The sequence below is a fragment of the Streptomyces sp. NPDC001604 genome (genome assembly GCF_042893475.1).
Taxonomy (GTDB): Bacteria; Actinomycetota; Actinomycetes; order Streptomycetales; family Streptomycetaceae; genus Streptomyces.
In genome coordinates this window covers 559,189-674,531 of sequence record NZ_JBIAUY010000001.1, presented here as the reverse complement: position 1 = coordinate 674,531, position 115,343 = coordinate 559,189, and the positions used below count along the sequence as shown (strand labels likewise).

The following is a 115,343-nucleotide window of genomic DNA, read 5'->3' as shown; positions in this document are numbered from 1 at the left end:
CGAGGTACGGCGCGACTCGACCTCGATCTCCCAGACACCGGCCTGCGGGTCCGCGTACGCACGCACGTCGGGCTTGCAGCCGTTGCCGTCGAGGTAGTTCGGGTAGCAGTACGGGGTGCCCGTGTTGTCGACCGGAGTGCCGTACGGGTGGATGGCGATGAACCGGGTCTGGCTCTTGTCCTGCAGCCCGCTCATGGCGACCTCGAGGGACTTGGCGCCCGCCGGCACGGTCACGAAGTACGACTGCGTGCTGTTGCGCTGCACCGTGTTCGAGGCCGTGAAGGTGTACTTCACCGGCGTCGAGACCACGACCGTGGCGAGGATCTGCTTGTCGACGCCCTCGGTGCCCGGATCATTGACGTCGAGGATCGCGCTCTTGATCCCCACGGACCTCGGGTTCGCCTGCACCTTGACGGTGACCGGCTGGTTCAGCGGCAGCTTCACCCAGTCCTTGCCGACGATCCGGAAGGTGTCACCGGCGTTGTTCTCGATGCTCAGCTCGTGCCAGACGGCCTTCGCGGAGCCGGAGGTCCGGGTGATGGTGACGTCGTACGTCTTCCTGTCACCCGCCTTGAGGCCGCCCTCGCGGTCGTACAGGCCGGTGCCGAAGCCCGGCGTCTTCAGCGCCTGGTCGAGCGCGGTGTCGACCGGGGCCTTCACGGTGTAGTCATTCGCGGTGGCGCCGTCGCGGATCGCGTCCCAGGCGTCGACGATGTCGATGCGGCCCGCGCCCTCCTCGTAGGCCTGAACGCCCTTGATGTGACGGGCCGTCGAGGTGAGTGCCGTACGCAGCGTCGCGGGCTTGAGCTCGATGCCCTTCTGCTTGGCGGCCGACAGCAGCAGCGCGCTCGCGCCCGTGGCCTGCGGGGAGGCCATGGACGTGCCCTGCAGCATGGAGTAGCCGGCCGGCAGTGAGTAGCCCGACTCGGCGACCGGGGAGCCCGGCAGCCAGGTCTGGGTGGTGTTGATGGCGGCACCCGGCGCGACGAGGGTCGGCGTGAAACCGCCGTCCTCACGCGGGCCGCGGGAGGAGAAGGGCATCATCGCGTACTTCTTCTCCACGACCGAGCCGTAGTTGGAGGCCCAGGTCGCCTTGGAGATGGCGGCGCCCACGGAGATCACCTTGTCGGCCAGACCCGGGTCGCCGATGGTGTTCGCGCCGGGGCCGGAGTTGCCCGCCGAGATCACCAGCTGCACGCCGTAGGTGTCGATGAGCCGCGTGTACAGCTCGGCGCGCGCGTTGTTGCCGTCGTTGAGCGCCGGCAGACCGCCGATGGACATGTTGACGATGTCGACCCCGCGGTTCACGACCAGGTCGATCATGCCCTCGGTGAGCGCGACGTTGGTGCAGCCGCCGGTCCAGGTGCAGGCACGGGAGGAGACGATCTTCGCGCCGGGTGCCGCGCCGTTCATCTTCCCGCCGAACAGGCCGTTGGCGGCGGTGATCCCGGCGACGTGCGTGCCGTGCTCGGACTCGATGACGCCGATGTTGACGAAGTCGGCCTTCTTGCCGACCCAGTCGCCGCCGTACGGGTCCATCGGCACGTCCTTGCGGATCTGCACGACGAACGGCTGGCGCTCCACGACGTCGGTGGCCGGGTTGTCGGTCCCGAAGTAACCGATCTGGTAGCCGTCCTTGTACGGCTTCATCGGCGTGTCGTCGCTGAAGTCGTAGTTGTTGTTCAGGTCGACGGTGACAGTCCCGGCGGCGGCGTCGTAGAGGACGCCCCACTTGTCCGTGGTGTCCCCGTCCCGGTTGGCGTCGCCCTTCGCGTCGCCGCCCGCGGTGGCGGCCTCGCTGAAGGTGCTGACCTGGTACGACCCGGCGGGCGCCGTCCAGGTCTTGCCGCCGTAGGTGAAGGTGGGCCCGGAGACCGAGGTCACCATCGGGCGCCAGGTGGCGTCACTGTCGACGATCGGGTCGGTCGCCGTCACCCAGTCGACGATCTTCCGCTCACCGGTGGTGGTCTTCTGCAGCGCCGGGTGACCGAGGTCGACACCGGAGTCCAGGATGCCGATGGTGACGCCGCGGCCGTCCGCCTTCGGGTGGTCCTTCACGAAGTCGACGGCGCCCGTCTCGAAGGACGGGTTGTACGGGTTCTCGGCGGGGGTGTTCTTGTCCGGAGCGGGGTAACTGACCGTGCCCGAGGCGGACTTGGCGCCGCCCGTCGCGCTCGGGTCGTCCAGGGGTATCTCCTTGCGCAGGTCGATGCCGTGCACGGAGGAGAGCTTCGCGGCGGCGGCGATGGCCGCGTCCGCCTTCGCGGTGGGGACGGTGGCGCGGACGTAGCCGAGCTTGTCGTACGTCCGGCCGACCGAGCCGCCCTTGACCGCGTCCAGCTTCCCGGCGACCTGCTCGGTCTGCCCCGGGGCGGTGGCGATCATCATCGTGACGTTCTTGGCGCCGTCGGCCTTGGCCTCGGCGAGCAGGTCCGCATCGTCGGAACCGAGCTTTTCCTGCGCGGACTTGACGCTGCCGTCGGAGGGGGCGGTGGAGCCCGGGGACGGCGCGTCGGCGGAGAAGGCCATGGGTATCGGCCCGGCCGCGGAGAGGGCGGCGACAAGACCGGCGGCCACGGCTATTCGGGCCACTGGTCTCAGGGGGGTGAGGGTCATCGGCATCCCTAGGAGTGAAGATTTCAGTGCCGGACGAGCGCACAGCTTTACCCAAGGGACAGTTGTTTGGGAAGTGTTGACCGAAACGATATGGACGTATGGGGAAAACCCCCTATTCCCTTTACGGGGATGAGTCCCCAATAGTGCTAAATGAACCGGCGGTTCCGGACTAACGTCCCTACGTGCGCAGGAAACTGAGGGTGGCGGCCTACGCCATATGCGTCCGCGACGACCAACTCCTCCTGGCCCGCTGGACCGACGACCGGGGCCGCCCCGAGTGGACCCTGCCCGGCGGCGGCGTGGAACACGGCGAGGACCCCTACGACGCCGCCGTCAGGGAGGTGGAGGAGGAGACCGGCTACCACGTCGACCTCACCGCCCTCCTGGGCGTGGACTCGATCCGCCGCACGGCCCCTCGCCCCTTCGGCCGCTCCGTCGACCACCACGGCATCCGTCTGGTCTACGAGGGCCGCGTGGCCGGCGGTGAACTCCGCCACGAGATCGGCGGCTCGACGGACATGGCGGCCTGGCATCCCCTGGACGCGGTGCCTGAACTGTGCCGGGTCGCACTGGTCGACGTGGGGCTGGCACTGTGGCGGGAGCGGCCGGCGACGGGGCGGGTGAACTGCTTGCAGTACCCAGAAAGATGAACGCGGAGTGACCGCCCCCGGGCCGCCCGACGAGCGGTCGTGAACGCGGAGGGTGGCCCAAGATCCACGTACGGTGATCGGCGTTGCCCGTTGCCGCCTCGTTCACCAGCAGGTCATTCCCGGTGCCAACCATCCAGAGCGAGCGGGTTGTTCGCGACAGCGAAACAGCCCGCGACCACTGCCGACGCGTTGCCACTCGGGGAGATCGCGCCATGTCGCGCATACGCTCTGTCGCCGCCACCAGCCCGGCGATCAATCGCCGTACCGTCCTCGCCGCCACCGGCGCGGCGGCCGTCTCCGCAGGCGTCGGCTACGCCCTGCGGCCCACCGACAGCCAGGCCGCCACCGACACCACCCGGGTCGTGGCGCAGTCCCGCAGGGCCCCGGCCGCCCCCCTCGCGCCCTACACCAAGGGCACCACCCTCGCCACGGTCGCCGCCCCGCGCACCTCCTCCGGCTTCCGCCGCCTCGGCGACGGCCCCGGCTGGACCCGCGTCGTGCGCAGCGAGCTCGCCGCCCCCAAGTCGGGCCGCGCCGGCCGCCGTACCGCGCTCGCCGCGTTCGTACAGCTCACCGACCTGCATCTGATCGACTCCCAGCACCCGATGCGCCTGGAGTACCTGCGCTCCACGGACCGGCACGCCTGGCGCCCCCAGGAGGCGCTGACCGTGCAGGGCGCCATCTCGCTCGTCGAGCGGATCAACGCACTGCGCGGCGCCCCCGTCACCGGTTCCCCGCTGCACTTCGCGATGACCACCGGCGACAACACGGACAACAACGCCAAGTCCGAGCTCGAATGGTTCCTGAAGATCATGAGCGGCGGGCGCATCACTCCCAACTCCGGCGATCCGCGGCACTACGAGGGCGTCCAGAACAGCGGTCTCAAGCTGTACTGGCAGCCCGACTCCACCGTCCGCGACGGCGACAAGCAGCTCGGCTTCCCGCACCTCCAGGGCTTCCTGGCCGCCGCGATCCGCGAGGTCCGCAGCCCCGGCCTGACGCTGCCCTGGTACTCCACCGTCGGCAACCACGACGCGATGCCGCTCGGCTGCTACGGCCACGGCGACTCCTGGCTCGCCGAGTACGCGGTCGGCGGCAGGAAGCTGATGTCGCTGTCCGCCGCCGAGGCGAAGAAGCTGCAGGACAGCATCGCGAACGCCAAGGACCCGCGGGGGACGGCGTTCCGGGACTTCCTCAAGGCCCACACCCGCGCCATGCGCTCGGTCACCCCGGACGAGCGCCGGGCCCCGTACACCCCTGCCGACTACCTGAAGGCCCACCTCGACCCGGCGTACCGCGGCAACGGCCCGGTCGGACACGGCTACTCCAGCGCCAACCTCGACGCCGGCACCCAGTACTACACCTTCCGCATCGCCGACGACGTCATCGGCATCAGCCTCGACACCACCGACCCGGGCGGCCACTACGAGGGCTCCATCGGCACCGCCCAGTTGAAGTGGCTCGACAAGCAGCTGAAGGACAACAAGGACTCGCACGCCATCGTCTTCAGCCACCACACCAGCAAGACGATGGACAACACGGGCATCGTGGACCCGGCCCGCCCCAACGAGCGGCGGCACGGCGGCGAGGAGCTCGTCGCCCTCCTCGGCAGCCACTCCAACGTCGTCGCCTGGGTGAACGGCCACATCCACCGCAACGACATCACCCCGCACAAGGCGTCCAACGGCCGCTCGTTCTGGGAGATCTCGACCGCCTCGCACGTGGACTACCCGCAGCTGGCCCGCGTCATCGAGATCGCCGACAACAAGGACGGCACCCTCTCCCTGTTCACCACCCTCGTCGAGTCCGCGGCCCCGCACCGCACGGACTTCGCCGACCTCACCCAGACGGGCCTGGCCGCCCTGTACCGCGAGCTGTCGTACAACGTCCCCGGCCGCAGCGCGACGCTCGCCGGCGACCCGGAGGACCGCAACACGGAACTGGTGCTCAAGAAGGGCTGAAAGCGGCTCAACCGGCTCGCGGTGCGTCAACCTCCGCACCGCCGGCCGGGTCTGTCTCCCCCGACCGAGCTCGGCGACGAGCGAGCGAGATGGGGGAAGACATGACCGTACGTACGACCCTGGTGGCGGCCACCGCGGTGGCGCTGTCCGCCGCCCTGGCCGGCCCCGCCCTTGCGGCGGGGCCCACCCGCGCCGGAGCTCACGACGCGACCCGCAGAGCGGTCGAAGCCGTGGTCGAGGACGGCATTCCCGGCGTCACGGCGACGGCGAAGGACGCCCACGGCACCTGGTCGACGACCGCCGGCGTGGGCAACATCCGTACCGGCAAGCCTCGTTCGGCCGAGGACCGCTTCCGGGCGGGAAGCATCACGAAGACGTTCGTCGCGACGGTGGTGCTGCAGCTGGAGGCCGAGGGCCGGCTGTCGCTGGACGACACGGTGGAGAAGTGGCTGCCGGGCGCGGTCCACGGCCACGGCCACGACGGCAGCCGGATCACCGTCCGCCAGATCCTCAACCACACCAGCGGCATCTACGACTACACCAACGACGAGACGTTCGTACGGTGGTACTTCAGCAAGGACGGCTTCCCCGAGCACCGCTATGACCGCTGGACGCCCGAGGCCGAACTGGCGGTCGCCATGCGCCACAAGCCGCTCTTCGAGCCCGGTGCCTCCTGGAGCTACTCCAACACGAACTACCTGCTGGCCGCGATGGTGGTCGAGAAGGTCACCGGCCATCCGTACGCCGAGGAGGTCCGCCGGCGGATCATCGACCCGCTCCACCTGACCGGCACCTCGGTCCCCGGCAACCGGGTCACCCTCCCGCAGCCCAGCAGCCGTACCTACTCCAAACTCGCGGACTCCACCACGGGCCCGACGTACGACGTCACGACCGTGAACCCGTCCCTGGCGTACGGTTCGGGCGAGTTGATCTCCGACACCTCCGACCTGAACCGCTTCTTCAGGGCCCTGCTCACCGGCCGGCTGCTGCCGTCCGCGCAGCTGAAGGAGATGAAGACCACGGTCAAGGCCGACGTCCTGCCGAACGCCCGCTACGGCCTCGGCCTCATCGACCGCAGGCTCAGCTGCGGAGTCCACGTCTGGGGCCACGCGGGCGGCATCTTCGGCTCCCTCTCGGAGGCGGTGACGACGGCGGACGGCCGCCACTCCCTGTCCTTCAACCTCAACGGGGACTGGACGGACGTGGCCCACACCCAGGCGGTGATCGAGGCGGAGTTCTGCGGCGGTCAGGACCGCTGACGGCACGCGTCGATCGCCTCGCGCAGCCGGAGGACCGCCTCCTCGACCGCCCCGTCCGCGAGGTTGCCGTACCCGAGGACCAGGCCGTGGTCGGCGTGGTCCTCGGTGGCGTGGTAGGCGGCGAGGTCGGCCACGCGCAGCGAGCGGGCGGCCGCCGCCCGGACCACGGCCGCCGGGTCCACGGCGGCGGGCAGCCGCAGGAGGAGATGGAGGCCGGCCGCGACACCGGAGACCGGGGCGTACGGCAGCTGCTCGGCGAGCGCCCGGACGAGGGTGTCGCGGCGGTTGCGGTAGCGCCCCCGGCAGCCCCGCAGATGGCGGTCGTAGCCGCCTGATTCCAGCAGGTCGGCGAAGGCCAGCTGGTCGAGTGGCGGGGGCTGGGTCGCCGTCTGGTCGGTCCTGTGCAGGTGTTCGGTCCAGCGGGCGGGCGCCACGATCCATCCGATGCCGAGCGCGGGGGAGAGGATCTTGCTGAGCGACTTGAACAGGACGACCCGGGACGGATCCATGCCCTGGAGGCTCGCGACCGGCCGGCGGTCGTAGCGGAACTCGGCGTCGTAGTCGTCCTCCAGTACGACGCCGTCCACCTCGCGGGCCCAGCGCAGCAGGGCCGCGCGCCGCTCCGGGGCGAGCACGGTGCCCAGCGGGAACTGGTGCGCCGGGGACGCCAGCACCGCCCTCAGACCGGGGTGCCCGGCGAGCTCGTCGGTGCGCAGACCGGCGCCGTCCGCGCGCAGGGGTACGACGTCCAGGCCCGCGGCGCGGATCACGTCGCGGAGCCGGGTCCAGCCCGGCTCCTCGACTCCCACGGCGGTGATGCCGCGGGCGCGCAGCGCCTGGCAGAAGCGGCGCACCCCGTCGGTCACGCTCGTGCACACCGTCACGTCCTCGGGGCTCGCGGAGACGCCGCGGGAGCGGGCCAGGTACTCGGCGAGCAGCCGTCTGAGCCGGGGGTGGCCGCCGGGCGGCGGGTAGCCGAACTCGGTGAACGCCACGGTCGTCGCCTGCGCGCGGACCGCGTCGGCCCAGCGGCGCCGCGGGAACGCCCGCAGGTCCGGCAGGCCCGGCGCCAGGTCGTAGCGGGCCGCCGGAGCCTGCTGCGGCGCGCGCCGCGCGGTGCGGTCGCTGTCGCTGTTCGACCAGCGCACCCGGGTCGCGGAGCCGGTCCGGGCCTCCAGGTATCCCTCGGCGACCAGCTGGCCGTACGCCTCGGTCACCGCCCAGCGCGAACAGCCGAGGTCGGCGGCGAGCTGCCGGCTGGGCGGCAGGGCGGTGCCCACCTCGATCCGGCCCTCCCTGATCGCCGAACGCAGCGCCCGCTTCACCCGTTCGTGCAGCGGCCCGTCGGCGGCCTGACCGAGGTGGAGCAGGAGATCGCCCGCCGGATTGGTCTGTGATTCCCGCATGTCATTGGACGGTAGCAGCGAGCCATTTCTCAGTAGCTTCGAGTGCATGAAGGACGTACCTGAAACCCACCAGTTGTTCCGCGGAGTCTTCGAGGACTGGCAGATCAAGGCGGGCGTCCTGTCGGCGACACCGGACGCGCCGGTCGTATCGGACGACCCTTCTGCGTTGCGGTTGGCGCTGCGCCGGTTGCGGGCCCGCTTCGAAAGACCACCCGGTAATTCAGCCGACTCCGACACGAGACGCCGAGTTCATCCGTACGAAACGTCCATGCCGCCTCATATCGGCTAACCCGCACTTCACGGGGGATGGCTCGATTTGTGCAAGGCGGGTGGTCGTATGCCCACGAGGCGCGGACTGCACGTGCTCTCGGTCTACGAGGGTTTCTTCTCCGGCGGGGCCCGGATCGTTCACAGTGATGTCGTACTCGGACTGCAGGAGGGTGACCAGCAGCATCGCGTGCTGAGCCTCCATGGCGAGGTGCACCGGGAGGCCACCCGGCAGCGGATGGAGGACGACGCCTGCTACCGGTCGCTGACCGCGGCGGGCGTGGGCGTCACCTCCCTGGGCCGGGTCTTTCCCGCAAGCGGCGATCCGGCCACCTTCACGGGGCCGGAGCTGGCCGACACCGCGAGGGCGACGGCGGAGGCGGATGTGATCCTTTCGCTGAAGGAACAGCCGCTGCGCCTCCTGAACCAGGCGGGCCTGCCCCGCCGCCCCGTCGTGGTCTGCCTGCACCGCTCCGACCCGGAGAACCAGGGGGCGGCCCTCGACGAGCTGAAGGCCGCCATCGCCGACGGCAGGGTGGTGGCGTGCGTGTGCTGCGCCGAGTCGACGCGGGCGGCTTACGAGGCGGCGGGGATCCCGGCCGAGCTGCTGCACGTCATCCCGAACGGCGTGGACCTGCTGCGCTTCCGGCCCGACCCGGCCCGGCGGCTGGCGGTGCGGGCCTCCTTGGACATCCCGGCCGCGACGCCGGTGGTCGTCTTCGCGGCCCGCTACGACGCGATGAAGAACGTCCCGCTGTTCCTGCGGGCGGCACGGGAGTGGCTCGAGCAGCAGCCCGACGGGCATGTGCTGATGTGCGGCGCGGGCATGACAGCGACGAACCCGGGACTGGAAGCGGACATCAAGACCGCGTTCGGACCGCAGCAGACCCTGACGGACCGCGTCCACCTGCTCGGCGTCCGACATGACATGGAGTCCGTGTACGCCGGTGCCGACGTCGTCGCGCTGACCTCGGCCTGGGGCGAGGCGGCACCGCTGTGCCTGGTCGAGGGCATGATGTGCGGCGCCGTACCGGTCGCCACCGATGTCGGCGACAGCGCGGCGATCGTGGCGGGCCACGGCTTCGTCACCCCGCCCGACCCGGCGGCGATCGCCCGGGCCTGGACGGAAGCGGCAGCCTCCCGCACCGCCCTCACCCCGTCCCTCACCGCAAGCCGCGAACGCTTCAGCCGCACCCGCATGATCGCGTCCTACGCCACCCTCCTCGACTGGGTCGCCGCGGGCGCTGTCGCGAGACCGGTCCTTCCGGAGCCGCACTGAGCGGCGAGGCGAGGACTGGCGGCCGGGGGCCGACCTCGGCGGTGGGAGGCCGCCGGGCCACGGGAGCGGCCGCCGGGTGAGCGCGTCCGGGGGCGGGTGCCGTTTGCCGGCGGTCGCCGGGACCGCTCTCTGTGGGGCGGGTGCCGCCCCAAGCGGCACGACTGCCCGCAGTTGCGTCGGCTGGGCGAGTGATGCCGGCGGCCCGGACTCCGGGCGCGCCAGCGTCGCCTCCTCGGCGTAGCCGTGGTCACTCCACCCGTGTCGACCCCCGTGTGCCCGCCGGTGCTGTCTCGGTCGTCGGGGCGTCGCCGTGAGACGGCGGCAGGACCTGGCGCACGCTCACCAGTGCTGCCAGGGCGATTGCGCCCGCGACGGCGGGGACTCCGGCCGCGCCTGCCGTGGACAGCGTCAGGCCGCCGAGGGCTCCGGCGACCGCGACGCCCAGGAACTGGGCGGAGAAGTGCAGGCCCAGAGCCTGGGAGCGCTGCTCGGGGGCCAGGCCCGCCAGACGGGTCTGCTGGCTGATGCCGCCCGACCACCAGGCCAGGCCGAAGGCGAAGAGGAGCGGGAAGGCGATGATCCGGGCAGCAGACGGGATGTGAGCGGTCGTCAGCAGTGTGAGGACCGCAAGGAAGCCGGCGATGAGCAGCAGCACCGTCCGCAGCACCTTCGCCAGCGCGTGCTTCTTCAGCACCGAGCCGATGAGGCGCCCGCCCGTGAAGCCGCCTGCCCCGAACACGACCATCAGCGCCGCAACTCCCGTACTGCCCAGGCCGGTTGCCCGGTGTGCAATGGGGGACAGGTACGTGTACATCGTGTACGCCGCGAGGAAAAGACCGAAGGTCGTCACCAGGCCCCAGCGAATCGGCCCCCGCCGCAGCAGGTTCAGGCGCCCCGCTGTCGGACCCGCCGTGCCCGGCACGTCCGGGAGCCAGGCCAGCACGGCCAGCGCGGTGACGAGCGCCAGTGCGGCCACGAAGGCGAAGGACGCCCTCCAGCCCAGCGCCGCGCCCACGACCGTGCCGATGGGGGCGCCGAGAGTGAGGGCGACCGCGTTGCCGCCGGCCGTGACGGCGATCGCGCGCGGGAGTTCCTCGGGTTTGCTCAGTGCCGCCGCGGCGGCCGCCGCCGGCGCTGCGAACAGCGCCGCACCCAGCGCCGCCAGGACCCGTGCCGCGGCCAGTGTCGCGATGTCGGGGGCGACGGCGGCGAGCGCATTGGCCGCGGCGAAACCCACCGCGGCCCAGATCAGAAGCCGTTTGAGGGGGACGTGCTGGAACTGGCCGATCAGCGGCGGCCCGGCGATCGCATAGACCAGGGCGAAGACCGTGACCATCTGCCCGCACACGGACACCGTCGAGTGGAGGTCGTGGGCCACGTCGGGGAGCACTCCGGCGATCACATATCCCTCGGTGCCCACCGTGAAGGTGCCAAGGGCTAAGAGGTAGATCCTTGGATTCATGGTCCAACGGTACAAGAGTCATTGAACCTTTGGAAGACGAGGTCTCTGGCAGTAGGGTCGACGTCATGCGGGACAGATTTCACGCCGAACTGGCCAACGTCACCCTGGCCGAGGCGATGCACGGACTCAGCGATCCGCTGCGCCTGCGCATCGTCGCGCTGCTCGCCGAGCGCGGCGAGACCGAGTGCTCGGTGATCTACAACGACCTGGGCATCAGCAAGTCCAACGCCTCCCACCACTTCCGGGTCCTCAGGGAGTGCGGCCTCATCTGGCGCAGCCACCAGGGCCAGCAGCAGAGCGCCCGGCTGCGGGCCGACGAGTTCGAGGAGCGCTTCCCGGGGCTGCTGCCCGCCGTCGTCAAGAACATCGCCGAGTCCACGGGAGACGGCGGGGGCGGCGAACAGTGACGTCCGCCGCCCCCGCCCGGGCGTCACTCAGCCGAAGAACACGTTCCCGAGGCTCAACCCCGTGTACGCGTCCCGCATCGTGATGACGTCACCCTCGCGCAGCTCGACCCCGTCCTTGTGCGAGCTGATGCACGACCCCAGCAGCAGATACACGATCGTGCCCGCCTCGAACAGACCGCGCCGGCGCAGCAGCAGCCGTTCCAGGACGCGTGGGGAGTAGAGCATCTCCCGCCTGCCGAGCGACCCTCGGCGTTCCCACACGGCCGCGCCCTCGCGGCTGATCGACGCGGTGACCTCGCTGGACGGCGGCAACTCGGCCAGGACCACCTCGGCGGCCACGGACGTCGGCTGGAGCTTCGACAGGTTCGCCAGATTGCGGCGCGCGTGCCGCAGGCCCGCGTCGGAGAAGTCGTTGGCCAGCGTGAAGCCGAGGTAGACCGGGTCACCCTCCTTGTTCACGCAGTACACGGCGCAGTACTCGACCTCGATCCCGCCGCCGGTCAGCGGCACCGGGCTGGAGAGCGGGTCCCCGTCAGTGCGCAGCAGGTCACCGGTTCCCTTGTAGTAGAAGTCCAGCTTGCCCTTCTCCACCGCTGTCTCGTTCACCACGGCGTGGGTGTAGCCGAAGCTGTAGACGGCGGCTCGGGAGTGCTCCTCGGGCAGGAAGGGGACCGTGCCGGGAGGTGACGGCCGCTCCTCGTGCTCGGCGAGGCCCTCCAGGTACTCCGGCCAGGACAGGCCGCTCTCGGCGTAACCGACCGCGAGTTCGTACGTGCCGGCGACTTTCCGGATCCTGGTCATCTTCACTCACCTCACTTCTTCTTGAACGCCTTGTACTGCCGTCCGCCGAGCAGCAGTTCATGGGTCTCGACAAGGTTGTCGGGCCGCTCGCCGCCGGCCGGCAGGTTGCGGACGTCGGTGATCAGGACGCCGCCCTGGAGCAGGGTGCGCTCCAGCTCGGCGAGCGGTACGACCGGGGTGTCCGGGGCGTGTTCCGAGACCGCGAGGTCGTATCCGATCCGCTTGTTGTAGTGGAAGGTGCCCGCCGTCTCGAAGGGCAGCTCGGTGCTCGTGAGGTCCGAACGCACCCTGATACGCAGGGCCTTGTGGTCGCCCGCCCACTGCAGGACATGGGGGGTGAGGTCCGGGGAGTGCGTGGCGATGTCGAGGCGGCCCTGGGCGAGCAGGGGCACGAGCCGCAGTGAGTCCGGCTTGAGGAGCAGGGCCCGCGAGCGCGGATGGGTCACCTCCCGTACCAGGTCGGCGAGTTCGGACAGGTCCGTGCCGGCGTCGAGCAGGGCGTCGCGCTCCTCGCCGTGGACGCGCAGCCAGTCCTCGTCGACCCGGCCCCAGTCGGAGATCCGCAGGACCTCCTCCACCGTCAGGTCGTACCGGCCGAACAGGAAGGCCTTGAACGGCTGGTACTGCAGGATGCGCCCGTGGTCGCCGACGATGGAGTAGTCGCCCACCCAGCCGTTGATGAAGGACCGGGTACCGACGACGCTCGCCAGGCCCAGGTAGTCGGCGTTCCAGCCCACCATGGCGTCGCGGCCCACCCAGGCGTAGTCGCGCAGCACGACACCGGGCTGGTGCGTCATGGAGACGGTGCGCGCGCCGATCGATGGGCGCCCGTACGCGCTGTGGTCCTGGCGCAGGAGCAGGCTTCCGGGAGACAGCCAGGCGCCGTCCCCGATGGTGATGTCGCCGCCGGCGTTGATCCCGCTGCCCTTGCCGAACCGCACGTACCGGCCGATGTCGATGCGGGGGATCTGTGCCGCCGGCAGCGCGTACTGGTGGTCGGCATGCGGGGCGCTGAAGTAGGCGCCGCCCTCGAAGTGGGTGGGGAGGATCCAGTGCTGCCCCGTGCCCTCCCGGACCAGCAGCGGGTCGCCCGAGGTGTCGACGGAGAAATGGTTTTCCGGAAGGCCGAGTTCCGCTGCGAGTTCCCGCAGTGAATTGGCCACCAGTCGGCCGAATTCAATCTGCTGCTGCTCGTTTCCGGTGGTGGCCGACCGTTTGCGCAGTTCCTTGAGGACCTGAGCGTACCGAACGATGGGGTACGGCTTCGGGTCGGAGGCTTCCGCCAGCTTTTCGAGAAGGTTTACCGTGCTCACCCGCTCTATCGTCGTGTGCACGTCGAAGTATGCGGACTTGTTCACGTGGGTTCCCCTGAAAACGTGTTGGACGGTTGCCAAAAGCCTAGGTGGGAGGCGTCGAGAGGACCAACGAGAGTTGTTTATTGCTTCAATAATTGAAACTTATCGGCAACTCGGTGTAACTGGAAAGGGTTCGTTAACAAATAGTCAAGGAGTGAATCTGGGCAACATTCCTGGGTAAGGCGCCTGGTCATGTTCCGAAACCTTGATGTAGGTCAACTGCGTACCCTCGTTACCATTCTGGAAACGGGAGGTTTCCGGCGTGCTGCCGAGCGGCTTTCTCTCACACAACCCGCCGTGAGTCAGCACATACGACGCCTCGAATCCCTTCTCGACGGCCCCGTCTTCACCAGTACCGGGCGTCGGCTCAGGCTCAGTCCGCAGGCCGAGGAACTTGCCGGATATGCCCGGCGGATGGTCGCCCTCAACGACGAGGCGGTCGCCCGGGTCAGCGCCGTGCCGCGCCGCGAAGTGGTGCTGTCGGTCGGTGTCTCCCAGCAGTTCGAGCCCGCCATGCCCGAGTTGCTGTCGGGCCTGACCCGATTACTTCCCGAGGCCCGGATCGCCCTGCGTACGGGCCTGAGCGCACCGCTCACCGCGCGGGTCGCGGACGGTGAACTCGACCTCGCCCTGATCTCCGCATCGCCCCGCGGCAGCCGGGACCGGTTCCTGGGCCGCATACAACTCGCCTGGTTCGGCCGCCACTTGGTGGACGCGGGCGCCCCGCTCCCCCTGGTCCTGTGCGCCGAGCCCTGCAACCTCCGGGTCCACGTCCTCAACTCCGTCACCCTCGGCCGGATCCCCTGGCGGAGCGTCTACGAGGGCCCGGACCTGCCCGGCGTGCGGGCCGCGATCCGTGCCGGGCTCGGTAACACCTGTCTGCCCGCCAACGCGGACGAACTGTGGGGCCTGCGCAAGGCCCCGGCGGAGTGCTTCCCGCCGGTCGACCCGGTCCCCGTGTCGCTGGTGGTCGCGCCCGGCACCAAGGCGGGAGTCATCGAGGCGGCGCACCTCGCGGCCCGCGACGCCCTGCGCTGCCTCCCCTACCTGGACGAGGGGACCTGCGACGACCCGTACGACCTCGTACCCGAGCCCGAACAAGCACAGCCGCTGGCCTCCTGACCCATACGAGGAGGGGCCACCGGCACCGGCGGCCCCTCCTCTCCCCTCCTGGTCCCGCCCCGGTCCGGCACTACCGCGGCAGCACCACGACATACGCGGCGGGCTCCCGGTCGCTGGACGCCATCAGTGCCGTGCGGACGACCGCCGCCTGTTGCTCCATCGAGTCCCGGAGCTTCTTGGGCGTGATGTGGACGACCGTGATGCCCAGGCGCTCCAAGTGCTCCCGCTTGCGGGCGTATTCGGACCACAGGGCGTCCTCGTCCTGGCGCGGAGCCCGGGTGTCCAGCTCCACGGCCACCGCCTGCTCCGGCCAGTACGCGTCGAGGCCGCCGAGGTGGGGGCCGCCCGGCAGGCGGAGGTCCACGTTCCAGACGGGGTCGGGCAGGCCGTAGTCGCGGACCATCCGGTACAGCCGGTCCTCCGCGATGGCGCGGCCCTCGGCCAGCAGGGAGTCCACCGCGTCCACCACGTGCGGGCGGCTGAGCAGCTTCGCCTGGTTCAACGCCCGTACCACCGAGGCCGGTTCGCAGTGCCCGGCGCGCACCGCCTCGGTCAGCAGCCGGCGTACCGCGCCCGCGTCCGCGAGTTCCGACACCGCGTCGGCCAGGGCACGCGGCACCGGCGCGATCGGAACTCCCGTCACCTGCTGGGGGGTCGGCAGCGTGTGCGTGCGGACGACCCGGGCACAGCCCGCCGAGCGCAGCCGGCGCAGCCGGGGGACCAGGACGTCGATCTTCTCCAGCGACAGCAGCGGCGGCGCGGACGTGAACCCGTGCAGTGTCAGAGCCGCCAGGCCCGTGATCATCGCCTCCGCGTAGACCGGCCGGTGCGGGCTCTCCGCGCCCGGCTGCACCGGCACTCCGGGCGTCGACTCGCGCGCCGCGTACATCAGCACCGCGTGCAGCCGCTCCTCGCTGGTCGGCGGGCCCGGGTGGAGCAGGAAGACACCCGGGAGGAACTGCTGCCAGGGGCCGCCGGTGCGGCACTGCTCGGTCATCTCCGCCGACGAGACGCCGTGCGCCCGGAGCTGAGCCGTCGTCAGCACACGGCGGTGCACCTCGGCGAGGTGGCGCAGGGGGCGGGGGGAGGCCGGGGGGAGAGGGGTGTTGTGGTTCATGACGGGGGGTTTTCCGCGCTCGAACCCCCCTCTAACCGCTGTTACACGCTCGTCGACAAAAACGGACAAGGTGGCACTAAAGGACGCTTGTTCGGGTGCCGATAGGGCAGGCAAAACCCCTGGTCCGTTCGGGTCGGACCAGGGGTTACGGGTGTTATTGACCGGATTCCGTAACGGTCACGGGGCGATCAACCGTTGGCCAAAGCCCGTGGCCTAGGCGCCCGCAGCCTGGGCCCGCAGCGCCCGCGCCAGGTCGTCGCGCGCCTCGAGGACCAGCCTGCGCAGCGCCGGTGCCGCGTCCTCGTGGGCCGCGAGCCACGCGTCCGCCGCGTCCAGCGTCGCCTGCGCGCCCTGCTCCGTCGGGTAGGACGGGAACAGCCCCCGGACCACGTCCATGCCGATCTGGATCGACCGCTCCCGCCACAGCCGCTCGATCGCCGCGAAGTACTTCGGTGCGTACGGCGCGATCAGCTCCCGCTGCGAAGGCTGCGCGAAGCCCGCGATCGTCGCCTCCACCAGGGCGTTGGACAGCGCGTCCGACTCCACCACCTGCGCCCAGGCCTGCGCCTTCACCGCTTCGGAGGGCCGGGCGGCCAGACAGCGGACCTGGTGCCGCTTGCCGGACGCCGTGTCGTCACGGGCCAGCTCGGCCGCCAGCACCGTCTCGTCCGCCACCCCGTGCGCGGCCAGCGGCTCCAGGAACGCCCAGCGCAGCTCCTGGTCCACCTCGAGCCCGTCGACCTTCTCCGTACCGTCCAACAGGCCGCGCAGCAGCGCCAGTTCGTCCGGACCGGCCGCCACCGTGGCGAGGAAACGGGCCCAGGCCAGCTGCTGCTCGCTGCCCGGCTCGGCCGCCCGCAGATCCCGCAGGGCGACCTCGGCCAGCAGCCGCTCGCCCGCCGGCCGCCAGGCCGGCGCCGCATAGTGGACCAGCGCCGAGTTCGCCCAGGCGTGCAGCATCTGCAGCACGCCGATGTCGGACTCGCGGCGCGCGAACCGCGTCACCAGGTCCACGAAGTCGGCGGCGGGCAGCAGCGCGTCCCGGGTCAGGTTCCACAGCGCCGACCAGCACAGGGCGCGGGCCAGCGGATCGGTGATCGCCCCGAGGTGCTCGCGCAGGGTGGCCAGCGAGGTGTCGTCGAAGCGGATCTTGCAGTACGTGAGGTCGTCGTCGTTGACGAGCACCAGCTCCGGCGCCTCGGCACCCGCCAGCTCCGCCACGACCGTACGCGGACCGTCGACGTCCACCTCGACCCGGGCGTACCGCTCCAGCGCACCCTCGGCCGTACGCCGGTAGAGGCCCACCGCCACCCGGTGCGGCCGCAGCTCGGGATGCGACTCCGCGGCCTCCTGCAGCACCGCCAGCTCGTCGACGCGTCCCTCCGCATCCAGCAGCACCTGCGGAGTGAGGGAGTTGACCCCGGCCGTCTGCAGCCACTTCCGCGCCCAGGCGGCCATGTCCCGGCCGCTGGTCTCCTCCAGCACCGACAGCAGATCGCCGAGGCGCGTGTTCCCGTACGCGTTCCGCTTGAAGTAGCGGCGCGCGCCCTCCAGGAACGCGTCCTGGCCGACGTACGCCACCAGCTGCTTGAGCACCGACGCGCCCTTGGCGTACGTGATGCCGTCGAAGTTGAGCTTGGCGTCCTGGAGGTCGCGGATGTCGGCGGTGATCGGGTGGGTGGAGGGCAGCTGGTCCGCGCGGTACGCCCACGCCTTGCGGCGGTTGGCGAAGGTGATCCAGGCGTCGGTGAAGCGGGTCGCGCCGACGTTCGCGAAGGTGCCCATGAAGTCCGCGAAGGACTCCTTCAGCCACAGGTCGTCCCACCACACCATGGTGACCAGGTCGCCGAACCACATGTGCGCCATCTCGTGCAGGATGACGTTGGCCCGGCCCTCGTACGAGGCCCGGGTCACCTTGCCGCGGAAGATGAACTCCTCGCGGAAGGTGACAAGACCCGGGTTCTCCATCGCGCCCAGGTTGTACTCGGGGACGAACGCCTGGTCGTACTTCCCGAACGGGTACGGGTAGTCGAAGTGGTCGTGGAAGAAGTCCAGGCCCTGCTTGGTGACGAGGAAGACGTCGTCCGAGTCGAAGTAGGGCGCCAGGCCCTTGCGGCACAGGGCGCCGAGGGGGATCTCAAGGCGCGTACCGTCCTCGAAGGTCCGCTCGTAGGAGTCCGTGACGTAGTGGTACGGCCCCGCCACCACGCACGTGATGTAGGTGGAGATCGGCTTGGTCTCCGCGAACCTCCACACCCCGTCCGTCCGCTCGCCGACCCCGTTGCTCCACACCGTCCAGCCCTCCGGCGCCCGTACCTCGAAGCGGAAGGGGGCCTTGAGGTCCGGCTGCTCGAAGTTGGCGAAGACCCGGCGGGAGTCGGCCGGCTCGTACTGGGTGTACAGGTACACCTCGCCGTCCTCCGGGTCGACGAAGCGGTGCAGGCCCTCTCCGGTGCGGGAGTAGGCGCACTGTGCGTCGACGACGAGCTCGTTCTCGGCGGCGAGGTCCTCCAGGAGGATCCGGGAGCCGTCGAAGACCTCACCGGGGTCGAGGTCTCTCCCGTTGAGTGAGACGGAGGTCACACTCGGCGCGATCAGGTCGGCGAAGGTGGCGGCGCCGGGCTCGTTGCTGCGGAAGCGGATCGTGGTGACGGACCGGAAGGTGCGCGGACCCTCCCCGCCCTCTTCCCCCACCGCCGTACGCAGGTCGAGGGACACCTCGTACCCGTCGACGGACAGCAGGGCGGCCCGCTCCCGGGCCTCGTCGCGGGTCAGATTCTCACCGGGCACGGGCAGCGCTCCCTCGGCTGGTGTTCGGTATGTGGACAGGGCTGATCCTGCCACGGGGCACTGGCACCGGGCACTCGGGAATGGGGACGGGGAGGGCTGCTGTTGCGGATTGAAACGAACGCTTTTCCTAGGAGAGCCATGTCCGAGACCGCGAGCAGCTCCGCCGCGAAGACCCCCGTCGACTTCTGGTTCGACCCGCTGTGCCCCTGGGCCTGGATGACCTCCCGGTGGGTGCTGGAGGTGGAGAAGGTCCGGAACATCGAGGTCCGCTGGCACATCATGAGCCTCGCGGTCCTCAACGAGCCCAAGATCGACGAGCTGCCCGAGGAGTACCGCGAGCTGCTGGAGACCAAGGCCTGGCAGCCGATCCGGGTGGTCACCGCGGCCTGGCAGAAGCACGGCTCCGACATCCTCGGCCCGCTGTACACCGCGCTCGGCACCCGTATCCACAACGAGGGCCAGGGCCCGACCCGCGAGGCCGTCGAAGGCGCCCTGGCGGACGTCGGCCTGCCCGCCGACCTGATCGAGTACTTCGACCAGAAGGACTTCGAGTTCGACGCCGAGCTGCGCGCCTCCCACAAGGAGGGCATCGACAAGGTCGGTCAGGACGTCGGCACCCCGGTCATCGCGGTCCCCGGCCCCGACGGCGAGCAGATCGCCTTCTTCGGCCCGGTCGTCACCCCCGCCCCCAAGGGCGAGGAAGCCGCCCGCCTCTGGGACGGCACGCTCGCGGTCGCCTCGGTCCCGGGCTTCTACGAGATCAAGCGCACGCGCACGAAGGGCCCGGACTTCAGCAACCTGTAGGCATCAGCCAGGGTCGGCTTCCGGATTCTTGAGCTCCTCCGGAAGCCGGCCCCCCGCGCTCTGCTTGCTCCAGCGCTGGTACCACCGGCAGCCCGGGGCGGTGCAGCGCCACAGGTCGGTCAACCGGCGGTGCTCCGGCTCGACGGTCGCCCTTTCCTTCTCGTTGAGCGGCCTGAACACCTGGGTGCCGCTGCCCCCGCAGGTCGGGCAGTGCTTGTCCTTGAAGAACATCAGCGCCTCCTCGCCGTCACCGGTAGTACAGCGCCTGTTCGGCCCCCGTGCCCCCGGAATCGTCGAGTCCCGGTGGTGCGTCGTTCAGGCCCGCGCCCTTCCCCGCGCCTGCGCGAGCCGGGACAGATGGTCCTCGTAGGCCTTCGCGTAGTGGGCCGCTCTGGCCGCGTCCGGCTCCACCACCGCCGTCGGCTCGGTCCACGCCCTCGCGTCCAGGGTGACGCCGTACCGCTCGGCCGCCGCCAACACCGCGCCCCGCGCGCCGACCTCACCCTCGACGACCCGCAACGGCCGCCCCAGGACATCGGCGAGCAACCGCATCCAGGCGGGGCTGCGCGTCCCCCCGCCGCAGACGGCCAGCGAGCCCGTGAGGCCCGCCGCCTCCAGACAGTGGCGGGCGGCGTACCCGATGCCCTCGCAGGTGGCGCGGATCAGGTCACCCTTCGTCGACTCCAGGGACACACCGGTGAGTTCGGCACGCAGCCGCGGCTCGACGAAAGGCGCGCGCTCGCCGGACGGGGCGAAGTACGGCAGGACGCGGACGCCGTTCGCGCCCGGCGGGGTCGCGGCGAGCAGACCGTCGACCTCCTCGTGGTGGACGCCGGTCGTCGACAGCACCCAGTCCAGGGCGGCCGTGCCGACCATCGCGGGCATGGCGCGCAGCCAGTGACCGGGACGGTCGGTGGAGATGTACAGGCCGGCCGGCTCGCCGGTCAGGTCGAGATCGGTCGTGGCGACCAGGCTGGCCAGACAGGTGCCGACGATGAGCAGCCCGTCCCCGGGGGTCGTGACACCCGCACCGAGCGCGCACGACGGGAGGTCGTACGGGCCGTTCGCCAGCCGCGTGCCGGCCGGCAGGCCCTCGCCGCGGGCCTCGGCCGTCGCGATCGGATCCCCGACGGGAGCGAGCAGCCCACGGCGGTGGGTCAGTCCCAGCAGCTCCACCACCCGGTTGTCGTACGTCCGTGTCCGCGGATCGAGGAACGGCATCGAAGCGTCCGACACATCCGTCGTCACCGGCGCCCCCGTCAGCCGCCGGAACACCATGTCCTTGCAGTACAGGGCGGTGGCCGCCGCGTCGAGGGAGTTCGGCTCGTAGCGGTCGAACCAGGCCAGCAGCGGCCCCGGACAACCCGGGAACATGGCACTGCCCGTCCGCCGGAACACCGTCTCGAAGGTCCCGTCCGCCAGCCACTGATCAAGCAGCTCGTGCGCCCGCCCGTCCATCCAGGAGGCAGCGGGTCGGACCGGCCGCCCGCCCTTGTCGACGAGCCAGACGCCGTCGCCCTGACCAGTGAGCCCGGCCAGCTCCACCGGTTCGGGCACTCGCGCGGTCAGCGTTTCAAGCACCCCGACCACGGCCGCGTACACCTCCTCCATGTCCTGCTCGATGACCCCACCGCGCAGCGCCAGCCCCACCGGCCGCGCTTCAACGGCAAGTTCACGCCCCGCACCGTCGAACGCGGCGGCCTTCACCGTGGAGGTACCTACGTCAATTCCAACGTACATAGCGCTCTCTCCCTTGCGGTCCGGTAACCGCCCTATAGGGGCGCGGGGAACTGCGCGACCAGCCACGATGGCGCAGCAGACAAAAAACGACCCTCCCCGGCAGTCATGTCAACGCGTGCGCGAGGGGCTCCCCCCTCGCCCACCGCCCCACCTCAGCGGCAGCGATCCCCGCAGCCTTCGACGCCACCGCCCGCGAAGCCCCACCCAGATGCGGCGTCATCACCACCCGCTCCCGCAGCCCGAACAACCGCGACCCCTCCGGCACGGGCTCCGTCGCGTAGGTGTCGAGGGCGGCAGCCGACAGCCGCCCGCTCTCCAACGCGTCGCACAACGCGTCCTCGTCCAGCAGCGGTCCGCGCGCCACGTTCACGACCACGGCCCCCCGAGGCAGCAGCCCCAGTTCGCGCCCACCGATCAGGCCCCGAGTCTCGTCGGTGAGCCGCGCATGCAGGCTGATCACCCGAGACCGCCGCAGAAGTTCGTCCAGCGAGAACACCCGCAGCCCATGGATCTCACCCCGCACATAGGGGTCGTAGACCATCACCTGCGCCCCGAACGCACACAGCGCCCGAGCGACCCGGCTGCCCACAGCCCCGTAACCGACGAGCCCGACCGGCAGGTCCTCCAGCTCCAGTCCGCTGTGTTCGTACGTGTAGTACGTCGCCCCCTGCCAGCTTCCCTCCCCCGCAAGGAGGCTGTGGGCCTGCGGGATGCGCCGCAGGGCCGCCAGCATCAGGCCGACGGTGAACTCGGCGGTGGCGGCGGCATTGCGCCCGGGGGCGAAGCAGACGCGGACGTCGTGCCGTTTGGCCGCGTCCAGGTTGACGTTGACCGGACCGCCCCGGCACACGACCACCAGCCGCAGGTCCGGGCAGGCGTCCAGGACGCGCTCCGTCACCGGGCCCATCTGGGTGACCAGCACCTGCGCCCCCGCGAGCGCGTCGATCAGCTCGTCCTCGGCGTCGCTGGCCTCCGACACCTCGGCCACCGGGCCGAAGGGCTCAAGGGGCCAGCCGAGGGTCAACTCACGCACCTCACATGCGAGTTCCTGGCGCAGCGCCGCCGTGATGAGCGACGGCAGGATGAAGTGGTCGCCGGCGGCGACGGCACGCACGGGTTCGCTCATCGCAGGGAGTCTCCTGTCTCGGCCTCGAAGACATGGGTGTGGTCGGGACCGGCGGTGACACGGACCCGGTCGTCGTGGGCGGGGCGCACCTGCTCGGCGAGGGAGAGAGCCTCCCCTTGGTCGTGCGTGACCAAGATGACGGTGTTCCCCAACCCGCGTGCGGCGTCCACGGCCGGGCGGCGCCGCGAGCGGTGGGACTTGCGCAGATCACGTGACTCCGGCTCGGTCATCGCCGCCCCTCGTCGCGCAGACTTGATAGGTGACCTTGTGCTCGTCCAGGTCCCGCAGTGCCTCCGCCGACGCCCCGTCGTCCACGAGCAGCAGGTCGAAGCGGGAGAGCGGGACGACCCGGTGCAGGGCGGTCCGGGCGAGCTTGGTGTGGTCGATCAGCAGGACGTTGCGGGCGGCCGAGTCGAGCATCGCCCGCTTCACCGACACGATGTGCTGCTCCTGGTGGTAGGCGTAACCTCCGTGCACGGCGGATGTCGACGCGAAGCACACGTCCACCCGCAGCGACTGCACGGCCTCCACGCAGGACACCCCGAGGAACGAGGAGTGCAGCGGGTCGTAGTCGCCGCCGAGTGCCATCAGATGGATGCCCCGCTGGTCGGCGAGCAGATTGATCGCCTCCAGGAAGTTGGTGACGACCGTCAGCGGGGTGATCCCGCCGAGGCGCAGCCTGCGGGCTATCTCCAGGGTGGAGGTGGAGTCGTCCAGCATGATCGCCATGCCGGGCTCTATCGACCTCAGCGCCTGCTCGGCGACGGCGGCCTTCTCCGCCCGCATGGTCTTCAGCCGGTACTGCACGTTCGACTCGAACACGCCCGACGGCTGCGCGGTCACGCCGCCCCTGAACTTCCGGACGAGGCCCTGCCGTTCGAGCTCGTCGAGGTCCCGGTGAATGGTCATCAGGCTCACCCCGAACCGCTCGGCGAGCTCGGCCGCGGTCGCCGAACCGTCGGCCAGGACCTGTTCGGCCATGGCGGCCTGCCGGGCCGCGGGCCCCTGCTGGTGTGCGCTGCCACCGCTGTTGCTGCTCATCGTGTCCCGATCAGTCGTCCTGGACCCTGGGGTCCGTCGGCCTCGAACAGCAGCAGGTTCTCAGGCCGTACCGTCGGCCGTACCGGATCGTCGGACCGCAGCCCGTTCGTGTCGGCGGCCCGGGCGGTGGGGCGAGGAAGCGTCGGCGGTCGTGCACGTGCGGGTCCATCCGTGACCTCCGGGTGGGGTGGGGCCCGGTGCGCCGTGTGGGTTCACACGTCGAGTCGACTCGCTAACAGAGGGTGTAACGGCGGAAGATGACCGTCAATCCCTCGCGCAGACGAAAATCTCGGTGCAGAGTGAGAAGTTCACATCCCGGGTCGCGATCCGTGGGAGGTCCGGATGGGATACGAGGGCGAGGCGTGGCTGGGGATCGACCTGGGCACGCAGAGCGTCCGTGTGCTGCTCGTCGCCGCCGACGGCACGGTCCTCGGGGCCGGATCGGCCCCCCTGACGGGGAGTCGTGACGGGGTGCGGCACGAGCAGGATCCGGAGGAGTGGTGGACGGCGGTCTGCACGGCGGCCCGCGTCACCCTCCGGGAACGGCCTTGCCCTATCGGCGGGCTCGCGGTGTGCGGGACGTCCGGGACCGTGCTGCTGACGGATCCGGCGGGGCGGCCGGTGAGCCCCGCGCTGATGTACGACGACGGGCGGGCCTGGGCCGAGGCGGAGCGGCTGCGAGGGGCGGGACTCACGGTGCAGAACACCTGGGGGCTGCCGAAGGCACTGTGGCTCCTGCGCACCCATGGGCCGGGGCGCATCACCCACCAGCCCGACCTCGTCGCGGCCCGGCTCGTCGGCCGTCCGGTCCCCACCGACTCCAGCCACGCCCTCAAGACGGCCTACGACGTGGAGGGCGACGCCTGGCCGGACATCCCCGGCGCGCCCGACCTGCCCGAGGTCGTACGTCCCGGCACCCCGCTCGGCGAGGTCTGCCCGGCCGCCGCGGAGGCCACCGGCATCCCCGCCGGCACCCCGGTGATCGCCGGGATGACCGACGGCTGCGCGGCGCAGATCGCGTCCGGGGCGCTGCGGCCGGGTTCCTGGAACTCGGTGCTCGGCACGACGCTCGTCCTCAAGGGCGCCTCCGCCGAGCCTGTCCGCGACCCGACCGGAGTGGTCTACAACCACCGTGCACCGGACGGCGGTTGGCTGCCCGGAGGGGCGTCGAGCGTGGGCGCGGGCGTGCTGACCGCCGCCTTCGCGGGCGCGGACCCGGGGGTCATGGACGAACGGGCGGCCGCTTACGAACCCTCGGGCGCGGTGGCGTACCCGCTCGTGTCGCGCGGCGAACGCTTCCCGTTCCTGGCGCCGCACGCCTCCGCCCTGCTCCTGGGCGAACCCGAGGGGGAGGCCGACCTGTGGGCCGCGCTGCTGCAGGGCGTCGCCTTCACCGAACGGCTCTGCCTGGACTACCTGCACCACCTGGGCGCCCCGATGGACGGCCCGCTCACCTTCACCGGCGGCGGCGCCCGCAGCCCGTACTGGAACCAGCTCCGCGCCGACATCCTCGGCCGCCCCGCCCGCGTACCGGAGCAGACCGAACCGGCCCTCGGCATGGCCGCCCTGGCCGCCCACGGAACGGGCGCGGGCCCCCTGACGGACGTGGCCGACCGGATGCTCCGCATCCACACCGTCCTCGCCCCCCACCCCGCCCGCACGGCCCTGTTCGCCGAGCCGTACACCCGCCTCATCGACGAACTGTCGGCCCGCGGCTGGCTTCCACCACCGGTGGCGGCACACGCACACGACCGCCTGGGCCGGGATACTGCGGGCTCATGACCACGACCCTCTTGCTGGCCCGTCACGGCCAGACCGTCTGGCACGCGGAGAACCGTTACGCGGGCGTGAGCGACGTCGCCCTCACCGAGACCGGCCGTGCCCAGGCCGAGGCCCTCGGGCGCTGGGCCGCCGCTCATCCCGTCGACGCGATCTGGACGTCCACCGTCTCGCGCGCGATCGTCACCGCCGAACCCGCCTGCCGTGCCCTCGGCCTCACCCCGCGCCGCGAAGCCGACCTGCGGGAATGCGACTTCGGGGTGGTGGAGGGCCGTACGCTCGCCGAGTTCGCGGCCGAGGACCCGAAGGCGGCGGAGGCCTTCCGTGCCGACCCCGTGACGCACCCCTTCCCCGGCGCCGAGGACCCCACGGCCGCGGCGCACCGGGGCGCTGCCGCCCTGCATCGCATCGCCGCCGCCCACGAGGGCGAACGCGTCCTGGTCGTCGCCCACAACACCCTGCTCCGGCTGGTCCTGTGCGACCTGCTGTCCATCCCGCTGGGCCACTACCGCCGTGTCTTCCCGCGACTGCGCAACGCCGCGGTCACCGAACTCCGTATGAGCGCCGGGTCGGTCGGGCTGATCACACTGAACCTCCCGTGTGAGCCTGACGCGGCTTAGAACGGGCTTAGAACGGCGTAACCGGAAAGCCCCCGCGAGTCACGTCCTCGCGGGGGCTTCCGTCCTTCCGCCTGCCCGCATGAACGGTGAGAAGACGATCACGAGGCAGGACGCTTCACAGGGTCAGGGGGCCGGCAGCAGTACGTCCGCACGGGACTTCGCAGCCTCGTAACGGCGCGCCACGTCCTGCCAGTTGACGACCCGCCACATCGCCTCGACGAAGTCCACCTTCTGGTTCCGGTACTGGAGGTAGAAGGCGTGCTCCCAGGCGTCGAAGACGAGGATCGGCACCGAGCCCTGCCCGACATTGCCCTGGTGGTCGTAGACCTGTTCGACGATCAGCCGACCGCTCAGCGGTTCGTACGCGAGGACGCCCCAGCCCGAGCCCTGCGTGGTGGCGGCCGCCTTCGACAGCTGCGCCCGGAAGCCGGCGAACGACCCGAAGGACTCGGCGATCGCCTCCGCGAGCTCGCCCACACCGTCCGCCGCCAGCGGCTCACCGCCGCCGTCACCGGTCATGTTCTGCCAGTAGATCGAGTGCAGGATGTGCCCGGACAGATGGAACGCCAGGTTCTTCTCCAGACCGTTGACCGCCGCCCACGACTCCTTGTCCCGCGCCTCCGCCAACTGCTCCAGCGTGTCGTTGGCGCCCTTCACATACGCGGCGTGGTGCTTGTCGTGGTGCAGCTCGATGATCTCGGGGCTGATCACGGGTGCGAGTGCGGAGTAGTCGTACGGCAGGTCAGGAAGCGTGTAGACGGGCATGCGGGTCCCCTCCGGAACTCTTATTGCAAGTAACTTGCAACTACACGCTAGCAACAAAAAGCCCCCGTGCGTACACGGGGGCTTCGTCGCGGGGCGGCTGTGGTCAGCGCCTGGCCCGCTGCCAGGCGTACCCCACCGCCGCCAGGACGGCCGTCATCCCGCCGGTGGAGTAGAGCTGCACCCGGGTGCCGGGCTCCCGGGCCATCAGGACGAAGATCGCCGCCATGGCCGTCAGCGCCACCCAGGTCAGCCACGGGAACGCCCACATCCGCACCACCAGCTTCTCGGGCGCCTGACGGTTCAGCCGGGCCCGCAGCCGCAGCTGGCTGACCGCGATGAAGATCCAGACGACCAGGATCACCGCCCCGATCATGTTCAGCAGCCAGGGGAAGACGTCGTCCGGGCGCCAGTAGCTCAACACCACGCAGACGAAACCGAAGACGGACGAGGCGAGGACGGCGGTCCGCGGCACGCCGCCCGACACCCGGCCCAGCACCTTCGGGCCCTGGCCGCGCTCGACGAGCGAGTAGGCGATGCGCGAGGAGCCGTAGATGTTGGCGTTCATGGCCGACAGAAGGGCGACCAGGACGACCACGTTCATGAGCTGCCCGGCGCCCGGGATGCCGAGGTGGTCGAGGGCGGCCACGTACGGACCCTTCTCGACGACGTCCTTCGAGTCCCAGGGGACGAGCGTCACGATGACCGCCATCGAGCCGATGTAGAACAGCGCGATGCGCCACATCGCGGTACGGACGGCGCTCGCCACGCCCCGCACCGGGTCCTGCGACTCGGCCGCCGCGATGGTGACGGTCTCCAGACCGCCGTACGCGAAGATCGAGGCGAGCACGCCGACGATCAGGCCCTCGCTGCCGTTCGGCAGGAACTCGGTGAGGTTCGACGTGCCCGGAGTGCTCGTGCCGGGGAGGACGCCCGCGATGGCGAGGACGCCAAGGACCAGGAACAGGCTGATCGCGCCGACCTTCAGGGCCGCGAACCAGAACTCGAACTCGCCGAAGTTCTTCACGGCGGCCAGGTTCGCGACACAGAACACGACCATGAACAGGGCCACCCAGCCCCACTCGGGCGTGTGCGGCAGCCAGCCCGTCACGATCTTCGCGGCGCCGATGCCCTCCAGGCCGACCGCCGTGCAGAGCAGCACCCAGAAGGACCAGCCGGCGGTGAAGCCCGCCCAGGGCCCGATCGCCCGCTCCGCGTGCGCCGAGAACGAACCCGACGACGGATACGCGGCCGACATCTCGCCGAGCATCCGCATCACCAGCATCACGAGGAGACCGGAGAGCGTGTAGGCGACGACGATGGAGGGTCCGGCGGCGGCGATACCCGCTCCGGAACCGACGAACAGGCCGGCGCCGATGACCCCGCCGAGGGCGATCATCGACAGGTGGCGCTGCTTCAGGCCGTGGGACAGGGTGGCGTCGGCGTCCGCCTGCGGCGGCGACTCGACCTCGGTGGTGCTGCTGGGCATGGGCGCGGCTCGTCCAGTCCATGAGATGGGCAAAAACGCCCACAGTCTGGGCGGCCTCTCCGCTCAGAAGGAGAGACCGCCCAGTATCCGGACAGGCCCGGTACGTGCTGTGACTATGCGGCTACGGAGGTGTAGTGCGAGGCGTCGCCCTCGATCGAGTAGCTCTCCTTGCCCTCGATGCCGACCGGGATGTCACCGGCGACGGTCACCCGGTGCAGGCGGCGCGGCAGACCGTCGTAGTTGTCGACGGCGTAGTGCTGGGTGATGCGGTTGTCGAAGAGGACGAGCTGGTTCTCCGACCAGCGGTGGCGCAGGATGTTCTCCGGCCGCGTGACATACGCCTGCAGCAGGTCGAGGATCTTCCGCGACTCACCCGGCGACAGGCCCACGATGCGCTGTGCGAACCCGCCGATGAACAGCCCGCGCTCGCCGGTCAGCGGGTGCACGCGGACCACCGGGTGGACCGTGCGGTACTTGATCGAGGTGAACTGGGCGCGCTGGGCGGCCTGCTGCTCGTCGAGCTCCTCCTCCGGTACGGCGTAGTCGTAGTCGTTGGTGTGCTCCGCCCACAGCGTGTCCGCCAACTGGCGCAGTGACTCGGGGAGTTGGCGGTAGGCGGCCGCCGAGTTGGCGATCAGGGTCTCGCCGCCGTACGGCGGGATCGTGATGCTGCGCAGGGTGCTGGCCTGCGGCGGGTTCAGGACGAAGGTGACGTCCGTGTGCCAGTGGTTGGCGGCGCGGCCGCGCTCGCTGTCGACGGGCAGCACGTTCGGGACGCCGTCCACGGAGGAGACCGTCGGGTGGGCGGTGGTGATGTCGCCGAGGTGGCGGACGAAGGCCTGCTGGCCTGCGTCGTCGAGGTTCACGTCGTCGAAGACGAGCGCCTTGTGGACGTTGAGGGCTTCGCGGACGGCGGCGGTCGTCTCCTCGTCGAGCGGCTTGGAGATGTCGACGCCGGAGACACGGGCGCCGATGTGGGCGGTGACCTTCTGGATTTCGATGGTGGACATGTGTGGCCGGTCCTTTCAGACGAGGGCGGGTTCCTGAGTGGAGTACTGGTTGGCGGGGCGGGGGAGGCCGTAGCGCTCCCGGAGGGTCCGGCGGGGGCCGTACTCGGTGCGGAGGAGGCCACGGGCACGCAGGATCGGGACGACCTGCTCGACGAAGGCCTCGAGACCGGAGGGCAGCACGGCGGGCATGATGTTGAAGCCGTCGGCGGCGCCCTGCGTGAACCAGGTCTCGATCGCGTCGGCGACCTGCTCGGGCGTGCCCGCGAAGGTGAGGTGGCCGCGTCCGCCGCCGAGCCGGCCGACCAGCTGCCGGACGGTGAGGTGCTCGCGCCGGGCGAGTTCGACGATGAGCGTGTAGCGGCTCTTGGCACCCTCGATGGCGTCCTCGGGCGGCAGGTCGGCCGGCAGCTGGGAGTCCAACTCCAACGTCCCTTCCGGGAGCTGGAGCAGACGCTCCAGGCGGTCCACGCCGTGCGTGTACACGATGTGGTCCTCCAGGACCTGCTCGTTCGCCCGGGCCTCGGCCTCCGTGGACCCGATGACCGGCACGATCCCGGGCAGCACCTTGATGAGCCCGGGATCCCGGCCGGCCACGGCCGTACGGGACTTGAGGTCGGTGTAGAAGGCCTGCGCGTCGGCCAGGGTCTGCTGGGCGGTGAACACCGCCTCCGCGTAGCGCGCGGCGAACGCCTTGCCGTCCTCGCTCGACCCCGCCTGCACGAGCAGCGGATAACCCTGGGGCGAGCGAGGGACGTTGAGCGCGCCCTCGACGCTGAAGTACGTCCCCTTGTGCCGGGGCGGATGGATCTTCGCGTCGTCGCCCCAGACGCCGGCCGCCTTGTCGGCGACGATGGCGTCGTCCTCCCAGCTGTCCCAGAGCTTCAGCGCCACGTCGAGGAACTCGGCGGCGCGGGCGTACCGGTCGGCGTGGGCGGGCTCGTGCTCCAGGCCGAAGTTGCGTGCGGCCTCGGCACCCGCCGTGGTGACGATGTTCCAGCCCGCGCGGCCGCCGCTGATGATGTCCAGGGAGGCGAACTTGCGGGCCAGGTTGTAGGGGGAGTTGTACGAGGTGGAGGCGGTGGCGATCAGCCCGATGTGCTCGGTGGCCGTCGCCAGCGCGGTCAGCAGGGTGAGCGGCTCCAGGGCGCCCGCGGGCCGCTGGGCGAGATTGCCCCACAGCTGTGGCCCGTCGGCGAGGAAGAGGGAGTCGAAGGTGCCGCGTTCGGCGATCCGGGCGAGCCGCACGTAGTGGTCCAGCTCGACGTGCGCGTACGGATCGCTCTCCGGCAGCCGCCACGAGGCTTCGTGGTGGCCGGTGCTCATGAGGAAGGCGTTGAGGTGAAGCTGGCGGGGCATGGGGTGTCCTTCGGGCAGGTTTTGAAAACGCTGGACGGGGCTTGGTCTTTCGGCCCGTCCGGTTCTGGCGAGTGCCGGTCGCGGCATTTCAGCCCGTCCGGCGTTTGAGGACGAGGCCGTTCAGGCCGAAAAGCGGGGGTCTGGGGGCGGCAACCCCCAGGCGGTCACCCCACCGCCTCGGTGACACCCAGCGCCGCGAGCAACCGCTCCCGGTACTCGCCGCGCGCCGCCGCATCCCGGTCGATGGCCAGATCGAGCGAGATCCGCCCGGAGTCGAGCACCAGCACCCGGTCGGCGAGCACGATCGCCTCGTCCACGTCATGGGTGACGAGGAGCACGGACGGCTGATGCCGCTTCCACAGCTCCCGCAGCAAGGCGTGCATCTTGATGCGCGTCAGCGCGTCCAACGCCCCGAACGGCTCGTCGGCCAGCAGCAGTTCGGGCTCGCGGACCAGCGACCGCGCGAGCGCGGCCCGCTGTGCCTCGCCGCCGGACAGCTCGTTCGGCCAGGCCCGTTCGCGGCCCTTCAGGCCCACCTCGGCGAGGGCCTCGCGGCCCTTCTGCTCGGCGTCCCTGCCGTCCAGGCCGAGGAGTACGTTGTCCAGGACCCGCCGCCAGGGCAGCAGCCGGGAGTCCTGGAAGACCACGGACACCTGCTCCGGGGCCGTGAGCTGCCCGCTGCCGGCGACCTTGTGGTCCAGGCCCGCGATCGCCCGCAGCAGCGTGCTCTTGCCGGAGCCGCTGTGCCCGAGCAGGGCGGTGAACTGTCCCGCCGGGATGTCGAGGTCGATGCCGTCGAGGACGGTCCGCCCCTCGAACGACCGGGTCAGCCCACGGAGTTGGACCGCGGGCCGGGTCAGCTGCTCAGTGTGCGGCGCCATGACAGCACCCTCCGTTCGATGAGACGGACCGCGCTGTCGGAGACCAGGCCGAAGATCCCGTAGACGAGCAGGCCGACGAGGATGACGTCGGACTGGCCGTAGTTCTGGGCCTGGAACATCATGTAGCCGAGTCCGCTGGTGGCGTTGATCTGCTCCAGGACCACCAGACCCAGCCAGGAGCCGGTCACCCCGAGCCGGAGTCCCACGAAGAATCCGGGCAGGGCGCCGGGTATGACGATCTGGCGGATGAACCGGAAGCGGGACAGCCCCTGCACCTCGGCGAGTTCGACGAAGCGGCTGTCGATGCCGGACAGCGCGGAGTGCGTGTTCAGATAGATCGGGACGTAGACGACGATCGCGATGATCGCGATCTTGAACGCCTCGCCGATGCCCAGCCAGAGGATGAACAGCGGGATCAGACCGAGGGTCGGGATCGCCCGGTTGAGGTTCACCGTCCCGTCGATCAGCGCCTCGCCGACCCTGCTGAGCCCGGCGGCCAGCGCCAGCACGACACCGGCCGCGAGACCGATGGTGAAGCCGTACGCGGCCCGTTCGAGGGAGGTCAGGATGTCCGTGGGCAGCGTCCCGGCGCTCCACAGCCGGCCCGCGGTCCGCAGCACCGTCCAGGGCGCCGGGATCGCGGCCGGGTCGAGCTGTCCGGCGGCCGAGGCGGCGGCCCACAGGGCGAGGAAGAGCACCGGGCCGATCAGCCGGGAGGCGGGCAGCCGCCTGCCGGGGGACAGGCCGCGGCGGCGGCGCCGTATGGTACGGCTCCGTTGTTCCCGAGCCTGCGCCGGGAGCGCGGTGGGCGTGGTGGTGGTCATGGCGGTCACCTCCGGTACTCCGCCGGCACGGCCTTGGCGGCGATGGACTCGAAGCGGTGGTCGAAGAGCGAGGAGACGTCGAACTTCTTCACGAAGCCGCCCTCGGCCAGCAGATCGGCGGTCTCCTGCTCCCACTTGATCGCCTCGCCCCAACTCGGCGGGAACAGCGGCTTGTTGGCGAGCTTGCTGATGCCCCGGGCCTGCGCGGGGGTCAGGTTCTGCGTCTTGACGTAGAACTCCTCGTTCCAGGCGTCGGGGTTCTCGTAGATCCAGACCTGGCCCTTGGCCCAGTACGGGATGTACGCGGCGACCGCGGCGGCCTTCGCAGGGTCGTTGAGCACGGAGGTCGGCGCCCACAGCAGATTGAGGAGGTCGACGACGTCCGTGGTGATGGCGTGGGCGCCCTTGGACTCGTACTGCCCGAGATAGGCGGGCGCCTGCTGGTTGGGGAGCGGCGCGATGTCCACCTGGCCGGACTGCAGGGCGGTCAGGAACTGGTTGCTGGTGAGCGGGACGAGGTCGACCTCGTCGTACTTGAGGCCCGCCTTCTTCAACGCCCGCAGGAGAACGACACCCTGGGCCTGGCCCTGCGAGAAGGCGAGCTTCTTGCCCTTGAAGTCGGCGACCGACCGGATGTCGCTGCCGGGCTTGGTGGCGAAGAGGTAATTGGGCTTGCGGGTGATGTTGATCGCGACGATCTTCGCGTCGAAGCCCTGGTAGTGCGCCTGGATCGGCGGGATTCCCGCATTGTTGGCGACGTCCAGGGATTTGGCGCGGAAAGCGTTGATCACATCCGGCCCTGCACCGATGTTCAGCCAGTTCGATACCTTGAACGGCAGGTCGCCCAACTTGGCCAGTTTGAACTGGAGTTGCTCGGTGTTCTGATACGAGGCGATCTTCAGGCTCGTACCGGCCGGAACCTTGTCGGCGAGCGGCGCGGTCGAGACGCCCTTGCTGTCGGCGGATGCACTGCCGCCCGCGCAGCCGGTCAGACCGGCGACACCGGCCGCGGCACCGAGCACTGAAGTGAGAAAGAGCCGTCGGTCGAGACCGGGCACGGGAGAAGAAGGCATGGCAGGACTCCGTGAGTCGGGAAGGAAAGAAGGGGAAGAAGGGAAAGAAAGGCATGCGGAATTCCGGGCGACAGACGGCCAGAGGAAAGGAATTCACACAGCAGGAAATGAGCGCTTCACACGCGGCAACGTGTCAGCAACAAAGGGTGCGACAGCTCACGATCGGGCTCATGAGTACGATGTTCCTGGTCGGCGTCGAGCCCTGTCAATATTCGGCGATTCTGAATTAAATAGCCTCAGGTCAAGTGGCCAGCGGATCCCGGTAGAGCACGTCGAGGGCCACCGAACCGCCCGCCACCGCGAGCACCGAATCCGGGAAACTCGTCGGCACCACGGCAGCCGCGCGCTCGTCGCCGACCCCTTCGCGCAAGGCGTTCAGGCAGTCCTCCCGGTGGATGATCCCGACCTCCGTCACGACCACCGTCTCCGGATTGAGCACATCGAGCAGCAGCCGCGCCGCCCGCCCGATCGCACCCGCCCGCTGCACCAGCAGCCGTACCGCCTCGGGATCGTCCGCGGCGGCCGCCGCGACCACATGCATGGGGTTCACGCCGTCCGTCACGCCCGCCTCCCGCGCCCGCCGGCACAGCGTCCGCTCGCTCAACTCGGCCTGCAGGCAGCCGGTCCGCCCGCAGGCGCAGGGCTCCGTGCCGCCCGGCACCGGCAGATGCGCGATGGCGCCCGCCTGGGAGCGGGGCCCGTGGTGCACCTCGTCATGGGTGGCGAACGCCGCGTCGACGACATTGCCGACGAACAGATGCAGCATGCTCCCGCTGCCCCGCGCCCGCCCGAACAGCCGCTCCGCGTTGACCAGGGCCCGCGCGTGGCCGTCCACATGGACCGGCAGCCCGGTGTGCTCGCCGAGCACCTCCCGCACCGCGACCTCCCGCCAGCCGAGCAGCGCGTGCTCGACCACGGTCCCGGACTCCCGGTCCACCCAGCCGCCGACGGCCACGCCGACACCGAGAGCTCTGCAACGGGGGTTCTGGGCCAGCAGCGCCCCGAGCCCCTCGGCGGCCCGGGCCAGCACCCACCCGGGATCGGTGCGTTCGTGCTTCAGCTCGCGCAGCGCCACCACCCGGCCGCGCAGATCGAGCAGCGCGACCGTGGTGTAGCGCACCGCGACATGCACCCCGCCGACCACGAACCGGGAATCGTCCAGGTCGACGGGGACATGCGGGCGGCCCACCCCGTTCGACCGCCGGGGCGCGGCCGACTCACGGATCAGGCCCAGTTCGGCGAACCGGGCGCAGTAGTCCGTCACCGACGCCGGCGACAGACCGGTCAGCCGGGCGATGGTGCTGCGGGCCACCGGACCGTGCTCCAGCACGGACCGCAGCACGACGCTCGCGCTGGTACGGCGACGGGCAGAAGGGGTCGCAGGGGAGGCAAGGGTGGATGCCGGGGCAGAGGGCATGGGAGACCGTCCTCGGGAACGGGGCCGACACGTCTCGGAGGTCGAGGCGTGCCGCGGCCCGCCTCACACCGGACGGCGACAGGTGGCAGCACCCTGGCGTCGCAGGTCGACATAGCGACGCGACGTGAAGTTCCGGGCCTGGGCAACCATGGCTCGAAGGGTAGGCCAGAAAAGGTGAATCCGGCCAGACCACTAGGATTCATTTGGTGGGACCCTACAGAGCTGTCTGCGTGCTGCTGAGTGAGCACGGCCTCCCTGCCTCAGTGACCGGTGTCACGCGAAACCCCGTGTAACCAGCACTGTTTGTTCGAAGCCCACCAAGCTCGCGTTCCAGCCTTTGTCGACCGCTGACGGTGATCGGCTCGAGGCCGCCGGGATAGCGTCACCGTGTCCCAGCATGTCCCCGTCACCCGCGGAGTCCCCATGAGCACCGCTGCCGCCACCGCCCGCCCCCGCGAGGTCCTCGCCGACCTCCTGCCCGCCTCCCGCGTCCGGGACGTGGCACTCGTGCTCGGCGGCGCCGCGCTCACCGGCCTCGCGGCCCAGCTCTCCGTGCCCGTCCCGGGCTCCCCGGTGCCGGTGACCGGCCAGACCTTCGCCGCGCTGCTGGTCGGCACGACGCTGGGCGCGAGCCGTGGCCTCGCCTCGCTCGTGCTGTACGCGCTGGCCGGTCTCGCCGGTGTGCCGTGGTTCGCGGGCGGCAGCTCCGGTGTCTCCGTCTCCTTCGGCTACATCCTCGGCATGCTCCTCGCGTCCACCGTCGTGGGCGCCCTGGCACGCCGCGGCGCCGACCGTTCCGTGCTGCGCATGGCGGGCACCATGCTGCTCGGCGAGGCGATCATCTACGCCGTCGGCGTCCCGTATCTGGCCTACGCCGCAGACATGTCCGCGTCCGCGGCGATCGCGGCCGGCCTCACCCCGTTCCTGATCGGCGACGCCCTCAAGGCCGCCCTGGCGATGGGCGTCATGCCCACCGCCTGGAAGCTGGTCAACAAGCGCTGAGGTTGTAGTTCCTGCGGAAGAGGTTCGCCGGGTCGTACGAAGACTTCAGCTCGGCGAGCCTCTTCAGCGTTCCGGCGTCGTACAGCCCGTCCGTCCGGTCCCCGCCGCCGAAGGCGAAGTTGAGCGCCCGTCCGATCGTGACCGGAGCGAGCGGCGCGAACGCCGGATCCAGCACCGTGCGCGCCGCGTCCCGGTCGCCCACCGTCAGCAGCCGCACCAGGAACCGCCCTTCGCGGTACGGCACGGAGTTCGGCGCAGGCCGGGCGAGCGCCCCGCCCAGGTGGTTGATCTGCAGGACGCACATCGGCCCACCCGCATCCGGCCCCACGGCGGCGAGCACCTCACCGGCCCGCTCCACGTCCAGCTCGCTCAGCACCGCACTGTCCCCGTAGTACGCATGAGGGAAGTCGGGGTCGCTGTGGATGGTGTGGCTCTCGGCATACGGCATCTCGCGCAGGGAGTCGGCGAGCGCGGGCCCCAGCTCACGCAGCGGGGCGACGAGTTGCTCACCATCGGCCCCGATGTACGCGACACGCACGGAGACGACGTACCGACCCCGCAGATGCGGCGGCAACGCCGGGATGTCCGGATACGGTACGGCCGCGAAGGACGAGGTCAGCCCGTCGGGCACGGTCCGCGTCCACTGCTCGTACGCCCGCAGCAGGGCCGCCGGGTCGACCTGGCGGCCGTCGAACGCGAGGGAACCGCCGTAGAGCGTCCGCACCGGTACGAGGCCGATCTCCAGCTCGGTGACGACGCCGAAGTTGTGGCCGCCGCCGAGCAGGGCCCAGTACAGGTCGGGGTCGGACTCCGGGGTCACATGCCGGAGCCGGCTGTCCGAGGTGACGAGGTCCAGGGAGCGCACATGGTCGGCTGCGTACCCGAACTCCCTGGCCAGGATGCCCAGTCCGCCGCCCAGCGTGTAGGACACGGCGCCGACGCTCGGCGCTGAGCCGTTGAGCGGCGCCAGACCGTACGGCTCGGCGGCCGCCACGACCTGCCCCCAGCGGACGCCGGCCCGGACGCGGGCGGTGCGCGCCTCGGCGTCGACGGTCACCCGGTCCATCCGCTTCGTCGTCACCAGCACCCCGCCCTCCGAGGCGCCGGGCAGCCCGTGCCCGGTGGCCTGGACGCCGACCGGCAGTTCGTGTTCGGCCGCGTACCTCACGGCGGCGATCACGTCGTCGGCCGAGGCGGCGGCGAGGACGACGGCGGGCCGCTGGGCGAAACCGGTCTGGAAACCGGCGAGTTCGTCGTCGTAACCGGGCTCGCCGGGACGGAGGGCGAGCAGGTCAGTGGTGTGGTCGGCGGAGTTCATGAAACGGATCGTGCCCGCATAACCTGACAGGTTCCGTCAGGTTATGCGGGCGAAGTGGCGACCGGTGTGCCCGAGGGGCTCAGCCGCGCAGCCGCTGCGGGGTCGGCCGCCGGGAGGACCACCACAGGCCCGCCGCACCGGCCGCGATCAGCGAGGCGCCCGCCGCGCCCAGCGGCAGGACATCGCGCCCGACACCGGTCTTGGGCAACTCCTTGCCGCCGCTCGGGGCCACCGGCTTGTTGTCGGTGCCGAGGAGCAGCGGTGTGGCCGGGGCGTTCGGCGACGGGTTGGTCGTGCCGAACGGAACCGGGCCCTGCTGCCAGTACGTCTTCTTCCCGTCACCGGACTGCACCGGCAGGCAGATCTTGCCGGTCTTGTGCAGGTCGTACGTGGCATCGACGGCAAACGACTTCGACTTCCCGGCCGCAAGATTGTCGATCGGGCAGGAGAAACCGCTGTTCGAGCCGGCCGGAAGATTCTTTCCGTCAATCTTGGAGCAGCCTTGAACACTTTTGACCGTGAGCCCGTCGAAACCGACGACCAGAAGCTGAATCTTTCCGCTGTCCTTGGTCCCCCCGTTCTTCACCGTGGCGGTGAGAGCCGTCTTTTGCGAGCCGTTGTCGACCGAGATCCTGGAGGGCAGGAGCGTGGTCAGCTTCACGCCTGCCGGTGCCTCGTCGACGGCCTTTCCCCCCTTGCTGCTGCCCGGCCCCTGGTCGTCCGCGCTGGCGGTGAAGGAAAGGATCATCACCGCCGAAAAAGATGCCGCGACCAGCGATCCCGCGATGGTCGTCGTGCGACGAGAACTCATGTTCACATCCCCCTTGGCTGCGCCTGAATTCGCAGTACTTGAAGAGCTACCACAAGATTTCTCCGCACTATGCTGGTACGTCATGAAGTGTGACCATTGTGTTTCAGTCGGGGCGCGGTCGAGGTAATTGAGGTAGCCGAGGGAATTTCGGTGGCTGAGGGGGTGCAGCGGATTGCCGGGGAATGAGACAAGCGGCGGAGTTCCAGGGCTGTTGGTGACGGGACGCTACCGGTTGGTCGAAAGCATCGGCCAGGGAGGAATGGGGCGGGTGTGGCGAGCCGCCGACGAGATGCTCGACCGCCCGGTCGCCGTCAAGGAGATACGCATAGACGGCCTGGACGCGGAGGACACCCGCACCCGCCGCGAACGCACGCTGCGGGAGGCCCGGGCCACCGCACGGATCGACCATCCCAATGTCGTGCGGGTCTACGACGTGGTCGACGAGGGCGAACGCCTGTGGATCGTCATGGAGTTGGTCGTCGGCCGCTCCCTCGAACGGATCATGGTGGAGGAGGGGCCGCTGGGACCGGGCGAGACGGCACGGATCGGGCTCGGACTGGTGGCGGCGCTGCGGCAGGTGCATGCACGCGGTGTCCTGCACCGGGACATCAAACCCGGGAACGTCCTGGTGGAGGACGGCGGCAGGCGCATCGTCCTGACCGACTTCGGCATCGCCGCGATCCAGGACGCCAAGGCGCTCACCATGGTCGGCATGCTCGTCGGCTCCCCCGACTACATGGCCCCCGAACGCATCTCCGGCCGCCCCCAGGGCCCGCCGTCGGACGTGTGGTCCCTGGGCGCGACACTCTGCGCGGCCCTGGGCGGCCGCTCCCCCTTCTCCCGCGACACGACCCTGGCCACCCTGCACGCGGTCCTCTACGAGGAGCCCGCACTCCCCGCCGCGGCCGGCCCCCTGCGTGACGTCCTGGCAGCCCTGCTGGAGAAGGAACCGGCGGTCCGCCCGGCCCTGCCCGACCTGGAGGAGGCCCTGCGCCGGGTCGCGTACCCGGCACCCACCCCGACTCTTCCCGTGGGCGAGGGAGAGGGCGATGGTGCGGCGGAGGAGAAGGCTGCCGATCCGAGCCCCGCCGAGACTCCTGCGGCCGAAGGGCCCACCCCGGCCTACCTGGACACGCGTCTGGTACGTGCCGCACGCGACCCCAGGCAGCCGGCGCCCGCTCCCATCGAGGACGCGGTACCCCAGGAACCGCCGGACACCTACGACTTCCGTCCCCCGGCGCCGACCACCGTCCGCGAGGCCTCGCCCCACCACACGGCAGCTCGACAACCTCCCGCCACACCCCCGTCTCCGCGGGCACCGCTCAACGCATCCACCGAAGTCCCCTCCGAACTGCGCTCGGAGGCCCGCTCCGAGACCTCGTCCGCCAACCCGGCCCATCGGAACGGCTCCGACGTCCCGCACCGCAGTCGCCACCGCGCCGTACTGGTGGCCGCCGGCGGTCTGGTGGCGGCCGGTGCCCTCGTCGCCGTATTCCTCCTGACGAACTCCGGATCACCCGGCGGCGAGCGCGCAGGTTCCTCGACCGCACCGACGACGTCCGCCTCGACGCCCCGCGACAGCCCGTCGCCCACCGTGGAAGGCACGTCCAGGCCGCAGAGCCTGCCTCCCGGCGCGCACCGGGAGGCAGGCGGATTCGCATGGGCGCCACCGCAGGGCTGGCGGCGGGATCTGAAGACGGGGGCCGAGGTGCACTACACGTCCCCCGACGGCACACAGGAACTGGTCGCCAAGTCGTCCCTCGCCCGCGGCGACCTGATGGAGACCTGGCAGAAGTCGGAGCGGGCCGCCCACCAGGGCCAGGACTACCGGAAGATCCGCCTGGAGAAGACGACCTTCCGTGGCAACCCGGCCGTGGCCTGGGAGTACACCTTCTCCATGAAGGGCACCCCCTGGCACGCCCGGCTGCTGGGCTTCGACCAGGACGGGAAGTCGTACCAGATCAACACCTGGTACCAGCCGGAGACCGAAGCCCGGGCCCTGAAGACCTACGACAGTGTCAAGGACAGCTTCACGGTGCTGTGAGCGGTGAAGCGGGGGCGCCGGCGTCAGCCGGCCTTGACCTTGTCCTGCCCCCGCACCTCCGCCGGGGCCGCGCCCGCGACAGCGGCCCGGCCGCCCCCGCGCACCTTCTCCTTGACCACGGCGACGACCAGCACGACCGCCGCGACCAGCAGCGACAGCAGTACGGTCTCGCGCCCGTCGTGCTCCGTGTCCGTGAGCATGTAACCGAGCACGAACACGATCAGCGCGGCCGTCGCCCAGGTCAGATACGGGTACAGCCACATCTTCACGACCAGCTTCTCCGGCGCCTCGGCCTGGATGATCCTGCGCATCCGCAGCTGCGAGAAGCAGATGACCAGCCACACGAACAGCGCCACCGCGCCACTGGAGTTGACCAGGAAGAGGAAGACCGAGTCCGGGAACTTGTAGTTGAAGAACACGGCGACGAACCCGAAGACGACGGACGCGACGATCGCGGCCATGGGAACGCCCCGCGAGGTGGTCCTGGCGAACGCCTTCGGCGCGTCCCCCCGCTCGCCGAGCGAGAAGGCCATCCGGGAGGCCGTGTACAGACCCGAGTTGAGACAGGACAGCACCGACGTCAGCACGATGAAGTTCATGATCTGACCGGCGTGCGCGATCCCGAGCGAGTCGAGGGCGGCGACGTAGGAGCCCTGCTTCTTGATCGACGGGTCGTTCCACGGCAGCAGGGTCACCACGACGAAGATCGAGCCCAGGTAGAAGACGCCGATCCGCCAGATGATGCTGTTGGTCGACTTGGTGACGGCCCGCTGCGGGTCCTCCGACTCACCCGCGGCCAGGGTCGCGATCTCGCTGCCCATGAAGGAGAAGACGACCAGCAGTACGCCGGTGAGGATCGCGCCGGGCCCGTTGGGCAGGAAGCCGCCGTGACCGGTGAGGTTGCCCAGGCCCGCCTTGTCGCTGTCGACGCCCGGCAGCACCCCGAAGACCGCGAGCCCGCCGACCACGATGAACGCACCGATCGCGACGACCTTGATCCCCGCGAACCAGAACTCGAACTCGCCGTAGGAACCGACCGAGACGAGGTTGGTGGCGGTCAGCACCGCCATCACGATCAGGGCCCAGCCCCACTGCGGAACGGCCGGCACCCACCCCGCAAGGATCTTGGCCCCGGCGGTGGCCTCCACCGCGAGCACCACGACCCAGAAGAACCAGTAGAGCCAGCCGATGGAGAACCCGGCCCAGCGGCCGAGCGCCCGGTCCGCGTGCGCCGAGAACGAGCCGGAGGTCGGGTTGGCGGCGGACATCTCGCCGAGCATGCGCATCACCAGGACGACGAGCGTGCCGACGAGGGCGTACGACAGGAGGATGCCCGGTCCCGCGGTGGCGATACCGGAGCTGGAGCCGACGAAGAGGCCGGCGCCGATGACGCCACCGATGGCGATCATCGACAGATGGCGGTTCTTCAGTCCGGCCTGGAGACCAGTCATGGGGAATTCCTTTGCGCCGGGTGAGCGGTCACGTACGGGTCGCGTACGAGTTGGTCCAGTGAAACGGAGGCAAAGGGATTCGTGAACCTTTGAATCCAGATCGTTACTTGAGGTTTCCTTGAGGTTCCTTGGTCGGGATCGCTGTGCTGGACCGCCTTCCCTCCCGGCCGCCACCCGAGGCTGCTGCCCGGAAACAGCCGTGTCACACTCGGAACCATGCGCGTGTATCTCGGCTCCGACCATGCGGGCTTCGAACTCAAGAACCACCTCGTCGAGTGGCTCAAGGCGGCAGGCCACGACCCCGTCGACTGCGGCCCCCACATCTACGACGCCCAGGACGACTACCCGCCCTTCTGCCTCCGCGCCGCGGAGCGGACGGCCGCGGACCCGGGCTCCCTCGGCATCGTGATCGGCGGCTCCGGCAACGGCGAGCAGATCGCGGCGAACAAGGTCAAGGGCGTCCGCGCGGCCCTCGCCTGGAGCGAGGAGACGGCGTCCCTCGGCCGCCAGCACAACAACGCGAACGTCGTCGCGGTGGGCGCGCGCATGCACACCCAGGAGGAGGCGACCAAGTTCGTCGAGACCTTCCTGGGCACCCCGTTCTCCGAGGACGCCCGCCACATCCGCCGAATCGACATGCTCGCGGAGTACGAGACGACGGGCGACCTGCCCCCGATCCCGCCCCACCACCCACAGCAGTAATGCTCAGCCCGTCCGGCGCCCGAGCTTTTCTTCTCAGCCCGTCCGGTGCCTGAGTTTTTCAGCCCGTCCGGCGTTTGAGGACGAGGCCGTCAGGCCGATGGGGGTCCAGGGGGCGAAGCCCCCTGGGCGGGGTCGAAGGGGCGGCAGCCCCTGGGGACGGGAACGGGTAAGGGCGGCGGGGGCGAGGAAACCCGCGTCCGCCCACCCGCAGACGAACAGGAGCCACCGTGCCAGAGGGGCACACGATCCACCGCCTCGCCAAGGACTACGCCACAAGCTTCCTCGGCACGACCCCCCACGTCACCAGCCCCCAGGGCAAGTTCTCCGACGCCGCAGAACTACTCGACACCGCCGAACTCACCCACACCGACGCCCACGGCAAACACCTCTTCCTCGGCTTCCGGGACACCGACTGGGTCCACATCCACCTGGGCCTCTTCGGCAAGGTCACCTTCGGCGCGGCCCCACCACCCCCACCCACGGACACCGTCCGCCTCCGCCTCGCGAACAACACGTCGTACGTGGACCTCCGCGGCCCCACGACCTGCGCCCTGATCACGGACACCGAGAAGAACGCGATACACGCCCGCCTCGGCCCCGACCCCCTCCGCGAGGACGCCGACCCGCAGACGGCGTACCGCCGAATCTCCCGCAGCCGTACGACGATCGCCGCCCTCCTCATGGACCAGAAGGTGATCGCCGGCGTCGGCAACGTCTACCGCGCCGAGGTCCTCTTCCGGCACAACATCGACCCGTACCGCGCGGGCAAGGACATCACCCCCGCCGAGTGGGACGCGATCTGGTCCGACCTGGTCGAGCTGATGCACGAGGGCGTCCGCAACAACCGCATCGACACCGTCCGCCCGGAGCACACCCCCGAGGCGATGGGCCGCCCGCCACGCGTCGACGACCACGGCGGCGAGGTGTACGTCTACCGCCGGGCCACCCTCCCCTGTCACATCTGCGCCGAAGAGATCCGCACCGCCGACCTCGCCGCCCGCAACCTCTTCTGGTGCCCCACCTGCCAACAGCGCTGACGCGCCGCTAGAACCCGTGCGGCAGCCAGGGCGCCACCGTCGAGCCGAACGCGAGCGACGCCTCCGTCAGTGCGCCCTGGCGCAGCTCGCGCACCCGGCCGGCCGCCGCCAGCGACGCCAGCGGGACCCCGCCGAGGTACACCGAGCCCAACTCCCGTACGGACAGGGCGAGATCGGCGGCGTCCGCCGTACGCTCGCACGACGCACCCTTCGGATCGCCGGTCAGCCGCCAACGGCCCTCGTTCCAGGGGCAGAAGGCGTCCTCGACCTCCAGCACCACGTCCACCGGCGCCTGATAGGTGCGTGCCTGCAGCGCGGCGCCGACGTCCACCAGCCGTACGTGCAGCGAGTCCCGGACCAGCAGCGAGCAGCGGCGGATGTCGGACACCATGTGCTGCCAGGGCTCGTCCAGCGGTCGCCGCCGCGCGTCGATCCGCGACGTCAGGTCGATCTCGAACAGGAACCGCCAGAGCGCCGCGTGCGCCGCCGGGTCCAGTGCCTCCACGTCCTGTGTGACGACCGTCCCCTTGGGGCCGGCGGCCTCCCAGTCCCCCTTGATCCGGAAGCGGGCGTAGCCGACGACCGCGCCGTCCCGCTCCGCGAGCACGCACTGCAGCGGCGACGCACCGTCCCGCTCGCTCTCCGGGTCGAGCAGCCACAGCCGCTCCCAGCCCGGAATGCGCGCCACCATCCCGGGCCGCCGCGCGACCAGTTGGGCGTACACCGCCTCGCACGCGTCGAGTACGTCGGCCGGCTCGGCGTACCGCAGCCGTACGTCATCCGTGCCGGGCGGCACGGACAGCCGTACACGAGTCGTGTCGATCTCGGCGTTGACGTGGTACGTCCCGACGCCGTACCCGAACCGTCCGTAGATCGCGGGTTCGGACGCCGTCAGGACGGCCAGCGGCTCGCCCCAGGACCGTACGTCGTCCAACTGCCGCCGCATCATGGACGTCAGCACCCCGCGCCGCCGGTGCGTCGCCGCCACGGACACCATGGTCACGCCCGCCGTGGACACCGCGGCCCCGCCGGGCACGGTCAGCCGGAAGGAGAACGCGCCCGCCGTCCCGACGCACGCGTCACCGTCCCAGGCACCGAGGGAACGATCCGTCTCGGTGAGCTCACGAAACAGCGCCCGTTCCTCGGCCGGCTCCGGAATCCCGCCGAAGGCGCGGATCAGGTTGTCGTACCACTCGTCCCAGTCTTCCCGGCGCAGTACGCGCAAGTCAGTCCCCATGAACCATGCCTACCAGGGCATTGCGGGAGGAGCGAGGGAATTTCGCCTTGGCGGACCCGCAACGGCTTTCTGTGAAGTTCACTGTGAAGTTGAGCCTCGGACGGGGGACAAGTGGGACCTCCCGTGCCAAGCAGCTGGTCCGATGGATAGGGTCCCGAACTAATGGCAGCAGGACGAGAGCGGCGCGCAGCAGCCGAGACGTTCACGGCCCGGTTGAAGATGCAGTGGCACCGGGTCCGCGTCGGCCTGCGCAGAAGCGCCGTGGACTACTTCCGCGGCGACGGCTCGGACTGGGTCGCGCTCGCCGGTCTGCTCCTCACCGTCCCGCTGATCGCCGCCGTCACGCTCGCCAACTCCGTCTGGTGCTCCCCGGCCGTGCTGGTCCTGCCGATCGTCGCGGGCGGCCTGCTGCTGCGGCCCGCGAGCCTGCTCGGTCTGTACGCGGCCGCGGCCACGGCGCTGATCGTGGAGTCGGTGAAACTGGGGCCCTACACGGAGGGCCCGTCCCGTGTCACCCCCGGCGTCGTACTGGTGGTGGCCGCCTGCGGGTTCTTCGGTCTGCTCATCGCCCAGTTCCGCAGCCGGGTCGGCGTGCCCTGGCGGCGCGGCGGCACCATGCTCTTCGACCTGCGCGAGCGCATCCGGGTGCAGAGCAAGCTGCCGCTGCTGCCGGTGGGCTGGCACCGCGAGATGGCGCTGCGTCCGGCGGGCGGCCAGTCCTTCTCGGGCGACTTCGTGGTCGCCGCCCGCACCAACGGCGGCCGCACGATGGAGGTCGTCCTGACGGACGTCTCCGGGAAGGGCATGGACGCGGGCTCGCGCGCCCTGCTCCTGTCGGGGGCCTTCGGCGGCCTCCTCGGCTCCCTGCCCCCGCACGCGTTCCTCCCGGCGGCCAACGGCTATCTGCTCCGCCAGGACTGGGACGAGGGCTTCGCGACCTCGATCCACCTCGTCCTGGACCTCGACTCCGGTGACTACGAGCTCTACTCCGCGGGCCATCCGCCGGGCCTCCAGCTCAGCGCGGGCAGCGGCCGCTGGGAGGAGAAGGCGGCCGAGGGACCGCTCCTGGGTGTGTACGACGGCGCGCAGTTCGACCCCGTGAAGGGCTCGCTCCGCCCCGGGGACGTGTTGATGCTGTTCACAGACGGCCTGGTGGAGACCTCCGACCGGGACATCGTCGAGGGCATCGACCGCCTCACCGGCGAGGCCGACCGCTACGTCGCCGGCGGCTTCCACGGCGCCGCCTGGCACCTCATCGAGGCGGTCGCGAAGGACGTCAACGACGACCGCGCACTCCTGCTGATCTGCCGGGAGGGCCCGACGGCGACCTCCCAGCCGCCGACACAGGGCTGAACCGATGACCGGAACCCCTAGCAGTCCGATGACCCTCGCCGAGGTCGAGGCCACCGCCCGCGCCGCCCACAAAGGCCAGACGGACAAGGCGGGACGCCCCTACACCGAGCACCTCCAGGCGGTCGCCGAGGGCGTACGCACACGAGGCGGCGACGAGGACCAGATGGCAGCAGCCTGGCTCCACGACGCCGTGGAGGACGACGCCCTCTCCGAACAATGGCTGAACGAGGCCCCCCTGAGCCGCCGCACCAAGAACATCGTCCTGGCGGTCACGAAGCGCCCGGGGGAGAGCCCGGAAGCGTACGCGGAACGGATCCTGTCCACGCCGGGCGCCCTGCTGGTGAAGGAGGCGGACCTGGCACACAACGCGGATCCGGCCCGCCTGGCCCGCCTCACCGACGAGGCAACCCGCAGAAGACTGACCGAGAAGTACGCAAGAATGCGCGCACTTCTCGGCCTGGCCCAGCAGTAGCCGCCTGGTCTTCAGGCACGCGGGCGGCAACCCCTCAGGCGTTGGCCACCTCGCGCCCCCGCGCAACCCCCGCTCCCTCCGGCTTGAAAGCCCACCTCATCTCAGGCTCCATCACGCCCTTGAACACCCGCCGCACCGGCGAAGTGCACAACAGAGTGACGGCCGCGGCGAACGCCACCGTCACCAAGATCTCCCCCAACGGCCGGTGCAACCACTTCGGCTCGAACCAGCCGTAGAACTCCCCGGCCTTCACCAGGAACCCGTGCAGCAGGTAGCCGTAGAGCGTGCCCGCACCGAGTGCCGTGAACCACATCTTCCGGCGCGGCACCCAGGCGAAGAAGCAGGCGGTCAGCAGCAGTGAGCAGCCGAACATGGCGAGCACCATGACCGGTCCGGTCCACCACGGCGCGCCCAACTCCTGGGCGGAGTCCCGGTGGTAGAACCACGCGGTGTTCATCCGCGGCACCGCCCACCAGCCGACGGCCGACGCGGCCACGAAGACGGGCACCGCCAGGATCCGCATCCTCCGCGTGCGCACCATCCGGAAGTGCTCCGGCTTCATGCACAGGCCCAGCACGAAGTACGGCAGGAACTGCAGCACGCGCTGGAGGTCGAGGTCGTCGCCGATCTCCGGTGAGACCGACCCGAACATCGCGATGCCGAGCGCGACGGGCAGCGGCCACCGCAGGGTCTTCCACAGCGGGGTGGTCAGCCGCCAGATGAACAGTGCGGCCAGGAACCAGGTGAGGTACCAGGGGTCGAGCAGACTGACCGTCATGCTCGGGTCGTGGTCGCCGTAGCGCTTGAAGAGGGTGTACGCGGTCTCGAAGACGATGTACGGCACGAGGACGCCGGTGATCAGTCGTCTGACGCGGTCGGGGCGCATGTCGAAACTGCGCGAGAAGTAGCCGGAGATGATGATGAACGCCGGCATGTGGAAGGTGTACACGACGGTGTACGCGGCCTCCAGGATGCGACTGTCACCCTTCAGCGGCTCCCAGGAGTGGCCCATCGCCACCAGCAGGATCGCCAGGTACTTCGCGTTGTCGAAGAACGAGTCGCGCTGTTTGCCGGGTTTGGGGGGCTTGTTCTGCTGATTCTGTGGTGACCGCGGACTCGGCACTCCCGACGCCGGCGACTGTGCCGGAGGGAGCAGCGCCCTGTTCTGGCCGTGCGGGTGCAACGAGTTCGCAGCGTCAAACATCTGAGGCACCCTAGCGTCGTCTGTGGGTTTTCGTAAAACTCCCCACGTGGTTCCCTCAATGTTCCCTCAATTGGCTTCGAGTGCCTGCGATTAAGGGAAGTCGACAACCGACGACAACCGTCGACAACCTCATGGACGTGACGGTCGGCACACCATTACATGTCCTGGTTGTCACGACTCGTCCCGACTAAACGGGGCATACGACCAGGGGGCGACTCCAGTGGAATGTCTGCTTCATTGGCCTTTCGAGGGGCTCGCGTTGGCAACTGTGCTGTGCCCGTGACAACAATTCGAAATACCTGCGAACGCGTTGTGTGGACATGGAAATGATCTCGGCGAATTCCCTGTGCGGGTGCACCGTCGAATTGCTGTGCGGGCAACGGGCGTTGGGGCTCTCGGACGTGCCGCGCCCACATGGCCGAGGCAAAGGTCCGGCACAGGTGTCACCGACGATGCCTCACCTGTCGCATACGGGGGCCCTGTTGGTGGCACGATGGTTCTGGCGGGGGTGCGCGGGGCTGGCACCCCCGGGCCGGGAGAGCGGACCGACCGAGGGTGTGATCAGTTGTGGCCATTTCACTGTCAGTGGTGCTGCTGTTGGCGATCATCCTGGTGGTGTTGATCAGGGGAGGCTCGATCAAGGCCGGCCCGGCGATCGTCGCGGTGCTCTTCGGCTTCTTCCTCGCGTCGACCGGCATGGCCCCGTCGATCAACCGGTTCCTGAACTCGATAGCGGAGACCATCAACTCGATCAGCTTCTGATCCGGGCAGATGCTCCACCCGCGGGGGACGCGGAGGCCGCCGCGCCGCGCCCGTGGACGATCACGCCCCACGCACCGGACGTGGCGGCGCCCGAAACGATCAGGGCCGGGCCGGAGGAAGATCCTCCGGCCCGGCCCTGATGTGCAGAGAGCGGGCGACGGGAATCGAACCCGCGTAGCTAGTTTGGAAGACTAGGGCTCTACCATTGAGCTACGCCCGCACAGCACGCGCCGCAGGTCAGGTGACCGCGGCACAGAAGGCATCGTAGCGGGTCCGGCCCCCTCGGCGCACACTCCGTAAATGCGGCGGCCGCGCTGTCTGTGGGCATGTACCCTACGTGTCGCACCTGACGGGGTGTGGCGCAGCTTGGTAGCGCGTCCGCTTTGGGAGCGGAAGGCCGTGGGTTCAAATCCCGCCACCCCGACCACCGACCGGTCAACACCGGTCACCCCGGGCGATCACCTCGCATGATCGCCTTTGGGGCGTTCAGCCGCTGCGGTTACTATGCAAGCTGCGCGCCCGTGTGTCTCATCCACAGGAATCCACTGGACCACCACTGGAGATCCTTCGGACGTCCTCCGGGCGGCGAAATCCGCCGGACCAGTCTGGCTCCGGCAGAAACCAAGAAGTCAGCCACAAGGAGACCGAACCGTGAAGAGCGCCGTGGAGACCCTGAACCCGACCCGGGTTCGGCTCACTGTCGAGGTGCCCTTCGAGGAGCTCAAGGACAGCCTCGACGCGGCGTACAAGAAGATCAACCAGCAGGTCACGGTGAAGGGCTTCCGGAAGGGCAAGATCCCGGCGCGCGTCATCGACCAGCGGTTCGGCCGCGGTGCGGTCCTGGAGGAGGCGGTCAACGACGCGCTTCCGAAGTTCTACACCGAGGCGGTCAACGAGGCCGAGCTGAACGTCCTCGGCCAGCCCGAGGTCGACATCACGGAGCTGAAGGACGGCGAGACGCTGAACTTCACCGCCGAGGTCGACGTCCGTCCCGCCCTCGAGATCCCGGACTACTCCGGCATCGAGGTCGAGGTCGACGCCGTCGAGGTCACCGACGAGGACGTCGACAAGTCGGTCGAGCAGCTCCGCGAGCGCTTCGCCTCGACCTCCCCGGTCGAGCGCGCCGCCGAGGACGGCGACGTCGTCACCATCGACCTGGAGGCCAAGGTCGAGGGCGAGGTCCTGGAGGACGGCGTCGCGAGCGGCGTCTCCTACACCATCGGCTCCGGCGAGCTGCTCGACGGCATCGACGACGCCGTCAAGGGCCTGTCCGCCGGCGAGGAGGCCACCTTCACCTCCGAGCTCAAGGGCGGCTCCGCGGCCGGCAAGGAGGCCGAGGTCACCGTCAAGGTCACCCAGGTCGCCGCCCGCGAACTGCCCGAGCTGGACGACGAGTTCGCGCAGCTCGCCTCCGAGTTCGACACCCTGGAGGAGCTGAAGGCGGACAGCCGCAAGCGCCTCGAGAACATGAAGCAGTACGACCAGGCCACGCAGGCCCAGGAGCGCGTCCTGGAGAAGCTGCTGGAGCTCGTCGAGGTGCCCGTCCCCGAGAAGCTGCTCGAGGACGAGATCAACACCCGTAAGCACAACCTCGAGCACCACCAGCTCGGCCAGATGGGCCTCGACCTCGAGAAGTACCTCGAGATCCAGGGCAAGACGGTCGAGGAGTTCGACGCCGAGACCAAGGAAGCCGCGGTCAAGGGCATCAAGACCCAGTTCGTCCTCGACGAGCTGGTCAAGCAGGAGAAGCTCAACGTCAACCAGGAGGAGCTCACCGAGCACCTCATGCGGCGCGCGGCCTCCTCCGGCATGTCCCCCGACCAGTTCGCCCAGGCCGTCGTCGAGGGCGGCCAGGTTCCGCTCCTGGTCGGCGAGGTCGCCCGCGGCAAGGCCCTCGCGGTCGTCGTCGAGGCCGCCACGGTCAAGGACACCAACGGCGAGGTCATCGACCTGGACGACGAGGACGAGGTCGAGACGGCCGCCGAGGTCGCCGCCGAGGCCACGGAGGCCGACGCCACCGAGGCCGACGAGGAGAAGACCGAGGGCTGACGCCCCCGGCGCTCCTGACGGACGTATGACGGGCCCCTGGGGGACTTCCCCAGGGGCCCGTCTCGTTCCGGGGAGCGGCAGCCGCACAAAGGGGCGCGAGGAACTGCGCGATCAGCCCCACACCACCCGCAGTCGCAGATGAACCGAAAGTACCCACGACGCTACGCCCCCGGCGAACACCCCCCTCCGCGGGATTCCCCGAAGGGACCCGCGCGTTAGGGTCCATGAATATGGGGGCAGGGAACTCCGCGAAACCGCCGGAGGCCCCCGCAGGGAAACGTGAGACGGCCCGGCGCCGTCGTAAGACGAGCAGGTGGATACGTGACGAATCTGATGCCCTCCGCCGCCGGCGAGCCCTCCATCGGCGGTGGCCTCGGCGACCATGTCTACAACCGACTGCTCAACGAGCGGATCATCTTCCTCGGCCAGCCGGTCGACGACGACATCGCGAACAAGATCACCGCGCAGCTGTTGCTCCTTGCCGCAGACCCGGACAAGGACATCTACATGTACATCAACAGCCCGGGCGGCTCGATCACGGCCGGCATGGCGATCTACGACACCATGCAGTACATCAAGAACGACGTGGTGACCATCGCGATGGGCCTCGCGGCCTCCATGGGCCAGTTCCTGCTCAGCGCGGGCACCCCCGGCAAGCGCTTCGCGCTGCCGAACGCCGAGATCCTGATCCACCAGCCCTCCGCCGGCCTGGCCGGCTCGGCCTCCGACATCAAGATCCACGCGGAGCGGCTGCTGCACACCAAGAAGCGCATGGCCGAGCTCACGGCCTTCCACACCGGCCAGTCGGTCGAGCAGATCACCCGCGATTCGGACCGCGACCGCTGGTTCGACGCCGACGAGGCCAAGGAGTACGGCCTCATCGACGACGTCATCCCCACGGCCGCCGGTATGCCGGGCGGCGGCGGTACCGGGGCCTGAGCCCCACCGCGGGGCCCTGCGGCCCCGCACAGCCCCCAGCCGACCGCCTCAGCTCCTAGGAGACAGACAGTGAACGACTTCCCCGGCAGCGGCCTGTACGACCGCTCACGCGCCGAGTACACGGGCCCCACGGCGGAGTCCCGTTACGTCATCCCGCGCTTCGTCGAGCGCACCTCGCAGGGCATCCGTGAGTACGACCCGTACGCGAAGCTCTTCGAGGAGCGCGTGATCTTCCTGGGCGTCCAGATCGACGACGCCTCGGCCAACGACGTCATGGCGCAGCTGCTGTGCCTGGAGTCGATGGACCCCGACCGGGACATCTCGGTCTACATCAACAGCCCCGGCGGCTCGTTCACCGCGCTGACCGCGATCTACGACACGATGCAGTTCGTGAAGCCGGACATCCAGACGGTCTGCATGGGCCAGGCGGCCTCCGCCGCCGCCATCCTGCTGGCCGCCGGTACGCCCGGCAAGCGCATGGCGCTGCCGAACGCCCGCGTGCTGATCCACCAGCCGTACAGCGAGACGGGCCGCGGCCAGGTCTCCGACCTGGAGATCGCCGCGAACGAGATCCTGCGGATGCGCTCGCAGCTGGAGGAGATGCTCGCCAAGCACTCCACCACGCCGATCGAGAAGATCCGCGAGGACATCGAGCGCGACAAGATCCTCACGGCCGAGGAGGCGCTCTCGTACGGCCTGATCGATCAGATCATCTCCACCCGGAAGATGAACAACGCGGCCGTCCGCTAGTCGGAGGCTGTATCGTCTGCCGCCCCTTGGCACGGTAAGTGCGCTTTGACACGCTGCACGTCAAAGTGAACCGGGCCAAGGGGGGCCCGAACGGGGGGCCCGGCAAGGTACCGTCGGATTAAGGCAGCACCAGGAGCCGCTGGATTCAGGCGTCTCCCAGGCGAAGGGGAAGCACACCGTGGCACGCATCGGTGACGGCGGCGATCTGCTCAAGTGCTCGTTCTGCGGCAAGAGCCAGAAGCAGGTCAAGAAGCTCATCGCAGGGCCTGGTGTGTACATCTGCGACGAGTGCATCGACCTCTGCAACGAGATCATCGAGGAAGAGCTCGCCGAGACGAGCGAGGTGCGCTGGGAGGAACTTCCCAAGCCGCGCGAGATCTACGAGTTCCTCGAGGGCTACGTCGTCGGCCAGGAGCCGGCGAAGAAGGCCCTCTCGGTGGCGGTCTACAACCACTACAAGCGCGTCCAGGCCGGCGAGAACGGCGGCGCCAACGGTCGGGACGACGCGATCGAGCTGGCGAAGTCCAACATCCTGCTGCTCGGCCCCACGGGTTCGGGCAAGACCCTCCTGGCCCAGACCCTGGCCCGCATGCTGAACGTGCCGTTCGCCATCGCCGACGCCACGGCGCTGACGGAGGCCGGCTATGTCGGTGAGGACGTCGAGAACATCCTGCTCAAGCTGATCCAGGCGGCCGACTACGACGTCAAGAAGGCCGAGACCGGGATCATCTACATCGACGAGATCGACAAGGTCGCCCGGAAGAGCGAAAACCCGTCGATCACGCGCGATGTGAGCGGCGAGGGCGTGCAGCAGGCCCTGCTCAAGATCCTCGAGGGCACGACGGCCTCGGTGCCGCCGCAGGGCGGCCGCAAGCACCCCCACCAGGAGTTCATCCAGATCGACACGACGAACGTCCTGTTCATCGTGGGCGGCGCCTTCGCGGGCCTGGAGAAGATCATCGAGTCCCGGGCGGGCGCGAAGGGCATCGGCTTCGGAGCGACGATCCGCTCCAAGCGTGAGCTGGAGGCGAAGGACCAGTTCGAGGACGTCATGCCCGAGGACCTGGTCAAGTTCGGCATGATCCCCGAGTTCATCGGCCGCCTCCCGGTCATCACCTCGGTCCACAACCTGGACCGCGAGGCCCTGCTCCAGATCCTGGTCGAGCCGCGGAACGCCCTGGTGAAGCAGTACCAGCGCCTGTTCGAACTCGACGGCGTGGAACTCGACTTCGAGCGCGAGGCCCTGGAGGCCATCGCCGACCAGGCCATCCTCCGCCAGACGGGCGCCCGCGGACTGCGCGCCATCATGGAGGAAGTCCTCATGTCGGTGATGTACGAGGTGCCTTCGCGCAAGGACGTGGCGAGGGTCGTCGTCACGGCGGACGTCGTCCACTCGAACGTCAACCCGACGCTGATCCCACGGGACGCGCGGGGCCGCGGGCCGGGCGAGCAGAAGACGGCGTAGCCGCCGTACCGCACACGGCGAAGGGGCCCCGGTCGACCGACCGGGGCCCCTTCGTGGTCGTGACGTCGGGTGTCAGGCGGGGACGCGCACGTCGTTGCGGAGCTTGGCGGTCAGGGCTGCCGCGTCGTCCAGCGAGGTGCTCTTGCCCGAGGTCATGGAAGCCAGGTCGTACGAGACCACGTAGGCGAGGGTGCTGTGGTCACCCCAGATGCAGATCGGCATCTTCACGGTCTGCCCGGAGGTCGTGGTGTCGACCTCCTGGCACTTCATGATGCCGTTGTCGAAGCCGGCGGGCTTGAACTCCTGGGGGCTGCCCACGAGTTTGCCGCCGGACGAGCTCTTCTCGGCCTCCGTCTTGCTCTGGGCGAACATGGCGTCGACGGTCTTCTCCGGGTCGTCGATGGTGCCGTACACGCCCGTGAACATCAGGTTCTTCGCGGTGAGACCCGATCCCGAGGTGTAGAGCGCGCTGACGTCCTTGGCGTTCTGCACGCCCCACGACTCGGCGTCCTTGACGTCCTTGTCGCTCATCTGGCCGGCCGAGGAGTCGCTGCCCTTCTTGTACTCCCCGGAGAGGACTGTCGCCGGCGCCGTCAGCTTGTGCGCACCGTCGTCCGAGACGCTGCTGCTGCCCCCGCCCGCATTGCCGAGCACCAGGTACGCCCCGACCCCGATGGCCGCCACGACCGCCACCGCGCCGATGATCAGGCCCGCCTTCTTGCCGCCGCCACCGCTGGGCACCGGCGGCTGCGGGACGGTGTAGGGCTGCTGGCCGTACGGGTCCTGGCCGTAGGGGGGCTGCTGGGGGTAGCCGTAGCCGGGCTGGGGCTGCGGTGGGGGAGCCTGCTGCGGGTAGCCGTAACCGGGCTGGGGCTGAGTCGGAGGGGCCTGCTGGGGGTAGCCGTAGCCGGGCTGGGCCGGAGGGGCCTGCGGCGGCTGCTGGCCGTAGGGGCCCGGCTGGCCGTACGGTCCGGGCTGCTGGGGCTGCCCGCCGTACGGGCCCGGCTGGTTGTAGCTCATTACTGGGTTCCCCTCCAGAATGTTTATGTGGTGCCGACATCCTGGCGCAGACACGGACAGCGCACCGCATCGGGGCCCCCACCGTTACAGAGCAAACACGTTTCGGGACACCGCTGCGACACCCCTAAACTGACCCCGTGACCGAGAACGCTCAGCAGCAGCCACCCGCGCCCGACACCGAACTGCCGACCCAGTACGCGCCGGCCGATGTAGAGGGGCCGCTGTACGAGCGCTGGGTAGAGCGCGGTTACTTCGAGGCCGACGCGAAGAGCGACAAACCGTCGTACACCATCGTCATCCCGCCGCCCAACGTCACCGGCTCGCTCCACCTCGGGCACGCCTTCGAGCACACCCTCATCGACGCGCTGACGCGCCGTAAGCGCATGCAGGGCTTCGAGACGCTCTGGCAGCCCGGCATGGACCACGCCGGCATCGCCACCCAGAACGTCGTCGAGCGTGAGCTGGGCAAGGAGGGCAAGTCCCGCCACGACCTCGGCCGTGAGGCCTTCGTCGACCGCGTCTGGCAGTGGAAGGCCGAGTCCGGTGGCCAGATCAGCGGGCAGATGCGGCGCCTCGGTGACGGTGTCGCCTGGTCGCGCGAGCGGTTCACCATGGACGAGGGGCTCTCCCAGGCCGTCCAGACCATCTTCAAGCGCCTCTACGACGACGAGCTGATCTACCGCGCCGAGCGCATCATCAACTGGTGCCCCCGCTGTCTGACCGCGATCTCCGACATCGAGGTCGAGTACCAGGACGACGACGGCGAGCTGGTCTCCCTCAAGTACGGCGAGGGGGAGGAGACGGTCGTCGTCGCCACCACCCGCGCCGAGACCATGCTCGGTGACACGGCCGTCGCGGTGCATCCGGAGGACGAGCGGTACAAGCACCTCGTCGGCAAGCAGATCAAGCTCCCGCTGACCGACCGCACCATCCCGGTCGTCGCGGACGAGCACGTCGACCCCGAGTTCGGCACCGGCGCCGTCAAGGTCACCCCGGCCCACGACCCGAACGACTTCGAGATCGGCCAGCGCCACGACCTCCCGGCGATCACGGTCATGGACGAGCACGCCGTGATCACCGTCCATGGCCCCTTCCAGGGCCTGGACCGCTTCGAGTCCCGCTCGGCGATCGTCGCCGCGCTGCGCGCCGAGGGCCGGATCGTCGCCGAGAAGCGGCCCTACGTCCACTCCGTCGGCCACTGCTCGCGCTGCAAGACCACCATCGAGCCGCGGCTGTCCATGCAGTGGTGGGTCAAGGTCGGTCCGCTCGCGAAGGCCGCCGGTGACGCGGTCCGCGAGGGCAAGGTCAAGATCCACCCGCAGGAGATGGAGAAGCGGTACTTCGACTGGGTCGACAACCTCCACGACTGGTGCATCTCGCGTCAGTTGTGGTGGGGTCACCGCATTCCGGTCTGGTACGGCCCGCAGGGCGAGGTCGTCTGCGTCGGACCGGACGAGCAGCCGCCGAGCGGCGAAGGCTGGCGCCAGGACACCGACGTCCTCGACACCTGGTTCTCCTCCGGCCTGTGGCCGTTCTCCACGCTCGGCTGGCCCGAACAGACCGAGTCGCTCGCGAAGTTCTACCCGAACTCCGTCCTGGTCACCGGCTACGACATCCTCTTCTTCTGGGTCGCCCGGATGATGATGTTCGGCCTGTACGCGATGGACGGCACCCCGCCGTTCCACACCATCGCCCTGCACGGCATGGTCCGCGACCAGTTCGGCAAGAAGATGTCGAAGTCCTTCGGGAACGCCGTCAATCCCCTGGACTGGATGGACAAGTACGGCAGCGACGCCCTCCGGTTCACCCTCGCCCGCGGCGCCAACCCGGGCGTCGACGTCCCGATCGGCGAGGACTGGGTCCAGGGCTCCCGCAACTTCGCCAACAAGATCTGGAACGCCACCCGCTTCGCGCTGATGAACGGCGCCACGGTCGAGGGCCCGCTGCCGGACGCCTCGAAGATGTCCGCGACCGACCGCTGGATCCTCTCCCGCCTCAACTCCGTGGTCGCCGAAGTGGACGCGCTCTACGAGGACTTCCAGTTCGCGAAGCTCTCGGACGCGCTGTTCCACTTCGCGTGGGACGAGGTCTTCGACTGGTACGTCGAGCTGTCCAAGACCACGTTCCAGGCGGGCGGCGAGCCGGCCGAGGTCAGCAAGCGGGTCCTCGGTGAAGTCCTCGACGTCACGCTCAAGCTCCTGCACCCGGTCGTCCCCTTCGTCACGGAGACGCTCTGGACCACCCTCACGGGCGGCGAGTCGGTCGTCATCGCCGAGTGGCCGAGCGACAGCGGCTTCCGCGACAAGGCGGCGGAGCAGGAGATCGAGACCCTGCAGTCCGTCATCACCGAGGTCCGCCGCTTCCGCGCCGACCAGGGGTTGCAGCCGGGGCAGCGGGTTCCGGCCCGGCTGACCCTGGACGGCACGGCGCTGGCTCCGCACGAGGCGGCCATCCGCCAGCTGCTGCGCCTGCAGCCGGAGGGTGAGTCCTTCACGGCCACGGCGACCCTGCCGGTCGGCGGCGCCGAGGTCGCCCTCGACCTGTCCGGCACGATCGACGTCGCGGCGGAGCGCAAGCGCCTCGCGAAGGACCTCGCGGGGGCCGAGAAGGAGAAGGCCCAGGCCACGGCGAAGCTGGGCAACGAGGCGTTCCTGGCGAAGGCTCCGGACAACGTGGTGGACAAGATCCGCGGGCGGCTGGCGAAGGCGGAGCAGGACATCGCTCGCATTCAGGCCCAGCTGGACCGGCTGCCGGAGGCGTAGCTTCTCTTACGTCGGCGAAGGCCCCGGAGCTTTCGGCTCCGGGGCCTTCGGCTGCTGTTGGGGTGGGGTCGCTCGCCCGCACTTGCGGGGTGCCGCCCGCGCCCACCCGTGCCGCCCAGCGGCACGACTGCCCGCGGGCCGTGGTGCTGCGGGTGCTGCCCCAGGCGGCACGATTTCCCGCGGGCTGCGTACGTAGACTGACCCCGTGAGTGAAAGCGACCCCTTCGACGACATCGTCGCCGCAGAGACCGACCGCGACCCCGACCTCGCGATCATCGAGGCCGGCAGCCGCACCCTGCGCACGCAGGGCGGCCCGCCGCAGGCCGATGTGCCCGCGCGGCCGGAAGACCCCGAGGTCGACAAGGCCCTGCGCGAGGTCGAGGCGGAGCTCGCCACCCGCTGGGGCGAGACCAAGCTCGAGCCCTCGGTCAGCCGTATCGCCGCGCTGATGGACGTCCTGGGCGAGCCGCAGCGCTCGTACCCCTCGATCCACATCACCGGTACCAACGGCAAGACCTCCACCGCCCGCATGATCGAGGCCCTCCTCGGCGCCTTCGAACTGCGCACCGGCCGCTATACCTCCCCGCACGTCCAGTCGATCACCGAGCGCATCAGCCTGGACGGCGCCCCCATCTCCGCCGAGCGCTTCGTCGAGACGTACGAGGACATCAAGCCGTACATCGAGATGGTCGACGCACAGCAGGAGTACCGGCTGTCCTTCTTCGAGGTGCTGACGGGCATGGCGTACGCGGCCTTCGCGGACGCGCCCGTCGATGTCGCCGTGGTGGAAGTGGGGATGGGCGGCTCCTGGGACGCGACCAACGTCATCGACGGGGACGTCGCCGTCGTCACCCCCATCGACCTCGACCACACCGACCGCCTCGGTGAGACGCCCGGCGCGATCGCCACCGAGAAGGCCGGCATCGTCAAGCAGGACGCGACGGTCATCCTGGCCCAACAGCCGGTGGACGCGGCCCAGGTGCTGCTGAAGAAGGCCGTCGAGGTCGACGCCACCGTGGCCCGCGAGGGCCTGGAGTTCGGGGTCGTGTCACGGCAGGTCGCGGTCGGCGGACAGCTGCTCACCCTGCGCGGCCTCGGCGGCGAGTACGACGAGGTGTACCTCCCGCTCCACGGCCCGTACCAGGCGCACAACGCGGCCGTCGCGCTCGCCGCCGTCGAGGCGTTCTTCGGGGTCGGTTCGCAGCGGCCCGAGCCGCTCGACATCGACACCGTCCGCAAGGCCTTCGCGGCCGTCTCCTCGCCGGGGCGGCTCGAGGTCGTACGGCGCTCGCCCACGGTGGTCCTGGACGCCGCCCACAATCCGGCCGGTGCCCGCGCGACCGCCGAGGCGATCGGGGAGGCCTTCGACTTCAGCCGGCTGATCGGTGTGGTCGGCGCGAGCGGCGACAAGAACGTACGAGGAGTGCTGGAGGCCTTCGAGCCGATCTTCGCCGAGGTCGTCGTCACGCAGAACTCCAGTCACCGCGCGATGGACGCCGACGAGCTCGCCGCGATCGCCGTGGAGGTGTTCGGCGACGAGCGCGTCCAGGTCGAACCGCGACTGCCGGACGCCCTGGAGGCCGCGATCACGCTGGCCGAGGAGGAGGGCGAGTTCGCGGGCGGCGGCGTGCTCGTGACCGGCTCCGTCATCACCGTCGGCGAAGCCCGGCTGCTGCTGGGAAGGGGCTGACCACGCGTGCGTACGCTCTGTGCATCGACCCTGATCGGCGAGTTCTTCGTGATCGGCTTCGCCGGACTCGTCGCCATGAAAAACCCCGGCCTCGCCACGTCGACGGTGTGGACGGTCAGCGGCATCGCGATGTTCCTGTGCGTGGCGCTGTGCGGTGTCGTGACGCGTCCGGGCGGCATCGCCCTCGGCTGGGTCCTGCAGGCCGCCCTCGTCGCCTCCGGCTTCGTCGTCCCGACGATGTTCTTCCTGGGCGTGGTCTTCGCCGCCCTGTGGTGGGCCTCGGTGCACTACGGAAGAAAGATCGACGAGGCGAAGGCGAGGTTCGCCGCCGCAGAGACCGGCTCGGCGGGTTCCTCCACACCTGACGCTGTGTGACAGGGGCCCGGACACGCCCTGTAATCTTCGAACACCCCCGCACCATCCTTGATCTTCCATAGGAGCCCGCAGTGACCCAGCGCACCCTCGTCCTGCTCAAGCCCGACGCGGTCCGTCGTGGCCTGACCGGCGAGATCATCAGCCGTATCGAGCGCAAGGCCGGCTGGCAGATCACCGCGCTGGAGCTGCGCACCCTGGACCAGGAGACCCTGGAGCAGCACTACGGCGAGCACAAGGGCAAGCCCTTCTACGAGCCGCTGGTGGAGTTCATGGCCTCCGGTCCGGTCGTCGCGCTGATCGTCGAGGGAGAGCGGGTCATCGAGGGGCTGCGCGCACTGGCCGGCCCGACCGACCCGATCGCCGCCGCGCCCGGCTCCATCCGCGGCGACTACGGCGTGATCGTCCGCGAGAACCTGATCCACGCCTCCGACTCCGAGGAGTCCGCCGAGCGCGAGGTGAAGATCTTTTTCCCCGGCCGCGGTTGAGCGACAAACCTATGAATTTTTGAGTGACCGTCAGGTCGCTCGCCCGTCTGACCTGGGGCGGCCGAGGGTTTCCGGCCGTCCTCTGGCATATGCGTGCCGATCGGGGGAACGAGTGCCCCCGATGGGCCGTCTCCACAAGCGAGGCGACGCTTCATCTGCTGACAATGGCGAAGACCCTCGCGCAGTGTTTGTGCAGGCGCGTCTACGATGGAAGCCTTCACGTCACAGCACCCACTTCGCCGACCTGAAAAGCCCTCAAAAGCTCCCAGGAAGGCCAGACGAATCCTGATGGGGAACTCAATGTCGTTCATCGGCCGTGACATGGCTGTCGACCTCGGGACCGCCAACACGCTGGTGTACGTCAGGGGTCGCGGGATCGTACTCAACGAACCGTCCGTCGTCGCGATCAACACCAACACCGGTGGCATCCTCGCGGTCGGCGCCGAGGCGAAGAAGATGATCGGTCGGACCCCTGGCAACATCGTTGCCGTACGACCGCTGAAGGACGGCGTCATCGCCGACTTCGAGATCACCGAGCGGATGCTCCGCTACTTCATCCTGAAGATCCACAAGCGGCGGTATCTCGCACGGCCGCGTGTCGTCGTCTGTGTGCCCTCCGGCATCACGGGTGTCGAGCGCCGCGCCGTGATCGAGGCGTCCTCGCAGGCCGGTGCTCGTCAGGTGCACATCATCGAGGAGCCCATGGCGGCGGCCATCGGCTCCGGCCTGCCGGTCCACGAGGCCACGGGCAACATGGTGGTGGACATCGGCGGCGGCACCACGGAGGTCGCAGTCATCTCGCTCGGCGGCATCGTCACCGCCCAGTCCATCCGCGTCGCGGGCGACGAACTGGACAACGCGATCATCCAGCACATCAAGAAGGAGTACTCGCTCCTTCTCGGTGAGCGGACGGCCGAGCAGATCAAGATCACGATCGGTTCGGCGTACGACCTCGACGACGACCAGCACACCGAGATCCGCGGCCGGGACCTCGTCTCCGGACTGCCCAAGACCGTCGTCATCTCCGCCGCCGAGGTGCGCAAGGCGATCGAGGAGCCGGTCAACGCCATCGTGGATGCCGTCAAGACGACCCTCGACAAGTGCCCGCCGGAGCTGTCCGGCGACATCATGGACCGCGGAATCGTTCTGACGGGCGGCGGAGCGCTGCTGCGCGGCCTCGACGAGCGGCTGCGCCGGGAGACCGGGATGCCGATCCACATCGCCGAGGACCCGCTGGACAGCGTCGCGCTCGGCTCGGGCAAGTGCGTCGAGGAGTTCGAGGCGCTCCAGCAGGTGCTGGACGCCCAGCCGCGCAGATGACGGCAACGCTTCGATTCCGCCGTACGGGACGATCTCCTCTCGTGCGGCGGATCGTTGATATAGAGGCAGTTGATATAGAGGCATAAGCTCGCCCGTAAGCCTCTGCCGCTGGAACTGCCCAGCTGAACTGAACACCTGAACCTCTGCACATTCCTATGAGGAAGGCACGGCCGCCGCACGTGAGGGACACACGAGAGAGCCGGCTGCTCCTGGTGCTGCTGATCGCCATCGCGTTCGCTCTGATCACGGTGGACATCCGCGGCGGGGAGGACTCACCGGTCGACGGTGCCCGCCAGGTCGCGGCCACCGTGTTCGGTCCGATCGAGGACGGCGTGGCGTCGGCGGTCGACCCGGTCGGCAACGCCGTCTCAGCGGTCCGTGACTCGGGCACCCGGCACGACCGGCTCGCCCGTCTGGAGACGGAGAACGCGGCCCTCAAGGCGAAACTCGGCAGCGACGACCGCAACCGCAGCCGCCTGGCGCAGCTCGACAAGATGCTGAAGGTCTCCGCCGAGGGCCAGTACGGCATCAAGGGCGCCCAGGTCATCGCCATAGGAGCGGCCCAGGGCTTCTCCTGGACGATCACCATCGACGTCGGCGCCAACGACGGCATCAAGCGGGACATGACCGTGCTGAACGGCGACGGCCTGGTCGGACGGGTCACCAACGTCGGCCCCGACGCCTCCACCGTCCTGCTCGCCAACGACCCGGACTTCACCGTCGGCACCCGCATGGAGGGCAGCGACGAGCTCGGCTTCGCCACCGGACAGGGCGACCGTCCGCTGCGGGTGGAACTGCTCAACTCCAAGGCGGACGTGAAGAAGGGCGACCGCCTGGTCACCTTCGGCTCCGAGGCCGACAAGCCCTTCGTGCCGGGCGTCCCGGTCGGTGTGGTCTCCCGCGTCGACCCGTCCGGCGGCAACCTGACCCGCACCCTCTACGTCACGCCGTACGTCAGCTTCTCCAAGCTGGACATCGTCGGCGTCGTCGTGGAGACCCCGAAGAAGGACCCGCGCGACACGGTGCTCCCCGACAAGCCCCAGCCGACGCCCACGCCGACGGTCACCGTCACGGTCACCCCGTCCGCGGATGCGTCTGCGAACGCGACCGCATCGCCCGGCCAGACCCCGTAGCAGTAGGAGCTGAATCCCCATGCGCGTCAACCGGATCCTGCTCTCCTCGGCCCTGGTCGTCGTAGCCCTGGTGGTCCAGGTGAGCGTCCTCGCCCGGCTCCATCTGCCGGGCGCCGTCCCCGACTTGCTGCTGCTCACCGTGCTGGGCCTGGCCCTGGTCTACGGCCATGTCGGCGGCGCCCTCGTCGGCTTCGGCGCGGGCCTGCTCGCCGACCTGGCCCCGCCCGCCGACCACGCCGCCGGCCGCTACGCCCTGGTGCTGTGCGTCATCGGCTACCTCGCCGGGCTGGCCAGACCGGAGAACGGGCGGCTGAAGTCGGCCACCGGGCCCATGCTCGTCGTGGTCGCCGCCGCCATCGGCTCGACCCTGCTGTACGCCGGTGTCGGCGCCCTCGTCGGCGACACCGCCGCCCGCCATGTCGGCCTCGTCAGCCTGATGTTCTCGGCGGCCCTGTACGACCTGCTGCTCGCCCCCTTCGTGGTGCCCGGGATCATGGCCCTGGCCCGGCGCGCGGACAACGACCCGCTCGCCGAGGCCGGCTCCACCTCGAAGAAGGCCGCCGACATCACCTCCGGCTGGATCTCCAACGGCACGGGCCTCAAGCTCGGCGGCCAGCGCGGCGGCCTCGGCGCCCTGAAGACCAGGGCCCGCACCCGCACCGCCCGCGTGGGCCGCATCAAGGGGGTCAAGCGGCTGTGAGCAGGCGGGAGTTGGCGGCGGGCGCCATTCACAGCTCTGTCGTATATGACACGTACACACACTGAGAGGGGGAGGCAGCCGCAGTGACCAACATTCCCGAGACCGGACGGACCCCAAGGGTCCAGATCCGGCTCGTCGTCATCCAGATCCTGGTCCTCTCCCTGCTCGGCACCCTCGGCGGTCGGCTGTGGTACCTGCAGATCCGCGAGGGCAGCCAGTACGCCAAGGAGGCGTCCGGCAACCACGTCCAGCAGGTCGTCGACCCCGCCGTACGCGGCTCGATCCTGGACGCCCGCGGTGTGGCGCTCGCCGACAACGAGACCCGGCTCGTGGTCTCCGCCTCCCGCACCGACCTGCTGAAGATGAAGGACGACGGCAAGGCGGTCCTCACCAAGCTGGCCGGCGTCCTGGGCATGAAGCCCAAGGAGGTCATGCAGCGGGTGAGGCTGTGCGACGCCAAGACGCCCCAGCCCTGCTGGAACGGCTCGCCCTTCCAGCCGATCCCCATCACCGACGAGGCCACGCCCCGCCAGGCCATGCAGATCCGCGAGCGCTCCGAGGACTTCCCCGGCATCACCGCCGAGCCCGAGGCACTGCGCCGCTACCCCGGCCCCGGCAAGTCCAACACCGCTCAGGTCCTCGGCTATCTCTCGCCCGTCACCGACGAGGAGATCCAGAAGGCCAAGGACACCGACTCGCCGTATCTCCGCTCCGACCAGGTCGGCCGCTCCGGCCTGGAGCGCCAGTACGACAAGGAACTGCGCGGCAAGGCCGGTGTCACCCGCTACGAGGTCGACAACCTCGGCCGCGTCATCGGCAAGGCCAAGGCCGATCCCGCCCAGGCCGGTTCGACCCTCGTCACCAGCATCGACGCCCGCGTCCAGCGGGTCGCCGAGTACGAGCTGGACAACGCGATGAAGATCGCCCGCGGTCAGTACGACAAGGTCACGGGCGAGAAGTACAAGGCCGACTCGGGTGCCGTCATCGTGATGGAGGCCAAGACCGGCCGTATCGTCGCCATGGCGTCCGCGCCGACGTACGACCCGAACGTCTGGGTCGGCGGCATCTCCGCCAAGGACTACAAGCAGCTCACCGGCAAGGACTCCGACTACCCGCTGCTCAATCGGGCCATACAGGGTCAGTCCGCGCCGGGTTCCACCTTCAAGGTGGTCTCCACGGCCGCCGCAGTCCAGGCCGGCTACGCCTGGGACGGCGGCTACCCCTGCACCAGCTCGTACTCGGTGGGCGGCCAGGTCTTCAAGAACTTCGAGGGCGAGAGCTTCGGCCCCATCTCGCTGGGCCGGGCCCTGGAGGTCTCCTGCGACACCGTCTTCTACGGCCTCGCCGACCGCGAGTGGAAGAAGGACGGCGGGATCAACCCGAAGAAGGGCCAGCCCAAGGACTACTTCTACAAGACCGCCCACCAGTTCGGCCTCGGCAAGCAGACCGGCATCGACCTCCCGAACGAGGTCACCGGCCGGGTCCCCGACCGCAAGTGGAAGGAGGACTACTGGAAGGCCAACAAGGACGCCTGGTGCAAGAGCGGCAAGAAGGGCGGCACCTACGTCCAGAGGATCGAGTACGAGGGTTGCCTCGAGGGCTACAAGATGCGCGAGGGCGACTCGATCAACTACTCCATCGGTCAGGGTGACACCCTGCTCACCCCGATCCAGGAGGCCATGATCTACGGGGCCCTGGCCAACGGCGGCACCGAGCACGTCCCGACCATCGGCAAGGCGATCATCAGCGCCGACGGCAGGACGGTCAAGGAGATCAAGCCCCGCGTGCTGCGCAGGCTCCCGATCAGCGAGGCCACGCACAAGGGCATCGACAAGGCCCTCGCGGGCGTCATCACCGCCGGTACCGCCGCCTGGAAGTTCAAGGGCTGGCCGCAGGACAAGATCACACTGCACGCCAAGACCGGTACCGCGGAGGTCTACGGCAAGCAGACCACCTCATGGCTCGCCACGTACTCCAAGGACTACTCGGTCGTCATGACCATCGCCCAGGCCGGTACGGGTTCCGGCGCCTCCGGTGAGGCCGTCCGCAGCATCTACAGCGCCCTGTACGGCGTCCAGCCCGACGGCTCGATCGACAACAAGAAGGCACTGCTGCCCAGCCCGCAGAAGGGCCTGCCGAAGGTCAAGACGGACGGCACGATCGCCTCGCCGAAGGTCCCCAAGGACCCGGCCAAGGAACTCCACGCCAACGACAACGCCAGCCCCTCCCCGGGGGCCAGTCAGCCCGCGGCGACCACGCCCTCGCCCACGTCCACCAACCGGACCACCCGCAGGCGGCCGCGCAGGCGGGGAAGCCGGAGGATGCTCACATGACCGGTGCAGGCAGCTTCTCCGTCCCCGGATACGGCCCGCGGCGCGCGGGCTGGACCCGGATCTTCGCCCGTGACTCGGTGACCCGGCGGCTGGACTGGCCGATGCTGCTGGCGGCCCTCGCGCTCTCGGCCATCGGCTCGGTGCTCGTCTTCTCGGCGACCCGCAACCGCACCGAGATCAACCAGGGCGACCAGTACTACTTCCTGATCCGGCACATCATGAACACCGGCATCGGGTTCGCCCTGATGGCCGGCACGGTCTGGCTCGGCCACCGCACCCTGCGCACCGCCGTCCCGATCCTGTACGGCGCCTCGGTGTTCCTGATCCTGCTGGTGCTCACCCCGCTCGGCGCCACCATCAACGGCAGCCGCAACTGGATCGTCTTCGGCGGCGGCTTCTCCCTGCAGCCCGCCGAGTTCGTGAAGATCACGATCATCCTCGGGATGGCGATGCTGCTGGCGGCACGGGTCGACGCGGGCGACAAGACGTACCCCGACCACCGCACGGTCCTGCAGGCGCTGGGCCTGGCCACCGTACCGATCCTGATCGTGCTGCTCATGCCCGACCTCGGCACGGTCCTGGTGCTGGTGACGATCATCCTGGGCGTGCTGCTCGCCTCCGGTGCCTCCAACCGCTGGGTCTTCGGCCTGATCACGGCCGGCGTCATCGGCTGCATCGCCATCTGGCAGCTGCACATCCTGGACGAGTACCAGATCAACCGCTTCGCGGCCTTCGCCAACCCCAGCCTCGACCCGGCGGGCGTCGGCTACAACACCAACCAGGCGCGCATCGCGATCGGTTCGGGCGGTCTGACCGGTGCGGGCCTCTTCCACGGCTCGCAGACCACCGGCCAGTTCGTGCCCGAGCAGCAGACCGACTTCGTCTTCACGGTCGCGGGGGAGGAGCTGGGCTTCGTCGGCGCGGGACTGATCATCTTCCTCCTCGGCGTGGTGCTGTGGCGCGCCTGCCGGATCGCCCGTGACTCGACGGAGCTGTACGGCACGATCGTCGCCGCCGGGATCGTCGCCTGGTTCGCCTTCCAGACCTTCGAGAACATCGGCATGACCCTCGGCATCATGCCGGTCACGGGCCTGCCGCTGCCGTTCGTGTCGTACGGCGGCTCGTCGATGTTCGCGGTGTGGATGGCGGTGGGGCTGCTGCAGTCGATCAGGGTGCAGCGGCCGATGTCGGCGTAGGCCTCCGGTGGTGGCGGCCCTCTGTCGTAGCAGTTCCGCAGCCACTAGATTCGGTTCATGGCGGACACAAAGCGGGAGATCGAGCGGAAGTACGAGTCCGACGACAGTGGCCTGCCCGACCTGACCGGCGTCGCCGGTGTCGACGCGGTCGTCGACAAGGGCGTCGCGCACCTGGACGCCACCTACTACGACACCTCCGACGAACGCCTCGCCGCGTCCGCGATCACCCTGCGCCGGCGCACCGGCGGCTCCGACGCGGGCTGGCACCTGAAGTTCCCGGTCGCCCCCGGCGTCCGCGACGAGATCCAGGCCCCGCTCTCCGACTCCGTCCCGCGCAGCCTCGCCGGCCTGGTCCGCTCCCGGGTCCGTGACGCCGAGCTGCGGCCCGTGGTCCGGCTGCGCTCCGACCGTGACCTCCGCGACCTGGTCGACGCCGCGGGCCGGGTGCTCGCCGAGGTCAGCGTGGACGCCGTACGCGCCGAACGGCTCACCGGCGACGGCGGGTCGGCGCAGTGGACGGAGCTGGAGGTGGAGCTCGCCGACGGCGGCGACCCCGCCCTCCTCGACAAGGTCGACAAGCGGCTGCGCAAGGCGGGCGTACGACCCTCCGCGTCGGCCTCCAAGCTGGCCCGGGCCCTCGCGGAGACCGCTCCGAAGAAGAAGCGCAGGAAGAAGCAGCAGCAGGCGACACCGCCGGTGACGGCCGGCGACCACGTCCTCGCCTTCGTCCGTGAGCAGCGCGACGCCATCGTCGAACTCGACCCCGCCGTACGGCAGGACGTGTACGACTCCGTGCACCGCATGCGCGTCGCGACCCGCCGGATGCGCAGCGCCTTCCGCTCGTACGGCAAGGTCCTCGACCGCAGCGTCACCGACCCCATCGGCGGGGAGCTGAAGTGGCTGGCCGGCGAGCTCGGCGTCGACCGGGACCGCGAGGTGCTCACCGAGCGCCTCACGGCGGCCCTGGACGAACTGCCCAGGACTCTGCTCTCCGGCCCCGTCCGCACCCGTTTGCGCACCTGGATGAACGCCCGCCGCGGCGGGTCACGCCGCCGCCTGACCGGCGTCCTGGACTCCCAGCGCTACCTGAAACTGCTCGACAGCCTGGATGCGTTGCTCGCGGAGCCGCCACTGCTGGAGGCGGCCGCCGGGAAGCCGGAGAAGGTGATCGCCAAGGCGGTACGGAAGGACTTCGGAAAGCTGTCCGACCTGGTCGAGCAGGCCATCGCCCTGGAACCCGGCCACGACCGCGACCTCGCCCTGCACGAGGCCCGCAAGGAGGCCAAGCGGACGCGGTACGCGGCCGAGGCGGCCGCACCGGCCCTCGGCATCCCGGCAACCGAGCTCTCCCGGTCGATGAAGTCCCTGCAGAACCTGCTCGGCGACCATCAGGACAGCTTCATGACCCGCCAGACCCTGCGCGAGCTGTCCGCCGTGGCCCATGCGGCGGGGGAGAGCTCCTTCACGTACGGAGTGCTCTACGGGCGCGAGGAGGCGCGTGCCACGGCCGTGGAGGTGCAGTTGCCGGGGTTGTGGCAGGAGGTCAAGGACGGGATGCAGGTGTGAGCGGTCGGGGCGGGTGCACGGCCGCGTTAGGCTAGATGGTCACCCCTGTCAGTTCAGGTCGTCCCATCAGCCCATCCCACGAAGGTTCGCGAGATGTCTGCCGAAGTCGCTGCGGCCGCCGAGTCTGTGTTCCCGCAGCTCGAAGCTCTGCTCCCGCATGTGCAGAAGCCGATCCAGTACGTCGGCGGAGAGCTCAACTCCACGGTCAAGCCGTGGGAGTCCTGTGACGTCCGCTGGGCGCTCATGTACCCGGACGCCTACGAGGTTGGGCTGCCCAACCAGGGCGTCATGATCCTCTACGAGGTCCTGAACGAGCAGGAGGGCGTCCTCGCCGAGCGCACCTACAGCGTGTGGCCGGACCTGGAGGCGCTGATGCGGGAGCACGCCGTCCCGCAGTTCACGGTGGACAGCCACCGGCCGGTGAAGGCCTTCGACGTGTTCGGGCTGAGCTTCTCCACGGAGCTGGGCTACACCAACATGCTGGCGGCCCTCGACCTCGCCGGGATCCCCCTGGAGTCCAAGGACCGGACGCTCGACGACCCGATCGTCCTGGCCGGCGGTCACGCGGCCTTCAATCCCGAGCCGATCGCGGACTTCATCGACGCGGCGATCATCGGCGACGGCGAGCAGGCCGTGCTGGACATGACCAAGATCATCCGCGACTGGAAGGCGGAGGGCCGCCCCGGCGGCCGCGAGGAGGTCCTGTTCCGTCTCGCGAAGACGGGCTCGGTCTACATCCCCGCCTTCTACGACGTGGAGTACCTCCCCGACGGCCGTATCGCCCGTGTCGTGCCGAACAAGTCGGGCGTCCCGTGGCGCGTGTCGAAGCACACGGTCATGGACCTCGACGAGTGGCCCTACCCCAAGCAGCCCCTGGTCCCGCTCGCCGAGACGGTCCACGAGCGGATGTCGGTGGAGATCTTCCGCGGCTGCACGCGCGGCTGCCGCTTCTGCCAGGCCGGCATGATCACCCGCCCGGTCCGCGAGCGCTCCATCACGGGCATCGGCGAGATGGTGGAGAAGGGCCTGAAGGCGACGGGCTTCGAGGAGGTCGGTCTGCTCTCCCTGTCCTCCGCGGACCACAGCGAGATCGGCGACATCGCCAAGGGCCTCGCGGACCGCTACGAGGAGGACAAGATCGGTCTGTCGCTCCCGTCGACCCGCGTGGACGCCTTCAACGTCGACCTGGCGAACGAGCTGACGCGCAACGGCCGCCGCTCCGGCCTCACCTTCGCCCCCGAGGGCGGCTCTGAGCGCATGCGCAAGGTCATCAACAAGATGGTCTCGGAAGAGGACCTGATCAGGACGGTCGCCACCGCCTACGGCAACGGCTGGCGCCAGGTGAAGCTGTACTTCATGTGCGGCCTGCCGACGGAGACGGACGAGGACGTCCTGCAGATCGCCGACATGGCGACCAAGGTGATCGCCAAGGGCCGCGAGGTCTCCGGCTCCAACGACATCCGCTGCACGGTCTCCATCGGCGGTTTCGTCCCCAAGCCCCACACCCCCTTCCAGTGGGCCCCGCAGCTCTCGGCGGAGGAGACGGACGCCCGCCTCGAAAAGCTCCGGGACAAGATCCGCGGCGACAAGAAGTACGGCCGCTCGATCGGCTTCCGCTACCACGACGGCAAGCCCGGCATCGTGGAGGGCCTGCTCTCCCGCGGCGACCGCCGTATCGGCCCCGTCATCCGCGCCGTCTACGAGGACGGCGGCCGCTTCGACGGCTGGCGCGAGCACTTCTCCTACGACCGCTGGATGAGCTGCGCCGAGAAGGTGCTGCCGGCCTTCGGCGTGGACGTCGACTGGTACACGACGCGTGAGAAGACGTACGAGGAGGTCCTCCCCTGGGACCACCTGGACTCGGGCCTCGACAAGGACTGGCTCTGGGAGGACTGGCAGGACGCCCTCGACGAGACGGAGGTCGAGGACTGCCGGTGGACGCCGTGCTTCGACTGCGGGGTGTGCCCGCAGATGGACACGCACATCCAGATCGGCCCGACGGGCAAGAAGCTGCTGCCGCTGACGGTGGTGAACAAGTAACCGGCCCGGGCCGGCTCGGCGCGCGCCCCCGACTCGGGGTGCCTACGTTTGAGTCGGCCCGCCGGATCTGCAGGGGGACCCCGCGCTTGCCGGGTGGCGGTTCGGCTCTCCTCGGCACCGGAAGGTGGCTTGTCATGCCCACTGAGTCCGACACCCCCGTACTCGACACGATTGCCGCCATGACCCTCGACTCCGTCGAGCGCTGCCACATGGACCCGCGGTCGATCATCCTCACCCGCATCGCCGCACTCGTGGCCATGGACGCACCGGCGATCTCCTACCTCGCGCACATCGACCCCGCGGTCAAGGCCGAGTTCACGGTCGAACAGTTGCAGGACCTCCTCGTCGCCATCGCGCCCGTGGTGGGGACGGCGCGCGTCATGTCGGCCGCAGGCCACATCACCCAGGCGTTCGGCGTCGCGCTCGCGCTGGCCGACGCCGAAGCGGAGGCCATCGCCCAGGCCGAGGCGCAGAGCCGTAGCACCTCCTGACAACCGCTGACGGCCCAGTCCGTAGGGTGACACTTCGTGAACGTCGTCTCCCTCGTCACCCCTGTACACAGCGGCGCCGTCCGTTTCCTCCCTGACGCCTACGCCTCACTGCTGCACCAGGAACTTCCTGACGGATGGTCCTGGGAGTGGTGCGTGCAGGAGGACGGCAGCGACGTCCGGGCACAGGCGTACCTGCCGGCCGACGATCCGCGGATCCGGATCTCGGCGTCCCGCGCCGGTGGGCCTCATGTGGCGCGGACCATGGCGTTCGCGCGCTCGACCGGTGCGTATGTGAAGACGCTGGACGCCGACGACCAGCTCACCGCCGGCACTCTCGCCCGGGACCTCGCCGTGCTGGAGGAGGACGCCTCGGTCGGCTGGACCACGTCACGGGTCGTCGATCTCCTCGAGGACGGCAGCACCGTCTCGTTCGAATCGAGCGACCCGCGACCGGGCCGGCTCCCCCGCGGAAGCGCGTTCGGCTTCTGGAGCGAGCACCACCGGCCGCAGGTGCACCCCGCCACCCTGTGCGTCAGGCGCTCCCTGCTGGCGCTGCTGGGCGGCTGGATGGCCCTGCCCGCCTCGGGCGACACCGGGCTGCTGCTCGGTCTGGACGCCCTGGCGGACGGATGGTTCATCGGCGAGACCGGACTCGCCTACCGCAAGCACGGCGGCCAGATCACCGCCCACCCCGACCATCGCAGCGGAGCGGAGTGGGCGGCCCGTATGTCCCTGATCCGTGAGCATGCGGAGGCGATCCGGGCGTGGGCCGGCCGCACGGTTCAGCCGGTGCCGGAGCCCGGGCCGTAGAGCGCGGCGATGTCCTTGGACGTCGCCCACCGGCTGTAGGTGGGGGACTGGGGCCAGCCCTCGGGTGAGTCCTGCCATTCCTCCTGGCGGCCGTAGGGGAGGAGGTCGATCAGCGCGAAGCTGTGACTGATCTGCTCGGTGCCGCGGCCGTTGGTGTGCCAGGTGCGGTAGACGGTGTCGCCGTCGCGCAGGAAGACGTTGACCGCGAACCCGCCGCCGGGCGGTGCGCCGACGTCGGACCCGAAGGGGCTGTTGGCGGTCGAGTACCAGGTCATACGGTTGCCGACGCGCCGCTTGTAGGCGAGTGCCTCCTCGATCGGGCCCTGGGTGACGATGACGAACCGCGCGTCGTAGTTGTCCAGGAATTCAAGGCGCGTGTACTGCGAGGTGAAGCCCGTGCAGCCCGGGCACTGCCATTCCTGGCCGGGTGACCACATGTGGTTGTAGACGATCAGTTGCCTCCGGCCGTCGAAGACGTCCGCCAGCCGGACGGGGCCGTTCTCGCCCTCCAGGGTGTAGTCGGGCATCTCGACCATCGGCAGCCGGCGACGCTCGGCGGCGATGGCGTCGAGTTCCCGTGTCGCGGCCTTCTCCCGGGCCCGCAGTGTGGCGAGCCTGCGCTCCCACGTTGCGGCGTCGACGACGGGTGGCAGGGCTTGGTGGGTCATGGTTCCCCTCACAGAGCTCGCGCGTGACTTTCGCTGGTGCGGGGTAGACCGCGCGGGGCCGCGGAACTCATCGGTGTTCGGAGGCGGGATCCGGACGGGCCGCCTCGGCGTCTGTGGGGGTATGGATCTGCAGAAGCCGCCCACCGGACTCCCCGAACAGCAGCCCGCGCGGCAGTCGCCCGAAGGGTGCCTGGTCGTGGCGGTCCGGCTTCCCGTGCGGATCGTCGTGCTCGTGCTGGTCGTGCCGGTGCGGATGGTGTGGGACGCGCTCGTCGTCACCGGGCGGTTCCTGGACGACACCGTGTTCCGGCCGGTGGGGCGGGCGCTGCTGTGGGTGGCGCGGGCGGTGTTCGTGTGGCCCGTCGTGGGGCTGTGGCGGTATGTCCTCGTGCCGCTCGGCAGGGCGCTGGGGTGGCTCGGGAACGTGCTCCTCGTGGTGCCGATGAAGTGGTTCCACCGCTGTGTGCTGACCCCGCTCGGGCAGGCGCTGATGTGGCTGTACGCGCGCGTGCTGACGCCTGTCGGGCATGGCGTGATGTGGGTGCTCAGGGGAGTCGGGGCGGTGCTCGCCCTGCTCGGTACCGGTGTGTTCGCCGGTGTCGCGTGGCTGGTGCGGTATCTCGTCGTGGTCCCCGCGGTGTGGGCGTACGCGCGCGTGCTCGCGCCGGTCGGCCGGGCGGTCGCGTGGCTCGTGGGCGTGGTCGCCACCGGAGTCGGGGTCGCGCTGTACTGGGTGGGCCGGGTGCTGTTCGTACTGCCCGCGCTCGCCCTGTGGCGGTGGGTGCTGGTGCCCGTGGGGCGGTTCCTGGCCGTCGTCGGGCGCGAGGTGGGACAGGCGATCGGGCATGCCTGGCGGGTGGCCGGGCGGATCTCGCTCGCCGTGGGGCGGGCTCTTGCAACCCTCTTCCGGTGGATCTTCGTGGAGCCCGTGCGCTGGGTCTACCGGACCGTGCTCACTCCGGTCGGACATGTCGTACGGGATGCCGTGCTGCGGCCCGTCGCCGAGGCGGCGCGTGGTGTGGGGCGGGCCGCCCGGCTGGCGCTCGCCTCCGCCCGTGAGTCCGCACGGCAGGCGCGCGCCGACTTCCGGCGGATGCTCTTCGGAGAGCCCGAGCGGAGGGAGGCGGTGACCCGGCGGGAACCTACGGCCCGCGAGACACGTACTCTTGGTAGCAGTACGACCGCTCTCACGAAGGACTGAACGACACTGGGCAAGCGACAGCCCGAAGGCCCGCCGCCCGCACCCGCGGTGCAGCGCATCCGACTGCGCTACACCAAGCGCGGCCGCCTCCGGTTCACCAGCCACCGTGACTTCCAGCGCGCCTTCGAGCGTGCGCTGCGCCGCGCCGAGGTGCCCATGGCGTACTCGGCGGGGTTCACGCCGCATCCGAAGGTGTCGTACGCCAATGCCGCACCCACCGGCACGGGCAGTGAGGCGGAGTATCTGGAGATCGCCCTCACCGAGGCGCGGGACCCGGAGAAGCTGAGGCTGCTGCTCGACGAGTCGCTGCCCGCCGGGCTCGACGTCGTCGACGCGGTCGAGGCCCGGACCTCCGGCCTCGCCGACCGGCTCACGGCTTCCGTGTGGGAGCTGCGGCTGGACGGCGTGGACCCGGCCGAGGCGGAGCGGGCCGCCCAGGCCTTCAACACCGCCGAGGCCGTCGAGGTCCAGCGCATGACCAAGAACGGCGTCCGGACCTTCGACGCACGCCCCGCGGTCGTACATCTTGAAACGCATAGTGATCCGGCTGATAGGCCGACCGACCAGCCCTGTGCGATACTGCGGCTGGTTGTTCGGCACGTGACGCCTGCCGTACGACCCGACGACGTCCTGTCCGGTCTCCGCGCCGTGGCCGACCTGGCGCCGCCGGTCCCCGCAGCGGTGACCAGGCTGGCGCAGGGGCTGTTCGATGAAGAGACCGGCACGGTGACCGACCCGCTCGCGCCCGACCGCGAGGCAGCGACGGCCCCCATGGCCGATTCCGCTGCCGCCGCGAAGGCGTCGGCGTAAGGAAGGTCCCGCGAAGGACGGACGTCGAAGCGCCGCCCTCGTACTCGGGAGCCACCTGGGTCGGGCAGCGCACCGACACAGAAGACTTTCGCCAGGCCGTATGCAATAGGTGTACGGAACCGGCGAGACAGGACACAGAGAGCTCCCGTGCGGCGCCCGCGCCCCGGACGGCGGCACCGCGCATCGCGCGAGCCGCGGACGTCACCGGCGATCAACGCCGGACCAGGCGCGGCGCCCGGGAGCCTGACGGGAGAAATGCCCGCATGCTCGAACCGACCGAACCCACCGAGGGTTCCGAACTGAACACCCCCAGCGACACCTTGCCGCCGCGCCGTCGGCGCCGTGCCGCCTCGCGCCCGGCGGGTCCCCCCGCCGGGGCCGCCTCCGAAACCCCGGAGGAGATCGTCGCGCCGGCCATACCGGCCGACGGCGAGAAGAAGCCCGACGAGACCGTAGAGGTCGCCGAGGTCGAGGAGACCGAAGAGGCCGCCGAGGCGCCTTCGGTCGTCGAGGAGCCTGCGCCCGCCGCGCGTACGCGTCGTCGTGCGACCCGCCGGGTGTCCGCTCCTGCCGGGGCGCCCGCTGCCGCCGAGGCCGCCGAGACCGTGGTGCCCGCTGCCGCTCCGGTCGAGGAGCCGGCCGCTGCCGGGGTTCCTGCCGAAGCGGCCGCCGAGTCCGACGAGGACGCGGCTCCGCGCCGGACCCGTCGCCGTGCCACGCGCCGTGTGTCGGCGCCCGGCGAGGCCCCCGTGAGCGTCGAGGCGACCCCTGCCGAGGACGCCGAGGCGCCCGCCGCCGAGGCCGTCGAGCCGGCCGAGGACGCTGCCCCGCGCCGTACGCGCCGCGTGTCCACGCCCGTCGAGGAGACCTCCGGCGCCGAAGAGGCACCCGCTGCCGAAGAGCCCGTCGCCGCTCCGGCCGCCGCCGAGCCGGCCGAGGAGGACGGTGCGCCGCGGCGTACCCGCCGCCGTACCGCCCGCAAGGCCGCCACCGGGTTCGCCGAGCCCGCGCAGACCGCCGGTGCCGCCGAGAGCGTCGAGGACGAGGGTCCGCGACGGCCGGCCCGTCCCGCCGTCGCCGTGTTCCAGGCGCCTGTGTTCACCGAGCCGCAGTTCCAGACGCCGCAGCGGGCCGCCGCCGAAGCGGCCGCCGAGGCCGAGACCGCCGAGCCGGAGGAGCTCCCCGAGGAGCAGGCCGGGGCGCGGCGCCGCCGCCGTCGCCGCGGTGCCGCCTTCGGCGAGGAGGCCGAGCCGCAGGCCGTCGAGACCGCCGTGGAGGACGAGGCGGAGGAGGCCGAGGAGTCCGCCGAGGACGGCGCCGAGGGCGACGAGTCCGAGGACACCGGTTCGCGCCGTCGCCGTCGCCGCGGCGGCCGTCGCCGCCGGCGTGGCGAGTCCGCCGAGTCCGCGGGTGAGGACGAGTCGGAGGAGTCCGACGAGCTCGCCGCCGTACAGGCCGCGCAGGATGCCGAGGACACCGCCGAGCAGGTCGAGGACGACGAGGAGGACGAGGCCGGCGAGAGCGGCGGCTCCAGCTCCAGCAGCCGTCGCCGCCGTCGCCGTCGCCGTCGTGCCGGTGACACCTCCGTGGACACCGAGCCCGGCGAGGGCGACCCCGAGCGCACCGTCGTCAAGGTCCGCGAGCCCCGCCCGAAGGCGGAGCCGTCCGACGAGGTGCAGTCCATCAAGGGCTCCACGCGTCTGGAGGCCAAGAAGCAGCGCCGCCGCGAAGGCCGTGAGCAGGGCCGCCGCCGGGTCCCGATCATCACCGAGGCCGAGTTCCTGGCCCGCCGCGAGGCCGTCGAGCGCGTGATGGTCGTGCGCCAGCACGGCGAGCGCACGCAGATCGGCGTGCTCGAGGACGGCGTGCTCGTCGAGCACTACGTCAACAAGGAGCAGGCCACCTCGTACGTCGGCAACGTCTACCTGGGCAAGGTCCAGAACGTGCTGCCCTCGATGGAGGCCGCCTTCATCGACATCGGCAAGGGCCGCAACGCCGTCCTGTACGCCGGCGAGGTCAACTTCGAGGCGCTCGGCATGGCCAACGGGCCGCGCCGCATCGAGTCCGCCCTGAAGTCCGGCCAGTCCGTGCTCGTGCAGGTCACCAAGGACCCCATCGGACACAAGGGCGCCCGTCTGACCAGCCAGGTCTCCCTCCCGGGCCGCTACCTCGTGTACGTCCCCGAGGGCTCGATGACCGGCATCAGCCGCAAGCTGCCCGACACCGAGCGGGCCCGGCTGAAGACCATCCTCAAGAAGATCGTCCCCGAGGACGCGGGCGTCATCGTCCGTACGGCCGCCGAGGGCGCTTCGGAGGACGAACTGCGCAGGGATGTCGAGCGGCTCCAGGCGCAGTGGGAGGACATCCAGAAGAAGTCGAAGAACGGCAACGCCCCCACGCTGCTGTACGGCGAGCCGGACATGACCGTCCGCGTCGTCCGCGACATCTTCAACGAGGACTTCACCAAGGTCGTCGTCAGCGGTGACGACGCCTGGGAGACCATCCACGGCTACGTCTCGCACGTCGCCCCCGACCTCGCCGACCGGCTGTCGAAGTGGACCAGTGAGGTCGACGTCTTCGCCACGTACCGGATCGACGAGCAGCTCGCCAAGGCCCTGGACCGCAAGGTCTGGCTGCCCAGCGGCGGTTCGCTGGTGATCGACCGGACCGAGGCGATGGTCGTCGTCGACGTCAACACCGGCAAGTTCACCGGTCAGGGCGGCAACCTCGAGGAGACGGTCACCAGGAACAACCTGGAGGCGGCCGAGGAGATCGTGCGCCAGCTGCGGCTGCGCGACCTCGGCGGCATCATCGTCATCGACTTCATCGACATGGTGCTGGAGTCCAACCGGGACCTGGTGCTGCGGCGCCTGCTGGAGTGCCTGGGCCGGGACCGTACGAAGCACCAGGTCGCCGAGGTCACCTCGCTGGGCCTGGTCCAGATGACCCGCAAGCGCGTCGGCCAGGGCCTGCTGGAGTCCTTCTCCGAGACCTGCGTCCACTGCAACGGCCGCGGTGTCATCGTGCACATGGAGCAGCCGACCTCCCCCGGTGGCGGCGGCAAGCGCAAGAAGCGCGGGCGCGGCGACGGGCAGGTGCACGAGCACGAGGCCGTGGCGGCCGTCGAGGCCCCGGAGGCCGTCGAGGAGACCGAGGACGAGGTCGCTGCCGAGGTCGCGGCACCGGTCGCGCTGTCCGAGCCGGCCTTCGCGCCGGACGAGGAGCTGTACAGCAGCGTCGCCGAGGCGGAGGCCGCGGTCGGCCGTGGCCGTTCACGGCGCCGCGCGAGCCGTCGGGCGTCCGCTCCGGCGGGTGCGCCCCGGCGTGAGACACCGCGGTACGAGGAGGCCGAGGCGCCGACCGCTCAGGACGTGACGGTCGAGGCAGAGGTGGAGCGTCCGGTGCAGCCGGAGCCCGCCGCCGAGGCGCTGGCCGAGCCCGCCGCCGTGGAGGACGCCGTGGTTCCGGCCGAGGTCCCGGCCGCGGACGAGGCAGCGCCCAAGGGGCGTACGCGCCGTCGTGCGATCCGCAAGGTGTCCGCGCCGGCCGGGTCGCCCGCGGGGGCCGAGGCCACCGTGGTGACGGTCGCCGAGACCGCGCCGGCCGCGGAGCCCGCACCGGCGGAGGCCGTCGCGGAGCCCGAGGCACCCGCCGAGAGCGCCGCTCCGGCCCGCCCGCGGCGCCGTGCGGTGCGCAAGGAGGCCGCGCCGACCGCGTCCGAGGAGACGGCCGTCGTGGTCGTCCCGTCGGCTGCGGAGGAGCCGGCAGCCGCGGAGGAGAGCGCCGAGGAGGCGGCCCCGGCCAAGAAGACGGCCGCCCGCAAGACGGCCAAGAAGGCCACCGCGAAGAAGGCCGCCACCAAGAAGACGGCGGCTGCCAAGAAGACGGCGGCGAAGAAGGTCACGGCCAAGAAGGCGGCGAAGACCGCCAAGACGGCCGCGGCCAAGACGGCGGCGAAGAAGACCTCGGTCTCGGCCGCCGCCGACGAGAGCTGAGCAGCGACGAGAGCTGAGCAGTGCGCTGTGCGGCCGGTCCCTGTGACCGGCCGCACGCGTGTGGGGCCCGGCCCGGTTTGACCCCTCCGGCCACGGCCCCGTAACCTTGACCGTCGGCGTGTCCTTGGATATGGGCGCGCCACATCCCCGTAAACCTCATTCCTCCAGGGCACTGGGTGCTCCGGAGAGGCTGCCCGTGCCGGGTGGCTGGACTGCGGGGGTGCCGTTCCCGAGCGAGAGAGTGAGATCCGCGTGTACGCCATCGTGCGCAGCGGTGGTCGCCAGCACAAGGTTGCTGTCGGCGACATCGTTGAGGTTGACAAGATTTCCACCGCCAAGGTTGGCGACACGGTCGAGCTCTCGACCCTGCTCGTTGTCGACGGCGACGCTGTGACCAGCGACCCGTGGGTGCTGGCCGGCATCAAGGTCCAGGCCGAGGTCGTGGACCACCACAAGGGCCAGAAGATCGACATTCTGCGCTACAAGAACAAGACCGGCTACCGCCGTCGTCAGGGCCACCGCCAGCAGTACACGGCGATCAAGGTCACTGAGATCCCCACGGCTGCGAAGTAAGGGACTGAGGAGAGATGGCACACAAGAAGGGCGCATCGTCCACCCGGAACGGTCGCGACTCGAACGCCCAGCGGCTCGGCGTGAAGCGCTTCGGCGGTCAGGTCGTCAACGCGGGTGAGATCATCGTCCGCCAGCGCGGCACCCACTTCCACCCCGGCGCGGGCGTCGGCCGTGGCGGCGACGACACGCTGTTCGCGCTGCAGCCGGGTGCGGTGGAGTTCGGTACCCACCGTGGCCGCAAGGTCGTGAACATCGTTCCGGTCGCCTGAGTCGCTTCCTGACTCGGGGCTGAAGCCCGAACGCTTCGCGAGGCGGACCTCACTTCCCGTGTGGGAAGGCGGGTCCGCCTTTCGCGTGTTGACATGAGTAACACCCGTACGTAACTGGAGGCACCAACCATGACCACCTTCGTGGACCGCGTCGAACTGCATGTCGCCGCGGGTAACGGAGGTCACGGCTGTGCCTCCGTCCACCGTGAGAAGTTCAAGCCGCTCGGCGGACCCGACGGCGGCAACGGCGGGCGCGGCGGTGACGTCATCCTCACCGTCGACCAGTCCGTGACGACGCTTCTCGACTACCACCACTCGCCGCACCGCAAGGCCACCAACGGCAAGCCCGGCGAGGGCGGCAACCGCTCGGGCAAGGACGGCCAGGACCTCGTGCTGCCCGTGCCGGACGGCACCGTCGTCCTCGACAAGGCCGGCAATGTGCTCGCCGACCTGGTCGGACACGGCACCTCGTACGTCGCCGCGCAGGGCGGCCGCGGTGGGCTCGGCAACGCGGCGCTCGCCTCGGCGCGCCGCAAGGCCCCCGGGTTCGCGCTGCTCGGTGTCCCCGGCGATGTCCAGGACATCGTCCTGGAGCTGAAGACGGTCGCGGACGTGGCGCTGGTGGGCTACCCGAGCGCCGGAAAGTCCTCGCTGATCTCCGTGCTGTCGGCCGCCAAGCCGAAGATCGCCGACTACCCGTTCACCACCCTCGTCCCCAACCTGGGTGTCGTGACGGCCGGTTCGACCGTGTACACCATCGCGGACGTGCCGGGGCTGATCCCGGGCGCCAGCCAGGGCAAGGGTCTGGGGCTGGAGTTCCTGCGGCACGTCGAGCGGTGCAGTGTGCTGGTGCACGTACTGGACACGGCGACGCTGGAGTCCGAGCGGGACCCCGTCTCCGACCTCGATGTCATCGAGGAGGAGCTCAAGCAGTACGGCGGGCTCGACCGGCGGCCGCGGATCGTCGTACTGAACAAGATCGACGTACCGGACGGCAAGGACCTCGCCGAGATGGTGCGGCCCGATCTGGAGGCGCGCGGGTACCGGGTCTTCGAGGTGTCGGCCGTGGCCCATCTCGGCCTGAAGGAGCTGTCGTTCGCGCTGGCCGACCTGGTGGCGAAGGCGCGCGCCGCGAAGCCGAAGGAGGAGGCGACGCGGATCGTCATCCGGCCCAAGGCCGTGGACGACGCGGGCTTCACGGTGACGCGCGAGGACGACGGACTGTTCCGGGTGCGGGGCGAGAAGCCCGAGCGCTGGGTGCGGCAGACCGACTTCAACAACGACGAGGCCGTCGGCTATCTCGCGGACCGCCTCAACCGCCTCGGTGTGGAAGAGGAGTTGATGAAGGCGGGGGCCCGGTCGGGCGACGGTGTCGCCATCGGCCCCGAGGAGAACGCCGTCGTCTTCGACTGGGAGCCGTCGGTGATGGCCGGGGCGGAGATGCTGGGCCGTCGTGGTGAGGACCACCGGTTCGAGGCGCCGAGGCCTGCGGCACAGCGGCGCCGGGACCGGGAGGCCGAGCGGGACGAGGCCCTCCGGGAGTACGGCGGGTTCGAACCGTTCAGTGAGTAGGCGGGCGGCGGCTTCGGTTCCGTCAACTGGGGGCTGCCGCCCCCAGGCCCCCGCTGTCGGCCCTTAAGGGGCCTCGTCCTCAAACGCCGGACGGGCTGAGGTGCCGTGACCGGCGCTGAGAAGGGCCGGAAGAGCCGGAGTGGGTTAACGGCGGGAGAAATTGCCGGGTATTCCAGGGCAACCCACTCCGCTCACCGGGAGTCGTACTGGGCAGCGCGGATGAGGATCTTGAGTCTCTCCGTGGTCAACTGTCCTTCAGATTCCCGGAGTCGACGTGTCCGAGTCCGTTGCAGTACCCAGAACGCGGCGTGCCGTCGCCGTCGCGATCGCTCTGCTTGCCGCGACCGGTGTGGTCTCGCCGCTCGCCCATGCACAGCCCGCCGCGGTGAAGAGTGTCCGTCAGGACTTCAACGGTGACGGGTACGAGGACCTCGCCACCGGGGCGCCGGGCGCCACGGTCGGCGGTAAGAAGGCCGCCGGTTATGTCGCCGTCGTGTACGGGTCGGCCCACGGGCTGAACCTCGCGAGCAAGCAGGTCTTCACCCAGGCCACGCCGGGTGTCCCCGGTACCCCCGAGGCGGGTGACCACTTCGGTGCGCATCTCACCGCCGGTGACCTGGACGGCGACGGCTACACCGATCTCGTGGTCCCGGCGGCGGGGGAGCAGTGGACGCAGGGCGGGGTGGCCCGGCACGGCAGTGTGACCGTGCTGTGGGGCGGGAAGGGCGGGCTTTCCGGCGGGACGATCCTGCCGGGTGCCCTCACCGCCGGTACCGCGCGCGTCGTCGCCGGTGACTTCGACGGGGACGGGCACGCCGACCTGGCGGGGCCCTCGTCGCTGGAGTCCGGCCCGTTCAGCCGTACCGGAGTGCCCGCCCGCAGCCAGGACATCTCGTTCACCGACGCCGATGTCCAGGTGCTGGACGTGGCGAGCGGGGACGTCGACGGGGACGGCATCAGTGATGTGGTCGTGCTGACCGGGCCGTTCGACTTCGACGACCCGGGCGACCAGAACGTCGGGCACACCCTCCTCTACCTGCACGGCACCCGGAACGGTCTCGCCTCGCCGGTACATCTGAAAGACGGTGAGGGGCGGGAGATCGAGGGCGGTGAGAGCATCGCGCTCGGTGACGTCAACGGCGACGGGCGGGACGATCTCGTCTTCGGCCGGCCCCGGGTCGCGTACTCCGGCGAGGGCACGCCCGACCCGAGCGAGTACGGCGAGCGGATCGGTGTCGTGCTCGGTACGGCACAGGGGCCGCAGGCCGCCGATCCGCGCACGATCGACCAGGACACGCCCGGCGTTCCGGGGGCGACGGAGTCCGGCGATCTCTTCGGTACGGACGTCGCGGTCGGCGACGTGAACGGTGACGGTTACGCCGACATCGCGGTCGGCATTCCCGGTGAGGACTTCTCCGGTGTGACCGATGCGGGGACGGTCGCTGTCGTTCCCGGCAGCGCGTCCGGGCCCACCGGCGCCGGTACGAAGGTGTTCAGCCAGAACACGGCGGGCGTCCCCGGCACCGCCGAGCGCGCCGACCACTTCGGCGAGGCGGTCACCCTGCTCGACGGCGACAAGGACGGCCGGGCGGATCTGCTCGTCGGCGCGCCCGGTGAGAACTCGAATGCCGGTTCGGTATGGGGATTCCGTTCCACTGCCTCCGGGGTCACCACCACCGGCTCCATCTCCTTCGGTGCCAAGACCCTCGGTACGGACCCCGAACTCGCCTGGCTCGGGAGCGAGTTCACCCGCTGAGTTCACGCGCCGGGTTCACGCGCCGAGCTCTCCGTGGGTTCACCGGGCGAAAACGTCTTCGACGGTGCCGTCCCGGTCGCCGCCGACGTCGAACTCGGCTTGAACTTCGCTCACTGAACAGCCCCCTGCCCGGTGTCAATTGACGGCATGTAGGGCCCGTTGCGGCAAAATCACGTTGTCGTGTTGTTCCCGTGTCGCAACGGGCCTTCTGTTGTCTGCCCATTTGTCATGCACGCGAAGGCCTCTGTTCAGCGGGTGGACCGCCCGGCTGCGTGAGCCTTCACGTGTCCAGGCTTGCGAGACAGGGGAGTTCGCGATGACCGGAGCAATCTCGCCCGACCGACGCCGCTTTCTGACCGCCGGTGCCGCCGTCCTCGGCGCCGCCGCGTCCGCCCAGCTCTGGCTGCCGGGCAAGGCCCGCGCGGCCGAAGCCACCCTGCCCGACGGCGTGTTCAGCCTCGGCATCGCCTCCGGCGACCCGCTGCACGACGGCATCGTGCTGTGGACCCGGCTCGCCCCCGACCCCCTGAACGGCGGAGGCATGCCCGACACCGTGGTCCCGGTGGAGTGGGAACTCGCGGAGGACGACCGGTTCAGAAAGCCCGTGCGCCGGGGCGTCGCCCAGGCCCGGCCCGAGTACGGGCACAGCGTTCACGTGGACGTACGGGGCCTGCGCCCGGACCGCTCGTACTGGTACCGCTTCCGCACCAGCGGCCAGATCTCGCCCACCGGCCGCACCCGCACCGCCCCGCACCCGCACAGCAGGGGCGGCTCGCTGCGCATCGCGCTCGCCTCCTGCCAGAACTGGCAGCACGGCTATTTCACGCCGTACGCCGACATGCTCGACCAGGACCCCGACGTCGTCCTCTTCGTCGGCGACTACATCTACGAGTCCACGCCGTCGGCCACGGCCGTGCGCCGGCACGAGGGCACGGGGGAGCCGTACACCCTGGAGCAGTACCGCAACCGGTACGCGCAGTACAAGACCGACCCCGATCTCGCGGCGGTGCACGCGAGCACACCCTGGGTGGTCACCTTCGACGACCACGAGGTCGACAACGACTGGGCCGGCGAGATCCCGCAGGACCCCGACAAGCAGCCGCACGACGCGTTCGTGGCCCGGCTGACGGCGGCCTTCCAGGCGTACTACGAGCACATGCCGGTCCGCGCCTCGGCGATCCCGAACGGCCCCCACATCCAGATGTACCGACGGCTGGAGTTCGGCCGCCTCGCCCGTCTGAACGTCCTGGACACCCGGCAGTTCCGCAGCGACCAGGTGACCAGCCAGGCGGCCGCCGAGAACCCGTCGCTCACCATGCTCGGCGCCGAGCAGAAGGAGTGGCTCCTGGACGGGCTGCAGGACTCGCCGGCCCGCTGGAACCTGATCGCCTCGCAGATAATGATGGCCGAGACCGATCTGCAGATCGGCGAGGGCAAGCTCTGGTACTACGACGCCTGGGACGGCTACCAGGTCGAACGCAACGCCCTGCTGGAGGAGTTCGCCGACATCCGCAACCCGGTGGTGCTCAGCGGCGACCGCCACCTCACGATGATCAGCGACCTCAAGACCGACTACGACGACCCGGACTCCGAGGTCGTCGGCGCCGAGTTCGTCGGTACGTCCATCTCCAGCAACGGGGACCAGGACCAGGCCGCCTTCCACGCCGAGTGGGACCCGCGGATGCCCGACAACCCGCACTGGAAGCTGATCGACGCCCACCGCGGCTACCACCTCCTGGACATCGACCGTGACGGCATCGACGCACAGGTGAGGGTCGTGGACACGGTCCGCAGGCCGACCGCCACGCCGAGCACGCTGGCGCGGCTGCGGGTGGAATCGGGCGAACCCGGCGTGCGGCTGGTCTGACCGTACGCGCAAACTGCCCCGGAATCCCCATAGGGAATTCCGGGGCAATGGACTGCTTGACCGGCTGTATTCCAGGCTCGTTCGTTCATAACAGAGCGGTCATGCATATGAAGAACTCGTGCAGCCCGACGCCGCAGGACGTGAAGATCTCGACCGCTCAGTGGTCGTCGGGGCCGCCACCTGGACCGCCGCCGAGATGATTGACCGCATCCCCCGTACGGGCGTACGGCCCCTCGGCGATCCGGCGCTGCCGTGCGCCGCCCCTGTGCAGTTACTCACAGCAATTCCGGCGCGGCCGACGCGGGTGGTCCCACGGTCACCAGCAGTGCAAGGTGAATGACAGATGGCGCGCACATATGCAGCGAACAGCGCTCACCTTGCACAGCGGTAACCGCAAGTGGGACCATTTCCGCGTTCCCTGTCGCCCCAAGGTAGGTCCTCTGTGTCCCAGCACATAGCCAAGCCCCGTACCACCGCAGTGATCCTGGCCGGTGGCACCGGCCAGCGTGTGGGTCTTTCGATCCCCAAGCAGCTGCTGAAGATCGCCGGCAAGGCAGTCATCGAGCACACCCTGACCACCTTCGAGAAGGCCGACTCGATCGACGACGTCATCGTGCTGATGGCGCCGGGATACGTGCCCGACATCGAGAAGATCGTCGCCAAGGCCGGGTTCAAGAAGGTCAGGAAGATCATCGAGGGCGGCTCGACCCGGAACGAGACCACCGAGCGCGCCATCGAGGCCCTCGGCGAGGGACTGGCCGAGGGCGAGGACCTCAACGTCCTGTTCCACGATGCCGTGCGCCCGCTGCTCGCGCAGCGCGTGATCGACGACTGCGTGGCCGCCCTCGAGCGCTACCAGGCCGTCGACGTCGCCATCCCGTCCGCGGACACCATCATCGTCACGCGCACGCACGGCGAGGACGGCGAGTTCATCACCGAGATCCCGGACCGCTCCCGGCTGCGCCGCGGCCAGACCCCGCAGGCCTTCAAGCTGTCCACCATCCGCAGGGCCTACGAGGTCGCGGCGGGTGACCCCAACTTCCAGGCCACGGACGACTGCTCCGTCGTGCTGAAGTACCTGCCGGACGTGCCGATCCACGTCGTCGCGGGCGACGAGTACAACATGAAGGTCACCCAGCCGGTCGACGTCTTCATCGCCGACAAGCTGTTCCAGCTCGCCTCCACGGCCGCGCCCGAACAGGTGAGCGAGGAGGCCTACCGTGAGCTGCTCACCGGCAAGACCGTCGTGATCTTCGGCGGCTCGTACGGCATCGGCAAGGACATCGCCGAACTCGCCGAGTCCTACGGCTCCAAGGTGTACGCGCTCGGCCGCTCCACCACCGGTACCCATGTGGAGAACCCGGAGGAGGTCGACGACGCGCTGTCCAAGGCGTACGCGGAGACCGGCCGCATCGACTACGTCGTCAACACCGCGGGCGTGCTGCGCATCGGCAAGCTGGCCGAGACCGACAATGCGACCATCGAGGAAGCGCTGAAGGTCAACTACCTGGCCCCGGTGCAGATCGCTCGTTCCGCGTACAAGTACCTGGCGGAGACCAAGGGCCAGCTGCTGCTGTACACCTCCAGCAGCTACACCCGCGGCCGCGCCGAGTACAGCCTCTACTCCTCGACCAAGGCCGCCATGGTGAACCTCACCCAGGCCCTGTCCGACGAGTGGGCCGGCGACGGCATCCGTGTCAACTGCATCAACCCGGAGCGCACCGCGACGCCGATGCGCACCAAGGCCTTCGGCCAGGAGCCCGCGGGTTCCCTGCTCTCCTCCGAGGCCGTGGCCCGCACCTCGCTGGACGTGCTGCTGTCCGAGCTGACCGGCCATGTCATCGACGTCCGCCAGCAGGACCCGACGGCGGGCGCGGCGAAGGCCTCCGGCTTCGAGCAGGCGCTGGCCTCGGTGCTGGACCGACAGGACGGCATGTAATAATCGACGGGAATTAGTCTTCCGTTATTCAGGCCTCTGCTTTCCGGTGTCAATGCAGTGCATTGACCGGGTGTTCGCAGGGGCCTGAATCCGTACACCCGACGAATTCCCATAGAATTGCCACAAATCCTGCGCACTTCACAACAAAACCGGCACTCCCCCTCCCAGAGCAGGTTCTCCGTGATATCCACCGCTATTCGTGTCGCCCGGGTGGGCAGCGCGGCCGAGCTGGCCGCGGCGGTCCTCATGATGCTGGGCTTCCCGGCGATCATGGTGGCCGCGCTCGTCCCGAGCGTCTACGCCTTCGCGGCAGCGGCCGCCGTGACGTACCTGGCCGACCACTACCTGCACCGGAAGGGCAGTTATCTGGTCAACCGGCTGAGCAAGGTCAGAGCCGGTCTCTCGATCCGCTTCCTGATCCGAGAGCTCCTGCTGATCCTTCTGCTGGCCCGGCTGGACCTGGCGAACAACCTGATCTACTACGGCGCGATCGGCTGCTTCATCGCGTTCTACGGCCTCCAGGCCCCGCACGGCGCCGTGGTCACGCTGATCCGCAACCGGCGCCGGTTGCCGGTCGCGACCCGCAACGTCGACCTGAAGTCGCGGATCAACATCCCGGACGCGCCGCCGATGGGCCTGCTCGACCGGTCGGCCGAGAAGATGCTCCACCTCGACCTCGCGGCCGTCATCGGCATACTGATCTCCGCCGAGGCGGGTTCCTCCGTGGCCGGCTTCATCGGCATCGGCATCACCCTCGGCCTGGGCTGCCTGTACGTCCTCGCGCTCGTGCCGTACGTCCGCGGCCGCAGGATCCCGCCGGGCGCCGACAAGGTCCTCGCGGCCGTCGACGACTGGCTGCACGAGTACAAGCCGCAGACGGTGCTGTACTTCTCCGGCTCCAAGGACTCCGCCTACCAGGTCAACATGTGGCTGGAGACCATGGAGCAGCTGGACTCCCGGCCGCTGATCATCCTGCGCGAGCGGGTCATCCTGCAGAACCTGGCGCCCACCACGGTCCCCGTCATCTGCGTGCCCGGAGGGGTGCACCTGATGAACATGGACCTGTCCACGGTGCGCGTCGCGCTGTATGCCGCGAACGTGGGCAAGAACATCCACCTGCTGCGCGTGCCCACCATGAAGCACGTCTTCATCGGCCACGGCGACAGCGACAAGCTGGCCAGCGTCAACCCGTTCAGCAAGGCGTACGACGAGGTGTGGACCGCCGGCCGCGCGGGCCGCGACCGCTACGCCATCGCCGACGTCGGCGTCCGCGACGAGGACATCGTCGAGGTCGGCCGCCCGCAGCTGGCGCCGATCCGGGGCTGGGAGGGCGCGCCGGAGGGGCCCCGCGGCGGAGCCGCTGATGGGCGCTGTCCGACGGTCCTCTACGCCCCCACCTGGGAGGGCTGGGACGGCGACCCGGGCAACACCTCGATCATGCTCGCCGGCGAGAGCATCGTGAAGAAGCTGGTCACGGCCGACCCGCCGGTGCGTGTCCTGTACAAGCCGCACCCCTTCACCGGCACGGTGCTCCCCAAGGCCGCCGCCGCCCACCGGCGCATCGTCGCCCTGGTCGAGGCCGCCGCCGCCGAGCGCGCCGCCGACTCCCGCTTCACCTCCGACCCGGCCGAGCAGGAGAAGGCGAAGGCCGACCTCGTCCGCATCGAGGCCCGGATCGCCGAACTGGTCGGCACCGGAGGCGACAAGGCCGACGAGGCCGAGGCCACCCGTGACGGCGTGGTCGACGTCGCCAGGTACCAGGAGGTCGCGCGGCTGCGCGACGAGTGGAACGAGGCCTACTGGCGCTCCTTCCCGACCTGGGAGCACCGTGTCATCGAGGGCGCCGAGCCGCGCCTGTACGACTGCTTCAACGTCTCCGACGCGATGGTCTCCGACATCTCCAGCGTGGTCTCCGACTTCATCGCGAGCGGCAAGCCGTACGCGGTCACGGACTCCGCCGGGCTGGGCGTCGAGGAGTTCAAGCGGCAGAACACCGCCGTGCGTGCCGCGGTGATCCTCTCCAACAGCGCCAAGGAACTGGGCTCACTGCTGGACGCGGTCCGCGACCCGGCCGCCGACGCACTGGCGGAGGACCGCAAGGAGCTGAAGAAGTACCTGCTCGGCCCGGACGAGCCGACGTCCATCCAGCAGTTCAACACCGCGGTGGCGAACCTGGCGCTCAAGGCCGACAGCCGCAACCGCGGCCAGGAGTCCCGCGCCGCCGCGGCCGGTACCCCCGGCGCGGACGAGCTGTCCGACGCACTGTCGGCGCAGCCGCCCACCGCGTGAAAAGGCCGCCGCTCACGGTGTGAAACCAGTGAGAAGGGCCCGGTTTCCGAGGAGTGATCCTCGAAAACCGGGCCCTTCTTCGTATGTTCATGTGTCCGTCCCTGTCCGTTCGTCATGTGAGCTGAGTCACGAAGAGTCGGCCGCAGGGCAACCGCTTGCCGGGGCCGGCCGTCTTTCCAGGTAGTGAATGAGGCGATACGGGGGAAATGTCCCGTTGATGAGGGGGAAACAGTGACCGTGACGCAGCCTGCTGTGAGCGTCGTCATCGGGGCGTACGAAGCGATGCCGTATCTGGTCGAGTGCCTGGCGTCCGTCGAGGCACAGACCATCGACCCGGAGCGCATCGAGGTCATCGCCGTCGACGACGGCTCCACCGACGGCTCGGGGGAGTACCTGGAGGAGTTCGCGGCCCGTGCGGCGATGTCGGTCACGGTGATCCGGCAGGACAACTCCGGCGGCCCCAGCGGCCCGCGCAACGTCGGCCTGGGCAAGGCCGCCGGTCGCTATGTCTTCTTCCTGGACGCCGACGACCGGCTCGGTCCCGAGGCCCTGGAGCGCATGGTCGCCATGGCCGACCGCAACGGCACGGACGTGGTCCTCGGCCGCGTGGAGGGCATCAACCGCAAGCCGCCGGGGTCGATGTGGGGCAAGACCCTCGACCGCACCGACGTCTACTCCTCCAACATCAAGTTCACGCTGAGCGCGCAGAAGCTGTTCCGCCGTGAGCTCCTGGAGCGGCACGGCATGCGCTTCGACGAGTCCCTGTGGACCGGCGAGGACGCCCTGTTCACGATGGAGGCCTATCTGCGGGCGAACGGCGTCTCCGTGCTGGCCGACTACACCTGCTACTACCTGGTGGGCCGCGACGACGGCAAGCACGTCACGAAGAGCGGGGGCTACACCCTGCGCTTCGACTCCGCGCGCGCCCTCATGAACCTGATCGCCGAACTCGTCCCCGCCGGGGACAAGCGCGACCTGCTCCTGGTCCGCCCCTTCCTGATCACGCTGCTGCCGCAGTTCGGCCCGAAGTACCTCACGGACAGCGAGAAGGTACGGCGCCACAAGTTCGAGCTGGCGAAGCCGCTGATGGAGGAGTTCTGGAGCGAGGGCGTCGCACGCCGCCTCAAGGTCGAGGAGCGGCTGCGACTGCACCTGGTCGCCGAGCAGCGGCCCGAACTCCTCGTGCCCGTCGTGCAGTTCGTGAAGGCGAAGAAGCAGGCGGCGCCCATCCTCGAGAAGAAGGGCCGGGAGGTCTACCTCGCCTACCCGCACTTCCGTGACGCAACGGCCGCCGTACCCGACTCCGTCTATCTCGCCGCACCCCGCGAGGCCCGGGCCGTCGAGGGCTACCGCGAACACTCCGTCGGCTCGGTGCTGAAGCGGGCGGTGCGCAAGGCACGCCGGGTGCTCAGGGCACGGACCGGCGCGGGCAGGCCACGCACCCCTGGCGGGACTGCCGCGGCGGTCTGACGGCGCCGGGCGCCGGCGCACCAGGTGAACCGTGCCGCCCGTCCGGGGACTGGACCGGCGCGCGGGGTGGGGTCCCCTTCGCGTAGATTGCCGGGCGGGGGAGCCTGAGCGTGCGAGGGGACGGAAGAACAAGGTGGCAGGGGCAAGGCAGGCCGTGAGCGAGGCCCGCAGGATCGTCGTCAAGGTGGGTTCCTCGTCGCTCACCACCGCGTCCGGTGGCCTGGACGCCGACCGGGTCGACGCGCTCGTCGACGTCCTCGCCAAGAGCCGCAGCGGCGGGGAGAAGGAGATCGTCCTGGTCTCCTCCGGCGCCATCGCCGCGGGGCTCGCACCGCTGGGGCTGCGCCGCCGCCCCAAGGACCTCGCGCGTCAGCAGGCCGCCGCCAGCGTCGGCCAGGGCCTCCTCGTCGCCCGCTACACCGCCTCCTTCGCCCGCTACGGCGTCCGGGTCGGCCAGGTCCTGCTCACCTCCGACGACATGAGCCGCCGCGCCCACCACCGCAACGCCTCCCGCACCCTCGACAAGCTGCTCGCGATGGGCGCGTTCCCGATCGTCAACGAGAACGACACCGTCGCCACGGACGAGATCCGCTTCGGCGACAACGACCGGCTCGCCGCCCTCGTCGCCCACCTCGTCCACGCCGACCTGCTGGTGCTGCTGTCCGACGTCGACGGCGTGTACGACGGCGATCCGAGCAAGCCCGGCACCTCGCGGATAGCCGAGGTACGCGGGCCGGAGGATCTCGCGCACGTCGAGATCGGCAGCGCGGGCAAGGCGGGCGTCGGCACCGGCGGCATGGTCACCAAGGTCGAGGCGGCCCGGATCGCGGCAGCCGCCGGTATCCCCGTCGTCCTGACCAGCGCGATCCACGCCGCCGAGGCCCTGCACGGCGGTGACACGGGCACGTACTTCCACCCCGCCGACAAGCGCTCCGCCGACCGGCTGCTGTGGCTGCAGCACGCCTCCACCCCGCAGGGCTCCCTCACGCTGGACGACGGGGCGGTGCGCGCGGTCGTCGAGCGGCGCAAGTCGCTGCTGCCGGCCGGGATCGCCGCCGTGGAGGGCGAGTTCGTCGCCGGGGACCCGGTGGAACTGCGGGACGCCGAAGGCCGCGCGGTGGCCCGAGGCCTCGTGAACTTCGACGCCAAGGAGCTCCCCCAGCTCCTCGGCCGCTCCACCCGAGAACTGGCCCGCGAACTGGGCCCGGCCTATGAACGCGAGGTCATCCACCGGGACGACTTGGTACTCCTGCACCCCTGACACCTGCCGGGCGTCACTCATCACCTCGGGACCTGCCTTGCTTGGCCCTGCTGCCGCGCCTCTGGGGCAGCCCCTGGGGCTCGGGTGCTGTGTCGCTGGGGCCTGCCCCTCGGGCCGGGCGCCGCGTCTGTGGGGCCCATGTCCCTGGGCCTGGTGTCAGGTCTCGTGGCGGGGTTGGCGGGGCGGGGCTGCTGAGTCGGTGGCGCCACGGCCCGTGGATCGGCTGCTGCGTCCCTGGTGGCCTGCCCTAGGGGCCGGGCGCCGCGTCTGTGGGGCCCATGTCCCTGGGCCTGGTGTCAGGTCTCGTGGCGGGGTTGGCGGAGCGGGGTTGCTGAGTCGGGGGCGCCACGGCCCGTGGATCTCCGTGGATCGGCTGCTGCGTCCCTGGGGCCTGCCCTAGGGGCCGGACTGCCGCGTCTCCGGGGCGCGTGGTCCCTGGAACTGGTCGCTGGGTTTCTGTGGCGGGGCGGCCGTGGCGGGACTGCTGCGTCTCGCTGGAGGCCTTTGGGGTCGGCTACTGGGGCGGGCTGCCGGGTTCTCGGGGCCAGGCCCTCGGCCCCTGCCGGCATCGCCTGGCTGCTGTCTCTGGCAGCCTCCGGGCTCCAGCCCTTGCGTCTCGGGGGCCCTCGGCCCGGCCGGTGTGTCTCCTGCGGATGGCCCCGCCTCCCGGTCGTTTCATCTCTCGCGGCCGCCCCGGCCCCCGGCCGCAACCCCCAGCCCCCGGCCGAAAACAGGGGGAACGCCCCGCAAATCGACCCGTCGTGAGGTGGACGTTCCGCAAAACCGCCCCACGAGCCCTTGCGGCCTGCTCAACTTTGTCCCAGGGATACATTCCGCACGTCCGCCAGTCGATCACTGCGTGAAGGAGGCCGTCGTGAGACGAGTGCGCCCTGGGGCGGCGGCGTCCCGTGACGGCGCCCCCTCCCGTGCGGCCGGCGAGGAGCGCGCCCTGACCAGCGTCGCGGCCGGCGACCGGTACGAGGAGCCGGCCGACCTGCCGCGCCTGTGGCATGTCACCCTCAGCGTCTCCGGCGAGGAGGCCCCCCTGAAGGAGGTGCGCCGCGGCCTCGAACAGCTCGCCCACGACCACCCCTTTCTGCTGACCAGCCGGTACGCGGGCGACCACGCGGAGATCCGCTACTGGGAGGAGGCCCGCGACCTGCACGACGCGGCCGCCGTCGCCCTGCGGCTGTGGGGCGAGCACCGCCAGACCGCCAAGCTGCCGCCCTGGGAGATCGTCGGCCTGGAGGTCATCGACCGCGAGACCTACCACCAGCGCATAGCGGCGGGGTACGGCCCAGCCCCCGCAACACCCGTCGGCGTGCACCCCTTTTGATCCGGCCACGGACCGTAACCATTGATCGAGGAACCGCTACGGCGAGCAACCTGATCCGCGAGAGCGGCGCCGGTTCAGGCGCAAAAGGCGCCGGGCCCGCCCGGCGCACTACCCTTCCCTCATGACCACGCTTTCGCCGTACGACTCCATGTCCCCGGTCAACCGGGCCGCCTACCGCGCCAAGGCCGCCGCCGCCGACCTCGCCCCGCTGCCGCGCGCGGTCAAGGACGACGCGCTGGCCGCCATCGCGGACGCCCTGGAGGTCCGGACGAGCGAGATCGTCGAGGCCAACGCCAAGGACATCGCCAAGGCCCGCGAGGCCGGCACCAGCGAGGCCATCATCGACCGGCTGACGCTCACCCCGGAGCGGGTGCGCGCCATCGCCTCCGACGTGCGTGACGTCGTCGCCCTGCCCGACCCGGTCGGCGAGGTCGTCCGCGGCTCGACCCTCCCGAACGGCATCGACCTGCGCCAGGTCCGCGTCCCGCTCGGCGTCGTCGGCATCATCTACGAGGCCCGCCCGAACGTCACGGTCGACGCCGCCGCCCTCTGCCTGAAGTCCGGCAACGCCGTCCTGCTGCGCGGCTCGGCCTCCGCCTACGAGTCGAACACCGCCCTCGTCCGGGTCATCCGGGACGCCGTCGGCGGCGCCGGACTGCCCGCAGACGCCGTACAGCTCGTACCCGGCGAGAGCCGCGAGAGCGTACGCGAGCTGATGCGCGCCCGTGGCCTGGTCGACGTCCTGATCCCGCGCGGCGGCGCCTCCCTCATCCAGACGGTCGTGACGGAGTCGATCGTCCCCGTCATCGAGACCGGCACCGGCAACTGCCACGTCTACGTCGACGCGGACGCCGACATCGACATGGCCATCGACATCCTGATCAACTCCAAGGCCCAGCGGGTCAGCGTGTGCAACGCCGCCGAGACCCTCCTGGTCCACCAGGACATCGCCCCGGAGTTCCTGCCCCGCGCCCTGGACGCCCTCGCCGAGGCCGGCGTGATCGTGCACGCCGACCCGCGGGTGCTGGCGTACGCGAAGGACTCCAAGGCGACCGTCGTCGAGGCCACGCCGGAGGACTGGGACACCGAGTACCTCTCCTACGACATCGCCGCCGCCGTCGTCGACTCCCTGGACAAGGCCGTCGAGCACATCCGGCTGTGGACCTCCGGTCACACCGAGGCGATCGTGACGACCTCGCAGCAGGCCGCCCGCCGCTTCACCCAGCTCGTCGACTCCACCACCGTCGCCGTGAACGCCTCCACCCGCTTCACCGACGGCGGCCAGTTCGGCTTCGGCGCGGAGATCGGCATCTCCACGCAGAAACTGCACGCGCGCGGCCCGATGGGGCTGCCGGAGCTGACCAGCACGAAGTACATCGTCACCGGCGACGGACACATCCGGCGCTGAGACCGCGTCCTCCCGGGCGGCCGTGCCGCACGAGAGGTGTCTCACAAGGCGGATGAATTTCCATACCGTCTGCCCAAATTGACCCCCCAGGTCTACTCTGGATCCCGTGCCGGAGGACGTGGGGGGCACGCCGTTCCCTGACGGCTGGGAGCCCGACGACGACCACGACCGCGGGGTGTCGGACGAAGAGTTCGCCTCCGTGGTCTTCGACGAGGCCTTCGTACGGGCGGCCGTGGTGCACGAGCCGACCGCCGTCGAACGCCTCCTTGCCGCCGCCCAGGCGAGAGCGGAGGCCTCCGAGGCGGAAGCACGCCGGGCCCACGGCAGGGGCGAGCGGTACGAGGAGGGATACCAACCCTCCGGTTTCGGCCATGATCCCGAGCTGGACGACCTGGACGACACCGAGATCCTGGAAGGCCGCTACGGCGCCCCGGGGTCGTACGGAAAACAGGTCCGCTGGCACCGCCCGGTCGCCTGGATGCTCGCCCTCGTGATGGGCATAGGCATGGTCGCGCTGGCCTTCACAGCGGTCTACCGTGGTGCTTCCTCGGGCAGCCGGGACCAGGGACCGCCGCCGCCCGCCTCGACCGGCCTGGAACAGGGCAGCGCGGCACCGCCCTCCGCCTCCGCCGACAACTCTCAGCCAGCGCTCTCGGTCATCCCGCCGACTCCCTGAGCGGCGGCCCGGGCGCACCCTTCGCGCTCACTTTCGAACCTGGTGAGAACCTGTCAGAAGTTGTCGTGTACCAGGGCGTTTACCGGGGCTCCCGGAGACCTACCCTGAATATATGGGCGGGCCTGGAGACCCACCTGAGGGGACACCCGAGGGCGCCCCCGGCGGTGGAGGAGAGGACGAATACCGATCCGTCGTCTTCGACGAGTCGTTCGTCCGCGCTGCCCGCCTCCAGGAGTTCTCCGCGCAGGAGCGCATGGCCGACCACGCGCCCGCCGTACGCCGGCGCCCGCCGCTGCGCAGGGGCCTGTCCCGGCAGGCGCTGATCCTGGTCCTGCTGATCGCGGTGGCCTTCGGCACCGCGGTCTACATGGGTGTACGGCACCCCTACCAGAGCGCCACCGCCCGGCAGCCCGTCGAGCCCCTGCGGATGACCGTCATACCGCTGTCCCCACAGGGCAAGGTGCCGGGCGCGACCGATCCCGAGTACCTGTACGCGCACAGCCCCGCCGCGCAGTTCCGCGTCGGCGCCGAGGGCATACCATTGCCCGCCGCGCGGCGCACCGCGCACTTCTCGGACAGCCAGGTGGTGGCCGCCCTGACCACCGCCAAGGACTACATAGTCCGTTCCTCGCTCGACCCCGATGTGCTCAGCAGCCAGGACGTCCGCGCTCCGCGCGTCCTGCTCGACGGCAGCCAACTCGACCAGTTCGACCAGAGTTTCGAGCACCCGACGGCCGACGGCCGCCACCAGCCCACCGGATGGCTGGTTCGCTTCGACCAGACCCGCGCCCAGCTCGCCGACAGCAGGATCCGCGTCCAGGGCTCGCTGCAGGCCACCGAGACCGACTCGGCCACCCTCGAGGTCGCCGCGGACCACACCTTCGTGTACGCGCTGAAGCCGACCGGCGCCGACGCCAAGGCCCCGGCCTCCCTGTTCACCGTCCGGCGCGAGCTGCACTTCCGCTTCGACCGTGACGACCTGCGCCTGCACCAGGCCCAGCTGGTCGTCTCCTACGTCCAGGCCGGCCCGCTGTCCTGCGCCGAGGACTCGACGAACCACTTCCACCCGCTGCTGGCCGGACAGACGGCCAAGGCGGGCGGCCCCGCGGGCACCGACCCCTACGCCACGGGCGGCGCCACCGCCCTTTGCGGATCCCTGGCGACGAGCGCGCAGCCCAAGGTGTGAGCGGCCGGCGGGGTGCCGCCGTCCCCGCCGGCCTGGAACCGTCGGATCAGTCCTCGTCCCGCCGCGGGGCGTCCGTGGGCGGCTCGTCCTGCGGCGGCCGCTCCTGCGAGGGAGCCGAGCTGGTGAAGCCGTCGAACCCGCGTCGCATGCGCCCGCCGATGCCACCGGCTCCACCGGCGATGTCGCTGACCAGCTTCATCAGCGGGTCCTTGGAGCTCTTCACATTGCTCGCGTAGCTCGCCGCGGACTCCCGGAAGGAGTCCGAGACCGAGGTGTCCTTGTCCTCGCTGCGCCGCGGGTAGTGACCGTCCATGATCCGCTGGTAGTCGCGGGTCTCCGACCACTTCTTCAGCTCGGCCGCCCGGATGGTGGTGAACGGGTGCGAGCGCGGCAGCAGGTTCAGGATCTTCAGCACGGAGTCGCGCAGGTCGCCGCCCGCCTCGTACTCCTCGGCCTGCTCGAGGAATGCGTCCACGTTCATCTCGTGCAGATGGTTGCCGCCCGCGATCTTCATCAGGCCGCGCATCGAGGCCTCCAGGTCCTGCCCGGCCAGCAGGCCGGCCCGGTCGGCGGACAGCTCCGACTTGCGGAACCACTCGCGCAGCGCCGTCACGATCGCCATGATCGCGATGGTGCCCAACGGGATCCAGGCGACCCGGACCGCCAGCTGGGTCAGGAACAGCAGGATCGTGCGGTACACCGCGTGCCCGGACAGGGCGTGGCCCACCTCGTGGCCGATGACCGCCCGCATCTCCTCCTCGTCGAGCAGCTCGACGAGCCCGGTGGTGACCACGATGATCGGCTGATCAAGGCCGATGCACATCGCGTTCGGCTGCGGGTCCTGGTTGACGTACATCGGCGGGACCTTCTCCAGGTCCAGGATGTAACAGGCGTCCCGCAGCATGTCGTTGAGGTGCGCGAACTGCTGGTCCGAGACGCGCACCGAGTCGGACAGGAACAGCAGCCTGAGGCTGCGCTCGGGCAGCAGCCCGCTGAGCGCCTTGAACACCGTGTCGAAGCCGCTCAGCTTGCGCAGCGCCACCAGTGCGGAGCGGTCCGCCGGGTGCTCGTACGCACGGGAGGAGATCCCCGGGAAGCGCCTGCGCTGCCTGCTCGGTACGTTCTCGTGTCCGTTGTGCTCGTGGTGGCCGTCGTCGGACATGTTCTCCCCCATGTGCGTGTAGTGGCCCTTTGCGGACCCTTGTGCGGCCCTTTGCGCCCCCGAAGCGAGCCCCAGCCTAGGCGGAGTTACCGTGGACGGGCACTACACCGAAGGAGTCCGAAACCATGGAGCACACCCCTGCGGCCGCCTGGCTCGCCGAGGCCGCGAGCGCCGCCCCACACCAAGGGCCGGGGAATCTGCTCCGGGTCGTACTGATCGTGATGATGGTGGGCTGTGCGCTGACCGGGTGGTTCCTGCTGCGGGGCTACAAGCAGAAGGACGACTGACGACCGTCCCGGGTTCCCCGACAGCGGAGTCGGGGTGATCGCCCGGGAGGCGCCCGCTTACGATGGGCCGACATCTTTATCCCGCCCACACCGATAGGTCCTGTCGAGATGAGCTTCCACAGCACCGCCGCCCAGTTGGCCACCCTTGCCGCCGAGGGCGAGGGCGGCGGCAACCACGAGAGCCTCAGCCCCTACGTCACCGGTGGCAGCGCGCTGTTCATCCTGCTGCTCCTGCTGTGGATCACCACCCGTTTCAACCGCGACCGCTGAGGCACCCGGTGCCCATAGCGGGGCACTCCGGGCATCCTCGGGCCGGTGCCCTCAGGCCGGGCCGGTAGGGTCTGCACGCATGGGAGAGCAGGACATGCCTACCGGTCCGGCGAAGGACGCGACGATCGGCACGGAACCCCGCCCGACGGGCGGCCCCGGCAACGGGCCGTCGAACCCGGGCAAGCGCCGCCTCGGCGTCATGGGCGGAACGTTCGACCCGATCCACCACGGGCACCTCGTGGCGGCCAGTGAGGTCGCCGCGCAGTTCCACCTGGACGAGGTGGTGTTCGTCCCGACCGGACAGCCGTGGCAGAAGACCCACCGCCATGTCTCCCCGGCCGAGGACCGCTATCTGATGACGGTCATCGCGACCGCCGAGAACCCCCAGTTCTCGGTGAGCCGTATCGACATCGACCGCGGCGGCCCCACCTACACCGTCGACACCCTGCGCGACCTGCGCGCACTCAACCCCGACACGGACCTGTTCTTCATCACCGGCGCCGACGCCCTCGCCCAGCTGCTGACCTGGCGGGACACCGCGGAGCTGTTCTCCCTCGCGCACTTCATCGGGTGCACTCGCCCCGGCCACCACCTGACCGACCACGGCCTCCCGGAGGGCGGTGTCTCCCTCGTGGAGGTTCCCGCGCTGGCCATCTCGTCCACCGAGTGCCGCGCGAGAGTCGCCAAGGGAGACCCCATCTGGTACATGGTGCCGGACGGAGTCGTGCGCTACATCGACAAGCGCGAGCTGTACCGCGGCGAGTGAGCCGAGAGGGGCACCGGTGAACGACCGATACGACGCGGGCTACGGCGGCGACCACGAGGACCAGTACGAACTCGTCGGCTACGACGAGTACGGCCGGCCCGTCTACCGGCAGACCGCGCCGGGGCAGGCGGCTCCCCAGCAGCCGTACGACCCGTACGGGCAGCAGCAGGGCTACGGGTACGACCCGTACGCCACCGGCGGCCGGCCGCCGGTCCCGCAGCAGTACGACCCCTACGGCACCGGCCAGCAGCCGCCCGTGCCCTCCTACGACCCCTACGGCACCGGCACGCACCACCCTGGCGCGCCCGGGGCGCCGTACGACCCCTACGGGCAGGCCGCGGCGAGCAGTCAGCAGCCCCGGGTCGTCACCGAACAGACCGCCTACATCCCGCAGCAGGCCGGCCCGGCGGAACCCGCCCCGAGCGAGAAGCCCACGCCCCGGCCCGAACGGGACTACCACACCGAGCAGTTCGCCTTCGTCGAGGACCCGGACGCCGAGTCCGAGGACGTCATCGACTGGCTCAACTTCACCGAGAACCGCACCGAGCGCCGCGAGGAGGCCAAGCGCCGCGCCCGCAGCCGCATGATCGCCCTCGTCGTCGTCCTGGCCCTGGTCGCGGTCGGCGGCATCGGCTACCTCTGGTACGCCGGGAAGCTGCCGGGCCTGTCCTCGCCCGCCTCCAAGAAGGGCGGCACCACGACGGCCGCGGGCGCCCAGAACCGCGACGTGATCGTCGTCCACCTGCACAACACCAAGAAGGGCGGCACCTCCACGGCGCTGCTCGTCGACAACACCACCACCAAGCAGGGCACCACCGTCCTGCTGCCCAACTCCCTTGCCCTGACCGACGACGACGGCAACACCTCCACCCTCGCCAAGTCGGTCGAGGACGACGGCTCCTCCGGCACCCGCGACGCCCTGAACACGGTCCTCGGCACCAGCATCGAGGGCACCTGGCGGCTGGACACCCCCTACCTGCAGAACCTCGTCGACCTCGTCGGCAACATCGACGTCGACACCAACGCCGACGTACCCGACCCGGACGCCACGAAGAAGGGCAGCCCGCCCCTCGTCCACCAGGGCAAGGACCAGACCCTCAGCGGCAAGATGGCCGTCGCCTACGCCACCTACCGCGCCTCCGGCGAGGCCGAGAACGCCCAGCTGGAGCGGTTCGGCCAGGTCATGCAGGCCACGCTGCGCAAGCTGTCCTCCGACCCGGCGCAGGCGACCACCACCGTGCAGACGCTGGCGCAGATCCTGGACCCCTCCCTGACCGACAAGGACCTCGGCACCTTCCTCGCCAAGCTGGCCGACCTCGCCAAGGGCGGCGACTACAAGACCGCCCTGCTGCCCGTCCAGAACGACGGCACGCTGAGCGAGCAGGCCAGTGCCAGTGTGGTCAAGGACGTCCTCGGCGGCACCGCGAAGAGCCCCGACCAGGGCTCCGGGGTCCGGGTCTCCGTGCAGAACGCCAGCGGTGTGAAGGACAACACAGAGAAGGCCCGCGTGGTCCTCCTCAACGGCGGCTTCACCTTCCTGGAGGGCGGCACCGCCCCGGCCCCCGCGGCCACGTCCAAGGTCGTCTACACCGACGCCGCCGACAAGGAGAACGCCACCGAGGTCGCCAAGACCCTGGGCCTGCCCGCCGGCTCGGTCACCAAGGGCCAGGCCACCGGTAACGCGAACGTCTCGGTGATCCTCGGCCGGGACTACAAGCCGTCGTCGTCCTAGCCGGCCGAAGCCGCCCCACGTGATCCCTTAATCACGTGGGGTGCTGTCGGCGGTCCGTGAGACCCTTGGTGTCAAGTGACCGCCGACCGGAAAGCCACGTAGTGACCGCCACTGACCGCTCTCTCGAGCTCATCACCACCGCCGCCCAGGCGGCCGCCGACAAGCTCGCGCACGACATCATCGCCTACGACGTCAGCGACGTCCTGTCGATCACGGACGCCTTCCTGCTGGCCTCCGCACCCAACGACCGCCAGGTCAAGTCGATCGTCGACGAGATCGAGGAGCGGCTCAACAAGGAGCTCGGCGCCAAGCCGGTGCGCCGCGAGGGCGACCGCGAGGCCCGCTGGGTCCTGCTCGACTACGTCGACATCGTCGTCCACGTCCAGCACAGCGAGGAGCGCGTCTTCTACGCCCTGGAGCGGCTGTGGAAGGACTGCCCCGAGCTGGAGCTGCCCGCCGACGCCAAGGCCACCCGCGGCAAGGCCGAGGAGCACGCCAAGCTGCAGGCTGCCGAGGAGGCGGCCGACCTGGGCGGTGAGTGGTGATGAGCGCCACCGGTGAGGTGTCCGCGGGCCGTGCGGGCCGCGGCCGCCGCGTCATCCTCTGGCGCCACGGCCAGACCTCCTGGAACGTGGAGCGCCGCTTCCAGGGCACCACGGACGTCGCACTCACCGAGGCGGGCCTCGCCCAGGCCCGCCGCGCCGCCCGGCTGCTCGTCTCCCTCAAGCCCGACGCGATCGTCGCCTCCGACCTCCAGCGCGCCGCGAACACGGCGGCCGAGCTCGCCGTGCTCACCGGCCTGGAGGTCATCCACGACGAGGGCCTGCGCGAGACCTACGCGGGCGTCTGGCAGGGCCTGACGCACGAGGAGATCATCGAGCGCTACGGCGAGGAGTACGCCGCCTGGAAGCGCGGTGAGCCGGTCCGCCGCGGTGGCGGCGAACTGGAGACCGAGGTGGCCGAGCGCGCCGCCCCCGTGGTGCTCAGGCACGCCGAGAAGCTCCCCGACGACGGCACGCTCGTCGTGGTCAGCCACGGCGGGACGATCCGCACCACCATCGGACGCCTCCTGGGCCTGGAGGCCCGCCACTGGGAGAGCCTGGGCGGTCTCTCCAACTGCTGCTGGTCCGTCCTGGGCGAGGGCGCCCGCGGCTGGCGCCTGCTGGAGCACAACGCCGGCACCCTCCCGGAGCCGGTGCTCGGCGACGACGACTGACCTCCCGGCGGCCCGCACACCCGGATTTCACTTTCCGGCAGGTCGCAGGCTAGAGTTCTACTCGTTCGCCCCGCCAAGCGGGACGCACGAGGGGCTATAGCTCAGTTGGTAGAGCGCCTGCATGGCATGCAGGAGGTCAGGAGTTCAATTCTCCTTAGCTCCACAGATCGCCCGATGAAGATCCCGTCCCCGCAGGGGGGCGGGTTTTTTCGCGTTCCTGAACCGGCTTGAGTCACTTCGGCCCCGCAGGCGTATACCTCTGCGAAGGCGCCGTGTCCGGACTGGTACTGAGGCGTCGCTGACCGTATTGGTCCGGCCGTGGCAGAATCAAACGGCCGGAAGGGAGCGCGGCCCGACGGGAGGGAGCAGTGATGCCTGCGAGCATCCTCGAGGAGGTCGGCCACCTCCTCGAAGCGGCGTCGACACGGGACACGGTCACCCGTCTGAGCTGCCCTTCCTGCGGTTCCCTCCATGTCGCCCAAGTTCTCGGCGACAACGGCGGAATCTCCTACGTGTGCACGGCCTGCGGCCACAGCTGGAGCTGATCGATGGGTGCACACAGGCGAAAGTGCGACTGGTGCGGCAGCGGTACGCCGATCGTCCGCGACATGGAGCCGGTCAACCCCGACTACCAGTACTGGTGCGAGGAATGCGCGCGGGCGCTGATCATAAAGGGCGACCCGATCGAGACGTACCGCGAGCTGGAGGGCGAGCCGATCTACGGCCGCCTGCTTGAGGAGCACTGCACGCTCAAGCGGTTCTACTCCTTCGTCACCGCTTGACGCCGTCGGCCCTGCCGGGGCCGACGGAAACGATTTGGTGTTCCACCCGGTGGACCGTGTAATGTTGGCGTCGCCGCCGGGGGAAACCCCGGAGGACCAAGCAAGGGGCTATAGCTCAGTTGGTAGAGCGCCTGCATGGCATGCAGGAGGTCAGGAGTTCAATTCTCCTTAGCTCCACAATCAAGATCCCGCCGGATCGATTCGATCCGGCGGGATCTTTGTGTTTCCGGGGGCAGTTGTGCGAGAAGGGGGGCCGCCCAGTGGGCGGCCCCCCTTCTGACGTCGGCTCAGCGGCCCAGTGCGCGCCGCCCGCGGCCCTGCGAGAGGACCGGCAGGTTGCGGGACGGCGCCCGGTCCCTGGGCGTCTCCTCCTCGATGCGCAGGGCCAGCGCCGGGCAACGGCGCACCGCGCGCAGGGCCTTGGCCTCCGCATAGCGCGGCACCTGGGCCTGGGCGACGGTCGGGAAGCCGTCGGCGCCGAGTTCGAACACCTCCGGGAGGATGTCCGCGCACAGGCCGTGGCCGCGGCACAGCGTCCAGTCGACGTAGATCTTCTGGCGGCTGGGGCCGTTCTCCACGGGCTCTCCGCCGCCCGGGATGCCCGTGGGCAGCTGGCCGCCCTCGAAGAGCGGCAGAACGCCCTCCACGGGCCTTCCGCAGCCGTTCCCGAGGACATGCGCGGCCAGGTCGTCGGTGAACGCCTTGATGGTCGACTCCAGGAACATCGCGGAGCCGTCCGGGTGCGAGCACGCGCCGCGCCGCTTCACGTTCTTGGCGACCTGCTTGAGCGCCTCCAGAGCGGCCGGGCCGCCGCCGTTGAGGATGTCGGCCATGCCGCGCGCGGCGGCCGGCAGACCGAGGTAGCAGGGACCGCACTGGCCCGCGCTCTCCTCGGCCAGCCACTGCGCCACGCGCAGCGACTCGCCCAGCGGGCAGGTCTCCTGACTGATCGGCAGGATCGCGCCGGCGCCCAGCGCACCGCCCACCGCGTCCAGGGAGTTGCGGGAGACGATCGCCTCGTTGACCGTCGCCGCGTCGATCCACTTGCCGTGGTAGCCACCCGTCAGCACGCCCTGGGGCACCGGCGGGGCGCCGGCCAGCTGGAGGACGTAGCGCAGCGGGACGCCCGTGGGGACCTCGATCACCATGGGGCGGGCGACCGCGCCGGAGACCGTCAGCATGACGGTGCCCGGCTCGTCGTACAGACCGGTGTTGCCGTAGCGCTCCGGGCCGATGCGGGCGGCTATCGCCAGCTGGGCGAAGGTCTCGGCGTTCGACAGCAGGGTGGGTGCGCCGCCGACGCCGTTCTGGGAGGCGCTGACCTTGCGACCGGGCGGGATCGCCGGGCCGCCGTCGATGGACCGGATCAGCGAGGCCGCCGCTCCGGTCACCATGCGGATGGGATTGCGCTGCACGCGCGCGCGTAGAACCGATCGGCGGCCGTTGTTCAGACCGCGTTCGGCGAGCGCGGCCTCCATCGAGCGCTGAGTCGACTCACGGGTGACCCCCACCACGAGCGTGCGGGCACCCAGCGCCTCCGCGACCAGCAGAGCGCCGTCCAGGATGAGGTGCGGGGCACGGTTGATCAGCACCGTGTCCTTGCGGCAGGCCGGCTCGTCCTCGCTTCCGTTGACGACGACGACCGGCCGTACACCGCGCTTGATCGCCGCTTCGGCGACCGAGCGCAGCTTCTTGTGGAAGGGGAAGCCCGCGCCGCCGCGGCCCTTCAGGTTGATGTTCTCGGCGAGCTTCGCGAGCTGCTCGCCGCCGAGCGGTTCGAGCGGCCCGTGCACCTTGAGGTGCATGGGCAGATCGAGTCTTTCGACAAGGTCGAAGCCCGACGTGAGCTGCGGAAGTCCGACCACGCGGACTTCTGGGACGTCGGGCAGGGCCTCGTTCACCTATAGCCTCCGGAAGGCGTGTTCCAAGGTTCGCCCGAACCCGGTGCGTCGAACGAGGCACCGGGCGTTGGTTCATTGGCGGGACCGCTGTTGTACGTGTCGTTCGGGTTGTACGTGCCGTAGAGGGTGTTTGTCTCACCGGTGTCGTACATGTCACTTCCGCCGTAGCCGGCGGTGCCCGAATTGCCATAGGCCGGGATGTTGTATCCGGTGTCCTGCATCGGGTCGTAGGCCGACGGGGGTGCCTCGCCGACCGGCGGCGGCGAGGGGACCGGCCAGCTGCCCGAGGTGCTGCCGTCCGTGCGCGGGATCGACTCCGTGGGCTGCATGTCCATGGGCAGGTCCATGCGGGCGGTCTGGTCGGCGTAGGACTGCTGGCCGCGCTGCGGCGTGACCGCCCGGTAGGCGGCCGCGAAGCCGTTCGCGGGCTCCGGGGTCATCGTGCGGGCGGCGGGGGCGTCGTAGTAGGGCGCCGCGGGCGTGGTCATCGTGTCGGCGGGGGACGGCTTCGGCGCCCGCGCGTTCTCGTAGCCCGGCAGTGCGGAGGAGGTCTCGCCGACCCGTGCGCGGCTCGCTTCGAGTTCCTCGGCGCGGGACGAGCCCGGCTCGTTGCCCAGGAGGGCGGCCAGCCGGTCGGCGACCTTGCGCTTGAAGGGGCGCGGGGCTGCCCGCAGGGCGAGCGCGGCGGCCACCGCGACCAGGCACAGCTCGTAGGAGATCATGAAGAACGGCTTTGCCGCGCGGCCCGCGAACAGGCCGTGGACCAGCGCCGAGCACCAGGCCGGGTAGGCCAGTGCGTGCATGGCGCGCCAGCGCGCCGCGACCGGCGCAGGGGAGGCGAACTGGTTGCGCAGGGCGCCGGTGATGCCCACGAAGATCATGAGCAGTCCGGCCAGTGAGCCGAGGCCGATGAGGCCCGCACTGCCCTTGACGCCGAGGCTGAAGGGGATCAGTGCGGCGATCAGCACCGTGTGGTCCAGCGCCAGCTTGACGGTGATGTGCACCAGCAGGAAGGCGATCGAGCCGACGGCCGTCACCCGGTGGATGCCCTGGGCGATGATCCGCTGGCGCGTGTTGAGGATCAGCCGGTCCTGGGCCACCAGTCCCCAGATCACCGAGCAGGTGAGGCAGACGAGCGAGAGGACGCCCGCACCGAAGTTCAGGAACTGTTGCAGCCACCCGCCTCCGAGCAGCACGACGACGGGTATGAGCAGCAGTACGACAGCCGACGCCACCCCATAGGCCGACCGGCCCGGCCTGGGGAGCGAGGTGTTACTACGACGAGGGTTCATGGGGGCAACTCCGAAGCAGTTTCGGGAAGGCGGTCCCGCTGCCGAACTCTAAGTGGCTCCATACCGATCGGTACGAGGTTTGAGTTATTGCGTTGTTATCTAAGGGCAGCGCGCTCGTTGCGATGTCCCGGTAGTGGGTGTTACGCGAAGTAACTTTTGACCTTGGTTCAGCTTTTGTCGGGTGATGACAGTGGTGCCAAGGAGGCATACGGAAGCGCGTCGCATCGTGCTCAAGCGCTGCGGTACCCTAACCGCATGCGTGCCGTACGCCTTCTGCTTAGCGGGCCGCGCTGATCAGTCCCGACCACCGGGCGAATCGGATGGTCGGAATCGGCGCGGCGTCCCCTCCTGTGCGAGGGGATTTTTCGTTTCTCGAACGACACCGCTGCTGGCAGAGACGATCGATGGAGCTTAAGGATCATGAGCGAGACGAACCCCGCTGCCGCCGCCGAGGCGGCAGCGCCGCACCGCTACACGGCCGCCATGGCGGCCGAGATCGAGGCACGCTGGCAGGACTTCTGGGACGCCGAGGGCACGTACGCGGCGCCGAACCCCAAGGGCGACCTGGCCGGTGACCCCGCGGTCGTCGCCCGCCCCAAGAAGTTCATCATGGACATGTTCCCGTACCCCTCGGGTGCGGGCCTGCACGTCGGCCACCCCCTGGGGTACATCGCCACCGACGTCTTCGCGCGCTTCCAGCGCATGACCGGCCACAACGTCCTGCACACCCTGGGCTTCGACGCCTTCGGCCTGCCCGCCGAGCAGTACGCCGTGCAGACCGGCACGCACCCGCGGGTCTCCACCGAGGCCAACATCGAGAACATGAAGGCCCAGCTGCGCCGGCTGGGTCTGGGCCACGACCGGCGCCGGTCTTTCGCGACGATCGACCCAGACTACTACAAGTGGACCCAGTGGATCTTCCTGCAGATCTTCAACTCCTGGTACGACGACGAGGCGAACAAGGCCCGCCCGATCTCCGAACTGATCGCCCAGTTCGAGACCGGTGAGCGCGCCGTACCGGGCCACACGCGCGCGTGGCACGAGCTGAGCGCCACGGAGCGTGCCGACGTCCTGAGCGAGTTCCGCCTGGCGTACGCCTCCGATGCGCCGGTCAACTGGTGCCCCGGCCTGGGCACCGTGCTGGCCAACGAGGAGGTCACCGCCGACGGCCGCTCCGAGCGCGGGAACTTCCCCGTCTTCAAGGCCAAGCTGCGCCAGTGGAACATGCGCATCACCGCCTACGCCGACCGGCTGCTGGACGACCTGGAGGCGCTGGACTGGCCCGAGGCCATCAAGCTGCAGCAGCGCAACTGGATCGGCCGCTCCGAGGGCGCCCGTGTCGACTTCCCGATCGACGGCGAGCGCATCACCGTCTTCACCACGCGCCCGGACACCCTGTTCGGCGCGACCTACATGGTGCTGGCTCCCGAGCACCCGCTGGTCGAGAAGTTCACCCCGGCCGCCTGGCCCGAGGGCACGCACGAGGTGTGGACCGGCGGTCACGCGACCCCGGCCGAGGCCGTCGCCGACTACCGCGCCCAGGCCGCCTCGAAGTCCGACGTCGAGCGGCAGGCCGAGGCCAAGGACAAGACCGGCGTCTTCATCGGCGCGTACGCAACCAACCCGGTCAACGGCGAGCAGGTCCCGGTCTTCATCGCCGACTACGTCCTGATGGGCTACGGCACCGGCGCGATCATGGCCGTACCGGCCCACGACAGCCGTGACTTCGAGTTCGCGCGCGCCTTCGAGCTGCCGATCAACTGCGTCGTCGAGCCGACCGACGGCCGCGGCACGGACACGTCCACCTGGGACGAGGCCTTCGTCTCCTACGACGCGAAGATCGTCAACTCCGTCGGCGAGGGCGTCTCCCTGGACGGCCTGGGCGTCGTCGAGGCCAAGGCGCGCATCACCGAGTGGCTGGCGCGCAAGGGCATCGGCGAGGGCACCGTCAACTTCCGGCTGCGCGACTGGCTGTTCAGCCGCCAGCGCTACTGGGGCGAGCCCTTCCCGATCGTCTACGACGAGGACGGCATCGCCCACGCGCTGCCCGAGTCGATGCTGCCGCTGGAGCTGCCGGAGGTCGAGGACTACTCGCCGCGCACCTTCGACCCGGACGACGCGAACACGTCCCCGGAGACGCCGCTGTCCCGCAACGAGGACTGGGTCAACGTCACGCTGGACCTGGGCGACGGCCCCAAGCGGTACCGCCGCGAGACCAACACCATGCCCAACTGGGCCGGTTCCTGCTGGTACGAGCTGCGCTACCTGGACCCGCACAACAGCGAGCAGCTGGTCGACCCGGAGATCGAGCAGTACTGGATGGGCCCGCGCGAGGGCCTGCCGCACGGCGGTGTCGACCTGTACGTCGGCGGCGCCGAGCACGCCGTGCTGCACCTGCTGTACGCCCGCTTCTGGTCCAAGGTGCTGTACGACCTGGGGCACGTCTCCTCCGCGGAGCCGTTCCACAAGCTGTTCAACCAGGGCATGATCCAGGCCTACGTCTACCGGGACAGCCGTGGCATCGCGGTGCCGGCCGCCGAGGTGGAGGAGCGCGACGGGGCGTACTACTACCAGGGCGAGAAGGTCTCCCGGCTGCTGGGCAAGATGGGCAAGTCCCTGAAGAACGCGGTCACCCCGGACGAGATCGCCGCCGAGTACGGTGCCGACACGCTGCGCCTGTACGAGATGGCGATGGGCCCGCTGGACGTGTCGCGGCCGTGGGACACGCGCGCGGTGGTGGGCCAGTTCCGGCTGCTGCAGCGGCTGTGGCGCAACGTCGTCGACGAGACGACCGGCGAGGTCACCGTCGTCGACGTCCAGGACGCCGACATCGACGTGGAGACGCTGCGCGCCCTGCACAAGGCGATCGACGGCGTGCGCCAGGACCTGGAGGGCCTGCGCTTCAACACCGCCATCGCCAAGATCACCGAGCTGAACAACCACCTGACCAAGGCGGGCGGCCCGGTGCCGCGCTCCGTCGCCGAGGCCCTGGTGCTGCTGGTGGCCCCGCTGGCCCCGCACATCGCCGAGGAGCTGTGGCGCAAGCTGGGCCACACCGACTCGGTGGTCCACCAGGACCTGCCGGTCGCCGACCCCGCGTACGTGGTCGACGAGTCCGTGACCTGCGTGGTGCAGATCAAGGGCAAGGTCAAGGCGCGGCTGGAGGTCTCGCCGGCCATCTCCGAGGAGGAGCTGGAGAAGGTCGCGCTGGCCGACGAGAAGGTCGTCGCCGCGCTGGACGGCGCGGGGATCCGCAAGGTGATCGTGCGGGCGCCGAAGCTGGTCAACATCGTTCCGGCGTAGGCGCCGCGGACCGCCGGGGCGTGAGCGCCTCGGGGTAGTCCCCTACGGGCAGGTTCGGGGTTCTTCTGGAACTCCGGGCCTGCCCGTCTCGTTTACCGTGGAAGAGCGACGCGGGGTGTGTCGCTGCCGTCGGAGGAGGAGCGGTGGAAGCAGTGATCGCAGTGTTCGCCCTGCTCTTCGTGCTCTTCCTGGGACTCGGCGCCTATGCCACGGTGAAGGCCGTAGGAGCCGCCAAGCGCAGCGTGGACCGCACGATCACCCAGGCCCGCCGCACCGTCGAGGACCACACCTTGCGGGCCAAGTCCTTCGCCCAGCCCGGAGCGGCGGGCGAACTGGCCGGGCTGCGGCTGAAGCTGCGCACGTCGATGCGCGCCACGCAGGACGCCCTGCACGCGAGCGTGGCCGAGGACGAGTCCCTCAAGGAATCCCTCGGTCTTTTCGAGCGCCTCAGCGCGCACGGGCACGAACTGGACGGCGATCTCAAGCGCCTCGAGGCCGAGCCGGACCGGACGACGCTCGCCGAGCGGCTGCCCGCCCTGCGGGAGCGCACCGAGCGCATCGTGCAGTCGGCGGACGCACTGCGCTGGGCGGCCCGCGACCGGGCCCGCCGCTTCGCCGACGACGACCTGGACTCGCTGAGCGCGCAGATAGACGTCGAGGCGGGAGCCCTGCGGCACTGGACGAAGGCGGAGCCGGCGTCGACCCCGCCACCGTGGCCCGAGGCTCCCGCCGCAGACACCCAGGCGTCCCGGCAGACCTGGCCCGACGGGTCCCGGTCCCGTACCGCCGAGGAGCCTGTGCGGCCTGCCATCACCCCGCCGGGACGGCGCCCCGCCTACCCCTGGCAGAAGAAACCCCGCCCCGAGAGCACTACTTGATCCGGTCAAGGGCAGACCAGGTGAGAGGGGCCGGGCTGCCGTCCCGGCGCTACGGCAGGTAACCTCCAGCTCATGTCCCGCCATGTCGCGATCGTCACCGATTCAACGGCCTACCTGCCGCCGCGGACGATGGAGCGCCACGGCATCACAGCGGTGCCCCTGACCGTGGTCCTCGGCGACCAGGCACTGGACGAGGGCACCGAGATCTCGACGCGCTCCCTGGCCCAGGCACTCCAGAAGCGGCGCCCCGTCACCACCTCGCGCCCCAGCCCCCAGCTCTTCGCCGAGACCTACCGCAAGGTCGCCGAGTCCGGCGCCACCGGCATCGTCTCCCTCCATCTCTCCGCCGAACTGTCGGGCACGTACGACGCGGCGGTCCTCGCGGCGCGTGAGGCGCCGGTGCCGGTGCGGGTGGTGGACACCGGGGCGGTCGCCATGGCGCTCGGCTTCTGCACGCTCGCCGCGGCCGAGGCTGCGGAGGCGGGCGGCACGGTGGACGAGGCCGTCACAGCTGCGGAGAAGCGGGCCTCGGGCACATCCGCCTACTTCTACGTCGACACCCTCGACTATCTGCGCCGCGGTGGCCGGATCGGCGCCGCGCAGGCGCTGCTGGGCTCGGCGCTCGCCGTGAAGCCGCTGCTGCAGCTGGACGGCGGCCGGATCGAGCTCCTGGAGAAGGTCCGTACGGCGTCCAGGGCGATCGCCCGTCTCGAGGAGATCGTGGCGGACCGCGCCGGCAGCGCCCAGGTCGACATCGCCGTCCACCATCTCGCCGCCCCCGAACGGGCGTCGGCCCTCGCGGACCGGCTCAGGGCGCGGGTGCCCGGGCTGGCCGATCTGCATGTGAGTGAGGTCGGGGCGGTGATCGGCGCGCACACCGGCCCCGGGCTGCTGGGGGTCGTGGTCTCGCCGCGGTGACGGCTTGGCGCCCCCGCGCTTTCACCCGTGTGAGGGGCGAAGTTATCCACAACTGGTGGGTAATCCCCGGGAATTGAGCAAGATCATCGCGAGGGTGGCGGAGTGCCCCATCGTCGTGGCATGGCACTTCGATCACGTTCACGCACAACTACCGCGACCAGTGGTCCGGGGCGCAGCCCCGCATCCGACGGCCGGCTGCGTCATCGTCGCTCCCCGGTCCACGGCCGGGTCCGGCATCGGCACCGGCATGCGCCGGCGGAGGATCTCCGACGGCGTGCGGAGGTGCTCTTCCCCGAACGGGCGGGGGAATGGCGGGAGTCGGGGGCAGGACCGCCGCTCGCGACCGTCGAGGAGAGCAACGATCCCGTGGGCGGGGTGGCCGCCGCGAGCCCGGACGACCGCCGGTCCGCAGAGGCCTGGCGCCTGCGGGCGGGGCTTGCACTGCGGGAGCGGATGCCGCTGTGGCTGCAGGCCAGGTGCGGCCTGGAGCTGCGGAGCGTGGTCGCGCTCTCGGTGCTGCTCGTCGTTGCCGCGGCGTTCGCCGTTCAGCACTTCTGGGCCGGGCGGACACAGTCCGTGCGGGCGCCCGAGGTGGTGCGGGCGGCGGCTCCCTTCGGCGAACGGAAGGGGAGCGGGCAGCCGGGGCCGGAGGCTTCGTCCGGCGCGCCGGGTGCCGCAGGCACGCCCGGGGCCGAGATCGTGGTGGACGTCAGCGGCAAGGTCCGCGAGCCCGGGATCCATCGCCTGCCCGCCGGTTCACGCGTGGCCGACGCGTTGCGCGCGGCCGGTGGGGTGCGTCCCGGCACGAACACCGACGGGTTGAACCGGGCCCGTTTCCTCGTGGACGGGGAGCAGGTGATGGTGGGCGGTCCCGTCGCCCCGGCGCCCGCTGCGGCCCCTGGTGTCCCGGCCGGTTCGGCGGCGGGCGCCGTACCCGCCGCTCCGGTCCCGCTGAACACGGCCACCCTGGACCAGCTCGAGACCCTGCCGGGCGTCGGGCCCGTACTCGCCCAGCACATCGTCGACTACCGCACGCAGCACGGCGGTTTCCGCTCGGTGGACCAGCTGCGCGAGGTCAACGGCATCGGCGACCGCCGCTTCGCCGATCTCCGGAAGCTCGTACGGCCATGAGGGGCGCCCCCGATCTCCAGCCCGGGCGCGCGGCCGTCCACGCCGCCGCCTCAGGACGGCTCGGAGCCGCCCACCCCCGCCAGGAAGGGCCGACGGACCTGCGCCTCGTACCGCCCGCACTCGCGGTCTGGGCGACGGCTGCGGTGATGCTGGACGCGACGGCGGCGTGGACCACGGGCACGGCGGTGGCGTGCCTCCTCGCGGCCGGTGCGCTGCTGCTCGTGCGGAGACGGGCAGCGGGCGGCGGAGGAAGCGGCGGTGGGCAGGGTCAGGGCGGTCGTGCCGGCGGTGGCCGGGGTGGCGGCGGCCGGGGTGGAAACTCCGGCGGCGGCCGGCAGGGCGGCGGTGCTCCCGCCGGCGACCGGTGGGCGACCGGCGCTCCGGCCGGTGGTGAGCAGGGCGGCGGCCCGTTGCCCGAGCGGTCGGCGCCGGTGCCTGGGCCCGCGGGCCGGGCTTCGTGGGAGGGTGGTCGACCGGCGCGCGCAGCATGGCAGCGGGTCTCCGTCGCCGCCGTCCTGCTCTGCGTCGCCGCGGCTGCCGTGTCCGCGGGGCTGCACGGTGCCGACGTCCGGCGTGGGCCCGTACCGGATCTGGCGCGGCAGTACGCCACCGTGACCGCCGAGTTCGAGGTCGGCTCCGACCCACGGCTCAGCCGGCCCCGGATCAGCGGGGACCATGTCGCCCCGGCCTCCGTACTGATCGAGGGGGAGGTGCGGCGGGTGGAGGAGGCGGGCGGGACGGCGGTGGTGACGCGGGCGCCCGTGTTGGTCATCGTCGACGCGGGGCCACGCGGTGCCGTAGGGACAGGGCCACCACGGTCGCCCTGGCTCCAGCTGCTGCCCTCCACTCGGGTGCGGGCCGTCGCGCGGTTGGCGCCCGCGGCGGTCGAGGGTGACCGGGTCGCGGCCGTGCTGCGGGTGCGGGGGAAGACCGCTCCGGAGGTGGTGGGCGGGCCGTCGGGGGTGCAGCGGTTCGCGGGGCGGTTGCGGGCCGGGCTGCGGGAGGCGACCGACGGGCTGTCGGCTGACGCCAGGGCGCTGTTGCCCGGACTGGTCGTCGGGGACACCTCGCGGATCACCCCGGAGCTGGACGAGGCCTTCAAGGAGACCGACCTCGCCCACACGCTCGCCGTGTCCGGCAGCAACCTCACGATCATCCTCGCCCTGCTCATCGGACCACCCGGCACGGCTCAACTGGTGGAGCGCCGTGGACTCGCGCCCCGGCTCGGTGTCCCGCTCAGGACGACCGCGCTGCTCGGAGGCGCCCTCACGCTCGCCTTCGTGATCGTGTGCAGACCGGATCCGAGTGTGCTGCGGGCCGCGGCCTGCGGGGCCGTCGTCCTGCTGGCCCTGGCCACCGGACGCCGCAGATCGCTCATCCCGGCGCTGGCGACGGCGGTCCTGCTCCTCGTGCTGTACGACCCCTGGCTGGCCCGCAGTTACGGCTTCCTGCTCTCGGTCCTGGCCACCGGCGCCCTGCTCACGCTCGCGCCCCGCTGGAGCGAGGCACTGCGAAGGCGCCGGGTCCCGCCGAGGCTCGCCGAGGGGCTGGCCGCGGCGGCCGCGGCACAGGCGTTGTGCGCACCCGTCGTCGCCGTGCTGTCGGCGCGGGTGAGTCTGGTGGCGGTGCCCTGCAATCTGCTCGCCGAGATCGCGGTGGCGCCCGCCACCGTGCTGGGCTTCGCGTCGCTGGCGACGGCGCCGGTGCTGATGCCGGTGGCCAAGGCGCTGGCCTGGTGCGCGAGTTGGCCGACCGGCTGGATCGCGGACATCGCCCGGACGGGAGCCGCCCTGCCCGGCGGGGGAGTGGACTGGCCGGGCACTTGGAGCGGGGCGGGGCTGCTCGCCCTGGCCACGGTGACCGCGCTGCTGATCGGCCGAAGACTGCTGAGACATCCGTGGTGGTGCGCTGCCTCCGGGGTGCTGCTCGTGCTCGTCGTCGTGCAGCCGCCACCGCTGACCAGAGTGATCACGGGATGGCCGCCGCCCGGGTGGCGGTTCGCCATGTGCGACGTGGGACAGGGCGATGCGACGGTCCTCGCGGCCGGGGACGGCAGCGGTGTGGTGGTGGACGCCGGGCCCGATCCCACGCTCGTCGACCACTGCCTGCGCACGCTCGGCATCACCAGGATCCCCCTGGTCGTCCTCACCCACTTCCACGCCGACCATGTGGCCGGGCTGCCCGGTGTGCTGCGCGGACGTTCGGTGGGCGCCATCGAGACGACGGGCTTCGAAGTACCCGCGGACCAGGCGCGGTTCGTACGGAAGGAGGCGGCGGCACGGCACATCCCGCTCACCCACGCCGTGGCCGGTGAGCAGCGCCGGACCGGTTCGCTCTCCTGGCAGGTGCTGTGGCCCCCGCCCCGCCCGGCGCCGGATCCGGACGGCCCGAACGACGCCAGTGTCGCGCTGCTCGCCAGGTCGGGCGGACTGCGGCTGCTGCTGCTCGGGGATCTCGAACCCCCCTCCCAGCAGGCGCTGTTGAGGTCGCCGGAGGGCGCGCTGCTGGGCGGTGTGGACGTGCTCAAGGTGGCCCATCACGGTTCGGCGTACCAGGACCCGGAGCTGATGCGCAGGGTGGCGCCGCGGATCGCGTTGATCAGCTGCGGGGAGCACAACATGTACGGTCATCCAGCCCCCAGCACGGTCGCGGCTCTGCAGGCCGAGGGCGCGGTGGTGCTGCGGACGGACCGGGACGGGGCCCTCGCGGTCGCGGGGGAAGGCAGGGAGCTGGGGGTGGCGCGAGACTGAGGACATGAATTCAGCACAGGTCGATGCCTACCTCCGCCGTCTGGGAGCCGAGCGTCCGAAGCCGGCCGCCGGTGCCACCGCCGACGTGCTGCGCGAGCTGCACCTGCGCCACCTGCAGACAGTGCCCTTCGAGAACCTGTCGATCCACCTCGGCGAGGAGATCGTGCTGGAGGAGGAGCGGCTGCTGGACAAGGTGGTCGGGGCACGGCGGGGCGGGTTCTGCTACGAACTCAACGGCGCGTTCGGGGCCTTGCTCGGCGCGCTGGGGTTCGAGGTCACGCTGCTCGCGGCGCGGGTGCACGGGGACGAGGGCCGGCTCGGGATCCCGTACGACCATCTCGCGTTGCGGGTGCGGGCATCGGACGGGAGCGAGTGGCTGGCGGACGTGGGCTTCGGGGCGCACAGCCACTACCCGCTGGCGTTCCGGGACAGGGGGGAGCAGAAGGATCCCGGTGGCAGCTTCCGGATCGTGGAGGCGGGGCCGGACCTGGATGTCGTCGTGAACGGCAGGCCGCAGTACCGGCTGGAGGTGCGGCCCCGTGAGCTCGGTGACTTCGTGGCCGGGGCGTGGTGGCACAGCACCTCGCCGGCGTCGCACTTCGTGCAGTCGCTGGTGTGTTCAAGGGTGACGGAGGACGGAGGGAGGATCACGCTCAGCGGACGCACGTTCAAGGCCACGGGCGTCGACGGGGCGCGTGAGGAGCGGGAGTTGGGCACGGACGAGGAGGTGCTCGGGGCGTACCGGGAGCAGTTCGGGATCGAGCTCACCCGTGTGCCGACTGTGCGAAATCCCCTCGCGGTGACTGATTGAGGTCACATGGCGTCACATGCTTCACATGACTTCACATGGCTTCACATGGGGTCAGAGGGGGCCAGTCGTTGCTACTCGTGCGTAGACACTCCGTGTTGCCTCGAAAGCCGCATCGGTGATCGAATGTCTCTTCGGCAACAGAAGATGTCGAGGCGCACAGGGGTGGCGTGGATGTTCGGCCGCTGGCTGGGAAACCGAACGAACAGGGTGCAACGGACGAGTCCCCTGGCGGCGGTGCAGACCCCGCCGAGTGCCGGGGTGCTGAGCTGCCGGGTGCTGGATCCGGTCCACGAGCCCGTGAAGCACGCGGAGTTCGCGGTCAGCGACGCCATGGGACGCAAGGTGGTCGCCGGGGAGACGGACCCCTACGGGTCGTTCGTGACGACGGTGCCCGCCGGGGAGTACCGGCTTTCGGTGTCCGCCGAGGGATACACGCCCTACCGGGCCAGCGCGACCGTCGGGGAGAACGCGCTCGCCTCGCTGGGGGATGTGACGCTTCAGGTCGCGAGGCCGCCGGAGCTGCCGCCGGCGGGGGACTGGGAGATCGAGCCCACGCATTCCTCGATCGGGTTCACCGCGCGGCACATCGGGCTGGCCCGGATCCACGGCCGGTTCAACTCCTTCGCCGGAGCCGTCCGGATCGCCGAACCGGTGGAGCAGTCGGCGATGCATGTGGTGATCGACGCGGCGTCCATCGACACGAACGTCCGGATGCGGGACGACCATCTGCGGTCCGGCGACTTCCTGGACGTGGCGCGCTTTCCGACGCTGGAGTTCTACAGCGAGCGGTTCGTGCACAAGGGCGGGAACCGGTGGGCGGTCACCGGAGCGCTGTCGCTGCACGGTGTGACGCGTACGGTCACGCTCGACACCGAGTACCTGGGGCTCGGCAACGGCATGGAGGGCGAGGTGCGGGCGGCCTGCCGGGCCACCACGG

General features: G+C 70.3%; 95 protein-coding genes and 4 tRNA genes (2 of these 99 only partly in view). 68 read left to right on the top strand and 31 right to left on the bottom strand.

Features of this window, described 5'->3' with window-relative positions; genetic code table 11:
• Positions 1–2,616: the 5' portion of a S8 family serine peptidase gene (locus ACFY1E_RS03115; RefSeq protein ID WP_389070713.1), read on the bottom strand. It extends 672 nt beyond the left edge of the window; only the first 2,616 of its 3,288 coding nucleotides appear in the window; it begins with the start codon at positions 2,614–2,616; its stop codon lies beyond the left edge, outside the window.
• Positions 2,617–2,798: 182 nt separating this feature from the next.
• Between ACFY1E_RS03115 and ACFY1E_RS03110 the strand changes: the two genes are divergently transcribed.
• The 3 genes from ACFY1E_RS03110 (at position 2,799) to ACFY1E_RS03100 (ending at position 6,486) form a co-directional block, all read left to right on the top strand.
• Positions 2,799–3,266 carry an NUDIX hydrolase gene (locus ACFY1E_RS03110; protein ID WP_389070710.1) on the top strand — a complete coding sequence of 156 codons (468 nt, stop codon included), beginning with the start codon at positions 2,799–2,801 and terminating at the stop codon, positions 3,264–3,266.
• A gap of 212 nt (positions 3,267–3,478) precedes the next feature.
• The gene (locus tag ACFY1E_RS03105; protein ID WP_389070709.1) at positions 3,479–5,227 is read left to right on the top strand and encodes a TIGR03767 family metallophosphoesterase; all 1,749 of its coding nucleotides are present in this window, start codon (positions 3,479–3,481) and stop codon (positions 5,225–5,227) included.
• A 101-nt stretch (positions 5,228–5,328) separates the two neighbouring features.
• Complete coding sequence (locus ACFY1E_RS03100) at positions 5,329–6,486, top strand: serine hydrolase domain-containing protein (RefSeq protein ID WP_389070706.1); 1,158 nt, start codon at positions 5,329–5,331, stop codon at positions 6,484–6,486.
• Here ACFY1E_RS03100 and ACFY1E_RS03095 read toward each other — a convergent pair.
• The gene (locus tag ACFY1E_RS03095) at positions 6,474–7,892 is read right to left on the bottom strand and encodes a PLP-dependent aminotransferase family protein (protein WP_389070704.1); all 1,419 of its coding nucleotides are present in this window, start codon (positions 7,890–7,892) and stop codon (positions 6,474–6,476) included. The genes ACFY1E_RS03100 and ACFY1E_RS03095 overlap by 13 nt on opposite strands.
• A gap of 46 nt (positions 7,893–7,938) precedes the next feature.
• On the opposite strand from ACFY1E_RS03095, the gene ACFY1E_RS03090 reads away from it, so the two are divergent.
• A complete protein-coding gene (locus ACFY1E_RS03090; protein WP_389070701.1) occupies positions 7,939–8,181 on the top strand; it encodes a hypothetical protein in 243 nt (80 codons plus the stop codon).
• A gap of 72 nt (positions 8,182–8,253) precedes the next feature.
• Positions 8,254–9,438 (top strand): glycosyltransferase, encoded by a 1,185-nt coding sequence (locus tag ACFY1E_RS03085; protein WP_389071605.1) that lies wholly within the window; start codon positions 8,254–8,256, stop codon positions 9,436–9,438.
• 247 nt (positions 9,439–9,685) lie between these two features.
• Here ACFY1E_RS03085 and ACFY1E_RS03080 read toward each other — a convergent pair whose 3' ends face one another.
• Complete coding sequence (locus ACFY1E_RS03080) at positions 9,686–10,900, bottom strand: MFS transporter (RefSeq protein WP_389070699.1); 1,215 nt, start codon at positions 10,898–10,900, stop codon at positions 9,686–9,688.
• Positions 10,901–10,965: 65 nt separating this feature from the next.
• On the opposite strand from ACFY1E_RS03080, the gene ACFY1E_RS03075 reads away from it, so the two are divergent.
• Complete coding sequence (locus ACFY1E_RS03075; RefSeq protein WP_389070696.1) at positions 10,966–11,307, top strand: ArsR/SmtB family transcription factor; 342 nt, start codon at positions 10,966–10,968, stop codon at positions 11,305–11,307.
• A gap of 27 nt (positions 11,308–11,334) precedes the next feature.
• On the opposite strand, the gene ACFY1E_RS03070 is transcribed toward ACFY1E_RS03075, so the two are convergent.
• Together ACFY1E_RS03070 and ACFY1E_RS03065 are read right to left on the bottom strand one after the other, a co-directional pair.
• A complete protein-coding gene (locus ACFY1E_RS03070) occupies positions 11,335–12,108 on the bottom strand; it encodes a hypothetical protein (protein ID WP_389070693.1) in 774 nt (257 codons plus the stop codon).
• 11 nt (positions 12,109–12,119) lie between these two features.
• Positions 12,120–13,466: an acyltransferase gene (locus ACFY1E_RS03065; RefSeq protein WP_389070691.1), complete on the bottom strand. Its 1,347-nt coding sequence runs from the start codon at positions 13,464–13,466 to the stop codon at positions 12,120–12,122.
• 189 nt (positions 13,467–13,655) lie between these two features.
• On the opposite strand from ACFY1E_RS03065, the gene ACFY1E_RS03060 reads away from it, so the two are divergent.
• On the top strand, positions 13,656–14,585 hold the full coding sequence (locus tag ACFY1E_RS03060) for a LysR family transcriptional regulator (RefSeq protein ID WP_389070689.1): 930 nt from the start codon (positions 13,656–13,658) through the stop codon (positions 14,583–14,585).
• A 70-nt stretch (positions 14,586–14,655) separates the two neighbouring features.
• Here ACFY1E_RS03060 and ACFY1E_RS03055 read toward each other — a convergent pair whose 3' ends face one another.
• On the bottom strand, positions 14,656–15,702 hold the full coding sequence (locus ACFY1E_RS03055; RefSeq protein WP_389070687.1) for a hypothetical protein: 1,047 nt from the start codon (positions 15,700–15,702) through the stop codon (positions 14,656–14,658).
• Between the two features lie 213 nt (positions 15,703–15,915).
• Complete coding sequence (pepN, locus tag ACFY1E_RS03050) at positions 15,916–18,492, bottom strand: aminopeptidase N (RefSeq protein ID WP_389070685.1); 2,577 nt, start codon at positions 18,490–18,492, stop codon at positions 15,916–15,918.
• Between the two features lie 138 nt (positions 18,493–18,630).
• Between pepN and ACFY1E_RS03045 the strand changes: the two genes are divergently transcribed.
• On the top strand, positions 18,631–19,296 hold the full coding sequence (locus ACFY1E_RS03045) for a DsbA family protein (RefSeq protein WP_115908144.1): 666 nt from the start codon (positions 18,631–18,633) through the stop codon (positions 19,294–19,296).
• A 3-nt stretch (positions 19,297–19,299) separates the two neighbouring features.
• Here ACFY1E_RS03045 and ACFY1E_RS03040 read toward each other — a convergent pair whose 3' ends face one another.
• The 5 genes from ACFY1E_RS03040 to ACFY1E_RS03020 all read right to left on the bottom strand — a co-directional run bounded on the left by ACFY1E_RS03040 (position 19,300) and on the right by ACFY1E_RS03020 (position 23,203).
• Positions 19,300–19,527 (bottom strand): hypothetical protein, encoded by a 228-nt coding sequence (locus tag ACFY1E_RS03040; protein ID WP_389070682.1) that lies wholly within the window; start codon positions 19,525–19,527, stop codon positions 19,300–19,302.
• A gap of 84 nt (positions 19,528–19,611) precedes the next feature.
• Positions 19,612–21,036 (bottom strand): FGGY family carbohydrate kinase, encoded by a 1,425-nt coding sequence (locus ACFY1E_RS03035; protein WP_389070679.1) that lies wholly within the window; start codon positions 21,034–21,036, stop codon positions 19,612–19,614.
• Between the two features lie 103 nt (positions 21,037–21,139).
• Positions 21,140–22,162 (bottom strand): 2-hydroxyacid dehydrogenase, encoded by a 1,023-nt coding sequence (locus tag ACFY1E_RS03030; RefSeq protein ID WP_389070676.1) that lies wholly within the window; start codon positions 22,160–22,162, stop codon positions 21,140–21,142.
• A complete protein-coding gene (locus tag ACFY1E_RS03025) occupies positions 22,159–22,392 on the bottom strand; it encodes a hypothetical protein (protein WP_389070675.1) in 234 nt (77 codons plus the stop codon). Before ACFY1E_RS03025 ends, ACFY1E_RS03030 begins: the two co-directional genes overlap by 4 nt.
• A complete protein-coding gene (locus ACFY1E_RS03020; protein WP_389070673.1) occupies positions 22,370–23,203 on the bottom strand; it encodes a DeoR/GlpR family DNA-binding transcription regulator in 834 nt (277 codons plus the stop codon). Before ACFY1E_RS03020 ends, ACFY1E_RS03025 begins: the two co-directional genes overlap by 23 nt.
• A 342-nt stretch (positions 23,204–23,545) precedes the next feature.
• On the opposite strand from ACFY1E_RS03020, the gene ACFY1E_RS03015 reads away from it, so the two are divergent.
• Together ACFY1E_RS03015 and ACFY1E_RS03010 are read left to right on the top strand one after the other, a co-directional pair.
• Complete coding sequence (locus tag ACFY1E_RS03015) at positions 23,546–24,985, top strand: FGGY-family carbohydrate kinase (protein ID WP_389070670.1); 1,440 nt, start codon at positions 23,546–23,548, stop codon at positions 24,983–24,985.
• Positions 24,982–25,602 carry a histidine phosphatase family protein gene (locus ACFY1E_RS03010; RefSeq protein WP_389070668.1) on the top strand — a complete coding sequence of 207 codons (621 nt, stop codon included), beginning with the start codon at positions 24,982–24,984 and terminating at the stop codon, positions 25,600–25,602. Before ACFY1E_RS03015 ends, ACFY1E_RS03010 begins: the two co-directional genes overlap by 4 nt.
• A 123-nt stretch (positions 25,603–25,725) precedes the next feature.
• Here ACFY1E_RS03010 and ACFY1E_RS03005 read toward each other — a convergent pair whose 3' ends face one another.
• From ACFY1E_RS03005 to ACFY1E_RS02970, 8 genes are all read right to left on the bottom strand, one after another.
• Positions 25,726–26,367, bottom strand: a complete 642-nt coding sequence (locus ACFY1E_RS03005) for a superoxide dismutase (protein ID WP_389070666.1) — start codon at positions 26,365–26,367, stop codon at positions 25,726–25,728.
• Positions 26,368–26,470: 103 nt separating this feature from the next.
• Entirely contained in the window at positions 26,471–27,853 is a 1,383-nt protein-coding gene (locus tag ACFY1E_RS03000) for an amino acid permease (RefSeq protein WP_389070663.1), read from the bottom strand.
• Between the two features lie 113 nt (positions 27,854–27,966).
• Positions 27,967–28,863 carry a TauD/TfdA dioxygenase family protein gene (locus tag ACFY1E_RS02995; protein ID WP_389070660.1) on the bottom strand — a complete coding sequence of 299 codons (897 nt, stop codon included), beginning with the start codon at positions 28,861–28,863 and terminating at the stop codon, positions 27,967–27,969.
• A 15-nt stretch (positions 28,864–28,878) separates the two neighbouring features.
• Entirely contained in the window at positions 28,879–30,219 is a 1,341-nt protein-coding gene (locus ACFY1E_RS02990; RefSeq protein ID WP_389070657.1) for an LLM class flavin-dependent oxidoreductase, read from the bottom strand.
• Between the two features lie 164 nt (positions 30,220–30,383).
• Complete coding sequence (locus ACFY1E_RS02985) at positions 30,384–31,100, bottom strand: ABC transporter ATP-binding protein (protein WP_389070655.1); 717 nt, start codon at positions 31,098–31,100, stop codon at positions 30,384–30,386.
• Positions 31,076–31,924 carry an ABC transporter permease gene (locus ACFY1E_RS02980; protein ID WP_389070652.1) on the bottom strand — a complete coding sequence of 283 codons (849 nt, stop codon included), beginning with the start codon at positions 31,922–31,924 and terminating at the stop codon, positions 31,076–31,078. The genes ACFY1E_RS02985 and ACFY1E_RS02980 overlap by 25 nt, the downstream gene beginning before the upstream one ends.
• 5 nt (positions 31,925–31,929) lie before the next feature.
• The gene (locus tag ACFY1E_RS02975) at positions 31,930–32,997 is read right to left on the bottom strand and encodes an ABC transporter substrate-binding protein (protein WP_389070650.1); all 1,068 of its coding nucleotides are present in this window, start codon (positions 32,995–32,997) and stop codon (positions 31,930–31,932) included.
• A 241-nt stretch (positions 32,998–33,238) separates the two neighbouring features.
• On the bottom strand, positions 33,239–34,414 hold the full coding sequence (locus ACFY1E_RS02970) for an ROK family protein (protein WP_389070647.1): 1,176 nt from the start codon (positions 34,412–34,414) through the stop codon (positions 33,239–33,241).
• A gap of 423 nt (positions 34,415–34,837) precedes the next feature.
• Here ACFY1E_RS02970 and ACFY1E_RS02965 point away from each other — a divergent pair, with 423 nt between their 5' ends.
• Positions 34,838–35,416 carry a biotin transporter BioY gene (locus tag ACFY1E_RS02965; protein WP_389070645.1) on the top strand — a complete coding sequence of 193 codons (579 nt, stop codon included), beginning with the start codon at positions 34,838–34,840 and terminating at the stop codon, positions 35,414–35,416.
• Here the strand turns inward: ACFY1E_RS02965 and ACFY1E_RS02960 are convergent.
• Positions 35,403–36,734 (bottom strand): FAD-binding oxidoreductase, encoded by a 1,332-nt coding sequence (locus ACFY1E_RS02960; protein ID WP_389070643.1) that lies wholly within the window; start codon positions 36,732–36,734, stop codon positions 35,403–35,405. The genes ACFY1E_RS02965 and ACFY1E_RS02960 overlap by 14 nt on opposite strands.
• Positions 36,735–36,813: 79 nt before the next feature.
• A complete protein-coding gene (locus ACFY1E_RS02955; RefSeq protein WP_389071602.1) occupies positions 36,814–37,545 on the bottom strand; it encodes an LPXTG cell wall anchor domain-containing protein in 732 nt (243 codons plus the stop codon).
• Between the two features lie 259 nt (positions 37,546–37,804).
• Here ACFY1E_RS02955 and ACFY1E_RS02950 point away from each other — a divergent pair, with 259 nt between their 5' ends.
• A complete protein-coding gene (locus ACFY1E_RS02950; RefSeq protein ID WP_389070641.1) occupies positions 37,805–39,589 on the top strand; it encodes a protein kinase in 1,785 nt (594 codons plus the stop codon).
• A gap of 23 nt (positions 39,590–39,612) precedes the next feature.
• On the opposite strand, the gene ACFY1E_RS02945 is transcribed toward ACFY1E_RS02950, so the two are convergent.
• A complete protein-coding gene (locus tag ACFY1E_RS02945) occupies positions 39,613–41,040 on the bottom strand; it encodes an amino acid permease (protein WP_389070639.1) in 1,428 nt (475 codons plus the stop codon).
• A 216-nt stretch (positions 41,041–41,256) separates the two neighbouring features.
• Here ACFY1E_RS02945 and ACFY1E_RS02940 point away from each other — a divergent pair, with 216 nt between their 5' ends.
• Entirely contained in the window at positions 41,257–41,742 is a 486-nt protein-coding gene (locus ACFY1E_RS02940) for a ribose-5-phosphate isomerase (protein WP_389070637.1), read from the top strand.
• A gap of 227 nt (positions 41,743–41,969) precedes the next feature.
• A complete protein-coding gene (locus ACFY1E_RS02935; protein WP_389070634.1) occupies positions 41,970–42,779 on the top strand; it encodes an Fpg/Nei family DNA glycosylase in 810 nt (269 codons plus the stop codon).
• Between the two features lie 7 nt (positions 42,780–42,786).
• On the opposite strand, the gene ACFY1E_RS02930 is transcribed toward ACFY1E_RS02935, so the two are convergent.
• Entirely contained in the window at positions 42,787–44,016 is a 1,230-nt protein-coding gene (locus ACFY1E_RS02930; RefSeq protein ID WP_389070631.1) for a GNAT family N-acetyltransferase, read from the bottom strand.
• A gap of 162 nt (positions 44,017–44,178) precedes the next feature.
• Between ACFY1E_RS02930 and ACFY1E_RS02925 the strand changes: the two genes are divergently transcribed.
• Together ACFY1E_RS02925 and ACFY1E_RS02920 are read left to right on the top strand one after the other, a co-directional pair.
• Positions 44,179–45,369, top strand: coding sequence for a PP2C family protein-serine/threonine phosphatase (locus tag ACFY1E_RS02925; protein WP_389070628.1), 1,191 nt, complete (start codon positions 44,179–44,181; stop codon positions 45,367–45,369).
• A gap of 4 nt (positions 45,370–45,373) precedes the next feature.
• Complete coding sequence (locus tag ACFY1E_RS02920; protein ID WP_389070626.1) at positions 45,374–45,841, top strand: HD domain-containing protein; 468 nt, start codon at positions 45,374–45,376, stop codon at positions 45,839–45,841.
• Positions 45,842–45,875: 34 nt separating this feature from the next.
• Here ACFY1E_RS02920 and ACFY1E_RS02915 read toward each other — a convergent pair whose 3' ends face one another.
• Positions 45,876–47,045 carry an acyltransferase family protein gene (locus tag ACFY1E_RS02915; protein WP_389070624.1) on the bottom strand — a complete coding sequence of 390 codons (1,170 nt, stop codon included), beginning with the start codon at positions 47,043–47,045 and terminating at the stop codon, positions 45,876–45,878.
• Positions 47,046–47,612: 567 nt separating this feature from the next.
• Between ACFY1E_RS02915 and ACFY1E_RS02910 the strand changes: the two genes are divergently transcribed.
• A complete protein-coding gene (locus ACFY1E_RS02910) occupies positions 47,613–47,807 on the top strand; it encodes a hypothetical protein (protein WP_016435177.1) in 195 nt (64 codons plus the stop codon).
• Between the two features lie 149 nt (positions 47,808–47,956).
• Here ACFY1E_RS02910 and ACFY1E_RS02905 read toward each other — a convergent pair.
• Positions 47,957–48,027 (bottom strand) — tRNA-Gly (locus ACFY1E_RS02905).
• 130 nt (positions 48,028–48,157) lie between these two features.
• On the opposite strand from ACFY1E_RS02905, the gene ACFY1E_RS02900 reads away from it, so the two are divergent.
• The 5 genes from ACFY1E_RS02900 (at position 48,158) to clpX (ending at position 53,010) form a co-directional block, all read left to right on the top strand.
• A tRNA-Pro gene (locus tag ACFY1E_RS02900) sits at positions 48,158–48,234 on the top strand.
• A 224-nt stretch (positions 48,235–48,458) separates the two neighbouring features.
• Positions 48,459–49,856 carry a trigger factor gene (gene tig, locus ACFY1E_RS02895; RefSeq protein ID WP_389070621.1) on the top strand — a complete coding sequence of 466 codons (1,398 nt, stop codon included), beginning with the start codon at positions 48,459–48,461 and terminating at the stop codon, positions 49,854–49,856.
• 333 nt (positions 49,857–50,189) lie between these two features.
• Positions 50,190–50,795 (top strand): ATP-dependent Clp protease proteolytic subunit, encoded by a 606-nt coding sequence (locus ACFY1E_RS02890; protein WP_344402975.1) that lies wholly within the window; start codon positions 50,190–50,192, stop codon positions 50,793–50,795.
• 69 nt (positions 50,796–50,864) lie between these two features.
• A complete protein-coding gene (locus tag ACFY1E_RS02885; protein ID WP_099928871.1) occupies positions 50,865–51,545 on the top strand; it encodes an ATP-dependent Clp protease proteolytic subunit in 681 nt (226 codons plus the stop codon).
• A gap of 178 nt (positions 51,546–51,723) precedes the next feature.
• Complete coding sequence (clpX, locus tag ACFY1E_RS02880; RefSeq protein WP_351471003.1) at positions 51,724–53,010, top strand: ATP-dependent Clp protease ATP-binding subunit ClpX; 1,287 nt, start codon at positions 51,724–51,726, stop codon at positions 53,008–53,010.
• A gap of 72 nt (positions 53,011–53,082) precedes the next feature.
• Here clpX and ACFY1E_RS02875 read toward each other — a convergent pair whose 3' ends face one another.
• Positions 53,083–54,030, bottom strand: coding sequence for a hypothetical protein (locus ACFY1E_RS02875; protein ID WP_389070619.1), 948 nt, complete (start codon positions 54,028–54,030; stop codon positions 53,083–53,085).
• A gap of 137 nt (positions 54,031–54,167) precedes the next feature.
• On the opposite strand from ACFY1E_RS02875, the gene ACFY1E_RS02870 reads away from it, so the two are divergent.
• The 13 genes from ACFY1E_RS02870 (at position 54,168) to ACFY1E_RS02810 (ending at position 70,931) form a co-directional block, all read left to right on the top strand.
• On the top strand, positions 54,168–56,792 hold the full coding sequence (locus ACFY1E_RS02870; RefSeq protein WP_389070616.1) for a valine--tRNA ligase: 2,625 nt from the start codon (positions 54,168–54,170) through the stop codon (positions 56,790–56,792).
• 205 nt (positions 56,793–56,997) lie between these two features.
• Positions 56,998–58,482, top strand: a complete 1,485-nt coding sequence (locus ACFY1E_RS02865; protein ID WP_389070613.1) for a bifunctional folylpolyglutamate synthase/dihydrofolate synthase — start codon at positions 56,998–57,000, stop codon at positions 58,480–58,482.
• A 6-nt stretch (positions 58,483–58,488) separates the two neighbouring features.
• Positions 58,489–58,857 (top strand): DUF4233 domain-containing protein, encoded by a 369-nt coding sequence (locus tag ACFY1E_RS02860; RefSeq protein WP_389070611.1) that lies wholly within the window; start codon positions 58,489–58,491, stop codon positions 58,855–58,857.
• A gap of 71 nt (positions 58,858–58,928) precedes the next feature.
• A complete protein-coding gene (gene ndk, locus ACFY1E_RS02855; protein ID WP_030934323.1) occupies positions 58,929–59,342 on the top strand; it encodes a nucleoside-diphosphate kinase in 414 nt (137 codons plus the stop codon).
• A 300-nt stretch (positions 59,343–59,642) separates the two neighbouring features.
• On the top strand, positions 59,643–60,662 hold the full coding sequence (locus tag ACFY1E_RS02850; protein ID WP_099928866.1) for a rod shape-determining protein: 1,020 nt from the start codon (positions 59,643–59,645) through the stop codon (positions 60,660–60,662).
• Between the two features lie 179 nt (positions 60,663–60,841).
• Positions 60,842–61,795: a rod shape-determining protein MreC gene (gene mreC / locus ACFY1E_RS02845; RefSeq protein WP_389070607.1), complete on the top strand. Its 954-nt coding sequence runs from the start codon at positions 60,842–60,844 to the stop codon at positions 61,793–61,795.
• A 19-nt stretch (positions 61,796–61,814) separates the two neighbouring features.
• Positions 61,815–62,495: a rod shape-determining protein MreD gene (mreD, locus tag ACFY1E_RS02840; RefSeq protein ID WP_389070605.1), complete on the top strand. Its 681-nt coding sequence runs from the start codon at positions 61,815–61,817 to the stop codon at positions 62,493–62,495.
• Positions 62,496–62,578: 83 nt separating this feature from the next.
• A complete protein-coding gene (gene mrdA / locus ACFY1E_RS02835) occupies positions 62,579–64,828 on the top strand; it encodes a penicillin-binding protein 2 (RefSeq protein WP_389070603.1) in 2,250 nt (749 codons plus the stop codon).
• Entirely contained in the window at positions 64,825–66,024 is a 1,200-nt protein-coding gene (gene rodA / locus ACFY1E_RS02830) for a rod shape-determining protein RodA (protein ID WP_389070600.1), read from the top strand. Before mrdA ends, rodA begins: the two co-directional genes overlap by 4 nt.
• Positions 66,025–66,081: 57 nt before the next feature.
• On the top strand, positions 66,082–67,590 hold the full coding sequence (locus tag ACFY1E_RS02825; protein WP_389070597.1) for a CHAD domain-containing protein: 1,509 nt from the start codon (positions 66,082–66,084) through the stop codon (positions 67,588–67,590).
• Between the two features lie 93 nt (positions 67,591–67,683).
• Positions 67,684–69,630: a TIGR03960 family B12-binding radical SAM protein gene (locus tag ACFY1E_RS02820; RefSeq protein WP_389070594.1), complete on the top strand. Its 1,947-nt coding sequence runs from the start codon at positions 67,684–67,686 to the stop codon at positions 69,628–69,630.
• 134 nt (positions 69,631–69,764) lie between these two features.
• Positions 69,765–70,121, top strand: coding sequence for a carboxymuconolactone decarboxylase (locus ACFY1E_RS02815; RefSeq protein ID WP_389070591.1), 357 nt, complete (start codon positions 69,765–69,767; stop codon positions 70,119–70,121).
• Between the two features lie 36 nt (positions 70,122–70,157).
• Positions 70,158–70,931 carry a glycosyltransferase family 2 protein gene (locus ACFY1E_RS02810; protein WP_389070589.1) on the top strand — a complete coding sequence of 258 codons (774 nt, stop codon included), beginning with the start codon at positions 70,158–70,160 and terminating at the stop codon, positions 70,929–70,931.
• On the opposite strand, the gene ACFY1E_RS02805 is transcribed toward ACFY1E_RS02810, so the two are convergent.
• Positions 70,904–71,599, bottom strand: coding sequence for a DUF899 domain-containing protein (locus tag ACFY1E_RS02805; protein ID WP_389070586.1), 696 nt, complete (start codon positions 71,597–71,599; stop codon positions 70,904–70,906). The genes ACFY1E_RS02810 and ACFY1E_RS02805 overlap by 28 nt on opposite strands.
• Positions 71,600–71,720: 121 nt before the next feature.
• Between ACFY1E_RS02805 and ACFY1E_RS02800 the strand changes: the two genes are divergently transcribed.
• The 16 genes from ACFY1E_RS02800 to ACFY1E_RS02725 all read left to right on the top strand — a co-directional run bounded on the left by ACFY1E_RS02800 (position 71,721) and on the right by ACFY1E_RS02725 (position 95,207).
• Positions 71,721–72,800 (top strand): hypothetical protein, encoded by a 1,080-nt coding sequence (locus ACFY1E_RS02800; protein WP_389070583.1) that lies wholly within the window; start codon positions 71,721–71,723, stop codon positions 72,798–72,800.
• Positions 72,801–72,848: 48 nt separating this feature from the next.
• Complete coding sequence (locus ACFY1E_RS02795) at positions 72,849–73,610, top strand: TIGR03936 family radical SAM-associated protein (RefSeq protein WP_389070580.1); 762 nt, start codon at positions 72,849–72,851, stop codon at positions 73,608–73,610.
• 263 nt (positions 73,611–73,873) lie between these two features.
• Positions 73,874–77,605, top strand: coding sequence for a ribonuclease E/G (locus ACFY1E_RS02790; RefSeq protein ID WP_389070578.1), 3,732 nt, complete (start codon positions 73,874–73,876; stop codon positions 77,603–77,605).
• A 252-nt stretch (positions 77,606–77,857) separates the two neighbouring features.
• The gene (rplU, locus tag ACFY1E_RS02785) at positions 77,858–78,178 is read left to right on the top strand and encodes a 50S ribosomal protein L21 (protein WP_003990208.1); all 321 of its coding nucleotides are present in this window, start codon (positions 77,858–77,860) and stop codon (positions 78,176–78,178) included.
• Positions 78,179–78,192: 14 nt separating this feature from the next.
• Positions 78,193–78,447, top strand: coding sequence for a 50S ribosomal protein L27 (rpmA, locus tag ACFY1E_RS02780; RefSeq protein WP_037854440.1), 255 nt, complete (start codon positions 78,193–78,195; stop codon positions 78,445–78,447).
• A gap of 129 nt (positions 78,448–78,576) precedes the next feature.
• A complete protein-coding gene (gene obgE / locus ACFY1E_RS02775) occupies positions 78,577–80,019 on the top strand; it encodes a GTPase ObgE (RefSeq protein WP_389070575.1) in 1,443 nt (480 codons plus the stop codon).
• A 274-nt stretch (positions 80,020–80,293) separates the two neighbouring features.
• Positions 80,294–81,775 carry a VCBS repeat-containing protein gene (locus ACFY1E_RS02770; RefSeq protein ID WP_389070573.1) on the top strand — a complete coding sequence of 494 codons (1,482 nt, stop codon included), beginning with the start codon at positions 80,294–80,296 and terminating at the stop codon, positions 81,773–81,775.
• Positions 81,776–82,091: 316 nt separating this feature from the next.
• The gene (locus tag ACFY1E_RS02765) at positions 82,092–83,642 is read left to right on the top strand and encodes an alkaline phosphatase D family protein (protein ID WP_389070570.1); all 1,551 of its coding nucleotides are present in this window, start codon (positions 82,092–82,094) and stop codon (positions 83,640–83,642) included.
• 442 nt (positions 83,643–84,084) lie between these two features.
• Positions 84,085–85,581, top strand: a complete 1,497-nt coding sequence (locus ACFY1E_RS02760) for a D-ribitol-5-phosphate cytidylyltransferase (protein ID WP_389070568.1) — start codon at positions 84,085–84,087, stop codon at positions 85,579–85,581.
• 180 nt (positions 85,582–85,761) lie between these two features.
• A complete protein-coding gene (locus ACFY1E_RS02755) occupies positions 85,762–87,870 on the top strand; it encodes a hypothetical protein (protein WP_389070565.1) in 2,109 nt (702 codons plus the stop codon).
• Positions 87,871–88,101: 231 nt separating this feature from the next.
• Positions 88,102–89,340: a glycosyltransferase family 2 protein gene (locus ACFY1E_RS02750; RefSeq protein ID WP_389070563.1), complete on the top strand. Its 1,239-nt coding sequence runs from the start codon at positions 88,102–88,104 to the stop codon at positions 89,338–89,340.
• Between the two features lie 154 nt (positions 89,341–89,494).
• A complete protein-coding gene (gene proB, locus ACFY1E_RS02745) occupies positions 89,495–90,601 on the top strand; it encodes a glutamate 5-kinase (RefSeq protein WP_389071599.1) in 1,107 nt (368 codons plus the stop codon).
• Between the two features lie 883 nt (positions 90,602–91,484).
• Complete coding sequence (locus ACFY1E_RS02740) at positions 91,485–91,937, top strand: hypothetical protein (RefSeq protein ID WP_389071596.1); 453 nt, start codon at positions 91,485–91,487, stop codon at positions 91,935–91,937.
• A 121-nt stretch (positions 91,938–92,058) separates the two neighbouring features.
• Positions 92,059–93,345, top strand: coding sequence for a glutamate-5-semialdehyde dehydrogenase (locus tag ACFY1E_RS02735; RefSeq protein WP_389070560.1), 1,287 nt, complete (start codon positions 92,059–92,061; stop codon positions 93,343–93,345).
• A gap of 106 nt (positions 93,346–93,451) precedes the next feature.
• The gene (locus ACFY1E_RS02730) at positions 93,452–94,021 is read left to right on the top strand and encodes a hypothetical protein (RefSeq protein ID WP_389070557.1); all 570 of its coding nucleotides are present in this window, start codon (positions 93,452–93,454) and stop codon (positions 94,019–94,021) included.
• 112 nt (positions 94,022–94,133) lie between these two features.
• Positions 94,134–95,207 carry a hypothetical protein gene (locus ACFY1E_RS02725; protein WP_389070556.1) on the top strand — a complete coding sequence of 358 codons (1,074 nt, stop codon included), beginning with the start codon at positions 94,134–94,136 and terminating at the stop codon, positions 95,205–95,207.
• A 46-nt stretch (positions 95,208–95,253) separates the two neighbouring features.
• Here ACFY1E_RS02725 and ACFY1E_RS02720 read toward each other — a convergent pair whose 3' ends face one another.
• Complete coding sequence (locus tag ACFY1E_RS02720) at positions 95,254–96,369, bottom strand: M48 family metallopeptidase (RefSeq protein WP_389071594.1); 1,116 nt, start codon at positions 96,367–96,369, stop codon at positions 95,254–95,256.
• Between the two features lie 125 nt (positions 96,370–96,494).
• Here ACFY1E_RS02720 and ACFY1E_RS02715 point away from each other — a divergent pair, with 125 nt between their 5' ends.
• The 10 genes from ACFY1E_RS02715 (at position 96,495) to ACFY1E_RS02670 (ending at position 101,599) form a co-directional block, all read left to right on the top strand.
• Complete coding sequence (locus ACFY1E_RS02715) at positions 96,495–96,656, top strand: hypothetical protein (protein ID WP_344402465.1); 162 nt, start codon at positions 96,495–96,497, stop codon at positions 96,654–96,656.
• A gap of 108 nt (positions 96,657–96,764) precedes the next feature.
• Positions 96,765–96,926, top strand: coding sequence for a hypothetical protein (locus ACFY1E_RS02710; protein ID WP_232646258.1), 162 nt, complete (start codon positions 96,765–96,767; stop codon positions 96,924–96,926).
• Between the two features lie 79 nt (positions 96,927–97,005).
• Positions 97,006–97,692: a nicotinate-nucleotide adenylyltransferase gene (gene nadD / locus ACFY1E_RS02705; RefSeq protein WP_389070552.1), complete on the top strand. Its 687-nt coding sequence runs from the start codon at positions 97,006–97,008 to the stop codon at positions 97,690–97,692.
• A 16-nt stretch (positions 97,693–97,708) separates the two neighbouring features.
• Positions 97,709–99,424 carry a LytR C-terminal domain-containing protein gene (locus tag ACFY1E_RS02700; protein WP_389070549.1) on the top strand — a complete coding sequence of 572 codons (1,716 nt, stop codon included), beginning with the start codon at positions 97,709–97,711 and terminating at the stop codon, positions 99,422–99,424.
• Between the two features lie 101 nt (positions 99,425–99,525).
• Positions 99,526–99,969, top strand: a complete 444-nt coding sequence (gene rsfS / locus ACFY1E_RS02695; RefSeq protein ID WP_344402461.1) for a ribosome silencing factor — start codon at positions 99,526–99,528, stop codon at positions 99,967–99,969.
• Positions 99,969–100,640, top strand: a complete 672-nt coding sequence (locus ACFY1E_RS02690) for a histidine phosphatase family protein (protein ID WP_389070546.1) — start codon at positions 99,969–99,971, stop codon at positions 100,638–100,640. The genes rsfS and ACFY1E_RS02690 overlap by 1 nt, the downstream gene beginning before the upstream one ends.
• 90 nt (positions 100,641–100,730) lie before the next feature.
• Positions 100,731–100,803: transfer RNA gene (locus tag ACFY1E_RS02685), tRNA-Ala, on the top strand.
• Between the two features lie 208 nt (positions 100,804–101,011).
• Complete coding sequence (locus ACFY1E_RS02680; protein ID WP_344402459.1) at positions 101,012–101,185, top strand: hypothetical protein; 174 nt, start codon at positions 101,012–101,014, stop codon at positions 101,183–101,185.
• 3 nt (positions 101,186–101,188) lie between these two features.
• Complete coding sequence (locus ACFY1E_RS02675) at positions 101,189–101,422, top strand: hypothetical protein (protein ID WP_003976229.1); 234 nt, start codon at positions 101,189–101,191, stop codon at positions 101,420–101,422.
• 104 nt (positions 101,423–101,526) lie between these two features.
• Positions 101,527–101,599: transfer RNA gene (locus ACFY1E_RS02670), tRNA-Ala, on the top strand.
• A 110-nt stretch (positions 101,600–101,709) separates the two neighbouring features.
• On the opposite strand, the gene ACFY1E_RS02665 is transcribed toward ACFY1E_RS02670, so the two are convergent.
• Together ACFY1E_RS02665 and ACFY1E_RS02660 are read right to left on the bottom strand one after the other, a co-directional pair.
• Positions 101,710–103,323 (bottom strand): NADH-quinone oxidoreductase subunit NuoF family protein, encoded by a 1,614-nt coding sequence (locus ACFY1E_RS02665; RefSeq protein ID WP_115908210.1) that lies wholly within the window; start codon positions 103,321–103,323, stop codon positions 101,710–101,712.
• Positions 103,320–104,615: a cytochrome b/b6 domain-containing protein gene (locus ACFY1E_RS02660; protein ID WP_389070542.1), complete on the bottom strand. Its 1,296-nt coding sequence runs from the start codon at positions 104,613–104,615 to the stop codon at positions 103,320–103,322. The genes ACFY1E_RS02665 and ACFY1E_RS02660 overlap by 4 nt, the downstream gene beginning before the upstream one ends.
• A 420-nt stretch (positions 104,616–105,035) precedes the next feature.
• Here ACFY1E_RS02660 and leuS point away from each other — a divergent pair, with 420 nt between their 5' ends.
• The 7 genes from leuS to ACFY1E_RS02625 form a co-directional block, all read left to right on the top strand.
• Positions 105,036–107,918, top strand: coding sequence for a leucine--tRNA ligase (leuS, locus tag ACFY1E_RS02655; protein WP_389070540.1), 2,883 nt, complete (start codon positions 105,036–105,038; stop codon positions 107,916–107,918).
• A gap of 143 nt (positions 107,919–108,061) precedes the next feature.
• Complete coding sequence (locus tag ACFY1E_RS02650) at positions 108,062–108,796, top strand: hypothetical protein (RefSeq protein WP_389070537.1); 735 nt, start codon at positions 108,062–108,064, stop codon at positions 108,794–108,796.
• Between the two features lie 72 nt (positions 108,797–108,868).
• Positions 108,869–109,714 carry a DegV family protein gene (locus tag ACFY1E_RS02645; protein ID WP_351470906.1) on the top strand — a complete coding sequence of 282 codons (846 nt, stop codon included), beginning with the start codon at positions 108,869–108,871 and terminating at the stop codon, positions 109,712–109,714.
• A gap of 120 nt (positions 109,715–109,834) precedes the next feature.
• Positions 109,835–110,845 carry a helix-hairpin-helix domain-containing protein gene (locus ACFY1E_RS02640; RefSeq protein ID WP_389070534.1) on the top strand — a complete coding sequence of 337 codons (1,011 nt, stop codon included), beginning with the start codon at positions 109,835–109,837 and terminating at the stop codon, positions 110,843–110,845.
• Positions 110,842–113,595, top strand: coding sequence for a ComEC/Rec2 family competence protein (locus ACFY1E_RS02635; RefSeq protein ID WP_389070532.1), 2,754 nt, complete (start codon positions 110,842–110,844; stop codon positions 113,593–113,595). Before ACFY1E_RS02640 ends, ACFY1E_RS02635 begins: the two co-directional genes overlap by 4 nt.
• A gap of 4 nt (positions 113,596–113,599) precedes the next feature.
• Entirely contained in the window at positions 113,600–114,406 is an 807-nt protein-coding gene (locus ACFY1E_RS02630; protein ID WP_389070529.1) for an arylamine N-acetyltransferase, read from the top strand.
• Between the two features lie 171 nt (positions 114,407–114,577).
• Positions 114,578–115,343, top strand: the 5' portion of a protein-coding gene (locus ACFY1E_RS02625; protein WP_389071591.1) for a YceI family protein. 116 nt of this gene lie beyond the right edge of the window; the window shows 766 of its 882 coding nt (coding positions 1–766); its start codon is at positions 114,578–114,580; the stop codon falls past the right edge of the window.

Bases quoted from the DNA above. Each gene is read 5' to 3' on its own strand.
- ACFY1E_RS03105 (WP_389070709.1), top strand. From the start codon at position 3,479: ATGTCGCGCATACGCTCTGTCGCCGCCACCAGCCCGGCGATCAATCGC.
- ACFY1E_RS03100 (WP_389070706.1), top strand. From the start codon at position 5,329: ATGACCGTACGTACGACCCTGGTGGCGGCCACCGCGGTGGCGCTGTCC.
- ACFY1E_RS03095 (WP_389070704.1), bottom strand. From the start codon at position 7,892: ATGCGGGAATCACAGACCAATCCGGCGGGCGATCTCCTGCTCCACCTC.
- ACFY1E_RS03090 (WP_389070701.1), top strand. From the start codon at position 7,939: ATGAAGGACGTACCTGAAACCCACCAGTTGTTCCGCGGAGTCTTCGAG.
- ACFY1E_RS03080 (WP_389070699.1), bottom strand. From the start codon at position 10,900: ATGAATCCAAGGATCTACCTCTTAGCCCTTGGCACCTTCACGGTGGGC.
- ACFY1E_RS03075 (WP_389070696.1), top strand. From the start codon at position 10,966: ATGCGGGACAGATTTCACGCCGAACTGGCCAACGTCACCCTGGCCGAG.
- ACFY1E_RS03070 (WP_389070693.1), bottom strand. From the start codon at position 12,108: ATGACCAGGATCCGGAAAGTCGCCGGCACGTACGAACTCGCGGTCGGT.
- ACFY1E_RS03060 (WP_389070689.1), top strand. From the start codon at position 13,656: ATGTTCCGAAACCTTGATGTAGGTCAACTGCGTACCCTCGTTACCATT.
- ACFY1E_RS03055 (WP_389070687.1), bottom strand. From the start codon at position 15,702: ATGAACCACAACACCCCTCTCCCCCCGGCCTCCCCCCGCCCCCTGCGC.
- ACFY1E_RS03045 (WP_115908144.1), top strand. From the start codon at position 18,631: ATGTCCGAGACCGCGAGCAGCTCCGCCGCGAAGACCCCCGTCGACTTC.
- ACFY1E_RS03040 (WP_389070682.1), bottom strand. From the start codon at position 19,527: ATGTTCTTCAAGGACAAGCACTGCCCGACCTGCGGGGGCAGCGGCACC.
- ACFY1E_RS03035 (WP_389070679.1), bottom strand. From the start codon at position 21,036: ATGTACGTTGGAATTGACGTAGGTACCTCCACGGTGAAGGCCGCCGCG.
- ACFY1E_RS03030 (WP_389070676.1), bottom strand. From the start codon at position 22,162: ATGAGCGAACCCGTGCGTGCCGTCGCCGCCGGCGACCACTTCATCCTG.
- ACFY1E_RS03025 (WP_389070675.1), bottom strand. From the start codon at position 22,392: ATGACCGAGCCGGAGTCACGTGATCTGCGCAAGTCCCACCGCTCGCGG.
- ACFY1E_RS03020 (WP_389070673.1), bottom strand. From the start codon at position 23,203: ATGAGCAGCAACAGCGGTGGCAGCGCACACCAGCAGGGGCCCGCGGCC.
- ACFY1E_RS03015 (WP_389070670.1), top strand. From the start codon at position 23,546: ATGGGATACGAGGGCGAGGCGTGGCTGGGGATCGACCTGGGCACGCAG.
- ACFY1E_RS03010 (WP_389070668.1), top strand. From the start codon at position 24,982: ATGACCACGACCCTCTTGCTGGCCCGTCACGGCCAGACCGTCTGGCAC.
- ACFY1E_RS03005 (WP_389070666.1), bottom strand. From the start codon at position 26,367: ATGCCCGTCTACACGCTTCCTGACCTGCCGTACGACTACTCCGCACTC.
- ACFY1E_RS03000 (WP_389070663.1), bottom strand. From the start codon at position 27,853: ATGCCCAGCAGCACCACCGAGGTCGAGTCGCCGCCGCAGGCGGACGCC.
- ACFY1E_RS02995 (WP_389070660.1), bottom strand. From the start codon at position 28,863: ATGTCCACCATCGAAATCCAGAAGGTCACCGCCCACATCGGCGCCCGT.
- ACFY1E_RS02990 (WP_389070657.1), bottom strand. From the start codon at position 30,219: ATGCCCCGCCAGCTTCACCTCAACGCCTTCCTCATGAGCACCGGCCAC.
- ACFY1E_RS02985 (WP_389070655.1), bottom strand. From the start codon at position 31,100: ATGGCGCCGCACACTGAGCAGCTGACCCGGCCCGCGGTCCAACTCCGT.
- ACFY1E_RS02980 (WP_389070652.1), bottom strand. From the start codon at position 31,924: ATGACCACCACCACGCCCACCGCGCTCCCGGCGCAGGCTCGGGAACAA.
- ACFY1E_RS02975 (WP_389070650.1), bottom strand. From the start codon at position 32,997: ATGCCTTCTTCTCCCGTGCCCGGTCTCGACCGACGGCTCTTTCTCACT.
- ACFY1E_RS02970 (WP_389070647.1), bottom strand. From the start codon at position 34,414: ATGCCCTCTGCCCCGGCATCCACCCTTGCCTCCCCTGCGACCCCTTCT.
- ACFY1E_RS02965 (WP_389070645.1), top strand. From the start codon at position 34,838: ATGAGCACCGCTGCCGCCACCGCCCGCCCCCGCGAGGTCCTCGCCGAC.
- ACFY1E_RS02960 (WP_389070643.1), bottom strand. From the start codon at position 36,734: ATGAACTCCGCCGACCACACCACTGACCTGCTCGCCCTCCGTCCCGGC.
- ACFY1E_RS02955 (WP_389071602.1), bottom strand. From the start codon at position 37,545: ATGAGTTCTCGTCGCACGACGACCATCGCGGGATCGCTGGTCGCGGCA.
- ACFY1E_RS02950 (WP_389070641.1), top strand. From the start codon at position 37,805: ATGGGGCGGGTGTGGCGAGCCGCCGACGAGATGCTCGACCGCCCGGTC.
- ACFY1E_RS02945 (WP_389070639.1), bottom strand. From the start codon at position 41,040: ATGACTGGTCTCCAGGCCGGACTGAAGAACCGCCATCTGTCGATGATC.
- ACFY1E_RS02940 (WP_389070637.1), top strand. From the start codon at position 41,257: ATGCGCGTGTATCTCGGCTCCGACCATGCGGGCTTCGAACTCAAGAAC.
- ACFY1E_RS02930 (WP_389070631.1), bottom strand. From the start codon at position 44,016: ATGGGGACTGACTTGCGCGTACTGCGCCGGGAAGACTGGGACGAGTGG.
- ACFY1E_RS02925 (WP_389070628.1), top strand. From the start codon at position 44,179: ATGGCAGCAGGACGAGAGCGGCGCGCAGCAGCCGAGACGTTCACGGCC.
- ACFY1E_RS02920 (WP_389070626.1), top strand. From the start codon at position 45,374: ATGACCGGAACCCCTAGCAGTCCGATGACCCTCGCCGAGGTCGAGGCC.
- ACFY1E_RS02915 (WP_389070624.1), bottom strand. From the start codon at position 47,045: ATGTTTGACGCTGCGAACTCGTTGCACCCGCACGGCCAGAACAGGGCG.
- ACFY1E_RS02890 (WP_344402975.1), top strand. From the start codon at position 50,190: ATGCCCTCCGCCGCCGGCGAGCCCTCCATCGGCGGTGGCCTCGGCGAC.
- ACFY1E_RS02875 (WP_389070619.1), bottom strand. From the start codon at position 54,030: ATGAGCTACAACCAGCCGGGCCCGTACGGCGGGCAGCCCCAGCAGCCC.
- ACFY1E_RS02850 (WP_099928866.1), top strand. From the start codon at position 59,643: ATGTCGTTCATCGGCCGTGACATGGCTGTCGACCTCGGGACCGCCAAC.
- mreD (WP_389070605.1), top strand. From the start codon at position 61,815: ATGCGCGTCAACCGGATCCTGCTCTCCTCGGCCCTGGTCGTCGTAGCC.
- rodA (WP_389070600.1), top strand. From the start codon at position 64,825: ATGACCGGTGCAGGCAGCTTCTCCGTCCCCGGATACGGCCCGCGGCGC.
- ACFY1E_RS02825 (WP_389070597.1), top strand. From the start codon at position 66,082: ATGGCGGACACAAAGCGGGAGATCGAGCGGAAGTACGAGTCCGACGAC.
- ACFY1E_RS02820 (WP_389070594.1), top strand. From the start codon at position 67,684: ATGTCTGCCGAAGTCGCTGCGGCCGCCGAGTCTGTGTTCCCGCAGCTC.
- ACFY1E_RS02815 (WP_389070591.1), top strand. From the start codon at position 69,765: ATGCCCACTGAGTCCGACACCCCCGTACTCGACACGATTGCCGCCATG.
- ACFY1E_RS02805 (WP_389070586.1), bottom strand. From the start codon at position 71,599: ATGACCCACCAAGCCCTGCCACCCGTCGTCGACGCCGCAACGTGGGAG.
- ACFY1E_RS02800 (WP_389070583.1), top strand. From the start codon at position 71,721: ATGGATCTGCAGAAGCCGCCCACCGGACTCCCCGAACAGCAGCCCGCG.
- ACFY1E_RS02790 (WP_389070578.1), top strand. From the start codon at position 73,874: ATGCTCGAACCGACCGAACCCACCGAGGGTTCCGAACTGAACACCCCC.
- rpmA (WP_037854440.1), top strand. From the start codon at position 78,193: ATGGCACACAAGAAGGGCGCATCGTCCACCCGGAACGGTCGCGACTCG.
- obgE (WP_389070575.1), top strand. From the start codon at position 78,577: ATGACCACCTTCGTGGACCGCGTCGAACTGCATGTCGCCGCGGGTAAC.
- ACFY1E_RS02765 (WP_389070570.1), top strand. From the start codon at position 82,092: ATGACCGGAGCAATCTCGCCCGACCGACGCCGCTTTCTGACCGCCGGT.
- ACFY1E_RS02735 (WP_389070560.1), top strand. From the start codon at position 92,059: ATGACCACGCTTTCGCCGTACGACTCCATGTCCCCGGTCAACCGGGCC.
- ACFY1E_RS02725 (WP_389070556.1), top strand. From the start codon at position 94,134: ATGGGCGGGCCTGGAGACCCACCTGAGGGGACACCCGAGGGCGCCCCC.
- ACFY1E_RS02720 (WP_389071594.1), bottom strand. From the start codon at position 96,369: ATGTCCGACGACGGCCACCACGAGCACAACGGACACGAGAACGTACCG.
- ACFY1E_RS02715 (WP_344402465.1), top strand. From the start codon at position 96,495: ATGGAGCACACCCCTGCGGCCGCCTGGCTCGCCGAGGCCGCGAGCGCC.
- ACFY1E_RS02710 (WP_232646258.1), top strand. From the start codon at position 96,765: ATGAGCTTCCACAGCACCGCCGCCCAGTTGGCCACCCTTGCCGCCGAG.
- nadD (WP_389070552.1), top strand. From the start codon at position 97,006: ATGGGAGAGCAGGACATGCCTACCGGTCCGGCGAAGGACGCGACGATC.
- ACFY1E_RS02690 (WP_389070546.1), top strand. From the start codon at position 99,969: ATGAGCGCCACCGGTGAGGTGTCCGCGGGCCGTGCGGGCCGCGGCCGC.
- ACFY1E_RS02680 (WP_344402459.1), top strand. From the start codon at position 101,012: ATGCCTGCGAGCATCCTCGAGGAGGTCGGCCACCTCCTCGAAGCGGCG.
- ACFY1E_RS02675 (WP_003976229.1), top strand. From the start codon at position 101,189: ATGGGTGCACACAGGCGAAAGTGCGACTGGTGCGGCAGCGGTACGCCG.
- ACFY1E_RS02660 (WP_389070542.1), bottom strand. From the start codon at position 104,615: ATGAACCCTCGTCGTAGTAACACCTCGCTCCCCAGGCCGGGCCGGTCG.
- leuS (WP_389070540.1), top strand. From the start codon at position 105,036: ATGAGCGAGACGAACCCCGCTGCCGCCGCCGAGGCGGCAGCGCCGCAC.
- ACFY1E_RS02645 (WP_351470906.1), top strand. From the start codon at position 108,869: ATGTCCCGCCATGTCGCGATCGTCACCGATTCAACGGCCTACCTGCCG.
- ACFY1E_RS02640 (WP_389070534.1), top strand. From the start codon at position 109,835: ATGGCACTTCGATCACGTTCACGCACAACTACCGCGACCAGTGGTCCG.
- ACFY1E_RS02635 (WP_389070532.1), top strand. From the start codon at position 110,842: ATGAGGGGCGCCCCCGATCTCCAGCCCGGGCGCGCGGCCGTCCACGCC.
- ACFY1E_RS02630 (WP_389070529.1), top strand. From the start codon at position 113,600: ATGAATTCAGCACAGGTCGATGCCTACCTCCGCCGTCTGGGAGCCGAG.